The organism is Microcoleus sp. BR0-C5 (assembly GCF_036705045.1).
In the GTDB taxonomy this organism is placed as follows: Bacteria; Cyanobacteriota; Cyanobacteriia; order Cyanobacteriales; family Microcoleaceae; genus Microcoleus.
Genome location: NZ_JAUBTR010000026.1, coordinates 1585 through 95468 on the forward strand (window position 1 = coordinate 1585; position 93884 = coordinate 95468).

At 45.8% G+C, this 93884-nt stretch carries 63 protein-coding genes and 1 pseudogene; 31 read left to right on the forward strand and 33 right to left on the reverse strand.

Annotated elements, in window-relative coordinates; genetic code table 11:
* The 3 genes from QUB08_RS14565 to QUB08_RS14575 form a co-directional block, all read right to left on the reverse strand.
* On the reverse strand, nt 1–1472 hold a 1472-nt coding region (locus tag QUB08_RS14565; protein WP_333225365.1), incomplete at its 3' end, for a calcium-binding protein.
* Nucleotides 1473–1506: 34 nt separating this feature from the next.
* On the reverse strand, nt 1507–4797 hold the full coding sequence (locus QUB08_RS14570) for an Ig-like domain-containing protein (protein ID WP_333225366.1): 3291 nt from the start codon (nt 4795–4797) through the stop codon (nt 1507–1509).
* A gap of 377 nt (nt 4798–5174) precedes the next feature.
* A complete protein-coding gene (locus tag QUB08_RS14575; RefSeq protein ID WP_333225368.1) occupies nt 5175–7385 on the reverse strand; it encodes a recombinase family protein in 2211 nt (736 codons plus the stop codon).
* Nucleotides 7386–7437: 52 nt separating this feature from the next.
* On the opposite strand from QUB08_RS14575, the gene QUB08_RS14580 reads away from it, so the two are divergent.
* On the forward strand, nt 7438–8802 hold the full coding sequence (locus tag QUB08_RS14580; protein WP_333225370.1) for a proton extrusion protein PcxA: 1365 nt from the start codon (nt 7438–7440) through the stop codon (nt 8800–8802).
* 507 nt (nt 8803–9309) lie between these two features.
* Here the strand turns inward: QUB08_RS14580 and rodA are convergent.
* The 4 genes from rodA to QUB08_RS14600 all read right to left on the reverse strand — a co-directional run bounded on the left by rodA (nt 9310) and on the right by QUB08_RS14600 (nt 11843).
* Nucleotides 9310–10569, reverse strand: a complete 1260-nt coding sequence (gene rodA, locus QUB08_RS14585; protein ID WP_333225371.1) for a rod shape-determining protein RodA — start codon at nt 10567–10569, stop codon at nt 9310–9312.
* Nucleotides 10570–10831: 262 nt separating this feature from the next.
* Nucleotides 10832–11179 (reverse strand): VOC family protein, encoded by a 348-nt coding sequence (locus tag QUB08_RS14590; RefSeq protein WP_333044084.1) that lies wholly within the window; start codon nt 11177–11179, stop codon nt 10832–10834.
* A 221-nt stretch (nt 11180–11400) separates the two neighbouring features.
* The gene (locus tag QUB08_RS14595) at nt 11401–11661 is read right to left on the reverse strand and encodes a tetratricopeptide repeat protein (RefSeq protein ID WP_333225427.1); all 261 of its coding nucleotides are present in this window, start codon (nt 11659–11661) and stop codon (nt 11401–11403) included.
* Complete coding sequence (locus QUB08_RS14600) at nt 11640–11843, reverse strand: hypothetical protein (protein ID WP_333225372.1); 204 nt, start codon at nt 11841–11843, stop codon at nt 11640–11642. Before QUB08_RS14600 ends, QUB08_RS14595 begins: the two co-directional genes overlap by 22 nt.
* Before the next feature lie 518 nt (nt 11844–12361).
* On the opposite strand from QUB08_RS14600, the gene QUB08_RS14605 reads away from it, so the two are divergent.
* Nucleotides 12362–12577: a hypothetical protein gene (locus QUB08_RS14605; protein ID WP_333225373.1), complete on the forward strand. Its 216-nt coding sequence runs from the start codon at nt 12362–12364 to the stop codon at nt 12575–12577.
* Between the two features lie 216 nt (nt 12578–12793).
* On the opposite strand, the gene QUB08_RS14610 is transcribed toward QUB08_RS14605, so the two are convergent.
* From QUB08_RS14610 to QUB08_RS14635, 6 genes are all read right to left on the reverse strand, one after another.
* Nucleotides 12794–13654 (reverse strand): class I SAM-dependent methyltransferase, encoded by an 861-nt coding sequence (locus tag QUB08_RS14610; protein WP_333225375.1) that lies wholly within the window; start codon nt 13652–13654, stop codon nt 12794–12796.
* Nucleotides 13655–13697: 43 nt separating this feature from the next.
* On the reverse strand, nt 13698–15365 hold the full coding sequence (locus tag QUB08_RS14615; protein ID WP_333225377.1) for an ABC transporter ATP-binding protein: 1668 nt from the start codon (nt 15363–15365) through the stop codon (nt 13698–13700).
* Between the two features lie 736 nt (nt 15366–16101).
* Nucleotides 16102–16986 carry a hypothetical protein gene (locus QUB08_RS14620; protein WP_333225378.1) on the reverse strand — a complete coding sequence of 295 codons (885 nt, stop codon included), beginning with the start codon at nt 16984–16986 and terminating at the stop codon, nt 16102–16104.
* Between the two features lie 518 nt (nt 16987–17504).
* The gene (locus QUB08_RS14625; RefSeq protein WP_333225380.1) at nt 17505–19307 is read right to left on the reverse strand and encodes a tetratricopeptide repeat protein; all 1803 of its coding nucleotides are present in this window, start codon (nt 19305–19307) and stop codon (nt 17505–17507) included.
* The gene (locus tag QUB08_RS14630) at nt 19247–20161 is read right to left on the reverse strand and encodes a sigma-70 family RNA polymerase sigma factor (protein WP_333225381.1); all 915 of its coding nucleotides are present in this window, start codon (nt 20159–20161) and stop codon (nt 19247–19249) included. The genes QUB08_RS14625 and QUB08_RS14630 overlap by 61 nt, the downstream gene beginning before the upstream one ends.
* Nucleotides 20162–20357: 196 nt before the next feature.
* Nucleotides 20358–22574, reverse strand: a complete 2217-nt coding sequence (locus QUB08_RS14635) for a transporter substrate-binding domain-containing protein (protein ID WP_333225383.1) — start codon at nt 22572–22574, stop codon at nt 20358–20360.
* Between the two features lie 1136 nt (nt 22575–23710).
* Here QUB08_RS14635 and QUB08_RS14640 point away from each other — a divergent pair.
* Nucleotides 23711–24910 carry a response regulator gene (locus QUB08_RS14640; RefSeq protein WP_333225384.1) on the forward strand — a complete coding sequence of 400 codons (1200 nt, stop codon included), beginning with the start codon at nt 23711–23713 and terminating at the stop codon, nt 24908–24910.
* A gap of 187 nt (nt 24911–25097) precedes the next feature.
* Here QUB08_RS14640 and QUB08_RS14645 read toward each other — a convergent pair whose 3' ends face one another.
* Nucleotides 25098–31973 (reverse strand): AAA family ATPase, encoded by a 6876-nt coding sequence (locus QUB08_RS14645; RefSeq protein ID WP_333225385.1) that lies wholly within the window; start codon nt 31971–31973, stop codon nt 25098–25100.
* Nucleotides 31974–32316: 343 nt separating this feature from the next.
* Between QUB08_RS14645 and QUB08_RS14650 the strand changes: the two genes are divergently transcribed.
* Nucleotides 32317–33018, forward strand: a complete 702-nt coding sequence (locus QUB08_RS14650) for a polysaccharide deacetylase family protein (RefSeq protein WP_333225386.1) — start codon at nt 32317–32319, stop codon at nt 33016–33018.
* 300 nt (nt 33019–33318) lie between these two features.
* Here QUB08_RS14650 and QUB08_RS14655 read toward each other — a convergent pair whose 3' ends face one another.
* On the reverse strand, nt 33319–34527 hold the full coding sequence (locus tag QUB08_RS14655) for a lipid-A-disaccharide synthase-related protein (protein ID WP_333225387.1): 1209 nt from the start codon (nt 34525–34527) through the stop codon (nt 33319–33321).
* A gap of 108 nt (nt 34528–34635) precedes the next feature.
* On the opposite strand from QUB08_RS14655, the gene QUB08_RS14660 reads away from it, so the two are divergent.
* The 10 genes from QUB08_RS14660 (at nt 34636) to QUB08_RS14705 (ending at nt 54656) form a co-directional block, all read left to right on the forward strand.
* Complete coding sequence (locus QUB08_RS14660) at nt 34636–35799, forward strand: GuaB3 family IMP dehydrogenase-related protein (protein ID WP_333153376.1); 1164 nt, start codon at nt 34636–34638, stop codon at nt 35797–35799.
* Between the two features lie 509 nt (nt 35800–36308).
* Nucleotides 36309–36632 (forward strand): thioredoxin, encoded by a 324-nt coding sequence (gene trxA, locus QUB08_RS14665; protein ID WP_006631199.1) that lies wholly within the window; start codon nt 36309–36311, stop codon nt 36630–36632.
* 189 nt (nt 36633–36821) lie between these two features.
* On the forward strand, nt 36822–37889 hold the full coding sequence (locus QUB08_RS14670) for an LOG family protein (protein ID WP_333225388.1): 1068 nt from the start codon (nt 36822–36824) through the stop codon (nt 37887–37889).
* 249 nt (nt 37890–38138) lie between these two features.
* Nucleotides 38139–38741: a hypothetical protein gene (locus QUB08_RS14675; RefSeq protein ID WP_333225389.1), complete on the forward strand. Its 603-nt coding sequence runs from the start codon at nt 38139–38141 to the stop codon at nt 38739–38741.
* A 110-nt stretch (nt 38742–38851) separates the two neighbouring features.
* Complete coding sequence (locus tag QUB08_RS14680) at nt 38852–40057, forward strand: urease accessory protein UreH domain-containing protein (RefSeq protein ID WP_333225390.1); 1206 nt, start codon at nt 38852–38854, stop codon at nt 40055–40057.
* Entirely contained in the window at nt 40032–40505 is a 474-nt protein-coding gene (locus tag QUB08_RS14685; RefSeq protein ID WP_333225391.1) for a hypothetical protein, read from the forward strand. The genes QUB08_RS14680 and QUB08_RS14685 overlap by 26 nt, the downstream gene beginning before the upstream one ends.
* Nucleotides 40506–40780: 275 nt before the next feature.
* On the forward strand, nt 40781–42223 hold the full coding sequence (locus tag QUB08_RS14690; RefSeq protein ID WP_333225392.1) for a cytochrome ubiquinol oxidase subunit I: 1443 nt from the start codon (nt 40781–40783) through the stop codon (nt 42221–42223).
* Nucleotides 42224–42231: 8 nt separating this feature from the next.
* Entirely contained in the window at nt 42232–43245 is a 1014-nt protein-coding gene (gene cydB, locus QUB08_RS14695; RefSeq protein ID WP_333225393.1) for a cytochrome d ubiquinol oxidase subunit II, read from the forward strand.
* A gap of 497 nt (nt 43246–43742) precedes the next feature.
* On the forward strand, nt 43743–49118 hold the full coding sequence (locus QUB08_RS14700) for an AAA family ATPase (RefSeq protein ID WP_333225394.1): 5376 nt from the start codon (nt 43743–43745) through the stop codon (nt 49116–49118).
* 162 nt (nt 49119–49280) lie between these two features.
* Nucleotides 49281–54656, forward strand: a complete 5376-nt coding sequence (locus QUB08_RS14705; protein WP_333225395.1) for an AAA family ATPase — start codon at nt 49281–49283, stop codon at nt 54654–54656.
* 235 nt (nt 54657–54891) lie between these two features.
* Here QUB08_RS14705 and QUB08_RS14710 read toward each other — a convergent pair whose 3' ends face one another.
* Nucleotides 54892–57111, reverse strand: a complete 2220-nt coding sequence (locus tag QUB08_RS14710; RefSeq protein ID WP_333225396.1) for a PAS domain S-box protein — start codon at nt 57109–57111, stop codon at nt 54892–54894.
* Nucleotides 57112–57523: 412 nt separating this feature from the next.
* Nucleotides 57524–59002 (reverse strand): leucyl aminopeptidase, encoded by a 1479-nt coding sequence (locus QUB08_RS14715; RefSeq protein ID WP_333225397.1) that lies wholly within the window; start codon nt 59000–59002, stop codon nt 57524–57526.
* A 338-nt stretch (nt 59003–59340) separates the two neighbouring features.
* Here QUB08_RS14715 and QUB08_RS14720 point away from each other — a divergent pair, with 338 nt between their 5' ends.
* On the forward strand, nt 59341–61542 hold the full coding sequence (locus QUB08_RS14720) for a transglycosylase SLT domain-containing protein (RefSeq protein WP_333225398.1): 2202 nt from the start codon (nt 59341–59343) through the stop codon (nt 61540–61542).
* An 89-nt stretch (nt 61543–61631) separates the two neighbouring features.
* Here the strand turns inward: QUB08_RS14720 and QUB08_RS14725 are convergent, their stop codons facing one another.
* On the reverse strand, nt 61632–62879 hold the full coding sequence (locus tag QUB08_RS14725; RefSeq protein WP_333225399.1) for an ISL3 family transposase: 1248 nt from the start codon (nt 62877–62879) through the stop codon (nt 61632–61634).
* A gap of 639 nt (nt 62880–63518) precedes the next feature.
* On the opposite strand from QUB08_RS14725, the pseudogene QUB08_RS14730 reads away from it, so the two are divergent.
* Nucleotides 63519–64514, forward strand: a pseudogene (locus QUB08_RS14730) (acyltransferase family protein).
* Between the two features lie 368 nt (nt 64515–64882).
* Here the strand turns inward: QUB08_RS14730 and QUB08_RS14735 are convergent.
* Nucleotides 64883–65380 (reverse strand): pentapeptide repeat-containing protein, encoded by a 498-nt coding sequence (locus QUB08_RS14735; protein ID WP_333225400.1) that lies wholly within the window; start codon nt 65378–65380, stop codon nt 64883–64885.
* Nucleotides 65381–65489: 109 nt separating this feature from the next.
* On the opposite strand from QUB08_RS14735, the gene QUB08_RS14740 reads away from it, so the two are divergent.
* Complete coding sequence (locus tag QUB08_RS14740) at nt 65490–65858, forward strand: phage holin family protein (protein WP_333225401.1); 369 nt, start codon at nt 65490–65492, stop codon at nt 65856–65858.
* 4 nt (nt 65859–65862) lie between these two features.
* Here QUB08_RS14740 and QUB08_RS14745 read toward each other — a convergent pair whose 3' ends face one another.
* Complete coding sequence (locus QUB08_RS14745) at nt 65863–66813, reverse strand: cobalamin biosynthesis protein (protein WP_333225402.1); 951 nt, start codon at nt 66811–66813, stop codon at nt 65863–65865.
* A gap of 120 nt (nt 66814–66933) precedes the next feature.
* Here QUB08_RS14745 and QUB08_RS14750 point away from each other — a divergent pair, with 120 nt between their 5' ends.
* Nucleotides 66934–67296, forward strand: a complete 363-nt coding sequence (locus QUB08_RS14750) for a hypothetical protein (RefSeq protein ID WP_333225403.1) — start codon at nt 66934–66936, stop codon at nt 67294–67296.
* A gap of 65 nt (nt 67297–67361) precedes the next feature.
* Here the strand turns inward: QUB08_RS14750 and QUB08_RS14755 are convergent, their stop codons facing one another.
* Nucleotides 67362–67598 (reverse strand): hypothetical protein, encoded by a 237-nt coding sequence (locus tag QUB08_RS14755; RefSeq protein WP_333225404.1) that lies wholly within the window; start codon nt 67596–67598, stop codon nt 67362–67364.
* A gap of 82 nt (nt 67599–67680) precedes the next feature.
* Between QUB08_RS14755 and QUB08_RS14760 the strand changes: the two genes are divergently transcribed.
* Nucleotides 67681–68043, forward strand: a complete 363-nt coding sequence (locus QUB08_RS14760; protein ID WP_333225405.1) for a hypothetical protein — start codon at nt 67681–67683, stop codon at nt 68041–68043.
* Between the two features lie 8 nt (nt 68044–68051).
* Here QUB08_RS14760 and QUB08_RS14765 read toward each other — a convergent pair whose 3' ends face one another.
* A complete protein-coding gene (locus QUB08_RS14765; protein ID WP_333225406.1) occupies nt 68052–68573 on the reverse strand; it encodes a GNAT family N-acetyltransferase in 522 nt (173 codons plus the stop codon).
* Between the two features lie 24 nt (nt 68574–68597).
* Nucleotides 68598–69215 carry a helix-turn-helix domain-containing protein gene (locus tag QUB08_RS14770; RefSeq protein ID WP_333225407.1) on the reverse strand — a complete coding sequence of 206 codons (618 nt, stop codon included), beginning with the start codon at nt 69213–69215 and terminating at the stop codon, nt 68598–68600.
* Between the two features lie 282 nt (nt 69216–69497).
* On the opposite strand from QUB08_RS14770, the gene QUB08_RS14775 reads away from it, so the two are divergent.
* Both QUB08_RS14775 and QUB08_RS14780 read left to right on the forward strand, forming a co-directional pair.
* Nucleotides 69498–71093 (forward strand): pitrilysin family protein, encoded by a 1596-nt coding sequence (locus QUB08_RS14775; RefSeq protein ID WP_333225408.1) that lies wholly within the window; start codon nt 69498–69500, stop codon nt 71091–71093.
* Between the two features lie 179 nt (nt 71094–71272).
* Nucleotides 71273–72754, forward strand: coding sequence for a pitrilysin family protein (locus QUB08_RS14780; RefSeq protein ID WP_333225409.1), 1482 nt, complete (start codon nt 71273–71275; stop codon nt 72752–72754).
* A gap of 81 nt (nt 72755–72835) precedes the next feature.
* Here QUB08_RS14780 and asnS read toward each other — a convergent pair whose 3' ends face one another.
* Nucleotides 72836–74227, reverse strand: coding sequence for an asparagine--tRNA ligase (asnS, locus tag QUB08_RS14785; protein ID WP_333225410.1), 1392 nt, complete (start codon nt 74225–74227; stop codon nt 72836–72838).
* Between the two features lie 96 nt (nt 74228–74323).
* Nucleotides 74324–74689 carry a DUF2203 domain-containing protein gene (locus QUB08_RS14790; RefSeq protein ID WP_333225411.1) on the reverse strand — a complete coding sequence of 122 codons (366 nt, stop codon included), beginning with the start codon at nt 74687–74689 and terminating at the stop codon, nt 74324–74326.
* A 118-nt stretch (nt 74690–74807) separates the two neighbouring features.
* Between QUB08_RS14790 and QUB08_RS14795 the strand changes: the two genes are divergently transcribed.
* A complete protein-coding gene (locus QUB08_RS14795) occupies nt 74808–75083 on the forward strand; it encodes a DUF6439 family protein (RefSeq protein WP_333153402.1) in 276 nt (91 codons plus the stop codon).
* 270 nt (nt 75084–75353) lie between these two features.
* Here QUB08_RS14795 and QUB08_RS14800 read toward each other — a convergent pair whose 3' ends face one another.
* Both QUB08_RS14800 and QUB08_RS14805 read right to left on the reverse strand, forming a co-directional pair.
* The gene (locus QUB08_RS14800; protein ID WP_333225412.1) at nt 75354–75842 is read right to left on the reverse strand and encodes an anti-sigma regulatory factor; all 489 of its coding nucleotides are present in this window, start codon (nt 75840–75842) and stop codon (nt 75354–75356) included.
* Between the two features lie 101 nt (nt 75843–75943).
* Nucleotides 75944–76306 carry a hypothetical protein gene (locus tag QUB08_RS14805; RefSeq protein ID WP_333225414.1) on the reverse strand — a complete coding sequence of 121 codons (363 nt, stop codon included), beginning with the start codon at nt 76304–76306 and terminating at the stop codon, nt 75944–75946.
* Nucleotides 76307–76539: 233 nt separating this feature from the next.
* Between QUB08_RS14805 and QUB08_RS14810 the strand changes: the two genes are divergently transcribed.
* The 4 genes from QUB08_RS14810 to QUB08_RS14825 all read left to right on the forward strand — a co-directional run bounded on the left by QUB08_RS14810 (nt 76540) and on the right by QUB08_RS14825 (nt 80688).
* Nucleotides 76540–77433 (forward strand): alpha/beta fold hydrolase, encoded by an 894-nt coding sequence (locus QUB08_RS14810; protein ID WP_333225415.1) that lies wholly within the window; start codon nt 76540–76542, stop codon nt 77431–77433.
* A gap of 143 nt (nt 77434–77576) precedes the next feature.
* Nucleotides 77577–78563 (forward strand): aldo/keto reductase, encoded by a 987-nt coding sequence (locus QUB08_RS14815; RefSeq protein ID WP_333225417.1) that lies wholly within the window; start codon nt 77577–77579, stop codon nt 78561–78563.
* Nucleotides 78564–78728: 165 nt separating this feature from the next.
* Nucleotides 78729–80123, forward strand: coding sequence for an AAA family ATPase (locus tag QUB08_RS14820; RefSeq protein ID WP_333225418.1), 1395 nt, complete (start codon nt 78729–78731; stop codon nt 80121–80123).
* Nucleotides 80124–80133: 10 nt separating this feature from the next.
* Nucleotides 80134–80688 (forward strand): hypothetical protein, encoded by a 555-nt coding sequence (locus tag QUB08_RS14825; protein WP_333225420.1) that lies wholly within the window; start codon nt 80134–80136, stop codon nt 80686–80688.
* A gap of 118 nt (nt 80689–80806) precedes the next feature.
* Here QUB08_RS14825 and QUB08_RS14830 read toward each other — a convergent pair whose 3' ends face one another.
* Both QUB08_RS14830 and QUB08_RS14835 read right to left on the reverse strand, forming a co-directional pair.
* The gene (locus tag QUB08_RS14830; protein WP_333056396.1) at nt 80807–80947 is read right to left on the reverse strand and encodes a hypothetical protein; all 141 of its coding nucleotides are present in this window, start codon (nt 80945–80947) and stop codon (nt 80807–80809) included.
* Nucleotides 80948–81055: 108 nt separating this feature from the next.
* Nucleotides 81056–82747, reverse strand: a complete 1692-nt coding sequence (locus QUB08_RS14835; RefSeq protein ID WP_333225429.1) for a transglutaminase domain-containing protein — start codon at nt 82745–82747, stop codon at nt 81056–81058.
* A gap of 422 nt (nt 82748–83169) precedes the next feature.
* Between QUB08_RS14835 and QUB08_RS14840 the strand changes: the two genes are divergently transcribed.
* Both QUB08_RS14840 and QUB08_RS14845 read left to right on the forward strand, forming a co-directional pair.
* Entirely contained in the window at nt 83170–84036 is an 867-nt protein-coding gene (locus tag QUB08_RS14840; protein WP_333225421.1) for a DUF928 domain-containing protein, read from the forward strand.
* Between the two features lie 317 nt (nt 84037–84353).
* Nucleotides 84354–86513 (forward strand): ShlB/FhaC/HecB family hemolysin secretion/activation protein, encoded by a 2160-nt coding sequence (locus QUB08_RS14845; protein WP_333225422.1) that lies wholly within the window; start codon nt 84354–84356, stop codon nt 86511–86513.
* Nucleotides 86514–86570: 57 nt separating this feature from the next.
* Here QUB08_RS14845 and QUB08_RS14850 read toward each other — a convergent pair whose 3' ends face one another.
* Together QUB08_RS14850 and QUB08_RS14855 are read right to left on the reverse strand one after the other, a co-directional pair.
* Nucleotides 86571–86969, reverse strand: a complete 399-nt coding sequence (locus tag QUB08_RS14850) for an alr0857 family protein (RefSeq protein WP_333225423.1) — start codon at nt 86967–86969, stop codon at nt 86571–86573.
* 160 nt (nt 86970–87129) lie between these two features.
* Entirely contained in the window at nt 87130–87645 is a 516-nt protein-coding gene (locus QUB08_RS14855; protein ID WP_333204319.1) for an HNH endonuclease, read from the reverse strand.
* A 577-nt stretch (nt 87646–88222) separates the two neighbouring features.
* Between QUB08_RS14855 and QUB08_RS14860 the strand changes: the two genes are divergently transcribed.
* Together QUB08_RS14860 and QUB08_RS14865 are read left to right on the forward strand one after the other, a co-directional pair.
* Nucleotides 88223–88558, forward strand: a complete 336-nt coding sequence (locus QUB08_RS14860; protein ID WP_039886507.1) for a ribbon-helix-helix domain-containing protein — start codon at nt 88223–88225, stop codon at nt 88556–88558.
* Between the two features lie 669 nt (nt 88559–89227).
* Entirely contained in the window at nt 89228–90565 is a 1338-nt protein-coding gene (locus tag QUB08_RS14865) for a D-alanyl-D-alanine carboxypeptidase (protein WP_333225430.1), read from the forward strand.
* Between the two features lie 286 nt (nt 90566–90851).
* Here QUB08_RS14865 and QUB08_RS14870 read toward each other — a convergent pair whose 3' ends face one another.
* The gene (locus QUB08_RS14870; RefSeq protein ID WP_333225424.1) at nt 90852–91958 is read right to left on the reverse strand and encodes an N-acetylmuramoyl-L-alanine amidase-like domain-containing protein; all 1107 of its coding nucleotides are present in this window, start codon (nt 91956–91958) and stop codon (nt 90852–90854) included.
* A 179-nt stretch (nt 91959–92137) separates the two neighbouring features.
* Here QUB08_RS14870 and QUB08_RS14875 point away from each other — a divergent pair, with 179 nt between their 5' ends.
* Complete coding sequence (locus tag QUB08_RS14875) at nt 92138–93415, forward strand: serine hydrolase (RefSeq protein ID WP_333225425.1); 1278 nt, start codon at nt 92138–92140, stop codon at nt 93413–93415.
* On the opposite strand, the gene QUB08_RS14880 is transcribed toward QUB08_RS14875, so the two are convergent.
* Entirely contained in the window at nt 93383–93754 is a 372-nt protein-coding gene (locus tag QUB08_RS14880) for a hypothetical protein (protein WP_333225426.1), read from the reverse strand. The two genes, QUB08_RS14875 and QUB08_RS14880, sit on opposite strands and share 33 nt — an antisense overlap.
* Between the last annotated feature and the right edge of the window lie 130 nt (nt 93755–93884).

The window sequence follows — 93884 nt, forward strand, 5'->3', positions numbered from 1 at the left end:
GCCGGTGATGGTGCCGGACTTGTCCCCGCTGCTGGTGCCGGTGATGGTGCCGGACTTGTCCCCGCTGCTGGTGCCGGTGATGGTGCCGGACTTGTCCCCGCTGCTGGTGCCGGACTTGTCCCCGCTGCTGGTGCCGGACTTGTCCCCGGTGATGCTGTCGGACTCGTTGTTGTCCCCTCAATGGTGAAGGGATTGTCGTCTACGCGGGGTATTTGAGCTGTAGTGAACCGAGATTCATCTAGCGAGTTCGATCGAACATCAATCAACACCGCCAAAAATTCCCCAGTTCGCCTGTCCCTAATAATCGTGTTGCTAGAATTCGAGCCTTGGCCCTGGAAAATTTCTAACTCTGTAAAGTTCAGACCTCCAGCCAGACCGATCGAATCTCCGGCATTAAAATCTCTAATTACATCAGCATCGCCGATTTCGCGGCCGCCAGTAGTGAGAAACCCGTTGCCAGCCGACGTACCCACCCTACCGAGAACAAAGATATCCGATCCGTCGCCTCCTGTCAGAGTATCAGACCCGCGATCGCCCGAAAGAATATCATCCCCAGCATCTCCAGACAAAGAATCATTGCCGTCGCCCCCGAAGATCAGGTCATCACCCTCGCCGCCATCACCAGTATCGTTACCAACACCGCCGGTGATAACATCCCCGCCCTCGGAGCCCAACAAAATATCATTGCCCGCAGCGCCGATCAGGCAGTCATTACCCGTGTCGCCAAAAACAGTGTCACTGCCCTTGTCGCCAAAAATCAGGTCGTCCTCGCCACCACCGCGCAGACAGTCATTGCCTTTACCGCCGTATAGCGAGTCGTTGCCTTCAGAACCCAAGACAAGATCGTTGCCCTGGTCGCCAAAAGCTAGGTCATCGCCTTGGTCGCCAGAAACCAAGTCATCGCCTTTGCCGCCCCGCGCCGTGTCATTACCGCGACCGCCCTCAACGATATCTTTAGCAGCGCCGCCGTTGAGAGAATCGTTACCGTCTTCGCCCCTTAGTAGATCGTCTCCGTCCCGACTCAGAAGCGTGTCATCGCCGCCTGCCCCGGCAATCGTGTCATTGAATAAGCTGCCGATTAAATAGTTACTGCCGTCATTTGCGACAACTAAGCCATCGACAAAAAGTGGCTGTGGGGGAGGGGTTGGAACTGTCAGAGTTGGCCGCGGCACCGGGGTGATCGAAATGTCCGGGCCCGTCCCCGTCATCCCTGTGGAAGTCCCCGTCATCCCTGTGGAAGTCCCCGTCATCCCTGTGGAAGTCCCCGTCATCCCTGTCGAAGTCCCCGTCATCCCTGTCGAAGTCCCCGTCATCCCTGTGGAAGTCCCCGTCATCCCTGTCGAAGTCCCCGTCATCATCGGCTCCGTTCCCGACGACGGCGTAGGCTGCGGCACCGTACCGCTATCCAAACTATCCCCGTTCTCATCGGGTAGCCGCCCTTCGAGAAAAATTAGTGGTACTGCACTTGGCATTGTTCCGACTCCTTGCGACGCTACTCAAAAACTACTAAATAAACTTAAAGTCAGATGCAGTAATGACGGTGCTGAGCGCTCCCGGCACTGTAGGAATAGAATTCAACACTCCCAAATCGAAAGCTGGGAGACTGTCATCTGCCACATTCGGGTCAAAGCCGAGAACGTACTTGTTAAAAGTATTGTTCAGGTACACGAAGAAAGCTCCCGTTTTGCTCGAACCCTTTTGATTCTTCAACACTGCATTTACTGCTTGAGCGTTGTCAAATTTAGATTCAAACAAAATGACTGATTGCTTGCTGATGTCGTCGCCGCTAGACCCGATATTCCTGACGATAAAACTGGTGAAATCGAGAGTAGTTCCTGAGTTGGTTAAACCTGCGAAATTTGACGACCTGAACAAAAATCTGTCGGTCTCGCTGCCGTTAGCGTTAAAGTCAGCAATCACGTCCACACCTTCGCTGGGAGTTTCGTAGTAGAAGAAATCATTGCCAGCATCGCCCGTGAGCAAGTCAGAACCGGCACCGCCACCCAAAATGTCATTGCCTGCACCGCCGGAAAGCGAGTCGTTGTCATCGCCGCCCAATACCAAGTCATTGCCGAAGGCGCCGCTGAGACAGTCGCTGCCGGCACCGCCGTCGAGAGTGTCGTCGCCCGCTTGGCCGTCGAGGGAATCGGTGCCGGCCTCGCCCAACACGTAGTCATTGCCCGAACCTCCGAGTCCCGTGTCGTTGCCTCCTCCACCCAAAATCGTGTCATCGCTGTCCGCGCCCAAGATGGAGTCGTTATTGATACCCCCGTCGAGCAAGTTTCTGCCCAGTCCACCATCGAGGATGTCGTCGCCTGCACCCCCGTCGAGGGAGTCATCGCCAATGCCACCAAGTAAGGTGTCGATCCCAGCGCCACCAAGTATCGAGTCGTCGCCGGATTCTCCCAACATCGAGTCATTGCCTGTTCCGCCGTCAATGGTGTCGTTGTTGTCACCGCCCAAGAGGTTGTCATTGTCATTGCCGCCGAACATCAGGTCGTTGCCCAGTCCGCCGATCAGCGAGTCTATGCCGTCTTGGCCGTCAACGGTGTCGTTGCCCAGTCCGCCGTCGAGGATGTCATTGCCGATCGCACCCACCACCGAGTCGTTGCCTGCTTCACCGAATTGGATGTCGTTGCCGCCATTACCATCGATCAGGTCGTTGCCGTCGCCCCCAGATAGGGTATCGTCGCCGGCCCCGCCGAGGATGAAGTCGCTGAGGTTGCTGCCTGTAAAGCTGCTGGCCGGGAGTGCGCTGCGATCGACAATATTATCTACCACCGTGATGCTGAAGGATGCCGGCCCGATAGTTGCAGAGCCGTCGGAGGCTGTAAACGTGAAAGTGTCGCTCCCACCTGCTGCCAGCAAGTTGTATTTGACGATGTTGTTGTTGATATCGTCTTGCGTGAATTTGCCGCCGACGTTGAGAAAGGTGCTACCCCTTTGGACAAAACCTCTGGTAGCATCGGGGGCTTTAGTAATCGTGTAAACGATTTCCAAGGGGCTGTTGTCGGGATCTGTGATTAACAAATCGGCGGCAGTGATTGTCTGGATAGGATTACTTTTGGCAACCACCACACCGTCGTTAATTATTAGCTGCGGCGGGCTACTGACGTTGATGGTTACTACCGCCTTACTTGTGGCGCCGCTGCCGTCTGCGATCGAGTAGCTGAAGCTGTCAGTACCCAAGAAGCCGGGATTCGGGGTGTATTTGAATACGCCACCGCCCACGGGGCTCAGGCTCCCCTTGGCTGTTGGAGTAAAAGTCGTGACAGTCAGAGCGCTTTGTTCCTCGTCAGTGTCGTTCAACAGAACGTTGAAACTGAGTTCTTGACCCGCAACCGTGGTGAAGTTGTCGTTAACTGCTCTTGGAGGTTGGTTAAAGATGGGCGTCGGGAACGTCGGCGTCGGACTTCCTGTCGGCGTCGGACTTCCTGTCGGCGTCGGACTTCCTGTTGTCGGCGTCGGGAACGTCGGCACCGGCTCTGTCGGCGTTGGTGTCGGCGTCGGTGTCGGACTTCCTGTCGGCGTCGGCGTCGGCGTCGGTGTCGGACTTCCTGTCGGTGTCGGTGTCGGCGTCGGTGTCGGACTTCCTGTCGGTGTCGGTAGGGGAAGCGGAGTGGCGCTGCCGGGAACTGTGGGGGCAATTACAAATGAGCTTCGCCCTAGGGTTCTGCTGTCTACTCCGGGTAATACTGCTAGAAAGTCGCCGCTGACGCCGTTGCGAATAATCGTACTGCCGGCTTTGGTCTCAGTGCTTTGGAAGATTACCAAATCTTCAAACTTGAGGTCGCCGGTTAACCCGATTAAATCTTCGCCTTGGCGAAAGTCTGTGAAAATGTCGGCATCGGCGATGTCGGGGCCGCCTGTGGTGATAAATGCCGCGTTAGTGCCGTCGCTGCTGCCGCTGGGGGAACTGAAGGCACCGATGACGAAGACATCTCTGCCTTCGCCTCCTGCCATTATGTCTTTGCCTGCTTCGCCCCAAAGAACGTCATTGCCAGCACCGCCGTCCACGATGTCATCACCGTCGCCGCCGAATACGATGTCGTCGCCGTCGCCGGAAAAAAATGTGTCCCCGCCGGCGTTTCCGTATAGCCAGTCGCCTCCTTCGTTGCCAAATAGCAAGTCTTCGCCCTCGCCACCGAAGAGCGAGTCGTTGCCTTGGTCGCCCCACACGATGTCGTCGCCTCTATCGCCCAAAAAGCTATCGTCGCCAGAACCGCCACGCAAGCTGTCGCTGCCTTTGCCACCGTAAGCCGTGTCTCTGCCTTCGCCTCCGATTACCGTGTCGTTGGCGTCATTGCCATACAGCAGGTCAGGGTTATTTGCCCCGTCGAGGCAGTCGTTGCCTTTGCCTCCGTACAGGGTATCGAGTCCTGAACCGCCGTCGAGAACGTCGTTGCCCTCATTGCCGAACAGCACGTCGTCATCGTCGTTGCCAAATAGTAAATCGTCGCCTCCGACTCCTTGCAAGGTGTCGTTGCCTTGCAGCCCGGAAATCACGTCTGGGCCGGGACTGCCAGCTAAGGAGTCGTTGCTTTCTGTGCCGCGGACTACGCCGCCGATGACTGCAGGCGAGGTACCTTGGCCTCCGCCCACTGTGTCATCTATGCCACCAAAGGTGTCGTCCCCGGAGGGAGGTGGTGTTGGTGTCGGAGTCGGAGTCGGAGTTGGTGTTGGCGTCTCTGGTGTTGGCGTCTCTGGTGTTGGCGTCTCTGGTGTTGGCGTCTCTGGTTCTGGTTCTGGTGTTGGTGTTGGAGGTGGTATAATTACTAATGGCACTGCACTTGGCATTATTTTGGCTCCTTTAAACGACGATCCCGATTTACTTTAAGAACTGATTAGTATCAGTTTGTTGCCACAAATCTGGCTTAAAATTGATTAATAACCCCATTATTTCTAACATACTAAATCAAAACTGCAACGGCTATAGATATTTTTTAAGCGGGGCATCTTTTGATCTAAAAATATTAATGATTGCACGTTTTGATGCCTAGGTTGGGTATACTTTAATATCGCGCCATTTCGATAGAACCTAGAAGTCGGGCTTGGAATCAGCCCGGTGTATTTATCCAGAATCAGAAAAAATAAAAATCTTCGCCGTCATAATTTTTTCTTTCCGAATGTCGAATGCTGAATACAGATGTGCCTCTTGCCTGCTGAAGCGAATGTTATGCTGACTGCTGACAAGAAACAGAGCTGTTAATTAGGGGCAGAAGCGGCCCGGTTTGTTCTTGTCCACTGACGGATAGTTCGCTGTGGCAAAGGTAAAGCAGGGAACAGCGACTTAACAAATCTAGCAGAATTCGCCGCAGTCGCTGTTGGTCGGCCGCCGTTTCCTCTTCGGTTTCCCAGGGACGCCCCAGTTGCGATCGCAAAAATAAGGGAGCGCCAAACAATGTCGCCGCACCGCCGCTCAGCCACAGGGGCGAGCCAGCATCCAGCCAAAAGTGCCATTTGTGGGCGCGGCGGCTGCTGCGGTACTGGAAGATGTTGGCGAGGGTGACGGCTCTGGCTGCTGGGCCTTCGGGACGCACTGGAAAGGGGTTGGCGGTGACGGTTCCTTGGCGCAACAAATGGATGAACCGGGCGATGGTTTCTGAGTCGCCGCCGTTTGTTGGTTCTACGCGCTGCATTCGCCCGTTGATTTCCCAGTAGTGGGTGGCGGTTTCCATTAACTCGCGCAGGGCTGCTAGCCGATCGTAGGGGAGGTATCTGTCGTTCATGAGAAATTTCTGGATGGCTCGATCGAGCAGGGCAATTGGGCTCGGCAACAGCCGCTCCTGCTGTTGCGATCGCTGTTGTTCGATCCACTCCACAATCTGCTCGTAGGCCCTGGCTGCTCGGTGTCCCACTCTGTCCCACCGGGGAAAGGCTGTAATTGCCAGCAATTGAGGTCGATCGATATCTGGACAAAAACAGTGATCGGCGATTAAACCTGCTCTCACTTGGTCGATAGATTTTTGATGGTGAATTTGAGATGTTAGATTGAAAGTCGAGTTAGAATCTTCTGTTTCCAATGAACGGTGTTTCTGGCTGCCCAACACTACCAGCATTTCGGCTGCGCCGTCTCGATCGACTAAACGGCCGAGTCCCGGATAAACTAAGGCTAACAAAGTGAGTAAAGCTCGAATCTCTGGGGTAGTCGAGAGGGGACGCTGATCGTTGAGAGATACGGCGGCGATACCATCTCGCGCGAGAATTTCTGTTAAACTGTAACGGGCGATCGCATCCATCCCAGGGGCAATTACGGCGATTTCCTGCGGTTCCACGGCTTGTGACTTCACCGCATCGACGATGATTTCGGCGGTTTCTCGCAGCAGTTGAGCGCGGGAAGTGGTTTGGAGCGATCGAACTTTACCGGGCAAACTCAAGCCTAAAGGATAAAAACCCTCAGAATTAACTGCTAAACTTACCGCTAACTCTCCAATCTCTGCGGCTAAACCCGCTTTTGCGTCCAAATTTTCCACACTTTGACAGCGGCTTTCGAGTCGGGCTAGGTATTCCGTGTCAGCTCCCAAGCCCAAACGCACTCCTCCCTCTGGATTGTAGGAGAAAGCCCCCGCTGCACCTTGGTCTAGCATTCGATCGAACAAATGGCGACTTATCGCCGGATAATCGTCAACATCGTCTGCGATCACAGCTTGATATCTAGAGGCCAAATGCTGCTGGTAACTGACATCCGGCAACAAATAGCGCCAGTAGAGTTCGCAAACAATCCCGTAAGTCAGGAGCCCCCGCGTCAAGCACCATTCCCGCCACCTTTCCAGCAACTCTCCCATGCTAGTCCACAGGTTTGTCGAGCCGCCGTCAGCCGCAAATCCCTGTTCCAGAATGCTGGGAATCTCTTCTCTCGGTGTACCGCTGACAGCAGCAAGTTGTAATAAGTCTAGTGTTCGACGCACCATTCGGTTTGGACTTACCCCTGTTTTTTGCAAAATGCCTTCGTCTAGTTCGCGACGCCAGAGTCTCGCGGCAAGTTCCAGTTCTGTTTCAGGTTGCAGCCGTAGGGGAAATTGAGCTCTCACATCCAGCGACTGAACTAGCAGGGGCCAAAATAACAATACTTCCTGCTCAAAAAAACCGAAGGGCGTTGTGGAGTGAAAGGTATATTTTCCTTCGGTAGCAACGGCGATGCGATCGGCCAATTCTAGCCGGTTGTCTCCGTTAGCTGCTAAGACTAAAATTGCTGGGGCAGTTTGTCCAGCCCGGCGTCGCCCCGAACTCGATCGCCCTGAAACTGTTGCAGGCTGAGGCTTGACAGTTTTACTCCAAATGCAGAACTGCTCGACTAAACGAGTGGTTTTGCCGCTGCGGGCAGATCCGACAATCCAAATTGAATCTTCGGTGGCAGTTCTCAATTTATGTAAATTTGTTACCATACCGTGAATACTTTAATCACTAATGTCTACAGCCAACTAACCAGCTTTAGCTATGAATACTTCTCCGTGGAACAGGATTGTAAAATATCTCTACAGCCTTCACCAATGGTATCGAGAAACCCCTGAGAGGGCTCTAGAACAGGCCTACGATGCAGCCTTAGCAATTAAGGCGATCGAAGACGAGCATTTTGGCGGTCAAGGAATCTCTGAGCGATCGGGAGATTACGGACAAAGCACCCTGTCTTACTTTAAATCCGAACTGCAAAAATACCTCAAGGTTATCCAAACCCGAATGGTTGAGTTTAATGCTAGCCGTTCTTTTTTGGAACTGCCGGAGCGAGTGGGGGCCAAACCGAAAACGGGGCACAGCGCGGATCATCACCAGCACGGATTACATCTCAACAATAAAGATAGAGCCTCCCTTATATTTGAGAAGCTAGAGTTTATTGATGGAGTCATCGACAAGTATATTAATAATAGTAGATCGACGGCAATTGTTCCGGTTGTCAGTTCAGTAAATGTGCAGCCAAAATCTACAAAAAATAGCAGCTCTCCACCTGATCAAAATAAAGGTTCAGTTAATTCTGTTAAAATTCACGATGGTGAGGTTGATACTAACTATGAAGAAGTGAATTTATTACCGCGATCGCTTCTGGGAACTTTGAATCGAATTACTAAAGATTTAGACCCGGAAGCGGAAAAAGAAGTAGTTAAGAATTTTCGCAATTCCAAAGTCAAAACAATTATTTCTCTGAGATTTATTTTGCTTTTGATTTTAGTTCCGCTGTTGACGAATCAAATTTCCAAAAACTTTCTAGTCGGCCCGGTAGTTGACCATTTTAGGGGCAAAGAAAATGCTCCACTTTTCATAAATGTTAACCTGGAAGAAGAAGCATTCCAAGAACTGGAGAGATTTGAGCAACACCTCAAATTTGAAAGGTTAATAGGCATTGCTCCGTCGCTTTCTTTAGAGGAAACGGAAAAGAAGATTGCCGAGAAAGCAGTTGAGCTAGCGGAGGAATACCGCGCTGAAAGTGGTGGAGCTATTAAAAATATTTTTGCCGATTTGATTTCCTGCATAGCCTTTGCCGCGATTATCGTCACTAACAAGAAAGAGATTGAGATTTTAAAGTCTTTCATGGACGATGTGATTTACGGCCTCAGCGACAGTGCGAAAGCTTTCGTAATTATTTTGTTTACGGATGTGTTTGTCGGATTCCACTCGCCTCATGGTTGGGAAGTAATTCTCGAAGGTTTATCGAGGCATTTGGGACTGCCAGAAAATAGGCAGTTCATATTTTTGTTCATTGCAACGTTTCCAGTGATCTTGGATACGGTATTTAAGTATTGGATATTCCGCTATTTAAACCGGAGTTCGCCTTCGGCTGTTGCTACGTACAAGAATATGAACGAGTAATCAGGGGCGAAGGAAGTTCGGCAACGGATTTTGTAACGGATGTAACGGATGTCAGGAAGAAGGAAGTTCGGCAACGGATTTTGTAACGGATGTAGCGGATGTAACGGATGTCAGGAAGAAGGAAGAACGAAGAACGAAGAAGGAAGGAAGAAGAAAAAAAGATGTAATAATAGCAATGGTTTCAGGCATTGATAACGTCCTCATTAGGGCGCCCACTGCACAGATAGTGGCTTACCCATAGCGCATAAAACCATTTATTTTTTGCGTCAGGAGTGGTTTAATTAAGTTGATCTACTTAAGCTGTTAGGACTCTAAATTTTATTGTTGGGCGGGTTCTCGCGCGCGCCAGACAATAATTGTATCAAACTTGACACTCATCAAGGCTCCGCTCAGGAAGCGTAAAATTTAGATGCGCCTTGGTCGATCGAAAAAAAATGCGATCGCCCGCAGAATTTCTCGAAAGAAATCAAAAGGGCGATCGCATTCCCAGAACCAATTACCAATGACCTAATTCCAACGCTTCTTACGCTGTCGCTGGCTTGCCACCGCCTCCACCAGTCCCAGGCCGAGAAAATTACTCAGCAGCGACGCATTCCCGTAACTTAGGAAAGGCAGCGGAATGCCCGTAACCGGAGCCAAGCCAATGTTCATCCCAATATTTACAAACACCTGAAAAATCAACATTGAGAGTACGCCGATCGCTAGCAAAGAACCAAAATTATCGTTAGCAGTTTGAGCGATCGTTACCAACCGGAAACAAATTATCCAGAACACCAACAACACGCCAATACAGCCAATAAAACCCAATTCTTCGCCAATAGCTGAAAAAATAAAGTCCGTATGCTGTTCGGGAATAAAGTTAAGCTGAGTTTGCGTTCCCTGAAACAAACCCCGGCCCTTCAGTTCCCCGGCCCCAATAGCAATCCGAGATTGAATCAAGTGATATCCGCTGCCTAAAGGATCTTTCTCTGGGTTTAAAAACCCTGTCAGACGCATTTTTTGATAATCTTTGAGCACATTCCAAAAAATATGTCCGAGGTGTCCAGAAACAACGTTCACCAACACAGCACCGAAAGTCCCCAACCAGGGCCAAGGCAGGGTTCGCCAAGCGATAATACCTGCAACAACTACCCAGGCTACCCAAATCGGTGTAGACAGGTTATTGAGGAGAACTGAGATGAGAGGAGAGAATAGCAATATTAGCCAGCCGGGATTGACATTACCCCAGTAAAACATCCCCATTGTGATCGCGCCGAACACCAAGGAAGTACCTAAATTTGGTTCGGCAAAGATCAATCCCCAGGGTACAGCCATAATCGCCAGCATCCTCAACATATTACCCACCGTGGGGACAGTCTTGTCGTGTAGGAGAGCTGCTAAAGTGATAATCATGCCTACTTTGGCAAATTCTGACGGTTGCAGGTAAAAGCCGCCGATGTTGATCCACCGCTGGGCACCAAGCCCTGTAGTACCGATAAAACGCACTGCGATCAGGGACAAATTGATTAATATGTAAATCGGCCATTTCCACTCAAGCAGTATTTGGTAGCGACAGCGGGAAATGATGATGGCGAGGAACAAACCGACTGCCCCAGTTACCCAGTGCCGCCACCAGTCGATCAGCCCCTGGTTGATTTCGACGCTGCGGATCATGACTCCCCCGAAGATGGTGAGGGCGATGCAAGCGCCAAACAGCCAAGGGTCTGCTTCTTCCCAGGGTTTGAAGATTGATTTCCAGCGGTTTCTGACTTGTATTCTCTGCAACATGAGGATTTTAGATTTTAGATTTTAGATTTTAGATTATCGAGCCGATTTTCGGAAGTTGTGGATATATTTCGGATTCACAGCCTGCACGTTACTTTAGAAGCGTCGGTGTAAGTATGTAACTTTATTCGGCGAGTTTTAGGGAGGTTCCGGGCCGTCCGCAACGGGCATTGAGTGCGCGGACACACTAATCTGTAAGGTGCGCCAGACCGCGCACCTTACGCGGATTTAGCCCGATCGCCGCGATCGGCAAGTCCGAAAATAGTCAGGCCGGTTCGTAAAGGTACTCGAAGCCGTTCCCATCTGGATCTCTGCCGTAGAAGGATGCAGTACCGTCGCGGTGTTCGTGGATGTGGGTGACGGAAACACCATCGGCTTTGAGTTGTTCGTAGGCGGATTCCATTTCGGTACGATCGTCAAATACAAACCCAAAATGCGGCCCTGCTTGGTCGTAACTCGGACTCAACAGCGCCAATCCGTCCTCTCCTGCTTTCAAATAAGCCCAGTCTGCATCTTTCCAAACTAACTCCATGCCCAAGTTTAGGTAGAACTCAGCAGACTTCTCTATGTCTTGCACGCAGACGGCTACGTGTCCCAATCGTTTTAGTTTCATCTCTACAAAGTTTATGGTTGTTCTTTCGTTTATTGTATCTATTTTCTGATTTTTTGCTCGATTAATTAGGTATTATTTCTAATTTTTTTTTGCGCGGCTAACTGTACTTTTTCTACTTGTTTGCTGGCGTCCATTTCGCTGAACAGTTGAATGGCGCGGTCAAAATTTTCTTGGGTTTTCTCGATGTTACCAAGTTTTTGTTCTGTTAATGCTAGTTGAGATCAAGCTTCGGCTCGGTCTAATTTAGCGCTGGCTCGATCGAGTATTTCTATTGCTTCTGCATGGTGCTGCAGGGCTTGGTCAAATTCTCCCGGTTCTCGGTACAGCGCTGCTATACCGCTGAGAGATTTGGCTTTGATGGTGCTGTACTGGTTTTGGTCGGCTTGGGCGATCGCTTGGCGGTACAAGCTCAAAGCTTTCTCTGTGTCTCCCAGATTTTTGTAGGTGGCGGCGAGAAACACTAACTTGTATCCCGTACCCACCAACTGACTGTTTTCCCGATCGGCATAAAGTTTTTCGGCGAGCTCTTCCGCCTCTTTTTTTCTCCGACACAGGAGTTGAGGAAAGCTAACCCGACATTGATCGAATAGCTATTACTCCCGATTTCGGCCCGCGAAGTTTTCAGCTTGACAAATATCTCCATAGCTGATTCTAATTCGCGCATTTCTATTTGACAAAAACCTATATTAATTGCAGCGTTAACTTTCCCAAATTCCAGATTTGCTTGTTTGCTGTTTTCATTTTCGCTGTTTTTAGCTATAATTTGCCAAGATTTAGTGGCTTTAATTTATGATATTTAATGGCATTATATGGCTTGATTGATCTCGTTTAAGCTCCGATAATAAATGCCTAAAATACTGTATAAACCGCTCAAATAATAATCAGAAGTGACACGGTTGAGTGTGGAGAATAAGTTGACAGAAAAGCTTCTGACATCCGCACAAATCAAGTCGAGTTTATATTCAGGAGCAAGCAGCTATGTCTATTAACGATGTTGAAACAGCGATCGGGGATGAACAAATTCGCCCTCAAGAATGCGGCCGCGTTCGTTTTCAAAACAGTTGGTGGCCGGCGAAGTGCGATCGTCTTTGAGGGCTTCGCTAACGAGAAATAACTTTGCAACCCGGTGAAGTTGTTCGTGTCGTGAGACTTGACAACATTACTCTGATAGTTGAAGCGTAGTTGGGAAACAATCTGGAGGTGGGGAGTTATCGGAGGCTAGAAAAAATAAATTTGCGATCGCGTTTCTATTTGGATACATTTCTCTTCAAAAGGGCGATCGTACTTCTGGCCTCTGTTAATTTCCAGATTCTAGAGTTTGACCTCAACCATAACTCGCCGCTGACAGTCGCCAGTCCGCCAGACCGCCAGGGAATGAATTCCCTGTCTAATAGCTAAAGTCCTCGCTATGAGGACTAATGAGTTTTTCAGTCCTCATAGCGAGGACTTTAGCTTTGAGGCAGGGGTTTCAACCCTTGCCGGACTGCGGGTTTAACCTAGTTGTTGACACGAAGAAGGACACGGCATTGCCGTGTCCCTAATTACGCAAAGCCGATGTGTCATGCTTAGTGAAACGAAGCATCAAGCGAGATGCTTCGCCCAAATGCCTAAGTCCTATTTTTGATAACGAACTAGAAGATGCCAGAGAAAAATATCCGGGTCGTCATGATCTATCATCTCTTTAAACATGGAAACAAAAGGCTCATAGTCCAAAAACTGCATCTCCAAACTGAGTTGTTTTAATCCCGCTTCTTTAAAGATGCGATTTAACCGCAAGGGAGTGTAATAAATTTGGGCCTCTTGCCACTCAGCATCCCAAACTTTATTGCCGTAGACATCGATAAATCCCTCTGTAACACAGTGAGCGTGTTTGCGACTAAAATAGGCAATTTCTAAGAAGCATAATGTGGTTGGGAAATATCCGTATATCTTGCCACCAGGCTTGAGAACTTTACCAAATTCCCGTATCATCTCGCGGTTGGTTTTATCCTCACTGGAAACCACGGAATTTGCGAGGAGGACGTAATCAAATTTCTCGTTCCACTCCGGTTTTTGTTCGGTGATTCGCGTGGAGTCTACTTGCTCAAACACGATTTGCTGATTGTTGAGTCGGGAATCTCCATCTGCTGTTTTCCAGTGTGCTTGTGCTTTTTCAATCGCTGTTTTGGAAAAATCGGTACAGTAGATTTGTCCAATTTGGGGGCAAAATTCTAGTAAGGTTTTCTGAAGATAAATTTCCGAGCCACAACCGGGAATTAGGACTTTGATGTCAGGCGAGTTGGGAATATCATAGCCGGGAGAACGCTCTGGACGGATTAAGTTTTTGCAGATTTTGGGGTCTTGGGTGAGGCTGAAAGCGGTGTTGGTATAATCTTCGTGGCTTTTATCCCAGAGAGCTTTCTCTTCTTCAAGAGATTTCGAGCCAAGGTTATGAGAAGAGGGGATTAGCCATTTGTAATCATTTGTGCTGGTCATAATTTTTAACTCCAAAATATTCAGTACAGGTCAAATGTGTGTGTCAACCGCTAACAACCAAGCTGCCGTTTTCCAGCACGTACATGACATCCGCACGCAAGGCATGGGCCATGCGGTGGGTAATCAAAATCACCGTGCGTTCTTTGGTGATGCGCTCGATGGTGGCGAGGATTTCGGCTTCTGTGGCGGGGTCGAGGGCGGATGTGGCTTCATCCAGAATCAGAATTGCTGGATTTCTCACCAACGCCCTAGCGAGGGCGATTCTTTGCCGTTGTCCCCCTGATAACTGTCCGCCCCTGTCACCAACGGGTGTGTCGTAGCCTTGGGGTAAGGACAAAATAAATTTGTGAATCTCGGCGGCTTTGGCTGCGGCTTCGACTTGTTCGTCAGTGGCTTCTAGATAGCCCATGCGGATGTTTTCTCGCACCGAGCAATTAAAGAGAATTACATCCTGAGAAACCAGTCCGATTTGAGAACGAAGGGAGCGTACTGTTGCATGACGTAAATCAATTCCATCAAACAGAATGCGTCCTTTATCCGGGTCATAAAATCGCGTTAGCAAGTTGACAATTGTACTTTTGCCTGCTCCACTTTCACCTACAAATACCGCGAATTCTCCTTGGCGAATTTTCAGGGATAGATTTTTAACTCCTCCTCTATCTTGGGAGTAGCTAAAGGTAACATCGTCAAAGTTAATATCACTGGAAAAGTGAGGTAAATTAATCGCATCCGGTGCATCCTGAATGACCGGGGTTTCTGATAAGATATCGCTGATGCGTTGCAGCCCTGCTACTCCATCGATAAATGCAGGTATTGACGAAGTTAAACCAAGAATATTGAGATTCAAACCTACCATTAAAACTTGAAAAGAGGTAAGAGTTCCTACAGAAATTATATTCCTATAGGTCATCACTGCACCAATACTTAAAACGATAAGCTGCGTCATGACAAAACCAATCATGGGTACTTTCTGCACTAAGTAGGAGAGAAAGGTTGCCCGGACATAAACTTGTTTTAAGTCATTCAAATCGGTGGCAAAATCCTCAGTCATTTGGTTTTCCAGCCCGAATATCTTGACAACGGTTTGCGAGAGGATATTCTCTTCGATAACGCTGGCAATCTGTCCTTCTTTTTGCAGCAACTTATAGCCGACTTCGGTGGCAAGGCTGGCAATTTTTGCTGGGGCAATGGTGCATATGGTTAAACCGATTAAACTGAGCAGGGCTAATTGCCAGTTGAGGAAGAAGAGAAAAACCAGAGAAAATAGGAAGTTAGACAGTTGTAAAACAACGACTGTCAGCCCCATTGTAATTACACCATTTTCCACCTTTTGAACATCGGCGATGAGACAATTGACAATATCCCCGGCTGAACGTCGCCCAAAAAACTCCATTGAAAGGCTTTGGAGATGCTCGAATAGAGAGTGTCGGATATTGTTGGTGATTAAAATGCCCAAACGCGCTCCTAGGAAAATTCCTAGCAAACCGATGCAGGCATATAGAATTGCTCCGACGACTAGCAATGACAGGATTAGAACCAGAAGGCCATAGTTTTGGGGAACGATGGCGGCATCGATGATAAATTTTAAGCTGGCTCGGAAGACTGAATCAAATGCTGCGTCGAATATCAGGCAGGTAAAGAGTAAAATGAATTGCCATTTGTAGGAGGCAATGTATTTGTTGAGGGTTTTAAAGAACCAAATCAGTTCCATGAGTTATGAGAGTTTGTCTGCGGGCACGATTTGTACTTTTACAGTTATAATCTTGATAGATACTTACTAAGTAGGGTGGGCAATGCCCACCCTATAGCGATTTTTATTCGCAGTTAATCAGCGTTATCAAGATGATTTGACGGATTAATTAGACCTCTTGCAAAAGTCTTTTTCATCAATTTATAGGGCAGGCGAGACGCCTACCCCACCATAAAAAATGATTTTTGTGGATGGGCCCCAGAGCCCGTCCTAATTATTTTTGCAAGAGGTCTATTTTTAAAACCCAAATCGTTTACAATCTACGAAGTATCCGCATAATTTTGTCCTTTTTTTGTTGTTTTTGATTGAGTTGTTTGTTCTCAACTTCCTCAATACTAATCGATGGTAAATAGAATGTCAAGGTTAAAAATCAGAGTTTATATAAACATTATATTACTCAAAAAACGACATATAGATGATAAATAATCCGAGTTTTTAAAGTTTTTAGCTCGGATTATTTATCAGTATTCGGCTGTTTTAAATAGCAGAGGTTAGGCAAGTAGCTGGAAGGTGGTTAAAGGAGCGATGCTCTCTTGACTCCTGAATCAAATCAGGGTGAGGAGCGAGCTCTTTTCAGCTAGAGGAACTGCCAAAAGATGGTACAGCTATCTCTGAAGCTGTTGCGCTTGGCGAGGATGTGGAACTTGGTGTTTTGGAGCGTCACCGCTTCACCGTTACAATATTGCCCTACCAGGGACTACCATTCCTCTTCTGTAACGCGGTATGCTACCAAATAAATCGAACATTCCGTTGAACTTGTAATGGTTTTCACATGAACACCCAATGATTCCTCAGTGTCGATCGAGAAACTACCTAGGTGATCGTCCCCAGAGCCAAAATCGTACTCCCAAAGGTTGATATCAACGGGGCTGGTAAGCGGAAAACGCACATCGTCGAAACGCACAATCTGACCGCTCCGGATTTCGTAGTATTCGCCAACAGGCCAAAACCGACGATTTACGCCTGGTTGGTTAGTGCGAGTCAGGTAAAGCTGATCCGGATAACCCCCAACGTCATTGATTGCCTTGACTAATTCTGGAATACGCATCAGAACTTTGGCACCTGCGTCCAGTGCCTCCCCAACAAGTTTAGCTTTGGGGTTTTCAGTCTTTGCAAGCACACGTCCCGCTGCCTCGGAAACCTCACTTGCTAAATTAAAAGCTGCATCAATAACCTTAGAATCTATCCCCGATGATACTAATACGCACTTACCAGAATCGAGACGAAGGGTTTTAGCCTTTTGACCGAGACATTCGTACTGGAGTTTGTATTCATCTCCTTCTTCTTGATTTGCAAGCGTTGCAGTTCCGGAACCTCGTTCTGATGCATCAAATTTGTAAGCACCCATATAATCATCGGAAGACGTACTGTCATATTCCCACAGTTCTACCTTTAAAGAATTCTTGAACTCGAACTGGCGGTCTACGTATGCCTCGTCTCCTACACCCATGTCGCAATCACCGTTGTCCGGCCATCGACTATGATAGTTACCATCCACAAAAAACTTTGCATAAGTGTCATCTTTGCCACCACCACTTGTTGTTTTTCGGCACTGTAGCTTGTTGAAACGAATCTTAGCCATTTTCTAATTTCCTAACCTGATGGATGTTATTGACCTTTCCCTGTCGAGACGAAATTTGTATTTACGCCTTCCATCTCTACACCTATAAGACGATTCCAGAGGTCAATGTCTGAATTTTTCGAGTTAGAGGCTGTTTTTTCCTAGATAAATGCACCCTCAGCACAAGAACTTTAATTTCCAATCACACCAGATTTTGTCATCAAGTTGAGGTCAGCAACAAAAAATGTAGGGTAGGCGCTGACGGCAGTGCCTACCCTACATCTATTTTCAATTACTGATTAATTTTCGCTCAGAATTGATTTTTACTTTTAGAGTCTCCACCTATTTATCATTATTTTTCTCCTTCTTTAGATGAATTTGCTGTGCTTTCTGTCGAGACGAATTTGTATGTTTGTCTCTACACCTATAAGACGAATCCAGAGGTCAATTTCTGAATTTTTCGAGTTAGAGGCTGTTTTTTCCTAACTCAATGCACTCTGAGAGGTTCAGATCCCCGACTTCCCTAAGAAATCAAGGATCTACGCTTTAGCACGATCGCCCTTTCGCCTCTTACCTTTCAACCGTTTCACAGCCTCCTCAACCTCCCCGCGAAAAGGGTAGAGCAACCGCCGACTCAACGCACTTCGATACGCCTCCACAGCCTCTGTCACATCCCCCAACCCCAACAACGCTCTCCCTTGCCAGTAACCAGCCATCGCCGGGTCAAACTCCATCAATTCCCGGAACAGACCAGCCTTTTCCAACCATTTCCGACTCGCCACTTCATCCCCCAACACCCGATAACTCTCCCCCAGCCACACCGCAGCAGACACAGATTGCAGATAACCCCCCTCTTCTGGTAACAACTGCCATCCTTGCGCCAAAGCCTCCACCGCTTCCCGGTGTTTCCCCGCCAGCGCCAACACCCGCCCATGACCAAACCAAGCATCAGGTAACTGCGGTTCAAGTTGCGTCCCCCGCACAGAGACACCACACCCTCGCTCAATCTCCTGAAAACTTTCCACCAACACCCGCCCCGCCGTCGTCCAAACACTCCAGCGATCGGGAAAACGATCGAGCATCTCTTCTACTATTGATGTAAGGGTTACTTGACGGTTCGATCCCCCTAAATCCCCCAGGGCTGTTTCATTATCCGTAGGGGCCGTGCCCCCGTGCCGGCCCTCTTGGTCTTCCATCCCGATCGAATCGTCTGGGTCGGGGGTAGGCACGGGGGCACTACCCCTACAAAATTCACGTTTTTTCTGAGAATGAAACCGCCCTGCTGTGGGCTGGGGGGGATCGAGAGGAACTGGGGGAGAGGTTAAAGGCAAAATCTCACACAACGCCCGATCGATTTCACAATCATTGGGGTACAGACGATAAGCTTTCAGCATCGCCTCAGCCGCCTTCTGATATTCCCCCGTATGGAACAAGCACCGCCCATAGGAATACCAACCCCTAGGATGATTCGGGTGTTCCTCAGTAAACCGTTCCAACACCCCAAGCCCGTTAGCCGACTCCCCCCGGAAAACGTGATAATATGCCAGCAAGTCGCGGGCATCCGCCGCATCAGGAGCCAGTTGCAGCACAGAACCAATTATCTGTTTAGTCTGCTTTCCCTCCTCACCCGATACCAATCTCATCCGGCAACGAGTATCCGCCAGTCGTTTGAGCGCTCGGAAATCACCCGGAGCCACCTCTAGCACTTTGCTCAACCGCCGCTGCGCTTGGCGCACATTCCCCACCGCCTGACTCGCGTCGTAGCTGTCAATCAGCGCTACAACATCATCCGGGTGCAGTGACAAAACGGCATCAAAGGCTCGCAAAGCTGCAACCGCATCCCCTCTCCCCCTTTGCACCTGCCCCAACGCCAGCCAGTGAGCCGCATTATCTGGTTCTAGGGAAGCCGCCGACTCAAAAGCGAGTATCGCGGCTTGAGTGTCACCTCTACAGAGTGCGATCGATCCGCTGATATGCTGCCGAGTCGCCTGATTGCGTGCATAGGCCAAGGCACTTTCATAAACCGCTATGGCCTCAACCTCTTGTCCCATAAGCTGCAAGAGTTTCCCCAATTGCAACCGCACGCCAATCAATGGTTGCTGCCGATCGATCACTTGGCGATACTCCTCAACCGCCTGCTCAATACGACCCATTGCATACAGCAGATTCGCCAATTCCAACCGTTTCTTCCACCCAGAAGGATACTGCTGCACGTACTCACTTAATGTTTTCAGCTTCTGGTCAATTCGGGCTGGCTTTTCGTCGAGAACTAGGTAAGCATTCAACTCCACCCCACAGGACTGAGTGAGGGATACCACCCGGAGTGTACTGTTTCTAGACATATTGCTGTTACTTGATAATTAATTGTCTCGCCAATGTTCTGAGGGATGGGGGCGATCGAGTCGGATGCGATCGTTTCATCGGATTGTAGGGGCAATTCCCCCGTGGTTGCCCCAACGGAGGCTGCCTCACCCGTGGCTGCCCCAACCGTGGCTGCCCCACAATCTTGACGGGGTAGGCACGGGGGCACTACCCCTACAGCAAAATCATCGCCCATCGAGGCAACGTCCCCCTTTTTAGAGGACTCGGAGGACTCTAACAAAGCATCATCCACCCCCGACAAATACCTGCTCAAACGCTTTTGCAGAAGTTCTCGTGCCTGTTGGATGCGCTTGTAAACGTTATTGAGCGAGAGAGCAAGTTGTTGGGCAATATCTTGATAGGCAATCTGGTGGCAGTAACGCAGGATAAACGGATTGCGTAATCGAGAAGGAAGAGTATCAATAGCGCGGCGAATGTACTGTCCCAACTCATGATGTAGAAGTGCTTCTTCAGGAGAGTTCAAACCAGAAATAACTGCTGAATTTCCTGTAGCAGCTACTTCTTCAATATCCTCCATCTGCATTGCTTTCCGGCGACGTTCTCGGTGTATATCTATACATAAATTATGGGTTAAGCGGGTGATCCAAGCTCGGAGATTGGTGATTTTTTCGGCATAGTCTGGCAATTTATCCAAAGCTTTGAGCATGGCGCGACTGAGCACCTCTTCCGCATCAGTAGGATTCCCTCCCATCCACCTGAGACAGCAACGGTAAAGATAATCTCGGTTCTGCTGCCATAGCTGCCAAAATGCTTTCTCTATATCTTCTGGACAATACCGAATGTCTGTTGCAATAAGTGATTGAGAATTTGACATGATTTTAAAGGTGGTGAAAGATAGATGTGAAGGAACATTTTTCTGTTGCTTTTTTCGTTGCACCCCAATCCCGGAAACATCTAGCTGAGTCTAGTCTGAGTATTTATCCGGCTAAAGATTGGATTCAGTGTCCTTAGCCAATATTCAAGGTTTATTGTTGCAAGGGTGATTCGTGAATCACCCCGACTCAAGCCAATTAAGCAAAAGGAACGGAGAACAAGAAACCGCCCTCGGTATAAGGCGCTTGCAAAGGGCTAACAGGAATACCCGGGAAGTTGCGAGCGGTCATCTCGTTATAGTTCCCCACGGCAGAAATCGCATTCAAAGCAAAATTATTCGACAAACCCAGACTTTCTCCCACATTTCCTTCCACTCCCAAAAAGCGGCGGACAACTGGATCTGAACTATTGATTTCCTGGCGCACATTTTCTGAAGTTAAACCCAGTTCTAACGCTTCATAAAGAGAATAAGTAACTCCAGAAACCACATCCTTCCACTGGGATTGATTCTCGTCCACCACCATTGCTAAAGGCTCCTCTCCCAAGACTTCTGGAAATGGCTGATGCTGGTCTCGCTGCTCAGGGGGTAAGGTGAGAAGACGAGAGATAATCAGACCTCCATCACCGGTGAGCGCATCCAATTCGCCCTTGATATAACTATCAAATAGGGTCTGGAAGCTATCTAAGGCTACGATTTCCGCATTAATGCCCGAAGCACTCAGCTTTTCTCGCAGAGTTGCCTCAGAAGTGGTATTTGCACTCACCCCAATTCGGCGACCTGCAAGCTGTTCAAAAGAGGTAATTCCGCTGGCGGTTGGTGTTACTACAAATTGAGCATCGTAAGTATTAATGGGGGCAAAATCTACCCCCAGCAAAGCATCCCGCTTGAGGTTATGTGTAGCGTTACGGCTAGTTACATCAACAATGCCATTGGCGACATCGCTGAAGCGCTGAGCACCGGTTTTCTGAATCACAAATTCCACTGCGTTGGGGTCGCCAAATAGGGAAGCTGCTAGTCCCCGACCCAAATCCACATCAAATCCGGTTAAATTGCCGTTGGGGTCAGAAAAACCGAGTCCAGGTGCATCATTTCTCACCCCAACGCGCACGAACCCCCGGTCTAAAACTTCCTGTAAAACGTTGCGGTTGTCGTTATTCACCAAGGGTACACTTAATTCGTCAGTCCCCGAAAATGGTGGATAATAAAGCAGTCCCCCAGGCTCGACAAACATTAGTTCATTGAGCTGGCGCGGCAGCACTTCGGGATTGAAATTGCGATTGTAAATCTCTTCGTAATTACCAATTTGTTGGATAACTTTCAAGGCAAAATCATTTTTGAGCCCCAAAGATTCTCCTAAATTCCCTTCCACGCCTAAGAAGCGCTTACTGGCGGAATTTCCATCAAGAAATTCATTCACATTCTGGGAGTTGATGCCAAAAAATTCGGCTTGGATGGGAGCGTTGACCACCCACCGCACCACATCAGCCCATTCAGACTGATTTTCCGGCACGATGAGTGCTAAAGGCTCTTTAGAAATGGCTTCATCCAGGATGACTTGATTTCCCGGATTGGATAAGGTGGGAATGCGATTGCTGAGAACCCCGCGATTAATCGAAACTGCCCCCAATTGTCCCGCATCGTAAGCGCCAAACAGAGCATCTTGTGAGGGGAAAGTTTGGATATTGAGGGCGATTCCGGCACGTTGGGCGACATCTATTAAATTTTGCCCAGAGCGCGTTCCTGCTAATACGCCGATGGTTGTTCCTGATAACTGCTCAACAGAACTAATTCCACTATTACCACGCACCAATACCGCTTGAGTGTCGAAGAAAACTGTAGGCGAATAATCTACTCCTAAACTGGCATCGCGGAGCACAGATTGAGTGGGCAGGGTGGCAGCGATATCCACTGCGCCACTGGCAACACTGTTAAAGTCTTCACCCGCCTTGACGACTGCGAATTCTACTGCATTCGGGTTCCCAAACAAAGCAGTGGCAATGGCGCGACTAAAATCAATGCCAATCCCACTAAATGAACCGTCGGCTTCTCGGTTGCTAAATCCGATCGCATCCTCGTTAACTGCAACCCGCACAAACCCGCGCTTTAAGATTTCTTGAAGTTGAGATCCTGTGGGTGTGGTACTGGCAACGGGATCTCGACCTTCAGCGGCTCCAAACCGCGCATAATGTTCAAATCCGCTTGAGAAACTACCGTTGGCAACTGCTGCTGCTACCTGGGGGTTAGCATCTAGATAAAATTGCTCGTTGAAGGAAATTTGTGGGTTTCTTTTTTCAATAAAACCAAACTTTACCCAATGCTCGAAGCCGTTGGGAATAATGCCTGAAGCTACGGCTTGTGCCACGTCGGGATTTTCTTGCAGGTAGGTAGTTTCGTTGTAGTTAAGGATGGTCATAATCCTGGTAATTAGATAATTTGTGTGTTCAATTAACAGGGGTTCCGATCAATTCTTATTTCTGCTCCAACCGCAGCCAATTCCGGCACGTTGCTATTGTTGGATGGTTTTGTTAAGCAATAGGTGAATTATCCTATTGCTGTTGTGTTAACCGAGCGATCGCTTAGACTTGGAAAACAGCTAAGTGCACCCACTTTCCTCCATATCTTTCAGCACCTTTCAAAAAGAGCGTTGCATATTTGCGGGATGGTTTTGAATTTTATCAAAGCTGAAAACCCTTATTTTGCCGGCGGGATCTTCGATCGACCCTACAAGATTCATCCCAAAATGATGCAATGCTTTTTCTTGAGGCTGTATCCTTTCCATATCTCTATCATCGCTCCCCTCCCCTACCCCTGTCAGTCGGAAAAGTCGGATCGTAAAGTCGGAAAAGTCGGACGCCCTGGTTTTACTATCTATCTTTAGATGGAGCAGATCGACAGCATGACTGGCACTGTTATCTGTCTTTTGGTAGATGCTATTAATAGTATGTTGGGAATATAGGCATAAAGCAAGTCGGAAAAGTCGGATCATAAAGTCGGAAAAGTCGGATCTTTGCCTAATGGGCATATTTCTGAGTGAGATATACACTATCACGCGCTAAAATACATCAGTGATAATACTGAAAATTAAGGGAATTGTCGGCGCTAATCGGCGGATGTTTTTATGTGACCATATAAAAACTAATCAAGGCTTGTCTTTTGGATAAATACAAGCCTTGGTAGTGATTTATACGGTTCTCCGCTAGGTAGCGAACTCAGATTTATGAAAAATGAACCCGTTTTTCAGATTTGTTAAGAGCTTTATATATTTCAAAGACTCGATGTCGTAGGCGTCGAGGGGGTGACAAGCAACTTAAAAGCCTTGTGCTGACAAGGGTTTAAGCCGATCGCCCTCACAAAGAATTAGGGGGGCGCGATCGCTACTTTTGCTTCGACAAGGTAAAATGAGGATCGGGGGCGATCGCCCCGGAGCGTAAGTGTCAATAAGTCTGTCATAATAACTATTAGGAATTTCTCCACCGACTTAGTACGGTGTATAACTCAAAGTTAGGGTGCCCAATTGAAAAAACCTTACCCGATGAGATTGATTTGTACATGACTTTTGAACAAGCTCTAGAATTTATCGAATCAGCCTTAGAGTCAAAAACCAGTAAACCGTTAAATTTTCTCGAGCAGGAAATCTTAAAAGCTGCTTGGAAAAACGCAACTTATAGTGCTGTTGCTGACAGCTTGTACCTCAGCGTAGGACATATCAAAGATTCATCTTCCCTCCTGTGGCAGCGCCTTTCAGACGTAATGGGAGAAAAAGTTACTAAGAATAACTTCCGCTCTCTGCTAGAGAAGCAAAACACCACAAGTGCGATCGCCCATACCAAAGACGAAGGCGAACTTATGGCGATGGGTGCGGCTGAAACAAGTGAAATCAATCAATTAGAAACTCCCAAAGGTAACATTTTAATTGTTGATGACCTCCCAGAGAATCTGCATTTTCTCACCGAAATTATGACTAAAAATGGGTATAAAGTTCGCTGCGTCACCAATGGTACGATGGCCTTGAGGACTGTTCGCAATCATCCCCCCGATGCTATATTGCTGGATATTAAAATGCCAGACATGGACGGCTATCAAGTTTGCGAAGCTCTCAAATCTGATGAAAATACCTCAGAAATTCCGATTATTTTCTTAAGCGCACTTGACCAAGTTTTTGATAAAGTCAAAGCTTTTAAGGTAGGGGGAGTTGACTACATCTCTAAACCTTTTCAGCCGGAAGAAGTGCTAGTGCGCCTCGAAACTCAGGTCACTATCCAGCACCAAAAACGCCAGCTTAAAGAAGCAATCGAGCGACACCAGCAAACCGCAGAAATTGCCTACCAATCTCGCGCCCTGCTGGCAAATTTGCTAAACTCATCTCTGGATGGAATAGCTGCAGTAGAGGCGATGAGGGGGGATATTGCTGGAGAAATTGAAGATTTTCGCTGCTTGGTAGTTAACCCTGTCTTTGCCAGACTCTTAGGGAAAAAACGAACAGAACTCGCGGGGGAACCCGTGCTGAGAAAACTGCTTAATCAATTGAGTCCAGGATTGTTTGATTTATTAGTAGAAGTTGTTGAGACTGGAGAATCGCTTGAAGGAGAGGTTCATCTAGAAAGTCATTACCTTGGCAAATGCTATTATTTCACTGCTGTTAAATTGGGAGACGGTTGCTCAATTACCATCCGCGATCTTACAGACTTAAAACAGTCGCCATTAAAGTCAATGATGGAACAGAACCAACGGCGTACTAGCATCAAATAGCATAAACATTACTTACGCAATCCGAGCCAAGAAATCTCGCTTTTAGCTGAGTCTCGATCCCCCTAAATCCCCCTGGTTGTAGGGGAGTAGGGGTTGACTTTGAATACTCTTGTCCCCCCCTTCTTAAGGGGGGCGCCAGGGGGATCGATCGAGAGTTTACTTCATAAACCTGCAATCTGCTGTATCATCATTCACCAATCAAGGGTTCAGTTAAATCAAGAATCTTCTCAAACTGAAACTTCGTCACCCAATTTCTGAGAGTGTGAAGCTCGAAAGCGTGAGATTCAGGAATCTCCTCTAGGATTTGAAAAACTAATTCCGAATCAGCGTCAATAGCTGCTTCATATAATTTTACTATCCATTCTTTTGACATCGCTGTTAATAAATCAGTGAAATTTAACGGTTCTCCAGTCACATTAGAATGGGGAGAGGGTAGCTCTTGCTCCTGATAAATATAATCGACCCCCAAATGTTTAGCCAGGATGTCAAAAATGGCTTCTGTGTGGAACGGTTTTCGCACAAAATCATCACAACCAGCCGATAAAATAACTGCCTTTTCTTCTTCCCACACGCTAGCAGTAATAGCAATAACAGCAGTAGCTTGACCTTTAATGGTGCCTTTAATGCGTTTCGTGGCTTCATACCCATCCATAATGGGCATTCTCATGTCCATCCAAATCAGATGCGGTGAGTAGGAATCCCAAATTTCCAGCGCTTCAATACCGTTACTCGCTTCTTGCACTTCAAAGCCAACAGGTTTGAGGAGTTTAACTAACAGTTGCCGATTGTAATCTCGATCGTCCACTACTAGGATGCGATATTGGGGCTGGTTAGGCGCTAGGGCAACGACGCGACGACTGTGGGGTTGATTTTGAATTGTGCTGGCATCAGCGAGGCCCACAGGAATGTCAAATTTAAATGTTGTGCCCGTTGTCTCTTCTAAAAATTCCTTGAGAGGCATTCCAGGGGTGAAAGCTTTGCCACCGCTGATAACGGTGATTTCACCTGCCATCAAGCGGACAAATTGACGGCTAATCGTCAGTCCTAATCCGGTTCCTTGCTGCACTTTTTGACCTGATGCTGTTTGTACGAAGGGTTTGAATAGTTTCTCTAGTTCGTCTGCAGCGATGCCAAGTCCGGTATCTTTTATTTCAAAGATAATGGTTGTTTGTTGTTGGTTTGTGGTTATTTGTGTTTCGGCTTCACTTTGGGTTTTTGCCTGTTTACTTTTTAGTTCTACAGACACGCTTCCCGAAGAGGTAAACTTAATGGCATTACTGATTAAATTAATCAGCACTTGCCGCAACTTAACTTCATCAGCATAGATATATTTAGGAACGTCGGCAGCACATTCAAACAGTAATTGTAAGCCTTGATATTTGGCTTTCAACGCAAACATCTCCTCGACATCAGCTAGTAATTGATGAATATCAAAGTTAGTTTCCGATAGAGTCATGCGTCCCGCTTCTACTTTGGAAAGGTCAAGTACCTCATTAATTAGAGATAATAAATGATTTCCACTACGATAAATAATGTTAAGGTTCTCTTTTTGTTCAGTTAACAGATTTGTATCCTGATTCATCAGTTGAGAAAAGCCGATAATGGCGTTGAGGGGAGTTCGCAATTCATGACTCATGTTGGCAAGAAATGTGCTTTTAGCTTTGTTGGCAGCTTCAGCAGCGTCTTTTGCTTGCTCGAGTTCTGCTTCGGCTTTTTTGCGAGCGTTGATATCTCGTCCTACCGCCTGGAATTCAACAATGCAACCGGAATCATCAAATATCCCTCGGTTAACCCACTGCGTCCAACGCACTTGGGAGCTAACAATCACCCGATTTTCAATTGTGACAACGGGATTTTCTTTGCTAATGGAATTGATTAGTCTGGTTACATATTCGCGGTCTTCCTCAAACACGACAGGTTCGTAGTGATGGCCTATGAGTTGTTCCCTTGTCTGTTCAAAAAATCGACAGTAGCCTTCATTGACAAAGGTAACGGTACCATCTGGCAGATACCGGGCAATCAGTTCTGTCTGGTCTTCCAGAATACCAAGGTAGCGTGCCTCGCTCTGGTGCAGAGCCTCTTCTGTTTTTTTGCGTTCGCGAATTTCCTGTTCTAAACGGACATTTTCAATGACCGTAATCTGTGCTTGCTGGCGATCGCTAATATCTTGAAAAGCTGCGATCGCATATTCTACATTACCCGTGTCATCAAAAATTGGCGTGCTAGTTACTTCTAAGGGAACGATTCGCTCACTGTAGTGCAGTTCCAAGTCATCCGCCCATGTTTTTTCACCGCGAAGCGATCGCACCAAGGGTAGCTGTTCCACTGGATACATCTGGCCTGTGCCTGCCCGATAAACGTGATAGGTTTTTGAGAGTTGCTCGATTTCGGCTTTGGGTAAATCTTGAATATTCAGTAACTGCTGTGAAACTGGATTGGCGAAAACCAGTTGTCCTTTGGCGTCGTGAACGGATATGCCAAAAGGAATGGCATTAAGGAATTTATTCTGGCGATTTTGCGTCGATCGTACTTGAGTATAGAGTCTGGCGTTAGTAAGGGCGATCGCCGCCTGAGTTGAAAGCAATTGAATCACTTCCAGGCGATCGGGTGTAAAAACGCCATCTGCTAAATTATTTTCCAAGTAAACAATTCCAATTAATTGCCCTTGATTGAGCAGAGGGGCACAAAGGATAGACTTGGGCTGCTGTGTTTTGATATAAGCATCTTGAGTAAATCTCCCTTCACGGGCAACATTGGTTTCAATCAGTCCTTCCTGAGTCCTTTCAACATAGTGAATAATCGACAAAGGCAGGCAGGTTTCTATTGGAGTCGATTGCAACACTATCACCTGATTTGAGTTGGCCTCCCCTGACGCTTCGACTCTTAGTTGTCCTTGAGACTCTAAAATTAGATAGCCACTTTGTGCCCCGCAACTTTCCAGCAGGATTCTCATCAAAGTCGTCAGGAGTTTATCCAACTCAATTTCACTGGCAATTGCCCCAGATGCTTTCATCAAGGCTGCCAAATCCAGGAGTTCACCTGAAGTGCTGCCAGAGGTATTAGACAGGCTGTTGCGCGAATATAGGGACGTATTGGCTGTCGTAAAACGCTTTAAAAGTTTTGGATAATGTCCTTTCAAATCAGTGATTTTAGCTGTGGCACCCCAACGTAAATAGCAGTAGTAAGCATTTGTCATATAGGCTTGGGCAACTTGCTCTTTTCCCCAAGCGATGTAGAATTTGGCAGCCAGTTCATTAGCCAAAGCCTCTTCGTTGATGTAGTCATGTTCTTTGGCTAAGGCAATGGCGCGATCGTAGTAGTCGATCGCCCTAGCATTTTCACCCAAAACTCGATATCGCTCTGCCTCCACTAGATAGAATTTATGGAGATGAGTCATCGGAGCAAAGTGCGCCCATTTTTTGATATTTTTCTGGTTGGCTTTCACCTTCTGGAGGATGAGTTTTTGCTCGGATTGTGGTGCGTCAGAATAGATAGCCAGATAAACTAAAGAATTGTAGAAATGGTAGAGAGGAATAGTACCTACAGCGCTATCGCTATATTTTTCGGCTGATTTAGCATTTTCTATAGCTTGCTGATAGTCTTGAAAAATATAGCAGAGAAATAGCTTGTAAAAATAGACCGATCGACAAAGATTTTGAGCATTTGCCTCTTGATGCAGGGGTAACATTTTTGTTTCGTCATAGTTTTCACCGATTAAACGGCATTTATCTTCAGCCTGTCCCATCAAGTTCAATAAAACCTGTCGATTGAGTTGGTTATAGTAATATGATGTTTCTTGCTTCAGTTGGCTGAGGGTATTACTGTACATGGCCATCTCTCGCTCCAGTGTTGCCAATTCCTTCCCCAATACATAGGAGTGGTAGCAGTATACGCAAGCTGAATAAGCGGCGTATTCTAAGTCTCCTGTTTCTAGGGCGATCGAGTAAGCATTCTGCAAAGGGTTTAAAGTTTCCCTAAGATGCTCTTTCCAATGTTTAACAAAGTAATTAACAATAAATATGGTTCGGGGTTTGAGTTCTTTAGCATTAAACTTATCGAGTAACAAGAGAGCAAGTTGTCCAAATTCATAGCCAGTCTCAATGTCTCCTACGGTTTCTCCAGACAGAATGAGTCCGTAAGTAGCATAGGCACAAGAAGACACAGAAGTATTCCCGTATCTTATGGATAAATTGACCTGTTTAAACGCCATTAGCGGTAGCAAGTCAGGTCTGGACAAATGGGCAGCGGACACTATATCTGATAAGATACGCATAGCTGCCAACTTATAAGGGTCAGTCATCACGGGTAAGTCGATTAAGTCCTCGATTCGCTTCCCTGCTAAACTTAACTTAGTCTTCACCAGTTCAAGGAAAATATTTAATTTTGTTGGTTTTTTGGGAAAGCGAATCCCCAACAGCTTTAATACTGAAAGGGCCGTATCTATCGCTTCTAAGGGTTGGTTTTGTGCTGTATAGGCTTGAATCTTGACTTCATAGACTTTCACTTTGTCCAGCAATGAAGTAGCTTGTTGAAGCACAATGTCAGCCAATTTTTCCATTTCCTCAACATGGCCACTCAAGATAGCAGCTTCTACTGTTTCCACATACAGTGCTAGAGTTAGGTCATACTGACGAAGCCAACTATCTGCACTCAGGCAATTTATACCAATGCTTAAGTAATTCCAAGCCGGTTTCCAAGCTGCTGATACCTTCGCTTTTTTGCCAGCAATCAGATTTAATGGAGCAAGTTTATCTTTTTCTAACTGAACGTCAATTGCTTCTATACCGAAGTTTAGTTGATTGACAATATCAAAAATCTTTTGTTGGAGTACCTGTGGTGGTGTATTTTGTAACAACAGTTGCCCAACTTTCCAGTGAACCGCTTGCTTGTCGTCTGGGGGAATTAGAGAATAGGCGGCTTGCTGGATGCGATCGTGAGCAAATTTATAAGTAATTTTTAAGTCATTGGCCTCTCGGTTTGTTTTCAGGAATTTGTAATCATCTCCAAGGGGTAATATCAATCCTGCTTGAATAGCATTCCATAATTCATCAGCCGTTTGTTTTTGAGAAGTTTCATTAATAATTGAAAGCGTTTCTAAATCAAATTGGTTGCCAATGCAAGCGGCTAATCGTAAAACTTTTTGTGCGGACTCTGATAATGTTTGAATTTTATCGGCCATGAACTCAACAACGTTATCAGTAATATTCCTCGTTATAATTTGCTCTAAATCCCAATACCAAGCCCCAGCATTTGGATCAAAATTCAGCAATTGCTCTGTATAAAGTGACTTGATAAACTCTTTAATAAAAAAGGGATTTCCTTGTGTTTTTTGCCAAACCAACTCGGCTAATCTTTGCGTAGGGACGCACTCGGTTTTCAACGTATCCGCAATGAATTCATTAACCTGGTTTAAATTCAATGGTGAAAGAGAGAGATGATTAATTACTACTCCCTGTTTTTTCATCTCAGATAAAGTCAGCATAGTAGGATGAGTTGCACTGACTTCGTTATCTCGATAAGATCCGATTACAAACAGATATTGAGTAGTAAAATCGGTCATGATCAACTGGAGCAATTGCAACGTAGCGCTGTCTGTCCACTGAAGGTCGTCTAGAAATAGGACGAGGGGATGTTCTTTTTGGCAAAAAACTTGAATAAAGTTTTGAAAAGCTAAATTAAACCTATTTCTTGCTTCGGTTGCAGGTAATTCTGGGACGGGATTCTGTTTGCCAATAATCAGTTCCACTTCGGGGATGACATCAATAATAATTTGTCCGTTGATTCCTAATGCACGTCGAATCTTCTCTCGCCAATGTTGTAATTGGCGTTCAGTTTCGGTGAGCAATTGTCGCACCAATTCTTGGAAGGCAGCGACTAAAGCTTGATAGGGAATATCGCGTTGCAACTGGTCAAATTTACCTGCAATAAAGTAGCCGCTTTTTTGAGTGATGAGCTTATACAGTTCCTGAACTAAAGCTGATTTCCCAATACCTGAGTATCCCGAAATTAGCATGAGTTCAGTTTGTGTCTCTACGGGCCGATTTTTTGACTGAGTTGTCGTTGGGTTACTCAGGTTATTTGCTAAACCAGCCCCTACTTGTTTTTCTTGTCTCGACGCTAGACGATCAAAGGCACTCAATAAGGACTCAATCTGTGATTCTCTCCCGTACAGTTTTTGAGGGAGTTGCAATTGAGGATAAATATCTTGGTATCCCAAGGAAAAAGCTTGAAATTTACCATTTCTAAATTGAGCGAGACAAGTTTTTAAATCGGCGTTGATTCCCCAAGCACTTTGATATCTATCTTCCGCCATTTTGGCCATTAACTTCATGACAATTTCTGAGACAGTCAAGGGAATTTCTGGATTATTTTCATGAGGTGGAGTGGGTTGTTTTGCAATATGGCAATGGACTAACTCAAGTGCATCAACGGATTCAAAAGGCAACTGGTTGGTTAGCAGCTCATAGAAAGTAACGCCAAGAGAATAAAAGTCAGTGCGATAGTCTAGTGAGTGATTCATCCTGCCTGTTTGTTCTGGAGACATATAAGCCAATGTCCCTTCTAGAAGATTAGGACTTTTGAGGCTGGGATTCTCTTGGGATAGGATGGTAGATAAGCCAAAGTCAATAATTTTTAATTGTCCTGTTTGAGGATTCAAGACAATATTAGATGGATTGATATCTTTGTGAATGACATTTTTTTGATGAACTTTGCCTAACGCATCTGTGATTTGGATGGCTAGGTGGAGAAACTCTGGTAATGCCAAGGGACGGCCATCCAGCAGGATTTTTAAGGACTCTCCTCCAAAATCTTCCAACAACATGAGTTGTGTGTTATCGTATTTTCGCAGTTCGTAGGCTTTAATCGTTTCCTCTAGGTTGAGAAGGCGAGTGATTTCGTATTCCTGCTGATAGCGGTAGAGTTCGGCTGGGGTGGGGTAATCCTCTTTGAGGAGTTTCAAAATTACAGGTTGCTGATTAGATTTGAGGATGCCTCGGTATACGAGGGAATTAGCACTTTCGTAAATCTGGCTGACAATTGTGATATCTGGCAGTGAAATCATGTTGGGAATTATTGCTGCCTAAAAAAGTTGAGTATACAAATAAATATAACATGGGGAGGAGCGGGTGAGAGCAACAGTAAACTCGCTGCGAATATACATCCTTGCCTTACACCCCCCACAACTCCGGATCTTTTATTATTGCTTTTTTGCTCTGGACTTACTTACGCTATATGTATGATACAAGTGTACTGGCACTTGAAGCGTCTAGCTATTGTACGATCGCCAAAACTGAAAAAGTTCGGAACGGGCAATAATTAATGATAAAATAGCTTAAGGATTCAGTTACCCAATTGTGGTAATCTGACAACAATCCACTTTCATTCTCGATCGAGTGCGTGCAGCTATGCGAATCGGTAAAATTTTACAAAAGTTTCTGCTTTTCACAATAGCGTTAATTTTCGCAGTATCGCTGTTAATTAAAGTTACTAAATTTCACAATTATTTCGGCATCAACCGCGCCGATACCGAAGTGAAAGTTGTTGCCCTCACCTACGACGACGGACCCTATCCTCCCTATACAAATCAGCTTTTAGATATCTTAGACCGCTATAAAGTTAAAGCAACTTTTTTTGAAATCGGTCGCAATATTGAGAAACATCCAGAAATCGTGAAAATGATTGTGGCGAGGGGAGATGAGTTGGCAAACCATTCCTACTCTCACAAAGATATGATGTTTAAACCCCAGGAAGTTTTGCTGTCTGAGATTGAAAAAACGGACAAACTTTTGCAGGAAGTTGGGGTGAAGCAAGACAGTATTAGTTTTCGGCCACCTTGGGGTAGGCGATTTGTAGTTTTGTCTTATTTGTTATCCCAAATGGACAAAAAACTGATTATGTGGGATGTGGATTCCCAAGATTATGAAAAAACTCTCACGGCGGAAGATATCGCAAATCGGGTGATTGACAATGTGCGATCGGGTTCGATTGTGGTGATGCACGACGGTGGGGGCGATCGCTCGAAAACCGTAGCAGCAACTGAGATGATTGTCAAGGATTTGCAGTCGAAAGGTTACGAATTTAAAACTGTTTCTGAGTTGTTGAAATAGCAGTAGGGTGCGTCAGCCACAATTATTTTCGCGACAAATCAACAATCTCATACTGACGCACCAGGAAATAAATGGTGCGTCAGAATTAGACTTTTCGTGGCGCTTGAAAATTTCAAACCTGACAATCAAGCATCCAGGATACCCGCCACGTGATTCATTCCGAAAGCAGACTCAGGACCCAGAAATAAAAAACCTGTATCCGATGAAACTTGCCGAACGTATTTATCTCGCGCAAGTCAATGCTTCAATTCTCAAATCTCAAATCTCAAATCTCAAATCGATTGACGCACCCTACCACAATCAATAACCAAGATAGTTTGTCACGTAATTAGCAATTTTTATGCTGCCGCCCGATCGCCCCATTCTCTCTAAACCATTTTGAATGCAACTGGCTAAATATTTATCATTTTGCAAAGTGCGATCGACGGCCCTTGCAGTTTCCTTGAGAATATCAGAATTTGCTGGTTGCGTGCCAATAACCTGCACGGAATCACCTAAAAGCCGATTTTGAGCCTCCGCAAACCGATAGGTAAAGGCTGGGCCGTTTCCCGGTACTGCAATTACAGGTTTTCCCAAGCCCACAGCTTGTTCGACAGCAGTTCCAGTCATCCCAATTACTAAACTCGACTGCTGCAAAATATCGGCGAAAGCATCGGCCCAGCACATCACTTCGACTATTTTTTCTTCATGAAAAGACCGTTTGATTGCTGGAAAAATCAGCTTTCCCGATCGCATTTGCCATCCGCATCGCGCCGCAATATCCTCTAATTGAGTCATTAAATCCGGAACTAAAGCAGCCCGAAACTGCACCGGTACAGTAGAGTTACTAGCAATTTTTTTAACCAGTTCCAGGAGCAAAACGAGGTTGTTAGTGGCTTCCCGGAGGCGAGAACCTGGGAGAAGGGCGATCGTCCGAACTCCGGGTATTAACTGCAAATCTTTGCCCGTAGAATTGAGGTTGTCCATGACAGGATGGCCGACAAACTGAGCTTTCTTTAAAGCCTGTCGGTTTAAGTCAGCAGCAGTCAAAGCATCTCTAGTAAAAACCGCCAGACATTTCTCTGAGCAAAGCAACTGCCACAAGATTAAACCCAAATCGACTCGCCCCTCGTAATAACTAGAATGGGCCGATAGAAAAATTATATAGGGGCGGTTGCTGGCATGGGCGATCGCTCCGGCGACAATATCCCCAGTCGCCACCACCAAATCGCAGTGGCGCGAATGCGTCCAAACAGCCTGCAATTGCTGCCAAGTCAAAGCAATCAGCCCGGCCCCAATATCTTTGAGGAAAAACAGGGGATTCATGTAAAAAACGCCCCCAGACGGCATTTGACTGGTGGGCCCAATAATGGGCACGGTCGATCGGCGGTAAGCAGCCCCGTCACCTACAATCGGCATCGCCGAAACATCAACATCCGTGCCAGATGCTCTCAAAGCTTGGAGAATTTGACAGTTAATCGCGTCTTCCCCGTGGCCGTTGCTGAGGAAAAGTATCCCCTTCGATTTCATAAAATCCAATCAAGATCAGGCTTTTTAAACTCATTTGCGCGATCGCTACCTGCCGACCGGCTACGATTTTGTTACTCTAATTTAAATACATTGTGGAAGTGAAACAGCGTGAATATTGAAATTGGGCGGGGCAAAAGTGCTCGCCGAGCTTACGGCATAGATGAAATCGCGCTTGTACCAGGACAGCGCACCCTCGATCCGAGTTTGGCAGATACCAAGTGGCAGATTGGCGGGATCGATCGAGAAATCCCGATTATCGCCAGCGCAATGGACGGAGTAGTCGATGTCCGCATGGCCATTTTGCTGTCGGAATTGGGAGCAATGGGCGTGCTCAACCTAGAAGGAATTCAAACCCGCTATGCCGACCCCCAGCCAATATTAGAGCGCATCGCCAGTGTCGGGAACCACGAATTTGTTTCCCTGATGCAGCAACTCTATGCCGAACCCATCAAGCCAGAATTAATCGAGCTGAGAATTAAAGAAATTAAAGCAGGAGGAGGGATTGCCGCCGTCAGCGGTACACCGGCGGCTGCGAGCAAATACGGCCGGGCGGTTGCTGAATCGGGAGCCGATATATTTTTTGTGCAAGCAACAGTAGTCTCGACAGCTTTCCTTTCCCCTGAGTCGATCGCGCCTCTAGACTTAACTCAATTTTGTCAAGAGATGCCGATACCAGTAATTTTGGGCAACTGCGTCACCTACGAAGTCGCCCTAAATTTAATGAAAACTGGCGCCGCGGGCATTCTCGTGGGCATTGGGCCGGGGGCTGCTTGCACATCTAGGGGCGTATTGGGTGTCGGCGTTCCCCAAGCCACAGCGGTAGCAGACTGCGCCGCCGCGCGGGACGACTACTATCGCGAAACTGGCAAATACGTGTCGGTGATTGCTGACGGCGGTTTAATTACCGGCGGCGATATCTGCAAGTGCATTGCCTGCGGTGCCGATGCAGTGATGATTGGTTCGCCCTTTGCCAGGGCTGCCGAAGCTCCCGGCCGCGGCTTTCACTGGGGGATGGCGACTCCCAGCCCAGTTTTGCCGCGTGGCACTCGCATTCGCGTGGGGACTACGGGTACTGTGGAGCAAATTTTGCGCGGGCCTGCAGTGCTAGATGACGGTACGCACAACTTGCTCGGAGCTCTGAAAACTAGCATGGGTACCTTGGGCGCTAAGGATCTTAAGGAGATGCAGCAAGTGGAAGTGGTAATTGCTCCTTCTCTGCTGACTGAGGGTAAAGTCTATCAAAAAGCTCAGCAGTTGGGCATGGGTAAGTAGATTTACTGATCGAATACCAGTATACCTTGACAAAATTTGTTCCACAGTCTCGAAATTTACAGAATATTGTGGAATTATCGAGAAGGAGATGTCACAATAGAAGAAGCGGAGACGCATGTTTCCGTTCACTCCTCACACCACACTCCGCCCGGACTACTGTTCGGGCGGTTCCTTTTTTGCCGAAAATCTTCGCTCTTGCTTACTAGGTACAGGGCTGAGGCTCTTAGCTCCGGAGAGGGGGAGAGTGGGGGAGAGGAAGAGAGGAAGAGAGGAAGAGGGGGAGAGGGAGAGGGAGAGGGAGAGGGAGAGGGGGAGAGTGGGAGAATTTTTCTTCTGCATAAGTGCGTTCTGCCTTCGGAAGCCTTCTGTCGAATGCCTTGTGCGTTCTGCCTTCGGAAGCCTTCTTCCTTCTTGCTTCGGAAGCATTCTGTTAAAATCGTTGACGCAAGTGGTTACACTTTTTGCTAGACTTGTTATCCGAGAAATAGTATTTACAAGGATGGCTAGGGATGTCAGCAGCCGCGCAAGTAACCGACTCTACCTTTAAGCAGGAAGTGCTCGATAGCGAAGTTCCAGTTCTAGTGGATTTTTGGGCTCCCTGGTGCGGGCCCTGTCGGATGGTGGCGCCCGTCGTAGACGAAATTGCCCAGCAATATGAAGGGCAGGTCAAGGTAGTAAAAGTTAATACCGACGAGAATCCTAACGTGGCCAGCCAATACGGTATCCGCAGCATTCCGACGCTGATGATATTTAAGGGCGGTCAACGTGTGGATATGGTGGTTGGGGCAGTTCCGAAAACTACTCTGGCCAACACTCTGGAAAAGTACATTTAACTGAACTGCGAGGGGTTTCGCGCTGTTCTTTGTGGGCCGCGAAAGCTAACTCGCTTCAGAACCGGGGCTAAGCTACGGGAAAAGTTATTAGTGGCCAGCATGGCAATTTGCTGGTGGCTATTGGCTTCTAACTTTGGCTTGCCCCTTAATTTTTAGTAGCGACAATTTGTTACCGTTTCGGAAAAATTCATGATTCGTTCTGGGTCTGGTCAAGGTTTTGAGTCCCTCCAAGCTGAATTGATCGATTTGGTCGATCGCTTGCCAATGTTGAAGCACTCTGAGTGGATCGAACGATCGCTCTCTACTATAGTGCAAATGGCCGGAGAGGATCTCGATCGCCTAGACTGGAAGATTATTGCGGCGTCGCTCCGAGATATGGAGAGCGCTTTTGAGATGTTTTATCCTTACCGCCACGTTCGCAAAATTGTGATTTTTGGTTCGGCGAGGGTGTCTCCGGAATCTGCAGAATATTTGATGGCGAGAGACTTTGCGCGGGCGATGGCCCAGCAGGGGTTTATGGTGATTACTGGCGGCGGCGGGGGAATTATGCAGGCGGGGAACGAGGGGGCGACGGCTGAACGTTCTTTTGGGCTCAACATTCAGTTACCTTTCGAGCAGAGTTCTAATCCTTTCATTGCCGGCGATCCCAAATTGCTCAATTTTAAATATTTTTTCACTCGCAAGTTATTTTTTCTCCGGGAGAGTGATGCTTTAGCTCTGTTTCCGGGCGGTTTCGGCACTCTGGACGAGGCTTTTGAGTGTCTGACTTTGATTCAAACTGGCAAGTTCGGGCCGGCTCCTTTGGTATTGATCGATCGACCGGGAGGAGATTATTGGCTTGATTGGAATTATTTTGTGCAAAAACAATTGCGGGGCCGGGGTTTGATTTCAGCCGACGATCGCAGCCTGTATACGATTACTGACGATGTAAATGTCGCTTGCGAGGCGATCGGTAGTTTTTATCTGGTTTATCACTCCTGCCGCTACGTGCGCGAAAAATTGGTAATTCGCTTGAAAACAGAGCTTTCTGAGGAGAATGTCGATCGGCTAAATACTGATTTTAGCGATATTGTTGTCACCGGAAAAATTGAAAAAAGTCAAGCTTTGCCACCGGAAATAGGAGATGCAACTTTCGATCTGCCGCGCCTGACTTTGCATTTCAACCAGCGGGATTTGGGGCGACTTTATCAGCTAATTGCTGCTATAAATCAAATGGGTGCAGCTTCGCCGGAAGCCGCGCATCCAGAACAAAAGTAGTCATTAGTTATTAGTCATTAGTCATTAGTTATTAGACTTATAGGGTGCGTCAGGCTTTCGTTAGAGAGCGATTATTAATGGTTTAGACCTCAGACGCACCCTACTATAGCGGTTCTCAAGCGTGGTGAGGTATGCCCAATGCCCTATGCCCTATGCCCTATGCCCAGTCGTACCTCATCTATCTGAGAAAGGCTATATATGTGTCAGTTGCGTAAGTCCTAAGAAAGTAAAAAATTAAGGGTAAAATCTATGGCTTACAGCGATTTTAGTTTGGCAAGCGTCAAAAAAGCTTTGAATTTAACGATTTCGCCGAGGCAAGATTTATTTTCGGCTGTACCTGCTTTAGAATGCAGCAATCATTTAACAGAAACTTTAGCTTATAATGTTCCTTTTGCTCTGGCGAGTAATACGGAAAAATCACGCTCAGAAATGATTATTACGCCGATTTTACTGGAACTTACCAAACAGTTTCCCGATCGCATTAGTTTGTTTTCGGGAGTCGATTTTACGGTTGACAGCGACTTAGGATTAAACGGCAGTTGCCATTTTCTGATCGGTCGATCGGTAGAGTTCCTGATTATTAGCGCGCCGGCGATTTTAATCGTTGAGGCTAAAAAGGAAAATATTAATGCTGGGTTGGGTCAGTGCGTAGCGGAAATGTATGCAGCTCAACTTTTTAACGAACGGGAGGGAAATCAGGTATCGAGGATTTATGGGGTTGTGACAACGGGAGAAATTTGGAAGTTTTTAATGCTGGAAGGGCAATCAGTTCAAATAGATTTATTGGAGTATTTTTTGAATCAGGTTGATAAAATTTTGGGAATTTTAGCGATCGCCATTCAAAATGAGTAATTGGGCGGATCGGAGGGATGGGGCATGGGGCATTGGGCATTGGGTAATAGGTAAGCAGTAAAAACAAATCTAAAATCTAAAATCTAAAATCTACAATCGCATGACTCAAAATGTTAGACCTGCTGCTAATTAGCACTTTGGGATTTCTCGGCAGTTTCGGTCACTGCGCGGGGATGTGCGGCCCGCTGACAATGGCGTTTTCTCTTTCTAATTGCCGCAACGATAAATTAGCTGCTTTCCGCTTTCATTTGCTGCTAAATTTGGGAAGAATTGCTGCTTACGCTTTGGTTGGTGCTGCAATTGGCGGGCTGGGTTCGGTGTTAATTGCTGGCGGACTTTTGGCAGGTACGGGTAGCGAATTGCGGCGGGCGATCGCACTTCTGACGGGCACGATGCTGATTTGGTTCGGAGTAGTGCAAATTAAACCGGGTTTGCTGCCGGGATTGCCACTGCTGCACCCAATGTCGCACGATCGAGTCGGACAAGCAATGAGCAAGCTTTCGGCGCAAAAAAACTGGTGGGTGCCGGTTGCTTTGGGTTTGCTTTGGGGTTTGATTCCCTGCGGTTTCCTCTACGCGGCGCAGATTAAGGCGGCGGAAACCGGAAACCCGGTTTTGGGTGCGGCGACGATGCTGGCTTTTGGACTGGGCACACTGCCAACTATGCTGGGAGTGGGTTTTTTTGCTGGCAGATTGAGCGCAAACAGGCGGAGTCAACTGTTTCGGATGGGTGGTTGGGTGACAGTGGCGATCGGGATTCTTACCTTGCTGCGAACCGATGAAATGGTTGATTTTACTGGCCACGCAGCGCTGCTGTGCTTGATGCTAGCACTGTTGGCGCGTCCGGTGAGCAAGTTTTTGCCGCAACTGCTGCGCTACCGCCGCGCCTTGGGTGTGGGCGCGTTTGTCCTAGCAGTCGCCCACACGTTTCATATGCTCGATCATACGCTGCAATGGAATTTTGATGCTGTGTCCTTCATGTTACCGCAGCATCAGTTGGGAATGGCGGCTGGGATGCTGTCGCTGCTGTTGATGCTACCGGCGGCGGTTACAAGTGTCGATCGTATTCAAAATTATTTAGGCCAACTGTGGCGAATGCTTCACCTGTTAAGCGTTCCAGCTTTCTTGCTGTGCGCTGTACACGCGGCACTCATCGGTTCCCACTATCTCGGCGGTTTTGAATGGAAGTTGCACAATCAACTGCTGACAGCGGTGTTAGCGGTGGTTGTGGTGTTAGTTATGTTTGTGCGATCGCGTTTATTTTGGTCAATTTTATCACTGGAGAAGTTCTATGTTTCGCCTGTCAAACAAAAGTAAAAATTTAGGATTGTTAGTTTTTTTGGGCTTGCTAATTGAAGCTGTAATTCCGAGTGCGCCGCAGTTAAACTCAATTTCTGTTTGGGCGCACGAAGTCGAAGTCTCCGGAGATGTAGCCGCTACCTTTCACCTGGAACCCAACCACAATCCCCGCGCCGGACAGCCCGCGAGAGTGTGGTTTGCGCTCACTCGCAGGGGCGGTCAAATTATCCCGCTAGAGCAGTGTAATTGCAAATTAGCGGTTTATCCTAAAAATCGTAAACATGGGGATAAGCCGCTGATGCAGCCGCCTTTAACCGCCATATCTGCCGAGAAATATCAAGGGATTCCGGGAGCTGATATCGTGTTTCCCAAGGCTGGGATTTATGAACTTGAATTGAGCGGAACAGCCAAAAATAAAGCTAATTTTAAACCCTTTAAACTGACTTATACAGTCACGGTTCGCTAAGATAATCTTTCCCTCACCGAACATAAATCTTGTAGGGGCGGGTAAACCTGCCAATAAATGCCTAAAACCCACAATCTCATAAACCCGCCCCCACCCAACGGCAAATCATAATCTACCTATTTTAACATACAAGAAAATACAACCGAAATCTGTATAAAACCTTAAAAATTCCCCACTCTACAAAATGTCACAAATTTTTACACTACATTATAACCAGTGTCCATTATGGAATTTGTGCAAGCTAACCTCTTTTGAACTGAGCAAAGGAAATAACGATGGATATCTTATCTAACACCGTGGCGCTATCACGGATGCAATTTGCGCTAACCGCCATATTCCATATGCTGTGGCCAGTTCTGACTACGGGAATGGGAATTTATCTGGTAATTGTTGAAGGAATGTGGCTGAAAACTCGCAATCCCGACTACTACCATCACGCTCGTTTTTGGTCTAAACTCTACGTCCTCAACTTCGGTATTGGAGTAGCTTCAGGAATTCCGATGGAATTTCAGTTTGGCACGAATTGGGCACCATTTTCCGAAGCAGTAGGTGACTTTTTTGGCAGCATTTTAGGCTTTGAAGCTTCAATGGCATTTATGCTAGAAGCCGGCTTTTTAGGCATTATGCTGTTTGGTTGGGAGCGCGTTAACCCGATCGTCCATTATTTCGCTACAATCATGGTAGCCTTCGGCGCTAACCTATCCACAGTATGGATTTTAGTCGCTAACTCTTGGCTGCAAACTCCTGCCGGCGGAGAAATGGTCAATGGCAAGTTTATTGTCAGCGATTACTTTCAAGCAATTATGAACCCGTTCGCATTAAACAGCATTCTCCATATGTTTTTTGCGACGTTAGAAACTTCGCTGTTTGTCATTGGGGGAATTAGCGCTTGGTACATTCTCAATAAGCGCAACCAAGCCTTTTTTTCCAAGTCTTTAAAAATTGCCATAGCGACAGCCATCGCCGTTGCACCTTTGCAGATATACATCGGACATTTGAGCGCCGAACAAGTCTATCACTATCAACCCACTAAATTAGCAGCAATCGAAGCTAAGTGGGAAACTTCACCAGCGGGAGAGTCAGCCGATTGGACTTTGCTAGCTTTGCCTAATGAAAAAGCCCAAAAAAATGACTGGGAAATTAGCGTACCCAATGGCTTAGGATACGTTCTGGAATTCAAACAAAAACTCTCCGAACCCGTACTCGGTTTAAAAGAATGGAAGCCAGAAGATAGACCGCGAATGGTAGGTTTAATCTACTATTGTTTCCGCATCATGTCCGGCATTGGCTTCTTCTTTTTAGGACTGATGCTGTTCAGTATAATTCAGTGGCTGCGAGGCAAACTTGCTGCTGAAAATATTAGCAGTCAACCTTGGCTGATGCGGGCTTGGGTATTAGCTGCTCCCCTGGGATATATTGCTGTAGAATCGGGTTGGATTGTGCGCTGTGTCGGCCGACAACCTTGGGCTTTATACGGGCAAATTCGCACTGCTGACGCGGTGTCAAACATCCCCGCCAGCAATGTTTTAACTTCTCTCACTTTCTTTGCCGTTATTTACAGCTTTTTGTTTGTTTGTGCCTTGTATTTTGGCAGCCGAATTATCCGCAAAGGCCCTAATTTAAGTCTGCCTGTGCCAGGTTTAGACAATGAACCTGCAATCGAAAGTCAACCCGCAGAACACATTCCCGATCAACGTCCCGTAGAAGCACAACAATAGGAGATTGTATGCAAGCTTTGGAGCATTTTCTCCCACAAGTTTGGTTTGTAGTTTTGGCTTTGTTTCTCCTGCTATATGTCATGCTAGACGGTTTTGACTTAGGAGTAGGCATCCTGTCTTTGACTGCTGACGACGAGGAACGCAGGGGCATTTTAATGACGAGTTTGGGCAACGTTTGGGATGCTAACGAAACGTGGCTGGTGTTGATGGGAGGCGCTTTATTTGGCGCATTTCCCCTCGCTTACGGTACGATTTTAACTGCTTTGTACATACCGATTTGTATGATGCTTTTTGGTTTGATATTTCGCGCTGTAGCCTTTGAATTTCGCGAGCATTCTAATCGCAAATTATTCTGGAATTATGCCTTTGGTGCTGGCAGTTTTTTAGCAGCTTTAGCTCAAGGATTTGCCTTGGGTGCTGTGCTCGAAGGCATTGCGGTTGATGAAGCCGGTCACTTTGTGGGTACTACTTGGGACTGGCTGGATTGGCGATCGATCTTGGTTGCTTTGACGCTGATTCAAGGCTATGTTTTGATCGGTTCAACCTATCTAATTATGAAAACGGAGGGCGAACTGCAAACAAATCACTATCGCACGGCTAAAATTGCGGCGGTGACGACTTTAATCGGAGCAATTTTAATTACGATCGCCACTCCGATTTTTTACGAAAGTGCTAGATCCAGGTTGTTCGAGAAACCGCTAGTTTATGTCTTTGCCACGATTCCTTTGTTGGGAGTGCTGTTGGTGGGACTGCTGCTGAAAAGTCTCGCAAGCAAGGAAGAACGAACGCCGTTTATCTGGACAATTCTGATTTTTTTGCTTACTTTCATCGGCTTGGGGTTAATTGTTTTTCCCTACATTATTCCCTCGCAAATCACGATTTACCAAGCCGCAGCTTCGCCCAGCGCCCTGGTATTTATGATTGTGTTTATGGGCGTTCTGCTCCCGATTATGATTTTTTACAACATCTACAATTATGTTGTGTTTCGGGGTAAGGTTGTCGGCGGCCACTACGGGGAATAAAGCATAATAAAACCGCCGGTGCAGGCTAATGTACGCAGATAGTATCAAGTTTATATCCTGGTTTATCTGCGTATATTTCCGGTTAAAAATTACAAGTTATTTTTTTCTGATACCATTACAACTTACGCAACCATACTATACATAAAATAGCGTAAATAGTGCGGAGTAGGCAAAGGAACTAATTTAGGATTAGCGATCGCACGTCATGCGATTTGAAATTTGAGATTTGATATTTGAGATTGCTCACACGGATGAGTCCGGGACTTGCGATCGGGATGCGGAGATTTTTTCACAGGTACACGGATGAATCCAGGGCCCCGCAGCAAATTGCTTTCGGTCAAATAATAGTTGATACACATTGGGAAAAAATTACAGTTAATTCTGTCCCTAGCTAGGGTGCAGAGTTTGCGATCGCTATCTTTGTCCAATAATAAAATACAATGGAATGGAATGGAATGTTTTAATTTAACTGTTGTATAATATAGGGTCAACAAGTTATGGATGCGATCGCAAATTTGTCAGGTTATCAGATTACAGAGCAACTTTATGCAGGTACACGTACCCTAGTCTATCGAGGCATCCGTACCCGCGATCAATACCCAGTCGTCATCAAACTGCTGCGAAACGAATACCCCACCTTCAACGAGCTCGTCCAGTTTCGCAACCAATATACCATTGCCAAAAATCTCGACTTTCCTCACATCGTCAAACCCCTGACGCTGGAAGTATACCAGAATAGCTATGCCCTAGTAATGGAGGACTTTGGTGGAGTCTCCCTATCTACTTATCTCCAAACAGCAACAAATCAAACCCAACCATCTCCAGCTTTACCTTTAGCAGAATTTCTCCAACTCGCCATACAACTAACAGAGATTATTCACTATCTCTACCAAAACCGAGTCATTCACAAAGATATTAAACCCGCTAATATTCTCATTAATCCCGATACCCAAGAAATTCAACTAATTGACTTTAGTATTGCATCCCTCCTACCACGAGAAACCCAAGAAATCCAGAACCCTAATATCTTAGAAGGAACATTAGCCTATCTCTCCCCCGAACAAACAGGACGGATGAATCGAGGCATTGACTATCGTAGTGACTTTTATTCCCTGGGTGTGACTTTTTATGAATTGTTGACAGGAAATTTGCCATTTATCTCGGATGATCCGATGAAATTGGTGCATTGTCACCTCGCCAAACAGTCGATACCGATCCATCAAATAAATCCCGAAGTTCCCCGAATTTTATCGAAAATTGTCAGTAAGCTGATGGCGAAAAATGCCGAAAAACGCTATCAAAGTGCATTAGGACTCAAGCACGATTTAGAAAATTGTTTATTTCAGTTACAAAAAACAGCCAAGATAGAAGATTTTGAGCTCGGAAAGCGAGATATTAGCGATCGCTTTACTATCCCCGAAAAGCTCTACGGTAGAGAAAAAGAAGTCGATCAACTATTAGCGGCCTTTGAGCGAGTCAGCCTGGGAGCAACAGAAATGATGCTAGTAGCAGGTTTTTCGGGAATTGGGAAAACCGCCGTTGTCAATGAAGTTCATAAACCAATTGTCCGTCAGCGCGGTTATTTTATCAAAGGCAAATACGATCAATTTCAACGCAACATCCCCTTCAGTGCCTTTGTGCAAGCCTTCCGCGACTTAATGGGTCAATTGCTATCAGAATCGGATACCCAAGTGCAAACATGGAAAACCAAGATTTTAGCAGCAGTGGGAGACAACGGACAAGTCTTGATTGACGTGATTCCTGAGTTAGAACGTATAATTGGCGCTCAACTTCCTGCAACAGAATTGTCAGGAAGTGCCGCCCAAAATCGCTTTAATCTGGTCATGCAGAAATTTGTGCAAGTTTTCACGAGCAAAGAACATCCTTTAGTGATGTTTTTGGATGACTTGCAATGGGCGGATTCAGCATCCCTGAATTTGCTACAATTATTGATGATGGAGACAGGATATTTATTAGTATTGGGCGCCTATCGAAATAATGAAGTTTCGCCAGTGCATCCATTTATTTTGACAGTGGATGACATAGTTAAAACAGGGGCAACAGTTAATACGATTACTTTGCAACCGTTAAGCGAAGCAGATATGAATTTGTTGGTGGCGGATACGCTGAATTGCGAATCATCCCTTGCCAAACCTTTAACAAAATTAGTCTATCAAAAAACTCAGGGAAATCCTTTCTTTGCCACTCAGTTTATCAAGGCATTACATGACGATCAGCTAATTAGCTTTAATTGGGATATTCGGCATTGGCAGTGTGATATTGCCCAAGTCAAAGCCTTAGCTATCACTGATGATGTGGTTGAATTCATGGCATTGCAATTGCAGAAGTTGCCGCCAGAAACTCAGGATCATCTCAAATTAGCTGCTTGTATTGGCTCGCAGTTTGATTTGAAGACCTTAGTAATTGTCAGTGAGAAATCTGCTGGAAGGACGGCTACGGCTTTATGGAAAGCATTGCAGGAAGGTTTGGTGATTCCCACGACCAAAATCTATAAGTTCTTTACCCAATCGGATTGTGATGAAGTTTTCCAGGCTTCAGCTAATCCAACTTATCGATTTTTACACGATCGCGTCCAGCAAGCCGCATATTCGCTAATTCCCGATTCCCAGAAAAAAGCAACTCATCTCAAAATCGGACAGTTACTCCAGCAAAATTTATCAGAAATAGAGCAAGAGGAAAAACTATTTGATATTGTCAGGCATTTGAACCAAGGAGAAGAGTTAATTACCCAACCGAGCGAACGAGAAGCATTAGCTCAACTAAACTTAAAAGCGGCACAGAAAGCCAGAAGTTCTACAGCTTATGCTGCGACAAGAGTCTATGTGCAAACCGGGATAGAGTTACTGACAGCTAACTGCTGGCAAACTCAGTATGAATTGACCCTGAATCTCTATGTTGCTGCTACCGAAGCCGCTTATTTGAATGCTGACTTTGACAGCATGGAACAAATGGCAGAATTGGTATTGCAAAAAGCTCAGTCGATTTTAGACAAAGTTAAAATTTACCAAATTTCAATCATTGCACAGACAGCTCAGGGCAAAATATTAGAAGCGATCGCCGTGGGCAGAAATGCGCTAGGGCAATTAGGGGTTGAACTCCCCACTGAACCTGACGAAGCCTCGATCGGCAAAGCACTACAAGGCCTGGCTGCCAAACTCCAAGACAGACGGATTGAAGAATTAGCTAATTTGTCAGTAATGACCGATGCCAAGGCTAAGGCAGCAATGGAAGTGATGGCAATGTTGTTTTCACCCATTTTTATTGGAATGCCTGGTTTGCTGCCCCTACTTAGCTCCGCTATGGTGAGTTTATCGCTCTCCTTTGGGAATACATCCGCATCGACGGTAGGGTATGTAATTCATGGCATGGTGCTGTGTGCCTTTTTCTCAGATGCAAAAACGGGCTATGGTTTTGGCAAATTGGCGATCTCATTGTTTGACAAGTTCAATGTACAGGAATTCAAATCCGTAATTGCAAATCTATTTGGAAGCTTTGTTCAGCATCACCAAGAAGCCGTGAGGGCAACGATACCCATGTTGAAAGCTGGATATACCGCTGGCATGGAAACTGGCGATTTTCTTAGCGCAGGCTTCAGTATATTGGATTATTTCTACGCCAACTTTTTCAGTGGGGTAGAACTGGACACTTGGGAGCCTGAAATAGCAGGTTATAGCGCGGCCTTGGCTCAGGCAAAACAATATACTCCTCTGGCTTATTTGGATATGAAGCGGCAGACGGTACTGAACTTGACAGAAGCCGTTAGTCAACCGGATTGCTTAATGGGAAGTGCCTACGATGAAACCGTGATGCTTCCTAAGCACTATCAGGATAATGAACTCAGTGCGATCGCTCTTGTCTACATTTACAAACTGCTGCTTGCCTACTTAGGCGGCAATTATCCGGCTGCCTTAAACCATATTTGCCAAGTCAAGCCGTATTTGATGGCATTATCGGGATTGGTTCATGTTCCGGCTTTCCATTTCTATGCAGCCCTGACGTACCTGGCAGTGTTTTCCACACAGCCAGAAACCGAGCAAGCTGATATTCTGGCCTCTGTGGAAACCCATCAAACGAGTCTGCACCAGTGGGCGCAAAATGCTCCCATGAATCATCTGCATAAGTGGTATTTAGTTGAAGCAGAACGGCAGCGGGTTTTGGGTTACAAGGCAGATGCACTGGAAATGTACGATCGCGCCCTATCCCTCGCTAAAGAAAATCAATTCATCAACGAAGAAGCCATCGCCAACGAACTAGCAGCGAAATTCTACTTGGAATGGGGCAAAGAAAAAGTAGCTCAAGCCTACATGATTGAAGCGTATTATTGTTATGCCCGATGGGGAGCTAAAGCCAAAATAGACGATTTGGAAAAACGTTATCCTCGCCTACTCGGTATTATCCTTCAGCAAGCTCAATCCTTTACTTCGTTTAAGGAAACGATCGCCCGGGGAACGATTACTTCTACTCAATCTTCTAGCAGCAACTCTGAATTTCTAGATTTGCCTACTCTGATCCAAGCCTCTCAAGCCATTTCTGGGGAAATTGAACTAGATAAACTCCTGACTACTCTTTTAAAAATAGCGATCGCGAATGCTGGCGCTACTAAGTGTGTCTTATTGCTCAAACAAAAACAGTATTTACAGGTAGCGGCTCTTGTAGCAGAGGGACAGGAACCTGAGCTATTACCATCAATACCTCTAGAATCAAGTAAGGATGTAGCAATTAGTTTGGTTAACACTGTCAAGCGTAGTTTGAAACCTGTGGTAATAGTTGATGCTAGGGTAAGTTCCCAGGTTGCGAGCGATCGCTATATTGAACAGCACCAGCCGATCAGTGTTCTTTGTATTCCAATTCTTAATCAAGGGCAGTTGATTGGGATTTTATATCTAGAAAATAACCTGACGGTTGGCGCATTTACGAGCGATCGCATTGAAGTGCTAAATTTGCTGGCTTCTCAAGCTGCTATTTCCTTAGAAAATGCCCGTTTGTATCAAGAATCTCAACAAGCATTTACCGATCTAAAACAAGCACAAATAAAAATAGTTCAAAGCGAAAAAATGTCAGCCTTGGGAAACTTAGTGGCTGGGGTTGCTCACGAAATTAATAATCCAGTTGGTTTTTTGGTTGGTAATATTCAACCCGCTTTAGATTATATCAAAGATTTGTTTGGATTGCTCGATTTGTATGAACAAAAATATCCGCAACTCGATCCAGAGATTCAAGAAGAAATCGAGAACATCGATCTGGAATACATCCGGGAAGATTTACCGAAATTAGTAGATTCGATGCGGGAAGGCGTGAAGCGGATTCGGGATATTAGTACCAGTCTACGGACATTCTCCCGTGCCGATACTAACTATCCCATAGCTTGCAATATCCACGATGGCATCGATAGCACCATTATGATCCTGAAACATCGGCTCAAGGCTAACGATACTCGTCCAGAAATCAAAGTGATTAGGGAATATGGGAATTTGCCACAAGTGGAGTGTTATGCCGGACAGTTGAATCAAGTATTTATGAATTTGTTAGGTAATGCGATCGATGCTTTGGAGGAATCAAATCAAGGACGGCATTATGCAGAAATAGCCAATCAAATTACAATTAAAACCGACATTGTGGAAAATAAACAAGCAATAATTCGCATTAAAGATAACGGTTTGGGCATGGGTGAAGCAGTGCGAGAGAAGATTTTCGATGAGTTATTTACTACCAAGGAAGTAGGCAAAGGAACGGGGTTGGGATTGGCGATCGCACGGCAGATTGTGGTTGAGAAACACGGCGGTACAATAGAGGTAAATTCTGTATTGAGAGAAGGGACGGAGTTTACAATTTTATTGCCAATGAAAGGATAATAATATCTTGATAGATGGCAATCTTTCTCTTCAAAAGTGAAAAAAAAATAAAAGCGGTAGAGTCTGTCGCCGGGAGATTTCGCAGTTCTATTTTTCTCAGACTTGACGAATAAAAGTGTATACTTAGTTACAAGAGTCAATGTCTGAAATGGAGTAATCCAGATGAATGCAGTAGTGGATTTGACAAACCGAATTTCGGGATATCATCTGGTTGAGCAATTATACTGTGGTTCGAGAACCCTAGTTTATCGAGCCATCCGAGAAACAGATCAGCTTCCGGTTGTCATTAAACTATTAAATCGAGACTATCCCAGCTTCAGCGAACTGCTGCAATTCCGCAACCAGTACACCATCGCCAAAAACCTACGTCTGCCGGGAGTCGTTGAACCCTACAATTTGGAATCCTATCGCCACAGCTATGCCCTAGTAATGGAGGATTTTGGCGGTATTTCTCTGCGAGACTACGCCCAAGAACGCAAGCTGACTCTAGCAGAAATATTGGCAATTGCTATTCAAATAACTGACATTCTTGACGGACTGTACCGAAACCGAGTCATTCACAAAGATATTAAGCCAGCTAACGTTCTGATTCATCCCGAAACTAAACAAGTCCAACTGATTGACTTTAGCATCGCCTCCCTACTGCCGAGAGAAACTCAAGAAATTCAAAATCCCAACGTTTTAGAAGGAACCCTCGCCTATATTTCACCCGAACAAACCGGACGAATGAACCGAGGCATCGACTACCGCACCGACTTTTATTCTCTGGGAGCCACATTTTACGAACTGCTGACAGGAAAACTGCCATTTGAATGTGACGACCCCATGGAGTTGGTTCACTGCCATATTGCCAAACAACCTCCTTCAATAAACAGCAAAGAAATCCCGCAGGTGGTTTCGGATCTGGTGATGAAGCTAATGGCAAAGAATGCCGAAAAACGCTATCAAAGTGCCTTGGGATTGAAACATGACTTAGAAAGGTGTTTGCAGCAGTGCCAAGAAACTGGAAAGATTGAAACTTTTGAGTTAGGAACGCGGGATGTATGCGATCGCTTCCTGATTCCTGAAAAGCTTTATGGTCGAGAAACAGAAGTACAAATCCTGTTGAATGCCTTCGATCGCGTGGCAAATGGCACATCAGAATTAATGCTAGTCGCGGGGTTCTCCGGGATTGGAAAAACGGCTGTAGTCAACGAGGTGCATAAACCAATTGTCCGACAGCGCGGCTATTTCATCAAAGGCAAATTCGACCAGTTTAACCGCAACATTCCCTTCTCGGCATTTGTCCAGGCCTTTCGCGATTTTATGGCACAATTACTCAGTGAAAGTGATGCCAAAATCCAAGAATGGAAAACTCAAATTCTCGAAGCGCTCGGTGACAGCGGACAAGTCATTATTGAAGTCATTCCCGAACTAGAACGGATTATTGGACCCCAACCCCCAGCCCCGGAATTATCGGGAATTGCTGCTCAAAATCTCTTTAATTTGCTCTTCCACAAATTCATTGCAGTCTTCACCAAAAAAGAGCATCCCTTGGTGATATTTTTGGATGACCTACAATGGGCGGATTCGGCATCGCTGAAGTTAATGCAATTGCTCGTCAATGAGTCGCAATTGGGTTATCTGTTGCTGCTGGGAGCCTATCGGGATAATGAAGTATCACCAGGCCATCCCCTGATGTTGACCCTCGATGAAGTGAGGAAGGCAGGAACCACAATCAACACTATTACATTAGCACCGCTTGGCCAAATCAGTTTAAATCAATTGGTAGCGGATACGCTAGTTTGTGACCCTGATTTAGCACAAACGCTGACAGAATTAGTGTATCAAAAAACTCAAGGAAACCCATTTTTTGCGACGCAGTTTCTCAAAGCATTGCATCAGGATGGATTGATTACTTTTGAGAACAAATCGGGACATTGGCAGTGCGATATTAGCAAAGTGAGAGAGGCAGCTCTAACTGATGATGTGGTGCTATTTATGGCGCAGCAGTTGCAAAAAATGCCAGCCACAACTCAGTCTGTTTTAAAATTAGCAGCTTGCATTGGCAACCAGTTCGATCTGGCAACATTGGCAATTGTTTCAGAGAGTTCGGAGACGGAAACCGCAACCGCATTGTGGAAAGCTTTACAGGAAGAGCTGATTATTCCCCAAAGTGAAGTTTATAAATTTTATGTAGGCGCTCAACAGGCGATTTCTGAAACGACTACTCAAACCGTTGCCTATCGTTTCTTGCACGATCGCGTCCAACAAGCTGCTTATTCTTTGATTCCCGAAGAAGAACGCGCGATCGCTCATTATCAAATCGGGCAACTGCTGCTGCAACAAATTTCAGCAGAAGCCAGAGAAGAACGCATTTTTGAATTAGTCAATCAGTTGAACTACGGAACCATACTGGTTGTTCTACAACCCGAAAGGGAGGAACTCGCCCAACTCAACCTCACTGCTTGCCACAAAGCCAGAGCCGCCACTGCCTATCAAGCCGCCCGCGAATATGCCACAGTGGGCCTGAAACTGCTGGGAACAGACGCTTGGCAACGGCAGTACGAAATGACCCTATCTTTGTACGACTTGGCTGCCGAGGTGGCTTTCTTGGCTGGCGATTTTGAGCAGATGCACCAGTGGATTGAAGCGGTGATTCATCATGCGAAAACACCTTTAGAACAGGTGCAAGTTTACCAAGTCAAAATTCAGGCATTGGTTGCCCACAATAAATTTGTTGAGGCGATCGCGATCGGTCAATCCGTCTTCCAAATGTTAGGCGTCAACCTACCAAATGAACCAACCCTAGACGATATTCGGCAGTTGAAGCAAGAAATTGATACCTTAATTGAAGGTCGCTCTATTGAATCATTCTTTGATCTGCCGAAAATGAGCGATCCTCAGCAATTAGCCATTATGCAAAATGCCGCTCGCCTAACACCCGTCTGTTATATGTCCGGCACCAAGCTTTATTTCCTGGTGGTGGCACTGCAGGTTAAGTTGTCCATCCAATTCGGCAATAGTCCGGTTTCCGCTTTTTGCTACGTGGGTTACGCCTTCCAACTGAGGATGCTGTGGGGCGACATGACGATGGTGCCTCAGTTTGGGCAATTAGGATACCAACTCGCCTTGGAACCCGATGCTAAAAACATTCGAGCCGCCACCGCCATGTTAATGGGGGCATATGTGGGTTCTTGGACGATCCATCTGCAAGAAACGCTGCCCATTCTTCTCGATGGCTATCAAGCTGGATTAGAAACAGGCAATCTAGAATTTATGGGCTATGACGCCCAGTTGTACTGTTTCAATGCTTATTGGTACGGTCAACCGCTGGCTGAACTCGAACCGCAAATTCGCGCCTATTATCAACAGTTGTGCGACCTCAACCAATTGACGGCAGCAAACTGTGTGTTGGCATACTGGCAGGCGGCTCAAATTCTCTTGGGTGAGTCAGAGGAAGAAATTCCCTTACGCCAGGATTCATACGAAGAAAAAGTCTTGGATGAGGCCAAAGTCGATTTTTACCGACTCTCCTTCTTCTACTTGTATCGATTCACCTTGGATTACTGGTTGGAAGACTTTGCTAAAGCAGAACATGATGCCGCTCAAACGCGACAGTATTTGGCTGGAGGGATGGGAAGTATTGTGGAACCGATCTTCTATTTCTATGATTCTCTGAACGTGCTGGCGACTCCTGGTGAATCAATGTCGGAGTCAGAGCCGCGATGGCAGCGAATGGAAGAAAATCAAGCCAAGCTAAAAGATTGGGCAGATTATGGCCCCATGAATTACTTGCACAAATATCATTTAGTTGAAGCCCAAAAGTATCAACTCCTCAATTGCAAAACAGAAGCTCTAGAATTTTATGATTTAGCAATTCAAGGAGCCAAGGAAAACGGTTATATCCAAGAGGAAGGGTTGGCCAACGAACTCGCGGCCAAATTCTACTGGGAATGGGGTAAAGAAAAAGTGGCCGCCAGCTATATGCAGGAAGCATATTACTGTTATGCCCGTTGGGGTGCACTCGCCAAGGTTGAAGACTTAGAAAAAAGGTATCCGCAGTTACTTCATCCCATCCTGAATCAGCCCCAACTTCGCTTTAATCCTCTAGAAACGCTAGCAACGATTAGCCACTCTTCACACACTTCCAGCACCAGCAGCACCAGTATTTCCGATGCCCTTGATTTCGCATCTATTGTGCAATCTGCTCAAGCTTTATCCAGTAAAATTCAGCTTGATGAATTGTTCGGAAGCCTCAACCAAATTATTTTAAAAACTTCGGGCGCAGAAACTTGTGCTTTGCTACTCCCCCATCAGGATGAATGGCAAATCCGGGCAATAACTCACATAAATCCAGATAACGAGTTACCCACAACCTTACTGCAAACCCAACCTATAGATGGCTCGGCGGTGATTCCGCTCAAGCTGGTTTATTATGTCAAACACACCCTGGAAACTGTGGTGATTGAAGGTGGCAAGACAGATATTCCGGGTTTAATGAATGACTGTACGCTTCAGTATCACTCTCAGAGTATGCTATGTACTCCGATTCTCGATCGCGGGAACTTAGTTGCGATACTTTATCTCGAACATAGCTCGACAAAAGGAGTGTTTACTCGCGATCGTCTCCTCGTCCTCAACTTCCTCTGCACTCAGGCTGCCATTTCCTTAGAAAATGCGCGATTGTATCAGCAAGCGCAGGACTATGCCCACCAGGTGGAACAATCACAACTGCAATTAGTGCAGAGCGAAAAAATGTCGGCGTTGGGGAACTTAGTGGCCGGGGTTGCCCATGAAATTAATAATCCAGTCGGATTTATTTCTGGGAATATTCATGAAGCGATCGCTGCAGTCAAAGATATTACAGAATACTTGCAACTCTATCAAGAAAAATTTCCCAGTCCCGGTGAGGAGATTGAAGAAAAAGCTGAAGAGAGCGATATCGAATATCTCTTAGAAGATTTACCAAAAATGTTGAATTCAATGCAAATAGGGTGCGATCGCATCCAAGGTATCAGCACCAGTCTTCGTACCTTCTCCCGATCCGACAAAGATTACAAAGTTCCTTTCAATATTCATGACGGAATTAACAGTACGATTTTGATTCTAAAACACAGATTGAAAGCGAACGAACAGCGTCCAGCGATTGAAGTTGTGAAAGAGTACGGGAACTTGCCCTCAGTGGATTGCTTCCCCGGACAATTAAATCAGGTGTTTATGAATATATTAGCCAATGCCATTGATGCACTGGAAGAATCTAATCGGGAACCGAGTTTAGAGAAGATTAAAGCCCCAGCTCATTGCATCACGATTCGGACAGAAATAAAGTCTAAGGAGTGGGTAACGATTCGCATTTCTGACAACGGGCCAGGGATATCAGATGAGATAAAAGCGAATATTTTTGATCACTTATTTACAACTAAATGTGTCGGTAAAGGCACAGGGTTGGGTTTGGCGATCGCACGGCAGATTGTAGTTGAGAAACACTCTGGTATGCTAGAAGTCAACTCAACTTTAGGTAGAGGTACAGAATTTATAATTTCACTGCCATGTTGAGCATTACCTTGGTAATTTATATCGTTTCCGGTTGCATCGGAATGATTTAACCGCAGAGGGCGCAGAGAACGCAGAGGGAGAGAATACAGAGATGAATAATTCCGATGCTACCGGATTTGATATTATAGCCAATTTGGGGATTTTTCTTGAAACTTAAAAGTTTTTTACACCACACTTTACAATTTATAGTGAGCGATAACTTCTGCCAAGTTTTTGATACTTCCGTCGCACTAATTCATAAAGGAATCTCGATCGCAAATTCCGTACCTTCTCCTACGGTGGAACGGCAGCTCAAGGCTCCGGCGTGTTTTTCCGCGACAATTCGGTAACTGATGGCTAACCCCAAACCAGTGCCTTTTCCCATCGGTTTTGTCGTGAAAAACGGGTCAAATAATCGGCTCCGCACGTCTTCTGTCATGCCGATCGCATTATCGGAAATGCGGATGCAAATACTATTTTGGTTCAGGGCTTCTGTGCGAATGCTAATAGTTGGTTCCCAATCGCCGCCGGCTGCCGCTCGCCTTTTTTGGTTGCAAGCATCTTCCAAGGCGTCAATACTATTGCTAAGCAGGTTCATAAATACCTGATTTAGCTGACCTGCATAACATTCAATTAAAGGGATTTTACCATAATCTTTGATTACTTTAATTTCGGGATAGTCGCCTCTGGCGCGCAGTTTGTTGTGTAAAATTAGGAGCGTATTGTCTATGCCTTCGTGAAGGTTGGTAGGCTTTTTTACCGAGTCGTCTAAACGCGAGAAATTTCGCAAGCTCAGAACTATTTCGCGAATGCGATCGGCTCCCATTTTCATCGAAGATAATATTTTTAGTAAATCTTCTCTCAGAAATTCTAAATCGATATTGTTAATACATTCTTGAACTTCTACCACGGGCTGAGGATAGTGTTTTTGGTAAAGTTCCACAAGCTGCAACAAGTCTCGGATATATTGGCTGGCGTAGGAAATATTGCCGTAGATAAAACTGACAGGGTTATTAATTTCGTGAGCTACTCCAGCTACCATTTGACCGAGACTTGACATTTTTTCGGTATGAATTAGGTGAGCTTGAGTTTCTCGAAGTTCTTTGAGAGCGATTTCTAGCTGCTGGGCTCTGTTGTTGGCGATCGCCTCGGAGAGCCGCAAAGCATCCTCCGCTGCTTTGCGCTCTGTTATGTCAAAAATGGCACCGTTGAGAGATAAAAGTTCACCGTCTGCGTTGAAAATGGCTTGACCTTTCTCTGCAACCCACCGCACATTTCCGTCGCAGTGAATTAGGCGATATTCGATGATGTAAGGTTGTTTTGTCTTAATAGCCCGATCGATAATTGTCTCGATCTGCTCAACGTCATCGGGATGAACTATACTCGGAAAAGCCTGCACCGGTTTTTGCATAAAGTTAGCGGCAGGATAGCCGGAAATAGCTTCTATGCCACTGCTGATAAAAGTTACGCTCGATCGCCCCGCAGCACTGCACCGGTAAACCGCACCGGGAATGCTAGAAACTAATGACCTAAATTCTTCTTCTCTTTCTCGCAAAGCTGCCTCAATCCGCTTGCGTTCGCTAATGTCGCGAGCAAACGCGCACTGATATTCTTTGCCGTTAAATTCTAAATGGTTGATCGTAATTTCTACCGGAAAAATGCGACCGTACTTAGTGAGGTGGTGAACTTCAATATTAACCGAACCGCAGCGTTTTAAGACTTTCCAGTGCAAACTCCAAGCAGTTTGGGGAAAATCTGGATTGATGTCGTGCACGGTCATCGAGAGCAATTCTGCAGCAGAATATCCCAATGAAGTGCAAGCAGCGTCGTTGACGTACAAAAATTTACCATCGGGCCCGATCCATAATATCGCATCTGCTGATCGGTCGATCGCAAATTGAGTCAGTTGCAACTTTTCCTCAACCCGGTGGCGATCGGCAATTTCTTTTTCTAACTGTTCATTAAGCGAATTGAGAGCTAAAGCACGATCGACAATAGTATCTGAAGGGTAAAAATTGAGCGCTTGTTTTGCCAATTCTCCTTTCTGGATATCATGCTGGTGCTGATTTTCTTCTACCTGTTTTAACGACTGTTGTTGAAATTTTTCTTTTTGATTGAAACCAGACTCGGCAAGTGCTTTCGGCATGAGGGCGAGGGCGGTTGCGGCTAAAAGCCAAGAAATCAAAGCACTTGCAGCTTTGAGAGTTACCGACAGCCAATATATGGAATGCCAAAGCGTCCAAACTTCCGTCAATTTAGCAGCGCCCCAGGCAAAAAAAACAACGGCAAACACCCGGAAAATCTTGCGGTGAGAACCTTGGCGGGTAAAATAAACTAAAGATAGGGCGATCGAGCAATAAGCCAGTGCCGTCAGCGAGTCAAAAACAGCGTACAATCGCAACTCCGGCACCACGTTGCAGGCGAGTGTAGAAGATACAGCAAGTGTGGAAAAAAAAATTGTTAATTGTTCTTGCATAAAGTTCAAGAAAAAAATTATCTGTACCAATGCAAATCAGATCAAATCTAATTATTTGATTTCGGCTAGTGAAATATTTACATAATTATATACTTTTTTCATTTTTTATGAAACAGCTATTTTTTCAGGAAATGTCAAAAATGTGGAGGTTGGGCCCTGGGAACGAAGCTTTGCCCAAGTATGAGCAATGGTGAGCGTCACGGCTAGCAACGCTTACGTTGCTCCCTGTGACGGAATAGATAGGTTTGCGTACTTATTGCTTCAGAAACATTTAAATTGTTAATGATCGCTATTAAATTTTCTTTTAGATGACTTAAGCAGTGAGCCAGGGGTTTTTAACCCCTGGCTCACAGATTGACTAGCAGACTTTTAAGGCAGAGAAAATCTCAATTTTTGCACTGGAAATCCACAATTAAGCGCCGCCCAGCACCCAATGCACCAAAGTCCGAACTCCAAAACCGGTAGCCCCAGGGCCATTGTAGCCATTTTCTTTGTCTGTCCAAACCGGGCCGGCAATATCTAAATGCGCCCATGCAGTATCCTTTACAAACTGCTTTAAAAATAGCGCCGCCGTAATCGAACCGCCGGGACGTGGGCCTGTGTTTTTCATGTCGGCGTGCAATGCTTTCAATCCCTCAAAATATTTTTCTTCCATCGGCATTCGCCAAAATTTTTCGCCTGCCAATTCTGAGGCGGCGACTATTTCGGCGGCGACGCTATCTTGAGGACTCCACAAACCCGCGATATCGTCGCCTAAAGCAATTACGCAGGCCCCGGTTAGAGTTGCTAAATCGACAATTGCGTCAACTCCCAATTTATCAGCAAATACCAAAGCATCAGCCAGGGTTAAACGGCCTTCAGCGTCGGTATTGTTGACTTCAATTGTTTTGCCGTTGGAAGCTGTAAGGATGTCTCCAGGGCGCATGGCGCGGCCGCTGATCATGTTTTCAGTGACGGCGCTGATAAAGTGAACTTCCACATCTGGTTTGATGTGTCCGATCGCCTTTGCCGCTCCCAAAGTAGCCGCAGCGCCGCCCATATCTATTTTCATCATTTCAATGCCGCTGCCCGCACCTTTGATGTTCAAACCGCCAGAATCAAAGGTCAATCCTTTGCCCACAATTGCTATTTTGCGGCGCGGTGTGCCTTCGGGTTTGTAAGTTAAATGGATGAATTTTGGCGGTAAATCAGATGCTAGGGCAACGCCGAGAAAGGCTCCCATTCCAAGTTTTTCACAGTCTTCCCGCTCCAATATTTCTAATTCTAAACCGCATTCGGCAGCTAGACTTTGAGCAGTTTCTGCCATTGTAATCGGGGTAACAAAATTAGCTGGTGCTGCGACTAATTCCCGTGCTAAAATGACTCCGGCAGTGATTTGGCGGGCGCGGACGATCGCACTTTCGGTATCGGCAAACCCGAGCAAATGAATTTGTTCGAGTTGCGGGCTTTTGTCTTCCTGTTCCGATTTGAAACGGTTGTCTTGATTCAGGGAGAGTTCTACACCTTCGGCGATGGCGCTTGCTGTAGAATCCGGCGCGTTTTTCCACACCGGAAAGCTAATTCCGAGGGTTTTGCATTTCTCTTTTTTGGCTAACTTGGCGCAAACCCCCGCAGCTTGCCGCACGGTGTCTAATTTTAAGTCCTCTGTTTTGCCCAAACCTACGATCGCAATTTTGCGAATGGGATTGTTGCCGCCGACACGGGTGATGGCGCTCGTGCCCACTTTGCCCTTAAAATCTACTTCCAGTAGCAGCTCTTTCAAAGTGCCTGCAAGCTTTTCATCTAATTGTGCCAGCTCGCCCGTGAGTTCCAAGCCGTCCTCAAATAGACCAATTGCCAGGGCGTCTCCTGTCCAAACAGAGCGGGGCGTATCGGTGACTAGAAATTCCATGTTTTGATTTACACTTTAGATTTTAGATTTTTGATTGTACTTTGTAGTGGGTGGTTTGGGCTTTTTTATTGGTGCGGGGAAATAGATCGATCGCACAAATTTTCGGCTCCACATCAAAATAAATTCTGCTACTATATCAGCCAAGTCCGCCTGCGATCGGATCTTCCACCAATCTCAATCATCTGTTTGGGGGTCGGCTGTCCGTTTTTGCCCCACTATTAACATTTATTTCTCGTTGAACAGGCATCCTGCCTGTGATGGCGTGGAACACTCATCCTGCCTGTGATGGCTCTTGACAAACGATCGGTTCTCTATATCTTATTCTCTTAAATTTTCCCATGCTAAAACGACGCCGGGCCCGATTTTCTGTTTTAATCAGCGTTTCAGTTTGCGTTATTGCGATCGGCTCTTTGGTTGCTGCGATGAAATGGATGGGTTTTGGCTCGGTCCAGAAGGCTCAGCAGCCCCTGAATGTAGCGAATTCCGAATCGCAAGTCAAGATGCTGGTGTCGCTGTCACCGAGCGAGCGATCGGCGAAATTAGTGGAACTGGCAACCAGTCAGTCTGCAAGTACGAACCCGCAGCAGGAAATCTCCCCTCAAAGCCGCGCCCGCTACCTGCTGGCCAGCGATTTAATCCAGCAAGGAAATGCGGCCAAAGCATTAAAGTTATTGGACAAATTAGAGCAAGAATATCCGGTTTTAGCTGCTCACATTGCCCTAAAAAGGGCGCAAGCTTACCAATTAAGTGGCGACAAAGGCAAAACTCAAAAAGCTTGGGAGGAACTGCTCAAAAACTATCCGAGCGACCCGGTAGCAGCGGAAGCTTTATATGTTTTAGGCAAGTCAAAACCGGAATATTGGCAACAGGCAATTACTGAATTTCCCGCTCATCCCCGCAGCGTAGAAATTGCCCTCCGCAAGTTAAAAGAAAATCCCAATCAGCCGAAGTTGATGCTGCTCGTAGCAAAACACGGTCATTATGTCAAAGATTACGGGACAATTTTGGAACAACTGGTGCAGCGAAACAGCGCCGGTTTGAAACCGGAAGATTGGGAAGAAATTGCCTTTGGCTATTGGGAAAAACAAGATTATGGTAAAGGAGCTATTGCTTACGGGAAAGCTCCTCGCAACGCCAAAAATCTTTACCGCAAAGCTCGCGGTTTGTGGCTCGACGGAAAAATCCCGGAATCGAGAATTGCCTATCAAGAATTAGTGCGCGAGTTTCCCGATGCCGAAGATACTGGTTTGGGTTTAATTCGGCTGTCGCGGCTGAGCGAACCGAAAGAAGCGATCGTTTTGCTCGATCGAGTGATTAGCAAATTTCCCAATTATGCCCCCGAAGCTTTGTTAGATAAATCCCAACTTCTCGACAAAGCACGCAGCGGTCAATCCGCCTCAGATACGCGGAAGTTGCTCTTGACAAAATACAATAATTCTGATAAAGCAGGGGAATTGCGGTGGACAATCGCCCAGCAGTTTGCCAAAGGCGGAGATTTAAAATCAGCTTGGCAGTGGGCGAGAGAATTAACCACCCACAATCCCGACAGCGAACAAGCTCCAGAAGCAGCATTTTGGGTCGGGAAATGGGCACAGCAACTCGGCCGCCAACAAGACGCCAAGACTGCGTTTGACTACACTATTTTACGCTATCCAGAATCATATTTTGCGTGGCGATCGGCCGTACTTCTCGGCTGGCCCGTCGGCGACTTTACCACAGTTCGAGATTTGTCTCCCAATGTAGTGCGGCCGCCTCAGCGCCCCGAACCAACTGCGGGTTCTCCTGCGTTGAAAGAGCTCTATCAATTAGGTCAAGATAGAGATGCTTGGACGCTGTGGCAAATAGAATTTATCGACCGCGTAGAACCAAGTATTGCGGAACAGTTTACCGACGGTTTAATGCGAGTTGCAGTCGGAGACAATTTAGACGGTTTGTGGATGGTTGGTAGTTTGCGGCAGCGCGATAAACCAGATGATAGAACCCAATACCTCGAACTCAGACAGCAACCGATTTATTGGCAAGCACTTTATCCTTTTCCTTACTTAGAAACCATTGTCAAATGGTCGCAAGAACGCAAACTAAATTCAGTATTAGTAACAGCATTGATTCGGCAAGAATCGCGGTTTATGCCCGCCATCAAATCATCAGTTGGCGCTACCGGCTTAATGCAAGTAATGCCGGAAACAGCAGCTTGGGTTGCTGGACAAATCAGCCTCAAAAAGTATTCATTGGAGAATGTGGACGACAACGTTAAACTCGGTACGTGGTATTTGGATCACACTCACGACGAGTACAAGAATAACTCGATGTTAGCTGTGGCGAGTTATAATGCCGGGCCAAATGCAGTTGCAGATTGGTTGAAGAGGTTTAGTTTTAGTGACCCCGATGCTTTTGCGGAAAAGATTCCGTTTCCTGAAACGAAAGGATACGTGAAATCGGTGTTTGAGAATTACTGGAATTATCTGCGGATTTACAATCCAGAAGTTAATCAGTTAATGAGTGAGCATTATGCGGCTGCTCAGAAAAAAGCAAAGCCTTAGTCAATTTGGTTTAAGCAAGCTTTCAGGAACGGGCTCTCCGGCCCGTTCCACAAACAAATTTATGGCTCTTCAGTAGCTAGTATGCTAAATTAACAGTCAAACTGCCAAGTAAGCAAACATCTAACTCGAAAGTTTTCAAAGTTTCTAAACCCGTAAGCAGAACGTTTAATCAACTTGAGTTTATTGTTGATTCCTTCGACAACACCACTCGTAGTCTTATAATCGAAGTAAGCAATAATCTCATCTAGCCAACCAATAATAGTGTTCTGACTATCGGGAAAATATTTTTTAGCTTCTAACAACCATCTTCCCAGTTTCAACAAACCGACAAACCAATTATTAGACTGCTCGAAAATCCTTCTAATTTTTTCTTTTAATTCCTGCATACTTTTGAGAGTAGAAGATACATCTTTAACTTGCAGGAGTTTAGCTTTTTGCTCTTCATTTAGATCTGATTCGTTCTTCAATAACACGTATTTACTTTTCTTCAATCCTTCTAAAATTTTCTCCTGGTCTGCTTTCTCTTCTGACGATTCTGCTTTTTTAATTAAATCTTCTACCTGTCTCTTCTCTCGCTTCCTTTGGGCATCTAATTCCTTATTTATTTGTGCCATTACATGAAATCTGTCGGCGACCACCTGAGCATTTGGCATCAAGTCTCTCACTAGATTTCTGTAACCTTTCCACAAATCTATACTTACTTCTTCTATTTGCTCTAATATCTCTTTACCCCATCCGAGCAGCACTTCCCTAATTTCTTCTTGTTTCCTTCTATCCATTATCCCAATTAACTTAGACTTCTCTAAATCTATTAATACTGCACAGTAATTTCCTTTTCCTTTAATTACAGCTATTTCATCTATCCCTAATCTCTTCACCTCGCTAGGCTTGGCTTTCAAGTATTCTTTCGATGCGTCTTTTAACATCCTTTCTATTTCTTCTGTTGTCACCACCCCTTTTTTCGCTACGCTGTGGATATCGTTCTCTAACACTTCTTGGATTATTGCTCTTCCTAGCCGTTTCGTATAGGTTCTTCTTTTTCTGACAAACTCCAACTCTTCACTAAATGGCTTGACACATTTTTCACATTTAAACTGTCGTCTGTTGATTTCTAAAAATACGAAGTTTTCTCCCCAAGGTAAATCTTTGACTAGGTATCGATGATTTTGATGTAATCTATGACTTTTTTTTCCACAACGTGGGCAGTTACTTTCCTTACCGATTCCTTCCACCTGCAAAATTATTCCAATCCCTTCATGCTGACGATGTGAGATTACTTTTATTCCCTCTATATTCAACAGCTTTGTTAAAAACTTTATCTCCTTTTTTGTTCTCATGGCTGTTCAATTCACCTAACCCCTCTATAGCAATCCTAAGTGATTTTCTAGATCTGTAAAATCTGAAAGTCTTGCTATACAAGAAGTCTAGGAAGACAAGAGGGCGTTGTGTTGTGAGACTCAGATCGGATTGCTATAGCTTTTGCTTATAGTTAATAATAAATGAGCTCCCTCTGTCAACCCCGGTAATGACTCTACCAACTACTTTGCTAGCCTCATTTGTCTTTCTTTCCGGGCTTAGCTGTTGATTTAGCATATTAACTACTGAAGAGCCAAAAAATTTGTTGACTGGTGTATAGATCAATACTCCGGACAGTCTTTGAGACAGAGGCTGAAACCCTCATTCTACCGCTAGCACTTGACCTAACTGAGAAGGCTGAAACCCGCACTAGGCAGCTAGTGACTGAAAACTGTCCGGACTATTGATAGATAACCCCGATATAAAAAACATTTAAACCACTTAACGATCTAGACGAGTTAGAGAATATTTTAGTTAAACGATGCAATTGGTTGATGAACAACCCACAAATAGTCAAAGGCGCTACGGGATTTCAATGGCTCAGCAAATTGTAACAAAAAAGTAACAATACTAAGCTAGCCAACTTGGTATTATACTGGAGTTTAATACGGGACAAGAAAGTGAATAGAGACATCCGGCTTGATTTGTTGAAGGCACTAGGAGTTTTTTGCATAATCCTTGCTCACTGCAATCCTCCTCAGTTAATATTCCAGCTAAGAAACTTTGATGTACCGCTAATGGTAATCATTTCGGGTACGTTGTTTTATCATTCTTTTACAAGGAAACCGTTGTCTTATGGAACTTATCTAAAAAAGCGAGTTTTGCGATTAGTCCCACCAGTGTGGATTTTTCTCACATTCTTCTTTGTTTCTGCTTAGGGCATATATCATTTTGCTGGGCAACATTTTCCGTTCACAGTACGACAAGTCGTTAGAAGTTTCTTATTGCTTGATGGTATTGGATACGTGTGGATAATTAAAGTGTTCATTTTAGTAGCTGCTGTCTCACCAGCTATTTACCAACTCCACAAACGACTTCCTAACAATACTCACTTTCTCGGTATCCTTGCAGGAATATACCTGCTGTACGAATTAAGTCTTCTTACCCTCACAAAATATTTGATAGCCATTCCTTGGTTATCCGTAGTGATTAACGATTATCTTATGTACGCAATCGTTTACGGATGTTTGGCTGGACTGGGCATGGCACTTCACACACTAAATAAACGTGAACGATTGATGATAGCTATTCTTTGCTTAGGAATCTTTGTTGCTTTTTCTTTCAATAGTTTTATTACTTTAGGAAATTTTATTTCTACGCAAGAATTTAAATATCCACCAAGACTTTATTATTTGTCCTACGCTTTAGGGATTTCAACATTTTTGTACAACTTTGTTGATAAAATTTTAATATTGTTTAAAGAGAAAACTGTAGTAGATTCCATTGTATTTGTCAGCGCTAATTCGATGTGGATTTATTTGTGGCATATACTTGCTTTGCATTATTGGGCGAAGATATTCCCAAATGCTTATTTTTTGCTAACGTTCTTAGTTGTTACTGTAACGGCTGTCGCACTTACTTGGATTCAAACTCTAGCGCAAAAAAAATTAATCTGATGGTATATAAATGCTTTTAACTACAGGTTCTTCCTTACTTGGCACTTTAATTGTTAGTTTAGCATACCAAGTAAGGAAGAACCAAATTTATTTTGTGTATTGATTTTGTGGGGAGTAGGGGTTGGGCTTCTAGCCTGCCCTAAAAAGATGACAATGGCATCAGGAACAGGCAAGATGCCTGTTCCACCATCAAATTTATTTTGTGTATTTATTGATTGTGGGCTGGGCTTCTAGCCCGGAACAGGCAAGATGCCTGTTCCACAAACAAATTTATTTTGTGTATTGATTTTGTGGGGAGTAGGGGTTGGGCTTCTAGCCCCCCCCTCATCAATATTCCAGAAATTGAAATTATGGAATGATAAAATAAATCAGCGGCATCCCAAGGAATCGCGAGTAGAAATCCCAGTTTGAGAATTAATCCCGGTTGCCTTTGTACACAATTCTTTAATTTGTGCGCCGTCCATAATTGCATCAGTAAAGTCAGCGCCGGTGATATCAGCTCCCTCAAAAGTAGAACGCAGCAAAATTGTTTCCGCTAAAATTGCATCACTTAAATCGGCCTTAGTAAATTTAACTTGATCAATCATTGCATTAGTTAAATTTGCTCCGTGCAAATTCGCCTCAGTCATCACCGAAGCGCTCATAATTGCTCCCCGCAAATCGGCATTAGAAAAATTAGTCAAGTCCATATTAGCGTTAGAAAACTCAGCGGCCCGCAGCATTTGACCAGAAAAATCGCGTCTTGTCAGTTCGGCGTTGCTAAAGGACAAGGGCGGAGCGTAATATTTAGATTGAGCCAGCGCTGGCCGCGGCAGGATGAAGATAGTTAGCGCCAAAAGGAATGCTGCTAGTTGCCGGAGTTTCATAATTCTGATATTCTCGCAAGGTGGGTATTTCGTAGTGTATCCCGAACTTTGGTCGATCGACTAAACAGTTAAAATCTTAATTAATAGTGATGGAGATGGACAAAAAGATATGCTAAGTTTTTTCTTAACTTGGATAGTAGCTGCAGTTTCGCTGGTCATTACCGCTAACATTGTACCAGGTATTGCGGTGGTTAGCTTTCCGGCGGCGATGCTGGCTGCTGTTGTTATCGGATTGGTGAACGCGGTTGTCAGACCGATTCTTACATTGCTGACGCTGCCTTTGACCATTATTACTTTAGGTTTGTTTTTATTCGTTGTGAATGCAATTTCACTTTCCCTGGCTTCCTGGTTAGCGGGTGCGTTCAGTATCGGCTTTGCGGTTAACGGTTTTTGGCCGGCTTTGTTGGGTTCCATTGTGTTGTCATTTGTTTCTGGGTTGATTGGTCGATTTGTGAATGCCAATACTTTGTCTCAGTAGTACATTATCCCAGATATTCCAGATACTCGATCGGGGAAACTGCAACGGCTACTGTTACCGCAGAACCCCCCCTAACCCCTCCTTGTGAAAGGGGGGGATTTTTGTTGCGAATTATTTGTTTAGGGACTAAAAGCTTTTCACGGGCGGGTAGGATGCCCACCCCACAAGCAGATTCACTCTTTGTGGAACAGGCATCTTGCCTGTTGTTGAGAATTGTGGAACAGGCATCTTGCCTGTTGTTGAGAATTGTACGGGCAGGCAAGATGCCCACCCCACAAGCAGATTCACTATTTGTGGAACAGGCATCTTGCCTGTTGTTGAGAATTGTGGAACAGGCATCTTGCCTGTTCTTGAGAATGGTACAAGATATTAGTTCGATCGCACAAAGTGCCGCGGCTTCTGCTACGCTGGGCGTGCCGACTTCTTTGACTACAATATTTGAAGGGTTGGGGACTTCTACGGAACTTAAAATGTCAGCAGCAAAGGTTTTTAACGGCCAGTTTCGGGCTTGACAAAGTTCCAGCAAGCCGACTTCACCTGCTTTAGTATCTATTGTAGCAATACCTGCGATCGCACTTTCCGCTAAATGATAAGCACGGCATACTTGTTTAATCGCTGTTTCGATTAATTCTCGCCCTGTTCCGCGTTCACAACCTATCCCTACCCACAACACTCTGGGATGCCACTGAACCTTTGGCAAAACAGATTCCGGCGAAAATCTTCTCTGGGTGAAACTAATCCAAATTCTGGCTTTGATAGTTGATAGATTTTCCCCATCCCAATACAAAGAATGTTTTTCTGGCAGACTGTTTTGCCACAAAGTAGAACCAACTTCTTGAATTACTTCGACAGTTTCCCCTCTAGCAAGAGCCGCCGCCACTCCTGTCCAGTCACCTTCGCCCCGCCTCCAACCGCTGGGAATCTCTAGCATATCTAAAGTAAATTCATCGTTCATTATTCAGTTATCTATTCTGTAGTTTCACTGCGACCGCAATCTTAAAAAAAACTTAACACTCTGTTTAGTGAAAATTTTGGTATAATTGTAGCACAAACTACAAAAAACCCAACATTTAAGATGGTAGAACTAAATCAGTTACTGTTAGAGTTTGAAAGCAACCTCAAATGGGAAGGAGTGACAAAAGAATGGAAAGAGCGCCGGGAAAGTTGGGTTAGCGATGTGGCAGCATCAGTTAACCTGACATATCTAGCAGAATTGCTAGTTGAATTGGAATCTAACTTGCAGGGAGAATCGGTTGATATTCAGTGGCAAGAGCGTCGAGACCGTTGGGTAGAAGAATGTCTGGGATCATCAATTGTTCAAGAAGTATCAAGTTTATTGCTGGAACTAGAAACCAATACGAATTGGGAAGCGGTGACCGATGAATGGCAGCATAATCGCGAGAAATGGGTACAGCAAATGCACAAGTTTAAGGAGTAGTTTCGACGTGTCAGAGCCTGTATATATTGCGTTTTCAGGCTCTAAAATTTCCTAATGACTAATGACTAATGACTAATGACTAATGATTCATTTTTCTGCAAAACCCCATTCATTAAAATATCTGCCAGTCCTTCAGCCATTTCCTGTATTTGCTGCCGAGAAGGATTCGGTTCCATAATCGTATTTTTACTGAAGGGCGCGACTGCAAACATTCCCACAAATACCTGACCGACAATTTTCGGATTCATCTTTGGATAAACTTGTTTTTCCATCGCCGTTTCCAAATAAAGCCTCAGCCACATAGCTCATTATAAAAAACCAACACTCTCAATCAATAAAATTTGTACAAAAATAGCACAAACTGCAAACAAGACAAAATTTAATATGGTAGAACTAAACCAATTACTGTTAGAGTTTCAAGCCCACCTAAACGGGGACGCAGTGACGGAAGAATGGAAAGAACGTCGCAACTGTTGGATGAGCGAGGTGTCAGCAGCAATTGACGAAAAACACCTAGCCAAATTGCTAGTTGAATTAGAATCAAATTATCAGCGAGAAGCGGTACAAAGTCTCTGGAAAATGCTCCGTGAAAGTTGGGTAGAAGAATGTCATATAGCATCGACGCTGGAAGAAGTATCAAGTCTATTGCTGGAACTTGAAAGCAATACAACTTGGGAAGTAGTGACGGATGAATGGCAGAATAATCGGGAGAAGTGGGTACAGCAAATGTACCAATTTATAGAGTAATAGTTCACTTAGTCAAAATCCACTTTCATGGTGAATGATGTCCCTCCTGTGCGGTTGATTGTCTCGCTTCCATCAATTACTTTAAATCCTGATCGCTCGTACAAACTCAGGGCTCGATTCGAGCTTCTGACACTCAGGGATACCGATCGATAAGAAACTTTTGCTGCTGACAACAAACGATCTAGCAACTGCGTTCCTACACCCTGATTTGTGTATTCTGGAAGAACGGCGATCGCCAATTCCGGGGTAGTATCGTCAACCCAGCCAAAGCCCTTGTCATCCTCTGTAAACAAACGCAGCCAGGCGGCTCCTACTGGCTGGCTGCCGTTCAATTCTATGGCTGCGAAGCCCCGATCGTTTGCACGTCCCCAATTCTGGACATATTTGGCAATTAAAGGATGATTCACAACTGCTTGCACCGTTGATTCGCCTTCTTCTGCCATGTGCGCCGCTTCATATAGCATTTGCCACAGAAAAGGCTCGTCTTCCTGCGTTAGCGGCCGAATAGAATAGTGCAAAACTTTGCTCATAACAACTTTTCCCTGTTGCCCTAATTATTCATCCTTGACTAAAACCCCATTCAGAAAAATATCTGCGAGTCCTTCGGCCATTTCCTGCATTTCCTGTGGAGAAGCATTCGGCTCCATAATCGTATTTTGACTGAAACCCGCGACTGCAAACATTCCCAAAAATACCTGAGCCACAATCTTCGGATTCATCTTCCGATAAACTCCTTTTTCCATCGCTGTTTCAAAAAAAGCCTCAGCAACATCGCTCATTTTTCCGATGACTTCCAACTGAATTCTGTCGCGCAAATCCGGGTGAAATTGCGCCTCCAAAAAACACACCCGCATCATGTCGCTATTCTCGCGGATATTCAGCATCCGTCGCCGCATCACCTGAGCCACTGCTTTGTAACTGCCCATCTCGCTTAATTCTGTCAGCAAATCCGTCAGCAACTCCACCCATCCTTCTGTCGCCACCTCAATCAAAATCGCTTTTTTATTATCAAAATGCCGAAATAGCGTACCCTCGGCCACCCCCGCCGCCGCTGCTAAATCGCGAGTTGTCGTGCCGTCGTATCCGCTGCGGGCAAACAACCGCTGAGCGGCTTGTAAAATCCGCTTCTTGGTTTCTGTTTCAGAAGGAGGAGACTGATTAAAAATTCGCATGGCTTTGCAATCGGTAATTTGCGACTTGGAACTACGGGTTCGGGATTGAAGGGCTAAATAATGTTAAGTTTTAAGTTGTGCGCGGCTTTTATCCCAAACTTAAAACTCCTCGCCGGGCCCCAGACCCTTTTTGAGATTTGCTGTATCAGCCTAACATCTGCGGCGCAACAGATCGCTTATGCCTCCAAAAATCTTTATCCTGAGAAAAGAATCTCTGGCCACCGAGCACAAACATTTTTTTGTTTGACAATCCAAAATCTAAAATCTAAAATCTAAAATCGAATGACCCCGCAGTTCCACAAACCCCGTGAAGCGAAGCGATCCCCTAGGGAATCGCCCGATCGCCAAACTCGATTCATTGCCTCCCTGCTAGCCGCTGTACTGCTGTGGTGGGGAATTTCCCCCGAAATAGCCCTCGCCCGCCCCAACCCCGCTAGCGGCTCCCAAGCAGTCTCTGTTCAACCGTCGCTCGATCGAGTAATCAGCCAAGTCAGCGAATTTAAGCTCGACAACGGCATGAAATTCATCGTACTCGAAAGACCCAGAGCGCCCGTAGCATCGTTTCTGATTCACGCCGATGTCGGCGGCGCAAACGAACCCGACGGCCAAACCGGAGTCGCTCACTATCTCGAACATTTAGCCTTCAAAGGCACGCCAAAAATCGGCACTACCGACTACCAAGCCGAAAAGCCGCTGCTAGAAAAACAAGACCAACTCTTCGAGCAAATGCAAGCAGCCAAGGCCAGCGGCAAAACTGAAGAAGTCGCCCAATTAAAAGCAGAATTTGACAAAGTTGAAGCCGAAGCTTCGCAATTTGTCAAGCGCAATGAACTGGGCAAAATAGTGGAACAAGCAGGCGGAGTCGGACTAAATGCCGCTACTTCCACCGACGCCACAATGTATTTTTACAGCCTTCCAGCTAATAAGTTAGAAATGTGGATGTCGCTGGAATCCGAGCGATTTCTCGAACCCGTATTTCGGGAATTTTACAAGGAAAAACAGGTAATTTTAGAAGAGCGCAGGCTGCGAACCGAGAATTCTCCGATCGGACAAATGGTTGAAGTTTTTGCCAACAAAGCTTTCTCTGTTCATCCCTACCGTCGCCCCGTAATTGGCTACACTGAAGACATTAAAAACCTCACCCGCAGCGACGTGCAGAAGTTTTTCGAGACTCACTACGTCCCCAGCAAGCTGACTGTGGCGGTGGTAGGAGACGTGAAAGCTTCGGAGGTGAAGCGACTAGCTCAAATTTATTTCGGCCGTTACAAGGCTTCACCAGCGCCTCCAGAATTGCAAATTGTCGAACCTCCCCAAACGCAAACTCAGGAAGTCACGCTGCAATTAAAAACTCAACCTTGGTATTTGGAAGGATACCACAAACCGGCGATGAATCATCCCGACAATGCGATTTATGAAATGATTGGTTCTTTGCTCAGCGATGGCCGCACTTCTCGGCTCTATAAATCTTTGGTAGAACAACAGCAATTGGCGCTGGCTGCTCAAGGTTTCAGTGGTTATCCGGGGGAAAAGTATCCGAATTTGATGTTATTTTACGCTCAAACTGCTCCGGGTCGCACGGTTGATGAAGTAGCCTCCGCTTTGAGGAAGGAAATCGAGCGCCTGAAAACAGAGCCGGTTTCTGCTTTGGAATTGGAGCGCGTGAAAACTCAGGCGAGAGCCGATTTGTTGCGATCGCTCAATTCAAATATGGGCATGGCATTTGCGCTGGTGGACTATCAAGTAAACACCGGTTCGTGGCGAAATTTGTTCAAGGAATTGGATGCGATCGCGGCTGTTACTCCCGCTGACATTCAGCGTGTCGCTCAGGCAACTTTCCGCCAGGAAAATCGCACGATTGGTAAGCTTTTGCCACTGTAAGAAGAAGGTTCGGCAACGGATTCTGTAACGGATGTAACGGATGTCAGTCCGATGGAAGTCGGAAGTCGGAAGAGGGAAGAAGGAAGAGGGAAGAAACACTCGTTTCCAGGCTCTGCCTGGGAACGCATATCGGCGAGGCTCTGCCTCGAATTGTCAACTTATGAAACATTGGAGAAAGAATGAAAAGGACTAAATTGAAACTGAAAAAAGTAAAGTTATTTCTGCTATCGCTTTGCTTTTTTACTGTTTCACTGGGCACGTTTAATTTGTTACCTTCCTTCGCGGCTGCACCCAAACACTACGACGAATTAACATTCCCGGCGGTGCCAGAAATTAAACTGCCTAAATACACTCGCTTCGAGCTAAAAAATGGCATCCGCGTGTATCTTATGGAAGACAGGGAACTCCCGCTAGTTGGGGGAACGGCGCTATTTCGCACGGGCGAGCGCTTTGAACCTGCCGATAAAATTGGACTGGGAGGTTTGACGGGAGAAGTGATGCGAACTGGCGGCACGAGCCGGCATACGGCTGATGAATTAAATCAGTTGCTAGAACAGCGAGCAGCTTCGGTAGAAACGGGGATTGATGTTAGTTCGGGCAGCGCTAATTTTAGTGCTTTAGCTGAAGATTTGGAACCCGTGTTTGACTTATTTGCAGAAGTGATTCGGGAACCAATATTTGCTAAGGAAAAGTTGGATTTAGCGAAGAACCAAACTCAAGGTGCGATCGCCCGCCGCAATGACGATCCTGACGGTATTACCGGCCGCGAGTTTCAAAAATTAATTTATGGCGATCGCAGTCCTTACGCGCGCACGGTAGAATACAAAACCCTCGCCAATATTTCCCGCGACGATTTGGTGAGTTTCTACCAGAAATATTTCCATCCCAAGAATATGATTTTGGGTATTTCTGGCGACTTTGATACAGCTAAAATGCGATCGCTCGTCGAGCAAAAATTCGGCAACTGGCAACCGAGTCAAAGTGCAGAAGTGCCTGCACTACCAACGGTATCGCCAGCAAATGGGGGCGGGATATTTTTGGTAAATCAGCCGCAATTAAGTCAAAGTTACGTGCAGATGGGACATTTGGGCGGAATGCTCAGCAGTCCCGATTACGGTGCTTTGGACGTGATGAATGGGGTTCTCAACGGTTTCGGTGGTCGTTTGTTTAATAACGTGCGATCGCGCCAAGGCTTAGCTTATTCAGTATACGCGGCTTGGAGTCCGAGATATGACTATCCGGGGGTGTTTTTCGCGGGAGGCCAAACGCGATCAGATGCCACAGTACCGTTGATCCAGGCAATTCGCGCCGAGATCGATCGTATCCGCACCGAACCAATTACCCCGGCAGAATTAGCTTTTGCTAAAGATTCCACCCTAAATTCTTTCATCTTCAAATTTGAAAATCCCAGTCAAACTTTGTCGCGATTAATGCGCTACGAATACTACGGTTATCCCGAGGATTTCATTTTTCGCTACCGCCGCAGCATCGAAGCAGCAACAATTGCCGACGTGCAGCGCGTAGCCAAGACTTACTTGAAACCGGAGAATCTGGTAACATTAGTAGTGGGAAACACGGCGGCAATTCAACCGCCGTTATCGAGTTTGGGAACTTCGGTCAAAGTACAATCTGTTGATATCACAATTCCCTCGGCGACTTAAATTTATTTGTGATTATGAGTCGCTGATCCGGGTAAGGACACGGCAATGCCGTGTCCCTCCTCTTTGCCGCACAATCCTCAACTAAAAATCAATACTCAAAGGCGCTCTCGGAAACGGAATCACATCCCGAATATTCCCCATTCCAGTCATAAACTGCACTAACCGCTCAAATCCCAAACCAAACCCAGCGTGAGGCACAGTACCGTAGCGGCGCAAATCCAAATACCACCACAATTCCTCCTTATTCATACCCTGGGCTTCCATGCGCCGCTCCAACACATCCAGCCTTTCTTCCCGCTGCGAACCGCCGATAATTTCCCCAATATTCGGAGCCAAAACATCCATTGCTCGCACGGTTTTCTCGTCTTCGTTTAAACGCATATAAAATGCTTTAATCCCGACTGGATAATCGCTAACAATTGTCGGCTTCTTAAACAAATCCTCAGCCAAATAGCGCTCGTGTTCCGACTGCAAATCCAAGCCCCAACTTACCGGAAAATCAAACTTTTTGTCGGCTTTTTCCAAAAGTGCGATCGCCTCAGTATAAGTAATCCGCTCGAACTGATTATTAATGATATTTTCAGCAGTAGCCAAAACCGTTTTGTCAATGCGCTCGTTGAAAAACTCCATATCTTCCGGGCACTGCTCCAAAACGTATTTAAAAATGTACTTTAAAAACGCCTCAGCCAGATCCATATTTCCCTGCAAATCGCAGAAAGCCATCTCCGGTTCAATCATCCAAAACTCAGCCAAATGCCGCGAAGTATTAGAATTTTCCGCTCGAAAAGTCGGGCCAAAAGTGTAAACATTTCCGAAAGCCATCGCCATAACTTCCGCTTCCAACTGGCCGCTAACTGTTAAATAGGCGCGCTTTCCAAAAAAGTCTTTAGCATAATCAACCTCTTGCGAATCTGTGCGCGGCACATTCTTTAAATCAAAGTTGGTAACGGCGAACATTTCCCCCGCACCTTCGCAGTCGCTAGCAGCAATAATCGGAGTGTGAACCCACAAAAAACCGCGTTCTTGAAAAAATTGGTGAACCGCCGCCGAACAAGCATTGCGGACTCGAAAAACAGCACCGTGGGTGTTTGTGCGCGGTCGCAAATGCGCGATTGTCCGCAAAAATTCAAAGGAATGGCGCTTTTTTTGCAGCGGATAAGTTTGCGGGTCTGCATCGCCGTAAACTTGGACTTGTGAAGCTTTCAACTCAATTCGCTGTCCTTTTGCCGGAGAAGCTACCAGCACACCCGACACTTCTAGAGATGCACCTGTATTCAGTTGTTTCAGTACATTTTCAAAATCTGGCAAATCGGAATTTATGACTACTTGCAAGTTAGCCATCGCCGAACCATCGTTGACTTCCACAAAGGCAAATTCTTTTAATTCGCGTTTGGTACGCACCCAACCTTGAATAGTTACAGTGTCGTCGGGTTCACCTGCGCGCAAAATTGCTGCAATTCGTTGATTAGTCATATCCACTCCCGTTTATTTAATATTATTTTGCACCATATTTCTCTCTTTTCTCTTCCTCTGCGCCCTCTGCGCCCTCTGCGGTAAAAAAATCAAAAACTATCCCGCATAGGATTTCAAAATCCAACCGATTAAAATACCGAGTCCCCCAAAGCGAACTGCTTGCCAAAAAGGTTGTTTTATGCTTCCCCAAGAAAACAGGCTGCTTTCTAAATTCAACTCGATAGTTTCCAATTCTTGCTCAATTTCCCGCAATTCTTTTTTGAGTTGCGGCAATGGATTTTGGCGCTTGGACTGGCGGATTTCTTCGCGCCGATGACCGAGTTCGAATTGGCGCTGTCGATCGACCTGAATTTGAGTGTACCGTTCTTTGACTGCTGCGAGCGATCGCTCAACTGCTGCGAGCGCTTGAACAAACTCACTTTCTTGCTCTTCGGGATTTAACTCTGACGGCTGTTGAGGCATTTCGATCTGCAAACCTGACAAGAATAATAAAAAAAACCGATTTCCAATTAAGTTGTTATTATATGCAGTATATTTTTTAAATTCAGAAACGGCAGCCAAATCCGTATAATTGCCAATTATGCTTGAAACTACACAAACAACCCAAACTGTCAACCTCAACGAGCTGAGCACTGTAGAACTAGCCCAAGCTCTCGCCGCGCGCCTCGCCATCTCCGAAAAAGATTGGCACCGCCTCAAAGCCAACCGTTCCGCGCGCGCCTGCGAGCAAGCTGCGGCCGCTTTGGTATTTTTGCTCAAAAAACAGCCCGAAGAAGCTCTCCCGCGCTTAAACCAAGCAGCAGGATGGCTCGATCGATCGATATCTGCTCCTCCCTGTCCCACCCACGGCAAATAATTAGATTGCTTCGTTGTTCGTAACCCTTGGCGGTTTTGAGTTGGGAGTTTTGACTTGAGTAGTCGCTCAAAACTTAGACAATCGCGCCGCCCGATCGAGCAGCGCGATTGTGAGTTCAAAAGATTTATACTTTTTTAACTCAAAACTTACATTTTGCATTATGATCAGCTATCAATAGCCAGAGCGTTGAAATTCTCACTGCAACTTCAGCCCGGAAAGGAAAAAATTTCCCGATCTAGCTGAGGTAAAAACTGCTGCCAAATAGCAGTTCTAGCGCAAGCGAGGCAGTCGGTAACGACTGGGAAGTTCTTTGCACAGCCGTAACTCTGTACCTTGAGAATTCCACTCTACCCGATCGAATATTTGGTAAAGAATAAACAACCCCCTACCACATTCCTGTTCCACATGGGGTAGTCCAGAGTCATCTGCAACATCCTCTGCGAGGAGACTGTCGCAATCATCGGTATAAAGGTTACAACTGCAAGGGGCATTAAAGCCAGAACCTTCATCCGATATCACCCACCAATATTGGTTTTGGACGATCGAAAAACGGACTCCAACAGTTTTACCGGGGTCTAACTTGTTTCCATGCTTAGCAGCATTTACCAAAGCTTCTTGAAGCCCCAACCGCAATTCCGCTTGCCAGTGATCCGGAAGCTCTGCTAGGAGCAGATCCAAAATAGGACAAAGGTATAGAGTAGAAGCGAAGCTAATCGTAATCCAATTGCGTCCGACGGGACGAGGTGAAATAGCAATCACTCAGAAAACTCCCTAACTTTCAGGTGGATAAAGTTCACACCCTGCATAGTTGGCTCCCTAGTATTCAAAATGCTAATTAATTGAGCGGCGCAGCTCTACTTCTATCTTAGAGTATCAAAGCAATTAAGAACAGCAAACAACGTCACAAAATATTCTGCGATTCTGAGAAACTTCTGCTGAGAACCATCAGTAATTTTACTTATAACTTCTTCCAGCCACGAAATTTTTGATTTCAGCTTTTGCCAACTCGCAAGGCTGAGGTTTGCTGCCTCCCCCAAGCCGTCAACACCTCTTGAACAAACGATCCCCACCTGGAAAAGCTCGGAAATAACTATAAAAAAGTCGATCCCTTGACCCTCGCCCATCAGGTTCGACCCTCGCAGCCACTGGGCAAGCTGCATCGCCCAGAACTTGCTCTTGCCACCAAACAGCAAAATCATCATACCTAGGTATGTTGCAGCCAAAACCCGATTTATTTTTCCAAATGCGATCGGGCAAAACATCTCCCATTGCTGCGACCCTCACAAAATCAATATTCGTTACAAAACTTATTAATTCTGAGTGCGGAAGATCGCCAGATCCCAACTCGCTCACATTGACGAATCCTTTGCTAGCGGAACCCCGGCGCGTTGGCGAGACTTTATAAATCTGAACGTCGCGATACAATAGTTAAAGTAAATAATTATTTCTTTACATCATGCAAACAACCCCAGCCATCACCACAGCCCCCATAGCCGGCACTTACTGGCAGTGGCGGGGGCATTCAGTATACTATGTTCGATCCGGCGATCGGCATCCAGAACGCCCTCCCCTGCTGTTAATTCACGGTTTTGGAGCCTCGACAGACCACTGGCGCAAAAATATCAGCGGGCTGAGCAAAGACTTTGAAGTGTGGGCGATCGACCTTTTGGGATTTGGGCGATCGGCAAAACCCGAATTACAGTACAGCGGCGACCTCTGGCGCGACCAACTCCACGATTTTATCACCAACATCATCGGCCGACCCGCCGTACTAGCCGGCAACTCCCTCGGAGGCTACGCCGCCTTGTGTGTAGCAGCCCAGCGCCCCGAATCAGCAGCCGGACTCATATTAATCAACAGCGCCGGCCCCTTCAGCGAACCGCAGCCCGCACCCGAAGCCCCGCCCTTGCAAAAAGCCATATCTACGGTAGCTAAAACTTTATTTCAGCAAGATTGGGCAAGTTTTCTGCTGTTCCAGTACGTGCGCCAGCGATCGACAATTCGGAAAACCCTAGAAAAAGTATATCTCGACCAAAGCGCCGTCACAGACCAATTAGTAGAAGAAATATACCTTCCCTCCTGCGATCCCGGTGCCCCCAAAGTATTCGCCTCCGTATTCCGAACACCCCAAGGCGAAAAAATTGACGTATTACTGAGTCAATTAACCTGCCCGTTGCTAATGCTGTGGGGAGAAGGCGATCCGTGGATGAATTCCACAGAAAGAAGCGCTAAATTTCGCAAACACTATCCGCAGTTAACAGAACACTTTATCAAAGCTGGTCACTGTCCCCACGACGAAGTACCAGAACAGATAAACGAACTGATTCGCGCATGGATAATTGACCAATAGTTGATCGGCACATAGATAATTTTCTCCCGGCCCTCTCCTCCCTCGGAGAGGGGGAAAATTATCTGATTTGCAGTAAAATTTTATGTATTGTGCCAACACAAACGCGGTTAATTTCTCTCATATATTCTGAGGAGACGGAAACAATGACCCGCAAAAAGACTCGCCGCAATTTTATATTGAGCAGTATAGCTGTTGCCAGCGGCATTGCAGGCGCTAAGGCGATCGAACAGCAGGATCGGGAAATCGCAGCCGCACCCAATAACCAGGCGGCCGCCCCAGTAAAAATGCCAGAACGACTGTTAGGCAACACCGGCGTGAAAGTGCCGATTTTCGGTTTGGGGGGAGGCGGACAAACACCGCTGTCGCAGAAGGGCAGAGAAGCAGAAGCGGCGGTACAAATTGAACGCGCGATCGAACTAGGCATTCGCTATTTTGACACGGCGGCCGAGTACGGGCCAAGCGAAGAAAACTTAGGCAAAGTTTTGCCCAAATATCGATCGCGCCTATTCCTAGCCACAAAAACCTCCGCCAGAGACAGAGATGGCGCGTGGAGAGACTTAGAACAATCGCTCAAAAGATTGAAAACCGATCGACTAGACTTGTGGCAACTCCACCACGTCTCATTCCAAGCCGAATTAGACCAAATTTTCAGTGCTAAAGGAGCAATAAAGGCGATCGAAGAAGCCAAACAGCAAAAAATAATTCGTTTTTCCGGCATCACCGGACACCACGAACCAGCCATCATTGCTGCAGGCTTGCAGCGCTATCCTTTTGACACAACATTAATCTGCCTCAACGCCGCCGAAAAACATCACCCGCGCTCGTTTGTTACCAGCGCTTTACCAGTCGCCAAAGCCAAAAATATCGGCGTCATAGCCATGAAAATACCAGCTTACGGCAAATTATTTCAGAACGGTGTTTTAGATGGAATGCACCAAGCAATGGGCTACACCCTTTCACTTCCCGGCGTGCACTGCTGCGTCATCGCCGCCGACTCAGTAAAGCAATTAGAAGAAAACTTCAAAGTCGCCCAAGCATTCAAACCCCTGAACAAAACAGAAATGGCAGCACTTGAAAAACGCACCGCCGCCGCTTGGCAAGAAAATACATTTTTCAGAGCGTGGACTTAGATCTGATGTTGGGAAATGCGGCGCGATCGCGTCGCATTTCTCCTTTATGTTAATTTTGAGCATAAATGACGAATCCTGGTAGAATGAGTTGAGTAACTAAACATAAATAAAACTCACTGCCGATCGTACCCTCGATCTGATAGTGTATCAATAGGAAAATATTCAATGAAAGTAAAAATTAGAAACTTAGGTGTTATTAAAAAAGCTGAAATTGATTTGAAGCCTTTAACAGTTTTTATTGGTGGTAATGGTGAAGGCAAAACTTGGGCTGCATACACTTTGTCAGCTATCTTTGGGCAGCAGGGATACGGACATTACTTGAAAGCTTATCTTGACGGTAACACCCAACAAGGATATCCAACCTTAGATAGCGCACTTCAGCAACTTTTTGAGGAAGGTAATGCACAAATTGACGCTGTTCAATTTGCTAATGAATATGCCGAAACTTATATTAATGAGGTGGCTCGTTTAGCTCCAAACTGGATGCGATCGTTTATGGCTACCGATAGAGCAAAATTTAATGATTTGAAAGTACATTTAAATTTAGCAGAAACAAAGGCAGAGTTTTTGAAAAAGATAAAAGCAGCTTCAGTACAGAGAAACATTTCTTTAGGGTTACTAAATGCTGTTAAAGAAACAGGAAATAATATACTATACTTTTATGCAGAAGGAGATATTTTAAAAAAGCTCCCTGAAAAAGTGATCAAGCAATTCCTGGTTAGGGAAATTTTCCAGCTTCTCCACAGAGAGTTTTATGCTTATGTATATACATTTCCTACTGAAAGAACGACTTTTATAACTTTTCCATTTAGCTCTTTTAAACGTCGAGAAGTTATAAGTGAAGAACTTTTAACAGACACAGATAAATCTGAACTTGAACAAAGAGGGACGCCTTTAGTTGAACCAGTAAAGCGTTTTTTAGAGATGATTTTAGCTAGTTATCAAAAAAAAGACAGAGAAGAGGAAATAAAGGAAAATCTGCAGCTAGGGGAATATGTCAAGTTGGCTAATTTTTTGGAAAAGGAGATTTTACAAGGAACGGTTGGTTTTGAGACATCCGAATTCCGAAAAGAACTACTTTTTCAACCTAAAGAAAACACCAAGTTAGAGATGCCGATTGTTTCCTCAATGGTAAAAGAACTAGCTCCATTAGTTCTCTGTTTGCGCTATTTAGTAGAACCCAATGAGTTGCTGATAATTGACGAACCCGAAATGAACTTACACCCAGCAGCTCAAGTGGAAATTGCTGAATTCTTAGCAATGTTAGTTAATGCTGGGCTGCACGTCTTAATTACAACCCATAGTCCGTACATTGTTGACCATCTTGCTAATCTGATGCAAGCCGCTAAGCATGAAGAGCCGGATAGCATTAAAAAAATGTTTTATTTAGAGCGAAAAGAGGCTTTTATTTCTCAAGAAAAAGTTTCAGTCTATTTGTTTGAAGATGGAACAGCCAAAAACATTATCAGTGAAGAAGGTACAATAAATTGGGAAACTTTTGGCAAAGTGTCTGATGATGTTTCTCAAATTTATGCTAGTTTACTAAAAGTAAAAGATTGAGAGATAGTTGATGGCTTCTGATACTTTTGATACTTTGCTGCCTTTTGAAATTTTGCTTTTATCCCCTTGTTTACTTCCCGGTCAAACCTCTTTTAAAGAAAAAAAAGCTTCAGTAAAAGTAGAACCCAAACCGGGTGAAACGATACTTTTTTTTAACATTGATGATCAATCAAATCCTGATTGTAAGTTGCGTGAATTTTTATGGGGAAAACAAACAGGTCAAACAATTTGCGATCTGATAGTTTTTTACGCTAAAGAGAAGGAGCGCGTCATCTGTTTTGTAGAATTAAAAGATAATATTAGTGATTTAGGTCATGCAACAGATCAAGTAATTAATACTTACACCAGTTTCAAATTACATCTAAATTCTATTTATAAACCAAAAGCGTTCATTTATGGGTCTGCTGGTTCTGTACCCCACGAACATCAGGAGTATCAAAATAAGTTATCTAAGGTGTTTAAGAAAAATAATTTTGAATATAGTCGCACAAATAATGATTTAGGCAATATTTTGCGAGGTATACCCCCTACAATAGGTGCAGGTAAGAAAAACAAAATAAAGTAGAAAAAATATCCTCTGGGCTTATACGTTAATCTGCGGTTCACATTCAAAAAAACAAGGCGACCACACCAGGTCGCATTGTTTTTTATCATAAAAGATGCAATTTGTCAACAGCAAAGAGCTACTTTTTTTTCCGTTTAGCCTTATCTAACCGCCTGCGATCGCGCCACTCAACCGCCGTCAAATAAGCAACCCCGCCAGTCACCGTCAGCAGTAGTACAAAGGCCACTAAAACGAGAAAATTAGCAATCGAAAATTCCACAACCCCTCTTCCTCTGATTTTACATTTTATACTTTCGATTTTAGATGAAAAATGTTAACAATTAACAGTTTAATTTTGACGGCTAACTGTTAACTGTTAACACTCCCTTCACACTGCGGGCAACTCTTCCAAAATGGTAAACCTCACATGATTAATTGCCAGACTCCCCACGGAAACATCCTCCTTGTTTAAAGGAAGACCGCCGCTGGTGAGACCTTGAAACCGGATTCCCTTGCCAATTTCTACGTGATACCAAGCCAAACCCATAAAAAATCGCAACGGATAAGGGCCTCTGTCTTGAATATCATCAGGATTAGATTCCATCGGCACCCAGCCAAAACCTGGAATGTAAAATTCCAGCCAAACGTGATTGAAATCCGGCTCCAGCGACACACCTTTTCTGTCACCAAAAGCCGGACACTTATAGCGGCCGATCGTGCGGCAAGCAATCCCGTTTAACCTAGCCAAAGCTAACAAAAGTCCCACGTATTCGCCGCAGGAACCGATACCACGGCGCAGCACAATATCGGGAGTGTCAATGTGAGGCCTAATTCCGTAAGAAAGTTGATCGTAAACAAAATTACGAATGCTCAACAATTGCCTGAGAATGTTAGTTTCCGAGCCAATGGCAGCCACAGCAGCAGATCGCACAATCTCCGTATCCATCGCCAAATTGTCATTATCCACCAAATACTTAGCTGCGAACTCCGGCGACAGCTTCGGAGCCTTTTCGACATCCCGAGGCGACAACTGATACTTAATCGATCGAACTTCTAACAAAGCCTTCCAGCCAAAAATTCGGCGTTCCCCAAGGTGCAGCCGATCAAACTTAAACACCGCCACCCGTTCTCCTTCCTGAATTTCCTCAGTAAAAGGCATTCCAATCGGCGTAATTTTCCTGACCTTTTGTCGGTGAGTTTGCGAAGGCAAAGCAATCCGCCACTCCAAATTTTCGATTTCTACCTCATCGAGGGGAGACAGTTCCTCCACATAAGACATTTCCATCAAAAAACCGTTTGACAGAGCGTAGCGCTCGGCTTCATTGTAGTGAAAAGACAAAGGGTGAATAAAAGTGCGATCGCGCTTCGTCAACTGAAAAGGATCTTCCGAATTCGGGTCATCCCGGATGTAAAGTTCATCCCCGGCATAAGCCACGTACAGAACCTCCTCCCCCGTTTCGGAATCCTTGTGAAAAGCCAAACCCGAAGGCGACTCAAAGGGAGTCAAAACGCTAAATTTAATCTCCCCAGTTCCCCGTTCCAAACAGTAAACAGTTTGCTCAGTCTTGTCGCAAACCCAAATTTCCTCATCCCGGACTGTGATATTTTCTACCCCAATACCGGGAGCGTAAAACCGAGTAATTTCTCTACCAGTTTTCAGGTCAAAAACCAGAATATAGCCCAATCTCTGGCAAGTCACATAAAGCGTAGATTTCCAAACAGCAATCCCGTCAGCAGGATAAGAAAGTGAAACAAAATGTTCCGGTTTGAGTTCAGTTATCGCCCCGTCCAGAATTGCGCCCCGACAGCAACAAATATCCTCATCCCGCGCAAACCAGAGAGTATCTTCCGAAATAGCCAGCCCCGTTGCGCCGGCAAACTTAGCCGTTTGATAAGGATTCAAAACAGTAGTGTTGTCACTTTCTCGATCGATCTCCAATAGCAGCCCTTCGGCGCGATCGACAGCGAACAACCTATTTCCTAAAAAAGCAATGCCGTGCAGTGCCAAGACTCCGATGGGTCTTACCATCCGCAGCCCCGAAGGCTGTTTGTCCGAGAGAACAGGTGAATCGAGATTCATGCTAAATTTCTTGCCGGTATTGTACAGAAAACCTGATTTGTAACTTGTAGCCGATCGCTTGAGGTTCACCAGCAAAATTGCCGAGTTTCCTGATATCCAGGACTGACGCATCAACGAGGTGTTTTTACGAAAAGACCCGTTGTAGCCTCTTGCTAGAGTTAAAAGACCCCGAATATTAGTCTTTGTCAAAGTTGGGTTTAACAAGATCAACCCAACCTGCTGCAGTGAATGGAAGTAAGTATAACTACTAAGCTACCACTGACAAACGCGACAGAGAATTCTATGTTGAACAGAGCGACCCAAATAATCGTATCTGCCTGAAGATATAAATTAAGTACAACAGATTACTATATCCGTCAAAACCTTGGATAGAATAAAACCGTGCGATAAAGTTCCTAGGTTCATCAGAAGGCAGGTTCGTCATGGCTTTGAAGTCTGCTCTAAATATCGGTGCTCTTTCCTTAATTCTGTCTTTAGAGGCAGTTGCCGCCGGTAGTTTTTTAATACCTGCAGAGGCTCTCAACAGCCCCGCAAACATTGTCCAGCGCGCCTCACCACCGCAGCTACCCCTCAACTGGCAAACAGTTCAACCCGCCCAAGTAAGCGGAAGCAGACCGAACAGCCAGCAATTGGGAGCCGCGTGGAATAGCTTTCAACCGCCGGAGGACGGAGTACCCGGAAGGCGGGAAGGGGGAGGAACCCGCGGCTTAGAATGCCCCACGGCCACAACTGCCTTAACTGCCTTGATTCCCCAATCAACTATGGGGCAAACCATATCAGCAAAGCCAACATTTTTCTACTACCTTCCCGTCGCCCTCGACAAAACAGTTCAGTTTGAGTTAGCAGACGAAAGGGACAAAACACTATACAAAAAAAGTTTTCGCATGGTAACTAGCCGTGCAGGTGTAGTTAGCGTCAGCCTCGGCTCCGATGAAAACTCGCCAGCCCTAGAAGTTGGCAAAAACTATCAATGGTACTTTACTATCAAATGCAACCCAAAAAATACAACAGATGATGTTCTCGTTTCCGGGTGGATCAACCGCACAGCAGTCGCCCCAACCGTGAAAACAGAGTTGGATCGATCGTCCGACCTCACCAAGCTCAGCATCTTCGCCCAACAAAATCTCTGGTACGAGTACCTGGCAACTCTAGCTCAATTGCGTCTCCAGTCTCCCAGCGATGCCAGTTTAGCGCTCAAGTGGTCAGCAGTGTTGAACTCAGTCGAACTCGGCAAAATAGCCCAAGAACCATTAGTCGCAAGTGAGTTAACACCTATCACAAGAAAATAATTCAACACCAGTTTCACGCAAAGAATGCAACGGTAGGCCCGTGTCCCAAACCCTGATAGCCATAAGTCATTGCCAAATCTAAAATCTAAAATCTAAAATCTAAAATCTAAAATGGTAGGACGGGTGCAGCAAGTACGAAAAACTCGGTTTCGAGGGCGGTATTTGGCAGCGCCACAGATGATTTTTGCCTGTTGGGGGTTGTTTGGTCGATCGTCCTAAATAAATTAAAATTTTTGTACTGATCCGCAGTTCGGACTTCTGGCTGCTTGAAAGCCGGACTGTGGAGATTTTGATTGTCAAATTTCGCCTAATACTAAATGATAAACTGGCATAGTCAAGCAGCCGACAAACTTATTTTAGAGAAATTATTAATTATGCGCCCGAATGCAAATATTGCACTATTTCGGTTGGGAATTTCACTTCTAACTGCGCTCCCGATGGCTTGCTTTTATGCCAATAAAGCTATATCCCAAACCAAGGATATTTCTCAGTTGCCCGTCGCCGCTGACAACTCAGCAGATACGGGCAATCAAGTATTAGCACTGCAAAAACTGGAAATCAAGCAGGATGAAACAGCAACAAACTTAAATCAGCTTCCCGATTCGATCGAGACAAACCCCGAACCAGAAACACAATCGAACCCCGCCGAGAACAGCCAAGCTGCCTGTTCCACAAGCAGTTTGATTGATTGTGGTACGGGCATCTTGCCCGTAGCAAAAAATCTGGTTGACAACGATCCCCAATGTCAGAACCAGCTAGATTGTAATTTTTTAGCCCAGAACCCACAGACGCCACCGGGAAACCTCCCGCCCGACTTAAACCGCGAGCGGTTACAAGATCCGCTGTTACCGTCGCCGCCGACTCAGCCAGATCCAAATCGCGATCGATTTCTGCAACCCGCCCCGCAGCCTTCCCCAGAACCTCCCCAAGTACCGCCAACAGTAGCGCCGGGGCCCTCGTCGCCAGTTCCCCCAACCCTGCCGAATACACCAATTGAGGTGCAGAAAATTCAAGTAGTTGGCAGCACAATTTTAAGCCAAGATGAAATTAATGCCTTAGTCAACCCCTTAGAAGGCCGTTCTACCACCCTAGAACAGCTCAAACAAATCGCTGACAAAATTACCGAAATTTACCTCAATCGTGGCTACATCACTTCGAGAGCAGTCTTGCCACCCCAAACTATCACCGCAGGGGTAGTCCAAATTCAAGTGATTGAAGGCAAGCTAGCCCGAATTGAGGTAGAAGGAACTAAAAGATTGCATCCAAGTTACATCCGTAGCCGGATTCGACTCGGTGCCGGAATGCCTTTAAGCACAGCTTCATTAGAAGACCAACTCCGGTTGCTGCGAGTCGATCCTTTATTTGACAATGTAGAAGCCAGTCTGCGGGCTGGGGATAATGAAGGCGAGAGCATTCTGATCGTCCGAGTCTTGGAAGCTAATCCATTTCAACCTACTTTCAGCTTTGACAATTACTCGCCTCCCAGTGTCGGTTCCGAAAGATTGGGAGTTAGTTTGCGGCACCGCAATATAACAGGAAATGGCGACGAACTTGCGGCGGCTTATTACCGCTCGCTCGGCGATTCAGATGTGTTTGATTTCAGCTATCGCGTGCCGCTAAATGCGATGAACGGCACTTTGCAATTGAGGGCGGCACCGAACCGCAACAGTATCGTACAAGCACCTTATAACAGTTTGGACATTTCGGGAAAATCGCATTTATTTGAAGTTAGTTACCGCCAACCGCTGCGGAGAACGCCGATCGAAGAATTTGCCTTGTCTGCCGGTTTTACGTATCAAACAGGCAGAACTTTTCTCACCGGCGAACCGTATCCTTTTGGCATCGGCCCGGACTCCAATGGTGTCACCACTACGAGCGCAATTAAGCTGGGACAGGACTACATTCGGCGCGACCCGCAGGGTGCTTGGGCCGTGCGATCGCAATTTACGATCGGCACTAGCTTGTTTGATGCTACTCAAAACGAAGGTTCAGATCCTGACGGACAATTTTTTAGTTGGCTGGGTCAATTGCAGCGAGTACAGCGATTGAATGACAAACATTTATTAATTTTGCAGGCAGACTTGCAGTTGTCAGCTAATAGTTTGTTGCCTTCCCAGCAATTTGTAATTGGTGGCGGGCAATCTTTGCGCGGCTACCGCCAAAATGTCCGTTCTGGCGATAACGGCTTCAGAGTTTCCATCGAAGATCGGATTACTTTGCAGCGCGATGCTTCGGGAAATCCTAAACTACAATTAGCTCCATTTTTGGATGCGGGTACGGTGTGGAACGTTGCTAACAATCCTAATACATTAACCAATCAGACATTTTTAGCAGGTTTGGGTTTGGGGGTAATCTGGGAACCGATACAGCGGGTGAATCTGCGGGTAGATTACGCTTTTCCTTTGGTGAGAATTAGCGATCGGGGCGAGAATCTGCAAGATAATGGAATTTACTTTAACATAATTTATACGCCTTAAGAAGAGAGGGGGAAAGAGAGAAATCTTCCCTCTTCCCTCTTCCTTCCACATCCGATATTAATCGCCGACTTCCCCGACAACCTCCGCAGCAGCCTGAGTTTCGAGCCAGAGTTTGAGCAGCAAGAGCTCTGCCCGATCGCCCAAAACAGTCGCAAACACGCCGTCAGCCCCCTCAGACGCCTCAGAAATCCACGTACCGCGCAGAGTCACTTCTACAAAGTCAGCATCAGCCACACAAAGCTCGATCGCATCGTTGTCGTTTCGGCGCGCCTCAGATTCCAACAGAGACAGCGCTGGCAAATTCGCGGGCAGCAAAAATGCCGCAGTGCTCGGTTCGACGCTGATGCTTTGACCAACTCGCATAGCCAGGACAACTCGCAGCGCCACTAACTGTTCGGGAGATTGAGCCAAACGCTCGAGGTTAAAGCCCGTTTCAGTATAAGTCAACTTCAGCATATTGACAGCCCTAAATTTGGAATTGAAAGTTGAAAATTGATAATTGAAAATTGGTAATCGGGAATTGGGAATTGAGAGTTAGGGGAGATTTTAGACGAGCATTACGCATCAATTTAAAATCTAAAATCTAAAATCTAAAATCTAAAATTCTTCCCATTCCCTATTCCCCAATTTGATATTCGTGCCAAAACAGTTCCGCAAAAGCAACAGTGGGGTGTATGGGGGCCTTCGGCTTAGTTCGCAGAGACATTCCAGCTTCTGTGGGAGTTCGATCGCCCTTACGAGAGTTGCACCGTTCGCAAGCAGTCACCACGTTGTCCCAAGTATGCGGGCCGCCCTTCGATCGAGGCATCACGTGATCCAGCGTCAAATGCCGATTGCTACCGCAGTATTGGCAAGAATGAGCATCGCGGCGCAGAACTTCCCGGCGATTAACCGGGGGCACTTTCCACAGGCGTTCCCTGTTACCAAAAGTCAAGCGGATTTGTTCGGGTACGTGGATGCTGGTGCTGGGCGATCGCACCAGCCAGCCGTTGCCAATGCTAAAATCAAGAGGTTCAGCCTTGCCTGTTACCAACAGTACGATCGCCCGTTTGATGTTGACACGGCTCATTGGTAGGTAATTCTGAGAAAATACCACCACAGATTGCCTCAATACATCAGTTACTACGGTCACGGCTTGCTCCTCCTCATTTGGATTTTAGATTTTAGATTGTGAATTTTAGATTGTCGATTTTGAATTTTGGTTGCTTCGTCAGCATTGGCTACATCTGATTTTTTGCCAGTTCCCCAAGCCGATCGAATTTATCAAATATCCAATCAAATGCCCCCGCTTCTCTTACTTAGAAGCGGGGGCCAGAAAAACTGCTTTCATGCAAATTTTCATCCTGTCTTGGTACAGTTGTTTAGCTGTACCTCCCGCTTCGCGTCTCTCGATCTGGCTGTGCCACTTGCAGACCGTGCCGGTCTACCTCGTTGTAATTAATTTCTGCTATTTGTCCTAATCCACTATAACCGTGTTTATTTAGGCCCTGGTCCGCCCACGAGGTCGCTGCGACAGTCGCCAAACCCGTGCTAAAGACGTGCCGTAACGACTCGGAGCAACCCGTGGGGCGATCGCACTTCAGTTGATAGGTGGAGTAGGTGGGGAGAAATTTCAAAGTCGGCAGAAAGTGGTAAGAGACCTTTAAATCTAGCTTTAAACATACTACACTGATATTACACATATGTCCACCCGTCACGGAGAAAAAATTATGCATACCCTACCTAGAACCTCAACCACCGAAATGGAAGTCACCAGCATTCGACTCGAAAGAGAGCTCAAGGAGAGACTTAAAGAGCTCGCAGGCAATCAAGGCTATCAAGCTTTGATTCGAGATTTGCTCTGGAATTACGTGCAGCAGAAGTCTGGAGAGTATCGGCAGATGTTTTCTCGATCGGATATTCGAGCCAGCATTAATGCCACAGCACAGCAGGAGGAACGCTGCGCGCTTACAGGAGAGTTGATTCGACCGGGCGGCCCGATGTTATTAGGCCTGACAATGCACGGCGAAATGGTGCCGCTGAGTATAGGGAGTATGGCTGGATAAACCAGTTTACCCTTAAATTTGTGAGAGCGATCGGCCTGGGGTGAAGGCCCCAGGCGCTGAAGATCATTCTATTTTAGATTTTAGATTTTAGATTTTAGATTTGGGAATGACTTATGAGATAAAGGTTTGGAGGTTGCCTAGAATTGCATTTTTTTTTGAACTGGTATAAGAATACTTCGGACAGTTGTTGAGTGCCAACCGTAGAATAAGGATTTCAAGGCGATTCGGCAATCGAACTACCAACTGACATTTGGCACCATTTTCAATAAGCTTTTTATGGGCGGGCTCTCCTGCCCAACCCCTACTCCCCACAAGAAATTGCACTTGTTGTGGAACAGGCATCTTGCCTGTTCTTGAGAATAATCCAAGATGTGAGCTACCAACGAAAATTCAGGGTTTCAGATTACGAACTAAAAACAGTCCGGGCTATTGGTATAAAATCCCGCAGTATTTAAACAATATCTATTTAACGAACCACGAAGGCGCGTTCGGCGAAGCCGTTCCCGTAGGTAGAGCACGAAGAAAGATGGAGAAGGAGATAGCTAATGTTAGCGGTTCGCAATTCTGGTAACGCAGATGCGGATGCTCCAAAACGCGCGGGCTAGTGCTAAACTTTCCATCGGGCGTGCCGAACAGACGATCGTACATTTGATGAAAAAAATTAACGTAATGCTGAAAAACCGCTACTTGACTGCTGCGAGTTCGATCGCCCTTCTCACAATTATTGCCGGATGCGCCGCTACTGAATCACCTCAACTTGCATCTCCCTCTCCTGTAGCTGAATCTTCCCCGCCGCCAGTTAAACCAAGTCAGCCGAAGCCCTTACCCTTAATAGTCTCTGCTACCAACCCCGAAACCCCCACAAATACCAAAATCCAGCAATATCTCAACGGGTTGGCTGCCCAAGGTTTTGCCAAAGAAAACCAAGGCGTCTGGATGCAATCTGGCAATACTTTGCTAGCCAATCATCAAGGTACAGTTCCTCTGTCAGCCGCTTCTATTACCAAAGTAGCAACATCTCTCGTAGCCCTGCAACAATTCGGGCCGGAACATCAATTTATTACCTTAATTGGTACAACGGGAAAAATTGAAAACGGCGTATTAAAAGGCGATTTAATTGTTGGCGGAAGCGAAGATCCGTTGTTTGTTTGGGAAGAGGCGATCGCCCTTGGTAACGCCTTAAATCAAAAAGGCATCAAGCGAGTCACTGGCAATTTGATAATTGTCGATAAGTTTTACATGAACTTTGAACTTGATCCCCTCAAATCTGGAGAATTGCTCAAACAAGGATTGAACAGTCAAATCTGGCCCAGCGAAGCCGCCGCCCAGTATCAAACCCTGCCTCCCAATACGCCAAAACCCCAAATAGCAATTGAGGGTACTGTACAAGTTTTGCCAGCATCTCCCAATGACGTGCAGCCTTTAGTCAAACATTATTCTTTGCCCCTGGCTGAACTGATCAAAAAAATGAATCAGTACAGCAACAATCTCATGGCAGATATGCTAGCTGATACTGTCGGCGGCGCTAAAACAGTCGCGCAAAAAGCCGCAGCAGCAACCGGAGTTCCGCCCGCAGAAATTCAACTCGTCAACGGTTCGGGATTGAGCGAAGAAAATCTCATTTCTCCACGGGCTGCTTGCGCGTTATTTCTAGCTTTAGAACGCTATCTTGAACCTTACAGCATGACAGTTGCTGATCTCTTAACTGTAGTTGGGAAAGATGAAGGAATACTGGCAGAACGGGCGCTTCCCCAATTAGCAGTAGTCAAATCTGGCACGTTGGATAATGTTAGCGCTTTGGGCGGAGCCCTGCCAACTCAAAAACAAGAAACTGTGTGGTTTGTGATTATGAATGGAGGGGCAAATGTCGAGACATTTCGCACTCAGCAAGAGGTTTTGCTGAAAAGCTTTTTGAATGAGTGGGGAAGTGTTCAAGTTTCGCCACCGGAATTAACGCCAAATCCTACTAGAAAGAGTAAGGTATCCCGCAGCGAAATTGTTCAATAAACTGTTGTGCATTTAATTTGTATATTCCGGGCGGGCTAGAAGCCCACCCCACAACAGAGTTTGTAGGGTGCGTCAATCGATTTTAGATTTTAGATTTTAGATTTTAGATTTTAGAGGCGACCCCACGGATAAATGCGGGCTTGAGGATTTTCGATTTTCGATTTGGGATTGATTCCACGGATAAATCACGTGGCGGGTACCATCAAGAAATTCCTGGTCAGCACAGAAAATTTAAATTTTGATATAAAATAATGCAAGCTGATATACGCTAGGAGTACAAACTAATTTAATGAGGTTTTTTCGCCCTAGCGACTACAATCCCGATCGCACTTTCGACTCTGCTAATATATCTGTGCAAGTCGTAAGCAACTGTCACCTCCCCAGCCGGCGAAGCGTGAATTAAACCCATATTGCCGTCAGCATTGCGGTAGACTAAACCTGTGTGGGTGACATCCAATCCTTTAACATCCGTGGCTACCGCTATAATATCCCCCGGTTTTAACTGAGAATAAACACTTTTTATCTGATTTGTGGGGATGTAATTAACAGTAGTTTTGGCTAAGTCTGCTTCTTGGCTGACAATGCACTGATAAGTTGCTTCGTCTTTGACCATTTGCGGGTAACTGCTGCGGTGCTGGCTCATGAAATTTAGTGTTTTATTCATGGGGACTCCCCCTAATTCAGCGGTAATATTTTCCACATTTTGCCGTTTTTGATTGTCGTTAATCCATTCGGAAAAATAGTGCAATCTGCTGCAATAACCGTTGATTTTACCGTTTAAATACCGCTGTTCTTCTATACGATTTACAAAATTTTGATACTCGTAATCTTGTACTGCTACGCCCCTGGCGATCGCCAAAACGGTTTCTACAAATAAAACGCAATCAAATTTATTCAAAGTTACAATCAACTTTTCTTCGCCGGATTTGTCCAGCAAACCCGCGGCGTAGGGCAATCCTTGGAAATTATCGGCGATAGCCTGGACGATTTCTCCGATCAAGCGATCGTGCAAATTTTGTTGTTTTGCATACTGTACAACCTTTTCAAAACGTGCTATGTCTTCAGGCTGTGCAACGTTTTCTCTCTCGGTATTATTGGAGTCCGATCGTCTCGCAAGCACTTTCAGCAATTCGGAATAGGAAATTTCCGCTAAATTGTTGAAGTCCCACAACATACTCGGAAAACTGGAAACAGTTTGCTTGTTTGTTATTTCCAGATTTTCGCTTTCTCCCGTCAACGAAAACGCTACATCCGCGCCCTGTCCTGCTGTTTGTCGATCGACAACATATCCCGTAGCAGATTGAGACTGAAATGCCCAAACATCAGGTATCAAAGAATTATTCACGCCGACGATCGCAAATCCCAAAACAGCCAGACTCCAAAAATTTCTCATGTTTTTTAAAGGATTTTGCTTCAACTCAGTGCTATCCTGAAAATTTTACAATTACTAGAAGTCTCAATCAGCCTAGTAGACAGATAAAATTGGCAACAGCGGACTAGATCGATACACTTGTCATTTAGATGCCGCCCTATTATAAACTGATCATGCGAGTTTGATAGCACAAAACTGTAATGCAAGTAGAACGCCGACGCCGCCCCCGCCCAATTCCCGCCCGACGCCCCATCGAGCCCCTAGGCCCAATCGGGCCACGACGCCAAAGCAGCCAGCCTCCTGTTCAATCCCGTCGTCGAGTCAGGACGAAATTTTCTCGCTTAAAATACCGTAACATCCTGTGTTTAATTGCCGGGGCGATCGCGATCGGTTGGATTGTCACAATACCGTTCAGAATTCGCCGCGCCCCAGAACCGCCAGTCATTTTGGCTCAACAGGCCGTCTCGCCTCAAGAAACACTCTCGCCTCCGACAATTGAACCATCGGAAAATTTAGCCGATCGTCAAAGCGAGCCTACCTTTAGCTACAACATAAAAACACCTCCCAATCCAGTTTACTCTCAAGAATTGCAAGGGATTGTTGATGAAGCGGTGAAGATTGCAACCACCAAAGGAATGCCCGCAGAACGGCTATCAATTACCTTATTTGATGTCAGCAATTCCAAAAGTCACACCTTTGCCGGATATCAAAATCAAACTCTCCGATTTCCCGCTAGCGTTGCCAAGTTATTTTGGATGGCAGCGTTTTACTCCGCCCTAGAAAAAGGCATCATTACGCAAAGAGAATCTGCCTTTAAAAACGACCTAGAGCAAATGATTCGCATCTCCAACAACGATGCTGCCAGCCGACTTTTAGACAAAATCACAGATACAAAATCCGGCGGACGGCTCGCAGGAGAAGAGTTGCAAACCTGGCTGAAAAAGCGCACTCAAATTAACACATTTTTCCAGTCAGCAGGCTACAATGATCTTCGTATAAGCACCAAAAATTATCCCATATACTATTTAAGACAAGAAGGACCAATCGGTCGCGACTTGCAATTGCGGGGCGATGCTTCTGTGCCGATTCGCAATCAAGTAACTACCGACCAAGCAGCCAGATTAATATATGAAATCTATACTAGGCAAGCAGTTTCCAGCGTCGCCAGCCGTAAAATGGCTTACTTGCTGACTAGAGACTTAGACCCCAAGGCATGGAAAAATGACCCTAGCAATTCGATAAAAGGATTTCTCGGCGAATCTTTACCAACTAATATTTATTTTGGTTCCAAAGTTGGCTATACTTCCAAATCCCGCAGTGAAGCGGCATTTGTTAGAACTTTAGACGATCGCGCGATTTATATCTTAGTTGTTTTCGCAGATGATCCGGCTTATGCCAAGGACGAAACAACATTTCCGGCCATTTCCCGATACGTTTTCGATCGGCTAAACGCTCGTGGGCCCAGCACTTTGCAGTGATATGGAGTAGGGCCAGTTGACTGTTGACTGTTGACTCGATTTTATAGCAACCGCCAAGACGGTTAGGACGTTGTTAATGGCTGAAACGATTGATTCTATTGCTTCTTCCTTCTTCCTTCTTCCGACTTCCATCGGACTTCTGCTATACAATTCCGGGGCACTCAGAAGTGAGATTACGCACAAACAACGGTTTCTGCGAAAAATGGGCACTGGCGACCAAAAAAACCAATTTCTTGACCACAAATCTAGGCTTTTAGGTAAAACCCGCAGCAAGAAACCCGGTTTGTTATATCCTAAGAGATGGACTAAATTCCCCAAAACTTTACTAAACTTAGTCATACTTAACTTGACTGATTAACATTGTGGGCAGTATGATTACACCAATGCCTAAAAAAGGCTTAATTATCTGGGAGAGTAAACCGAGCGTGCAAGTCAAAACTGACCAGCCTGTTACAAGGTCGAACGGGAG

What these genes read in the sequence shown, in the direction of transcription:
- QUB08_RS14705 (WP_333225395.1), top strand. Translation starts at nt 49,281, where the DNA reads ATGAATGCAGTAGTGGATTTGACAAACCGAATTTCGGGATATCATCTG.
- QUB08_RS14575 (WP_333225368.1), bottom strand. Translation starts at nt 7,385, where the DNA reads ATGGTAACAAATTTACATAAATTGAGAACTGCCACCGAAGATTCAATT.
- QUB08_RS14725 (WP_333225399.1), bottom strand. Translation starts at nt 62,879, where the DNA reads ATGAGAACAAAAAAGGAGATAAAGTTTTTAACAAAGCTGTTGAATATA.
- QUB08_RS14840 (WP_333225421.1), top strand. Translation starts at nt 83,170, where the DNA reads ATGGCTTTGAAGTCTGCTCTAAATATCGGTGCTCTTTCCTTAATTCTG.
- QUB08_RS14880 (WP_333225426.1), bottom strand. Translation starts at nt 93,754, where the DNA reads ATGACTAAGTTTAGTAAAGTTTTGGGGAATTTAGTCCATCTCTTAGGA.
- asnS (WP_333225410.1), bottom strand. Translation starts at nt 74,227, where the DNA reads ATGACTAATCAACGAATTGCAGCAATTTTGCGCGCAGGTGAACCCGAC.
- QUB08_RS14780 (WP_333225409.1), top strand. Translation starts at nt 71,273, where the DNA reads ATGAAAAGGACTAAATTGAAACTGAAAAAAGTAAAGTTATTTCTGCTA.
- QUB08_RS14825 (WP_333225420.1), top strand. Translation starts at nt 80,134, where the DNA reads ATGGCTTCTGATACTTTTGATACTTTGCTGCCTTTTGAAATTTTGCTT.
- QUB08_RS14640 (WP_333225384.1), top strand. Translation starts at nt 23,711, where the DNA reads ATGACTTTTGAACAAGCTCTAGAATTTATCGAATCAGCCTTAGAGTCA.
- QUB08_RS14755 (WP_333225404.1), bottom strand. Translation starts at nt 67,598, where the DNA reads ATGTGGCTGAGGCTTTATTTGGAAACGGCGATGGAAAAACAAGTTTAT.
- QUB08_RS14790 (WP_333225411.1), bottom strand. Translation starts at nt 74,689, where the DNA reads ATGCCTCAACAGCCGTCAGAGTTAAATCCCGAAGAGCAAGAAAGTGAG.
- QUB08_RS14765 (WP_333225406.1), bottom strand. Translation starts at nt 68,573, where the DNA reads ATGAGCAAAGTTTTGCACTATTCTATTCGGCCGCTAACGCAGGAAGAC.
- QUB08_RS14770 (WP_333225407.1), bottom strand. Translation starts at nt 69,215, where the DNA reads ATGCGAATTTTTAATCAGTCTCCTCCTTCTGAAACAGAAACCAAGAAG.
- QUB08_RS14710 (WP_333225396.1), bottom strand. Translation starts at nt 57,111, where the DNA reads ATGCAAGAACAATTAACAATTTTTTTTTCCACACTTGCTGTATCTTCT.
- QUB08_RS14875 (WP_333225425.1), top strand. Translation starts at nt 92,138, where the DNA reads ATGCAAGTAGAACGCCGACGCCGCCCCCGCCCAATTCCCGCCCGACGC.
- QUB08_RS14820 (WP_333225418.1), top strand. Translation starts at nt 78,729, where the DNA reads ATGAAAGTAAAAATTAGAAACTTAGGTGTTATTAAAAAAGCTGAAATT.
- QUB08_RS14810 (WP_333225415.1), top strand. Translation starts at nt 76,540, where the DNA reads ATGCAAACAACCCCAGCCATCACCACAGCCCCCATAGCCGGCACTTAC.
- QUB08_RS14645 (WP_333225385.1), bottom strand. Translation starts at nt 31,973, where the DNA reads ATGATTTCACTGCCAGATATCACAATTGTCAGCCAGATTTACGAAAGT.
- QUB08_RS14870 (WP_333225424.1), bottom strand. Translation starts at nt 91,958, where the DNA reads ATGAGAAATTTTTGGAGTCTGGCTGTTTTGGGATTTGCGATCGTCGGC.
- QUB08_RS14600 (WP_333225372.1), bottom strand. Translation starts at nt 11,843, where the DNA reads ATGCGCGAATTAGAATCAGCTATGGAGATATTTGTCAAGCTGAAAACT.
- QUB08_RS14635 (WP_333225383.1), bottom strand. Translation starts at nt 22,574, where the DNA reads ATGACCATCCTTAACTACAACGAAACTACCTACCTGCAAGAAAATCCC.
- QUB08_RS14750 (WP_333225403.1), top strand. Translation starts at nt 66,934, where the DNA reads ATGGTAGAACTAAATCAGTTACTGTTAGAGTTTGAAAGCAACCTCAAA.
- QUB08_RS14610 (WP_333225375.1), bottom strand. Translation starts at nt 13,654, where the DNA reads ATGACCAGCACAAATGATTACAAATGGCTAATCCCCTCTTCTCATAAC.
- cydB (WP_333225393.1), top strand. Translation starts at nt 42,232, where the DNA reads ATGCAAGCTTTGGAGCATTTTCTCCCACAAGTTTGGTTTGTAGTTTTG.
- QUB08_RS14685 (WP_333225391.1), top strand. Translation starts at nt 40,032, where the DNA reads ATGTTTCGCCTGTCAAACAAAAGTAAAAATTTAGGATTGTTAGTTTTT.
- QUB08_RS14625 (WP_333225380.1), bottom strand. Translation starts at nt 19,307, where the DNA reads ATGTCTAGAAACAGTACACTCCGGGTGGTATCCCTCACTCAGTCCTGT.
- QUB08_RS14630 (WP_333225381.1), bottom strand. Translation starts at nt 20,161, where the DNA reads ATGTCAAATTCTCAATCACTTATTGCAACAGACATTCGGTATTGTCCA.
- QUB08_RS14580 (WP_333225370.1), top strand. Translation starts at nt 7,438, where the DNA reads ATGAATACTTCTCCGTGGAACAGGATTGTAAAATATCTCTACAGCCTT.
- QUB08_RS14655 (WP_333225387.1), bottom strand. Translation starts at nt 34,527, where the DNA reads ATGAAATCGAAGGGGATACTTTTCCTCAGCAACGGCCACGGGGAAGAC.
- QUB08_RS14700 (WP_333225394.1), top strand. Translation starts at nt 43,743, where the DNA reads ATGGATGCGATCGCAAATTTGTCAGGTTATCAGATTACAGAGCAACTT.
- QUB08_RS14850 (WP_333225423.1), bottom strand. Translation starts at nt 86,969, where the DNA reads ATGCTGAAGTTGACTTATACTGAAACGGGCTTTAACCTCGAGCGTTTG.
- QUB08_RS14720 (WP_333225398.1), top strand. Translation starts at nt 59,341, where the DNA reads ATGCTAAAACGACGCCGGGCCCGATTTTCTGTTTTAATCAGCGTTTCA.
- trxA (WP_006631199.1), top strand. Translation starts at nt 36,309, where the DNA reads ATGTCAGCAGCCGCGCAAGTAACCGACTCTACCTTTAAGCAGGAAGTG.
- QUB08_RS14680 (WP_333225390.1), top strand. Translation starts at nt 38,852, where the DNA reads ATGTTAGACCTGCTGCTAATTAGCACTTTGGGATTTCTCGGCAGTTTC.
- QUB08_RS14615 (WP_333225377.1), bottom strand. Translation starts at nt 15,365, where the DNA reads ATGGAACTGATTTGGTTCTTTAAAACCCTCAACAAATACATTGCCTCC.
- QUB08_RS14835 (WP_333225429.1), bottom strand. Translation starts at nt 82,747, where the DNA reads ATGAATCTCGATTCACCTGTTCTCTCGGACAAACAGCCTTCGGGGCTG.
- rodA (WP_333225371.1), bottom strand. Translation starts at nt 10,569, where the DNA reads ATGTTGCAGAGAATACAAGTCAGAAACCGCTGGAAATCAATCTTCAAA.
- QUB08_RS14650 (WP_333225386.1), top strand. Translation starts at nt 32,317, where the DNA reads ATGCGAATCGGTAAAATTTTACAAAAGTTTCTGCTTTTCACAATAGCG.
- QUB08_RS14745 (WP_333225402.1), bottom strand. Translation starts at nt 66,813, where the DNA reads ATGAACGATGAATTTACTTTAGATATGCTAGAGATTCCCAGCGGTTGG.
- QUB08_RS14735 (WP_333225400.1), bottom strand. Translation starts at nt 65,380, where the DNA reads ATGAAACTCCGGCAACTAGCAGCATTCCTTTTGGCGCTAACTATCTTC.
- QUB08_RS14670 (WP_333225388.1), top strand. Translation starts at nt 36,822, where the DNA reads ATGATTCGTTCTGGGTCTGGTCAAGGTTTTGAGTCCCTCCAAGCTGAA.
- QUB08_RS14775 (WP_333225408.1), top strand. Translation starts at nt 69,498, where the DNA reads ATGACCCCGCAGTTCCACAAACCCCGTGAAGCGAAGCGATCCCCTAGG.
- QUB08_RS14715 (WP_333225397.1), bottom strand. Translation starts at nt 59,002, where the DNA reads ATGGAATTTCTAGTCACCGATACGCCCCGCTCTGTTTGGACAGGAGAC.
- QUB08_RS14620 (WP_333225378.1), bottom strand. Translation starts at nt 16,986, where the DNA reads ATGGCTAAGATTCGTTTCAACAAGCTACAGTGCCGAAAAACAACAAGT.
- QUB08_RS14590 (WP_333044084.1), bottom strand. Translation starts at nt 11,179, where the DNA reads ATGAAACTAAAACGATTGGGACACGTAGCCGTCTGCGTGCAAGACATA.
- QUB08_RS14865 (WP_333225430.1), top strand. Translation starts at nt 89,228, where the DNA reads ATGCTGAAAAACCGCTACTTGACTGCTGCGAGTTCGATCGCCCTTCTC.
- QUB08_RS14815 (WP_333225417.1), top strand. Translation starts at nt 77,577, where the DNA reads ATGACCCGCAAAAAGACTCGCCGCAATTTTATATTGAGCAGTATAGCT.
- QUB08_RS14675 (WP_333225389.1), top strand. Translation starts at nt 38,139, where the DNA reads ATGGCTTACAGCGATTTTAGTTTGGCAAGCGTCAAAAAAGCTTTGAAT.
- QUB08_RS14860 (WP_039886507.1), top strand. Translation starts at nt 88,223, where the DNA reads ATGCATACCCTACCTAGAACCTCAACCACCGAAATGGAAGTCACCAGC.
- QUB08_RS14570 (WP_333225366.1), bottom strand. Translation starts at nt 4,797, where the DNA reads ATGCCAAGTGCAGTGCCATTAGTAATTATACCACCTCCAACACCAACA.
- QUB08_RS14690 (WP_333225392.1), top strand. Translation starts at nt 40,781, where the DNA reads ATGGATATCTTATCTAACACCGTGGCGCTATCACGGATGCAATTTGCG.
- QUB08_RS14740 (WP_333225401.1), top strand. Translation starts at nt 65,490, where the DNA reads ATGCTAAGTTTTTTCTTAACTTGGATAGTAGCTGCAGTTTCGCTGGTC.
- QUB08_RS14795 (WP_333153402.1), top strand. Translation starts at nt 74,808, where the DNA reads ATGCTTGAAACTACACAAACAACCCAAACTGTCAACCTCAACGAGCTG.
- QUB08_RS14760 (WP_333225405.1), top strand. Translation starts at nt 67,681, where the DNA reads ATGGTAGAACTAAACCAATTACTGTTAGAGTTTCAAGCCCACCTAAAC.
- QUB08_RS14845 (WP_333225422.1), top strand. Translation starts at nt 84,354, where the DNA reads ATGATAAACTGGCATAGTCAAGCAGCCGACAAACTTATTTTAGAGAAA.